Raw genomic sequence first — 114,909 nt, 5'->3', positions numbered from 1 at the left:
TACCTCTGGTGTCAGGAGCTGATGGAAGTCGGCATTGGTGGCGACCACAATTCCTACAGCCAGGATGAACGCAAGAAGGCGGCCCACCTGGATGACCCCGACCGATTCTGGCGCAAAGCCCTGGAAAGCAACGGCGACCTGCCGGTTCCGGACGTCCGGGAGGCGGGCTTTTTCGAGCGGGTCTTCGGGCGTGCCGGCTGAATGCTTTACCGATCGGTAAGTTTGATCTCGATACGGCGGTTCCGCTGCAGCGCTTCAGCGGAACTGCCCTGATCGACAGGGAAGAACTCACCGAATCCGGCCGCTACCATGCGGTTCTCAGGTACCTCTTGTGCGGCCAGATAACGTACCACGGCAACCGCCCTGGCGGTGGAAAGCTCCCAGTTGGAAGGAAACTCTTCAGTATTGATCGGAATGCGGTCAGTGTGGCCATCGATGCGCAGAATCCAGTCGATGTCATCAGGAATCTCGGATGCAACATCCAGCAGCAACTCTGCAAGTTTATCCAGTTCCCGCTGACCTTCCGCGCCGAGGCTGGCTGAACCAGACGCAAACAGCAGTTCAGAAGGCAGCAGGAAACGATCCCCGACAATTCGGATATTCTCGTTATCCTGCAGAATTTCCCTTAATCGCCCAAAAAACTCGGACTGGTAACGCTCGAGTTCGTTGACCCGCTCCGCCAACAGCGTATTGAGGCGTTTTCCTACTTCGTCCAATTCAGCCTGTTTCTCTGCGGTCAGATCTTCCTGCAGCCGCAGAGCAGCAGTGATGCGGCTCAACTGATCCTGCAGCGCGGCGATCTGGTTCGACAATCGCTGAATGATTGCGCGCTGGGCGTTGGTAAGCTGCTCTTCCTCCTGCAGTTCAGCCTTCGCACCGGAGACCGCCTGCTGCAGGTCTTCAACCTTCAGAGCCTGGGCCTCGGCATTGTATTGCTGCGCCAGTCGCTGCGCCCTCTCTTCATCAAGTTCTTCCCGAAGCTCGTCATTCAGGGCCAGGCTTTCACTGTAACTGCTCTGCACCGCCGCCATTTCCTCTTCAAGTGCCGCTGTCTGCTCCTGCTCCAGCCCGAGAAGACGGGAAATCTCCGCCAGCTGACTGTTCAGCCTGGCAAGTTCTGAGTCCCGGTCAGACAAGGTTTGAGAGAGATAGAGCTGGCTGACCACGTAGATAAGCAGCATGAATATAATCAGCATCAACAATGCTGACAGGGCATCCACATAGCCGGGCCATACGTTGATGTTGCTGCGGGTGCGACGTCTGGAGCCGATCATGGCGCCGCCCTGTTATTGCGGTGCATCGTCAACACGGTCCACCAGGTTCGTTACGCCGGTCAGCCACTCCTCCAGGCCGTCGTAGAAGCGGTTCTGGGCGTGCCCGGCCTGGATATCGAGAAAACCGAGAACCAGTGAGCCACCCAGCCCCAGCAACGATGAGCTAAACGCCGTACCCATGCCTTCCAGCGGCTTGAGGAGCCCCGACTGAAGCCCGGCAAACACCTCGCCGAAATCTTCCTGCCCCATATCCAGGTTCACTATCACCTCTCCCACCGAATTAATGGTGCCGAGCAGACCCCAGAAAGTGCCCAGCAGGCCCAGGAAAATCAACAGGCTGATAAAATAGCGGGTTATTTCACGCTGTTCGTCCATACGGCTGTGAATAGCATCCAGGACGGTGCGCAGCGACATGGTGGAGAGGGAGAAGCGGTCCCGCTTGGCATCATCATCAAGCTGGCGCGCCAACGGTTTCAGCAATCTGGGTTCCTGCAGCACTGAAAGCCCGGCGTTTCCGGTACGGAACTGTGCAACCCATTTCAGCTCCGGGAACAACACGAATACCTGGCGGTAAGTGATTACAATACCAATCAGCAGCACGCAGACGATCAGTAGATTGAACACCCAGTTGGCCATGAACGCTTCCTGAAGCGGCCTGTAAATCAAGGCACAAACCACCACGACCACTGCCAGGAAAAGCGTCATCCAGAAAAGGGTATGCTTGGGATTGCTCATTAACACCACCGGTTTTGTCGGAAAACACGTTAAAAGCTAGCACAAGCCCAGGCCAACTGCAGAACTTAACCCGGTTCCAGCGGGTTAAGTATTTGTTACCCGGTTAACTTCAGGGCTGATAACGGCTGATGATACTATCCAGAGCGCCACTCTCGCGGGCCTCATCCAGCCCATGCTGCAAGTCGTCGACAATCCCGGGATCGGTCTGATTACTCACCGCCAGATACATCGGCGTTTCCCTGAACACCAGAACCGGTTTCAGGCCGGTAATACCGTGCTCTTCCTCGGCCACCAAAGGGCCCACCAACCCGTCGGTAACCCAAAGATCCGCCTGGCCCAGTGTCAGTCTGCGCGGGTTCTGTTCACCCGACACGCTCATGATCACTTCAAAACCCTCACTCACCAGGTAATCCGACATCACGTCACCCTTGTAACCAGCAACCTTATACTGCCTGGCTTCCTCCAGTGAGTTGAGTTCAATATCGGAATCCGGTGCCGCGAACAGTGTCCACTTGATGGGCGCGAGTGGCCCTACCCACTGGAACTCGTCTTCCCGCTCGTCGGTCCGTGCGGTGCAGAAAAGTCCGTGGTTTTCGCGCCCCTGAACCCAGTCGTAAGCACGGCTCCAGTCGCGCATTTTCATAATATACTCGTAGTCCACACGCTTCATCATTTCCTTGACCATATCGGTGCAGATACCGGTAATATCATCAGCATTATGAGCAAAGCCCTGGCCGGTTGTGGAAGCGTTGTAGGGAGGATAGTTCTCGGTAAAGATATACAGCTTGTCGTCAGCAACGGCTGCTGGCATCAAAACCATCAACAACAGTCCTTGAACCGCACGCTTGATGAACGTCAATGGGGCTGGCATTCCGGAGCCGGATCTGGCTGGCATTCTTGTATCCTCGTAGCGAAGGGTCATCGTTAATCGTACAAACATGTGAAAACTACATTCTGGCATTTAAGGCTAATTACTTTGAACACTTGAGCCAATACGACCATCATTGCCGTTCTGATGCAAAATGTCAGTGACAAAACGTATCTGCGCTTTACTTCATGATTCAGATCAAAGCCCTGCCGGAATTGACCCAGTCCGGTGACACGCTCGCGTCGCTTTTCCTGTTTGATGGTAGGACTGCCACCCGGCTGACCGGCACTACGACACCGCTGGATGGAGGAAGTCTGAGCCTGACTCATGATTCGGCCACTACCGAAAACATGCGTTTTATTTTCAATAGCCGGCAGGAACAGATACACCGGGATTTCATCTTGCAGTTCCGGGCATTTGAACACCAGCTCAACCCCGACCCTGCAGGACAAAGCACCGGCGGGCTCAAGGTCGTGGACCAACATGTGTTCGAAGACTGGCTGGAGCTTCAGATGGTGGCGACTGGTCTGGCCAACGAACATGCCAATACACTGTTTGCGCTCAACCAACTGCTGAACCGAGACCTGTTGGCCGGAGGGCTAAGGGCTATTGATCTGACCAGTATGCCGGCAAGCTGATCAGCCAGAGAGGCAGCGGAACCCCGCGACACCCCTCAGCCAGAATCCCACGGCGAAACACCTGCCCCGGACGACTGGCCCCGCTCTGACCCAGGTTCTGGCGACCCTGGCTGGCTCACCAGACCGCCACACCCCGATGGTTTTCGACATCGATGAATTCAACATCATCAACACCACCTACGGAACCCACACCGGTGACGAACTGCTGAGGTATTTCGCGCACCTGTTACAGGGGCACAGTAACCGGCACAACGGGGAATGCCATATCGCCCGCCTGGGCGGCAACGAGTTTGCCCTGCTCGCCAACAACATGCCCGTCGAGGAAGCCCTCGACTTCACGGAGCGACTACGGACCGAATTCAGGAAGAAGTCCGAAACCCTGGCGCTGCTGAAGGAAATCCAGGTGGATTATGGTCAGGGGTTCTGCATTGCCAAACCCCGTCGCCTGGACAGCCTCCACTAATTTCGCGTTTTTCTTAGACATTGGTTTCGTTGTATCTTGCTGCAGGCGGATTTTAAGGCCACTATCGTATCCATCCATATTTGCGAAAACGAAAAAGGCACCGCATGTTTCTCGAACGCTACCATTCAATCCAGGACGGACATGTACTGATCAGCGCAACCCAGGCCAGCCGATTTGCCAAGGAAGTGGCAGGGGATTTCAACCCGATTCACAACCCCGATGCCCGCCGCTTCTGCGTACCCGGGGACCTGCTGTTCGCCCTGCTGGTGTCACACTTCGGCCTGTTCCGGCACATGACGTTCCACTTTCGCAGTCTGCTGGGCGAGAATGTCCCATTGGACTTTCGCGAAGACAGCGACGGCGTGATTCGGGTCTATGACGAAAAGGGCAAGGTGTATATCGAGGTCGAGCGCAGCGGCGAATGCACCCACGATGAAACCGTCATCGAGAATTTTATCCGCTGTTATGTTGCGGCCTCGGGCAAGAACTTTCCCCACACCCTCAAACCGTTAATGGAAAGCGAAGGTGTGATGTTCAACCCCGACCGGCCCATGATCATGTACCAGAGCATGAACCTGACAATGAACACCCTTGATGCACCTTCCCCTGATCTGAAGTTGCACAATGCCGACCTGAAGCCGGAAGGAAAGCGGGGCAACGTCTCGCTGGATTATCGCTTGATCTCAGACGGCAGAACCGCTGGCGAAGTTTCCAAGAAGCTGGTTGTGAGTGGCCTGCGGGAGTATGACTCAGAAGCTATGGATGCAGTTGTCGAAGAGTTCTACCGACTCAAGAACAAATCCTGGGATTAACAGGAACCTTGTCATGGCAACAACACCGGTAAGCCGGGAAGACAAGCTGGCGGCACTGGCCCGTCTCGACAGGTTCAGCCGAATGGCCGATAACGCCATTGGCATACCTTTCACCCGCTTCCGGATCGGCTTCGAGCCCCTCATCGGTCTCATTCCTGTGCTGGGTGACTTCGCCGGCCTGATCATGTCGGCTTACGTGCTTGTAGAAGCACAGCGGGCGGGTGCCAGCAGTCGTGTTAAACGGCAAATGGTGCGCAATATGGTGATCGACTTTTTTGGCGGCCTTGTTCCCGTCGTCGGCGACGCCTTCGACTTTGCCTGGAAGGCCAATGCCCGCAATGCAAAACTGCTTCATGACTACCTGGAAATCGAACTGAAAACACAGCCCGAACCGGCTTTTCCCTGGAAACAGTTTGTGGTCACCATCGGCATTCTCTCTGCACTGACGGCCCTGGTGGTATTTGCCCTCTGAATCGTGACCACTACGGATTTGTGCCTGGAAGCCCCAGGGCTTAACCTTCATTTAGGTACATTGAACGATTGAGGGGACAACCACTATGGCGAAGAACATTTGCTCCAACTGTGGGACTGACATTCCCCCCGGAAGCAAAAAATGTCCGGAATGCGGCAACCTTCAAACCTCAAAACTCAAAATGTTAATTGGAGCTGCCACTGTGCTTCTGGCTGCTCTGGTCATCGTAATTGGCGCAATCAACATTATCGCCAGGGATGACCCCGCCAACCCGGCCGGCGACACCACCGAAATAACGCCCTGAACCCAAACCTGCTTCAAAAAGGCAAGCAAGACAAAACGGGAACAGGTCATCCGGCACACGTTTACAACGCATCAGGCCTATAAACCTGAACTTGACGTCAAGTTTGTTTTTTGTTTAGTCTCAGTACTTCAGCAGAGAACCAATTATGAAACCAGCACCCAAACAGGAACGGGCCATCCGCAAACGTAACGCGTTGCTGGCCGCCGCTTTCGACGAGTTTTCGAGCCAGGGTTTTGAAGCCACCACGGCGAAGTCCGTCGCCGATCGCGCGGGCGTTGCCACAGGTACCTTCTACCAATATTTCCACAACAAACACGATGTGTTGCTTGAAATTACGCGACTGCGTTTCGCACAGCTTCAGGAGCACCTGCAGGTGCCGGAAACCAGGCTTGGCGTGATGTCTTCCAACAGCGTCAGGATTCGTGATGTCTTCCGCCAGGCTCTGGAGTTCCTTTATGACTTCCACCAACAGGAATCCGGCCTTCATGAAGTGCTGGAGTATCGTCGCAGGGTTGATCCGGCCCTGGCAGAGCTGATGGACAATGGCGAGGCGGTGCTGATGGAGCGGGTGCGTTCCTTCGTCGCACGTTATGTCAGGGATGACGTGGAAACCACTGCCTTCTGCCTGTTTTCGATGGCGGAAGGGATGGTGCACCGGCATGTTTTCCAGGGGCATCAGGACGTGAACCGGGACGAACTGATTGAGAGAGGTACGCACATCCTGGCGGCCTACTTCGAGAACCAGAACAATAATGGGTGAAACAGTCATGAACGATGAAACAGTCATGAACGATGAAACAGCCATGAGCGATGCAAAAACTGATACCACCTGGGATTACCTGATCCAGGGCGCCAAAGTCTTCGATGGCAGCGGCGAACTGCCCGTGTACGAGGATATCGCCGTTGCCAATGGTAAGATCGCCGCACGAGGAACAAACCTCGACCCGCACAAAGCGCGCAAGGTTATCGATGGTAGCGAGCGCTGGGCCATGCCAGGGCTGTTCGACATCCACACCCATTACGATCTGGAACTGGAAGTGGCTCCTGGCTTGCCCGAGTCCGTGCGCCACGGCACCACCACGGTAGTGATCGCCAACTGCAGCCTGGGACTGGCCTTCGGCGCCCAGCGCAATAACGGCGCAGACCCGATTGTGGACTGCTACGCCCGCGTGGAAAACATTCCCAAGGATGTGCTGCGGGCAACTGCCGACCGGGTGGACTGGCACAATCCAAAAGAATACATCAAGCATCTGAATAAACTCAGCCTCGGGCCCAACCTGGTCACGTTGGTTCCCCACTCCATGCTGCGCATCGAAGTAATGGGGTTTGAAGCCAGCATATCCCGCGACCCCACCGAGGACGAACTCCAGGCCATGGAGTCACTGCTGGAACGGGCCCTGGACGACGGCTATGCCGGTTTTTCGACCGATGCACTGCCGTTCCATTACCTGGCCAATCAGCCCAACACCCGCAAAACCATTCCCACCCAGTTCGCCAAATACCCGGAAATCAAACGGCTGACGGATGTGGTCCGTCGCAAGGGTGGCGTCTGGCAGGCTACACCACCAAAAGACAGCACCATTGGCACCATCAAGACCTTTCTTCTCAGTTGCGGCCGGCTCCATGGCAAGCCCCTGAAAACGACGGTAGTAGCAGCGCTGGATGTGCATAGCAATCGCAAGATCGTGCGATTGGCACGTTTGCTGGCCCGGGTGCTCAATTCCCGCCTGCTGAAGGGAGACTTCCACCTTCAGGCCCTGGCGGCACCCTTCAAGGTATGGTCCGACGGCGCGGTCACACCGCTCTCCGAGGAAATCGAAGAACTGCGCATCCTCAATGAAACTGAACTGGAAGACCGCGAAGGCAGGCAGAAAATCCTTAATGATCCGGCCTACATCAAGCAGTTCAAGGCCATGTGGATGAGCGGCAAGACTCGCTTCGGCCTCAAGCGCCTGAAACGACTGGTTCGCCTTGAGGACTATGCGTTCAATCGCGCCCTGGAAGACATGACTATCGACGTCTGCCCCCTGAAGGATTGGGAGGGTAAGACCTTCGCTGAGGTGTTTGCCAGAGTCAAAGCCGCCAACGCGGGTAAACTTCTGGAAAGCAGCAAAGCCGAACAGGCATTGCTCAGGGAACAGTTCGCGCAGGTAAAAGATGAAGGCGATTTCGTCCTGGTGATGCTGCGGGCGTTCGACCGAGACCTAAGCTGGTACACCGTTTCGGCCAACCGTGACGAACGAACCGTGCGCAACCTTTTGATGGACCGCCAGCTACTACCCGGCTTCAACGACAGCGGTGCGCACCTCACCAATATGGCCTTTTACGACGGCAACCTCAGGGCGCTGAAACTGGCATCAGACGGCGGCGACATGGACGTAACCTACATGGTTCGCCGCCTTACCCGGGACCCCGCGCGGGTATTTGGCGTCAAAGGTGGCAGCATTAAGGTAGGGGATCAGGCGGACCTGATTCTGGTCAACCCATCCGCCCTGCGCCGCATGGACCACAACAACACTGTCAAACGTCAGTACCGGCAAGAGTTCCGGCACGAACAGCTGGTCAACCGTACCGACGGCGTAGTGCCCCTGGTGATGATTGCCGGCCATCCTGCGTGGCACGGAACCGACTTCGACGAGTCCCTGGGACAGAAAAAGATGGGCACCGTGCTGGCTACCACGTTCTAGCCAAAGAACCAGTAGCACACCAGAATCGCCGTCAGCATCCCCGCAAAATCCGCCAGCAGGGCGCAACCCAGGCCATGGCGGATTTTGCGGATGCCGACAGCGCCGAAATAGACCGCCAGCACGTAGAAAGTCGTTTCGGTACTGCCCTGCATGGTGGCGGCCATTAACGCAGGAAAACTGTCTACGCCGAAGGTGTCCATGGTTTCGATCATCATGGCGCGGGCACCACTGCCAGACAGGGGTTTCATGAAGGCGGTGGGCAGGGCTTCAATAAATCCCGTATCCCATCCCAGACCTTCAATCACCCAGCGAACACCTCCAAGGCCCGCCTCCATTACACCGCTGGCCCGCAGAACACCGATCGCCACCAGCATCGCGATCAGGAACGGCAACAGTGATATGGTGAAGCTGAAGCCCTCCTTCGCTCCCTCGATAAACGTGTCGTAGACATTGACCTTCCGCAAAGCACCAATCAGCAGAAAACTGATCACAATGCCAAACAGCGTGAGGTTGCCCACCAGTGTTGATGTGGCCGCCAGAGCCTGTGCTGACATACCTGCCAGTGTCGCCAACAACAGTCCCAATGCCGCCGATCCGGCGAGCAGATAGGCGAGCACCACCGGATGCCAGAGCTTCAGCCGCTGCATCAGCGACACACTCAGCAACCCCACCAGACTGGATGCCGTGGTCGCCAGCAGAATGGGCAGGAAAACCGCTGTGGGCTCCGCGGCCCCCTGCTGTGCGCGGTACATGAAAATGGTCACCGGCAGCAGAGTCAGCGACGAGGTGTTGAGAACCAGGAACAGAATCTGGGCATTGCTGGCAGTATCCCGGCTTGGATTCAGCTCCTGCAGTGAATGCATGGCCTTGATTCCGATGGGCGTAGCGGCGTTATCGAGTCCCAGGATATTGGCAGCGAAGTTCATGGTGATGTGGCCCTGCGCCGGGTGGCCACTGGGTACTTCCGGCATCAGCCGGCGGAACAGGGGGTCCAGAGCTCTGGCCATAAGCTGGATCAGACCGGCTTTCTCGGCGATGGCCAGGAAACCCAGCCACAAAGTCATGGTGCCCACCAGCACCAGTATGATTTCCACACTGAGTTCGGCCATGTCGAACATCGCCGCGACCAGACGGCTGAACACCTCCGTGTCGCCCATGCCCAGCCATTGCCAGAGCGCCGCCGCAAAGGCCACCAGAAAAAAGCCTAGCCAGATTCCGTTGAGCATTGTGTAATTCGCTTCCCTGTGTTGTGAATGACGGGTTCATTTTCGGGGTATCAGCTTTCGGTGCACACCAAATTCAAACACATGCGTTTGAGCAAACCCACCCCGCCCCAAGCAGGAGGGTCGTAACCGGGTTACACTGTACTACGCCGAACAGATCCGGACAGGCTGAGACGCGATGAACAACTCGACCCCACGGTTAGCTTTTCTTTACCCCGGCTATGCTGCCGAGGATGACTACCCAAGGCTGGCATCGATGGTATCGCCGAGGGCGGAAGTAACCGTAATCCATACGACGTTCGATGAAGACGCCCACACCGTGGAAGCACTCACCGAAATGGGCAGCCCCCAACGCCTGACAGAAGGCGCCAGACAGCTCGAGCACAACAATCCGGAGGCGGTGCTCTGGACCTCCACCAGCGCCAGTTTTGTCAGAGGCATTGACGGTATCAGGGAACAGATTGAAACGCTGGAGAACCTGCTACACATTCCTGCATCCACTACCGCAATGGCATTCGCCCGGGCCACAGCGGCGCTCAACGCCAAACGCGTTGCCATCGCCGCCACCTACCCCGAGGACGTTGCTTTGCTATTCAAGGCGTTTCTGGAACACTTTGATATCGAAGTGGTGCAGATCACCAGCCATGGCATTATCACCGCTGCAGAAGTGGGCACTCTGGAAAAAGAGGCCGTGCTGCGATTCGCAACCGATAACAACCACCCTGATGCCGATGCGTTGCTGGTACCCGATACCGCGCTGCATAGCGCCGCCTGGCTGGAAGACCTGGAGGCCGCAGCAGGAAAGCCTGTGCTGACGGCCAATCAGGTCAGTTTCTGGGAGGGACTGAGGTTATGCGGCAAGCTTACACCTCAGCAGGGCCTTGGCACCCTGTTCAGGGTGACGCCCTGGGATTAAGTCGCTCGTTTCCGCTGGGTTACCACAAGGGCGACCCCGGTAATGGACACAGCACCACCGATCATTGCAAGCACACCCAGCCGTTCATCAAACAGCCAGTAAGCCTCCAGTGCGGTCACCGGCGGCACAAGATAGAAAAGACTTGCCACTTGCGAGGCAGCACCACGACGAATCAACCACATCAGGAGCAGAATTGCACCGATCGAAACGCCTAGAACCAGCCAGACCATGGACCATATCAGCGGCTGGGCCCACTCCACCTCGCGGGTTTCAAAGGCAAAAGCACCAACGGCAAAAAACGTTGCCGCAGCGCTATACTGAATGAACGTGCCGGCGACAAGATCCGCCTGGGTACCATTACGCTTCTGATACACGGTACCCAGCGATATGCCGCCCAGCGAGAGCGCCGCCCAGATCAGCGTCCACATTGGAAACCCCGAGGTGGATGCGCCGCCGCCAAATTTCTCCGTCAGTACCAGGGTCACACCTATCAACCCGAGCGCCAGACCCAGCCATTGGCGAGACGAGACACTCTCCTTGAGCACCAGAATAGCCACCGCCGATGTCACCAGCGGTTGCAGGCCAACAATGAGCGAGATAATTCCCGACGGCATGCCCCCCTGAATGGCGTAATACACACCACCCAGATAGCAGCCATGCACCAGCAAACCCGTCACCGCCAGGTGCCCTGCACCACGCCACCCCGGCCAGCGGGTTTTCATGAACCAGGCAAGCACGCTGAGTAATACCAGCGTAAACAGCATACGTATCAGCAGTAGCGTAAAAGGCTCAGCAAACGGCAAACCGTATTTGGCGCCAATGAACCCGGTACTCCACAACCAGACGAACAGGGCTGGCACAAAAAACGAATAGAAAATCTGGGGCATAAGGTTACCCGCGTGGCTGACGTGTGTGGGGACAGATCAGATGCTTTCCTTTTCCTTGTCCGACTCATTGATCAGTTTGCGCTCAGTGTCATTCCACTGCTCGGACAGCGCCTCGTAGGCGTCGGAAAAGCCTTTTTTGGCGCGCTCCCAGGCAGATGAGGAACTGGCCTGAAGCTCGTCATACCAGGTCTGCACCCGCTCTCGCTGTTCCCGCAGTGACTCCAGGCTCTTCCGTGATCGCTCCCGGGCCTTTTCACTCATGTCGTCCCAGTTCTGATCCAGTTCCTGCTGAAGCGTTTCAATCCGCTTGTCCAGAGCTGCAAGTGTACTTTCAATAGCAGCCTCCGCCTCGGCTTTCTGGTCTGCGCCGAATTCCTTCAGGGCCTGGCCAAGCTCACGGGTTTCCTCTTTCAGCGATTCAACCGACGAGCCTTCTGATGACTCCGCATTCACGTTGCCTGACACGCCAAGTGCCAGAATCAGTGCCAGGGAATAACGAAAACGTATTAAGTCCATTAGAATTCTCCTGAGTTGAATTGGTAAACAATAGCAATCTTTGGCGTCTGATCGTACCTTAGTAAACCTTAATCAACTGACAACAATTAATAAAAAACATGAAAACCAATTAGTTAAAACTCTATCTTACAAAGCCTGGGTCCTCTGCGGACTTCCCCTATTTGTGCCTGCACAATGCATGTGCCACTTTTAAACACGAAGCCATCTTATAGGAGAAAGGATATGCTCTATTGGGCTGTCGTGTGTCTCATTGTCGCAGTTATCGCCGGTGTACTTGGTTTTGGCGGTATAGCGGGAACAGCTGCAGGGTTTGCGAAGGTTCTGTTCTTTATTTTTCTCATCCTGCTTGTTGTATCCCTTGTTGCCAACGCCATGAAAGGCAGAGGGCCAAAAATTTAGAGATCCGCACGCCCGGGGACGGCAAGCCTCAATACGCTTCCCGGGCTCGTGCCAGCGCTGCCACAACAGCCTCGCAAACCTCTTCATGATCCCTGCCCACACAGTTAATGACTGCATCTGCCGAACGTGAGTACAGCTCAAAGCGCTCAGTGAACAGATCTTCCAGTGACTGATCAGGACGCCGTGAAATACCCCGCGCGCTGTAATCACCAATGCGCTCAAGCACTACCTCCAGCGGAATATCCAGAAACACCACAACAGCATCGGCTTTCAAATGCTGCATCGCCGGTTCACTGTAAACTGCACTGCCACCGGTAGATATAACCTGACACCTGACATCCAGTCCGAGCAAAACCTGCTCTTCAATTCGCCTCAGCGCCTGATACCCCTGGCCATCAACAATATCCTGTAAGGTACGGCCGGCCTGCTGCTGAATCAGCAGATCGGTATCAATAAACCCCAACCCCAGACGCTTGGCCAGCAACACCCCCACCGTACTTTTGCCACTCCCCGGCATACCGATGAGAACAACATTACTGGGGGACCTTTCACCGGGCATATTCACCTCCGCAACTCTCTTTAAACCGCCTGCGAAAAGACCCTCAGAGCGCCTCTTCCACTTCCCCAGCCCACGCCAGCCAGGTTTGCAAACCCATAATACCCCTGCGCAGCGCCAGGTACTGTAACTGGTAATGCCTGGGTAATTGTTGCGGGTGGGAAAAGAATTCTTCTTCAATGGCGCGATATTCCGCCAACTGGCGTTCCCACTCCACCCTGTTGCGGACAAGCTCCCGGGAAAAGGCATTCGGGTCCATCAGATCGCCGGCGAACATTTTTAACAGCATGGGATCTCGAACAGCTGGCCGCTTTGCCGGTAGATTCACCCATTCGGCCAGGGCTGTTTCACCGGCAGCGTTGATTCTGTATAGCTTCCTGTCGGGCCTATCGGTCTGGTGCACCGTTTCAACCTCGAGCAAGCCAGCGTCAAGCAATTTGCCCAGCTCACGATATATCTGTTGATGACTCGCGTTCCAGACGTTACCCATACGTTCACGAAAGCGCTGTGTCAGCTCGTAACCCGTCGCTGAGCTTTCATGCAAACTGCAAAGTAATGCGTATTTCAGTGCCATCGCCACCTCCCATATGCACATAGTTGCATAATAAGTCTCGCCAAGCTAGTATATGCAACAAGTTGCATAATGAGGCAGGAATAATGACCATACAACCGATATTGAGCGCCTCGCCGGCCATTCAGGTACACGTATTCGCCGCGTGTGTGGCGATACTGGTCGGCTTACTACAGCTGGCTTTTCCCAAGGGCACCGGGGTTCACAGATGGACTGGCTGGTTCTGGATTATACTGATGGCGGTTGTTGCGCTGTCGTCGTTCTTTATTCACACGATCAGGCTTGTCGGCCCCTGGAGCCCTATTCATCTGCTTTCGATATACACACTGGTTATGCTCTGGGCAGGTATTCGTGCAGGGCGAAAAGGAAAAACAAAAGAGCACGCTTACACTATGATGTCGATCTTCGTGTTTGCGCTGATCGGCGCCGGCGCTTTTACACTGTTACCTGGCAGGATTATGCATGTCGTACTGTTCGGGGCATGAAACCCTTAGCCGCGCGGGCGACATTCGGATAAATGAGACGTGGCTGGCAAACCCCGAAAAGTAACACTTTTCCGACAGAAATTGCGGTTTCTTCGGCCGACTATAGCCGTATAATCAGGTAAGTCACTGGGACTTATGAACTGCAGCCGGTTTTATGGAACAGGCAAGTCAAGAGTAAATAATGACAAGCGGCAAAACCTTCATCGCTTCATCGCTGGCATTTCTGCTACTGGCACTCTCCACGCCGGGAATGGCAGACAGTATCAAGCGCATTGTTCACCCTGATGGGAGGGTGGAATATACCAACGTAAAGGGCAGCAGCCAGAAGCGGGCCTCGACCAAGGATGAGGTGGTTTACCGTTACAAGGACGACAACGGCGTGGTTGCCTACAGCGGGATACAACCCGCCAGCCCGAATTTCGACGTCATCCGCTTCCACTGCTATGCCTGCGATCCGGACTCCAACGTAAACTGGCGCACCACCCCCCTGTTCCTCAAACCCTACCGGGACGAAATCAAGACCGCCGCCAGGGAATTCAATGTTGACCCGGCATTGGTGCGGGCAGTGATCCACGCCGAATCCGCATTCAATGACAAGGCCCTGTCACCCAAGGGTGCCCAGGGGTTGATGCAGCTTATGCCTGCCACCGCAAAAGAGCTGGGCGTCCGCAATGCCATGGTTGCACCGGAAAACATCCGCGGCGGCGTTAACTACCTGGCCCGCATGCTCAAACGTTTCAACGGTGATACCAGACTTGCAACAGCCGCCTATAATGCCGGCCCCGGCGCTGTCGGGCGCCATGGTGGCATACCTCCCTACGCCGAAACCCGTGCCTATGTGGAGCGGGTAGGCATCCTCCACGAACGCTATGCGGGCAACTAGCCAAACGCCAACCAGGCTCCAACCAGTATCATCAGGCTGCCGGCCACCCGGTTGACCATTCGCACACCGCCGCCCTGTTTCAGGGCTTTGCGCAATGTCTTGCCCCCATGGGCGTAGAGCTGCAGGCAGAAAAATTCAAGGCCGAGGATAATCAGAATCAGTGCTGTCAGCTGCGGCGCCATCGGCAGTTTGCTGTCGATAAAGGGTGGCAGCAGTGCGATGAAAAAAGCCCAGCCCTTGGGGTTGGCAATCGCCGTAACAAAACCCTGAAGCGCCAGTTGCAGGCGTGAGCTTTCAACCGGCTCCGCATTCTCTTCCGGCATTGCCATTTTGCCCCTGGACAACCACATCTGGATGCCAAGCCATGCCAGATACGCACCTCCGGCGTACTTGAACATTGCAAAAGCTGTCGGGTATTTCAGCATAAAGGTCGCCACTCCCACTGCTGCAGCCGTGGCAACCAGAGCGACCCCGACGAGCTCGCCTGCCATCATCCACAGAGCCCGCTTTACGCCGATGGTGATGCCCAGCGACAACGCCAGGGTCATACACATGCCCGGGGTAATGGACACCACGAAAAACGTCGGAATAAAGGCGGATAACAGGGCCAGGTTCAGTGACAACACAAACGAACTCTCTCATTCAGGTCAGGGAAACCCCTAATTATACAACCCCTGCAGATAACGCAAGCCGGAAAGCTGCGCCATCTGCCCGCGAATCCACTCCACGCGTTCCCACACGTAGGCAGAGGGAGTGGCAGCATTGAGTACTTTCGGGTTGGGCAGAACAGCTGCAAGCCGTGCCGACTGGATTTGCGATAACCGACTGGCGGGAACGCCAAAATAGAAACGGCTGGCAGCCTCGACGCCGTAGATGCCATGACCAAACTCGGCAATGTTCAGGTACACCTCGATAATTCGCCGCTTGGGCCAGATCGCATCAATACCCAGCGCCAGTCCCGCCTCCAGCGCTTTGCGAACAAAGCTGCGCCCATTCCAGAGAAACAGATTCTTCGCGGTCTGCTGAGTGATGGTACTGGCGCCCCGCAAACCCTGGCCCGCCCGGTACTCCGCCAAAGCCGTACGGATGGCACCGAAATCCACCCCGTGGTGGTGCACAAAGCGCTGATCCTCACTGGCCACTACCGCCAGAGGCATCCAGGGCGAGATATCGTCCAGGCTTACCCATTCCTGTTGCAGCTCCTGGCCAGACCCTGACAGGAGGTGCCCGAGCATAAAGGCGGAGGTGGGCGGGTTTACGAACCTGAACAGTAAAATCGCGGTGACCGCCAGTAACAGAAGCCCGGCCAGGGCCCAGGCAAGCGTTCTCAGGAATGTTCGGATCAAAGAATGTCGAGCCACGGTGCTATTATCAACCGATAGAAAATATCGTCTTTAAAACACAAAAATTCAATTCAGACTATACCATTACCCCCATGAAGCTTTCCCGAATTCTCAGTAACCAAAACGGCGTCAGCCGCAAGCAGGCCAGCGCACTGATTGCAGCAGGCGTAGTAACAATCGACGGTATTGCCTGCCGGGAAGCAGCGCGGGAAGTGGACCGCTTCTCGACAGTGACATGCCGCGGCAACGTCGTCCAGCCGGGTGAGCCGGCCTGTTATCTGATGTTGCATAAGCCCCAAGGTTACCTCAGCGCCACGGCAGACAAGGTTCACAAAACCGTAATGGAGCTGATCGAGCCGAGCCTGCACAAGGACCTTCATATCGCCGGGCGCCTGGACCGGGCAAGTACCGGTTTATTGATTCTGACCAACGATGGCCTCTGGTCACGCCGGCTGACCGAGCCGGACATCAAGATACCCAAGGTCTACAGGGTGACCACCACTGATGAAATCACACCGGACACTGCGAAACGTTTCGCTGAAGGGATCTGGTTCGAGTTCGAGCAGCTCCGAACCTCACCTGCCCAGCTCGAACTGCTCGGTGCACGGGAAGCGCGAATTACCATTTTCGAAGGCCGCTATCATCAGATAAAGCGCATGTTTCATGCTGTCGGCAATCGAGTGACTACACTTCATAGAGAGAAAATGGGCAGCATTAACCTTGATGACTGCCTTGCACCCGGTGCCTCGCGCCAGCTGACAGAAACGGAGATCAACTCCGTCTGATAAAGGTCCGACCATGGCTGAAAACGACGCAAACCATTATCCCCGGCCACTGAGGCATCTCAGCAGCTACCTGTCCGGGCTGGTCCAGGGCCGGCTTTGGTTAAAAGTGCTGGTCGGCATGTTCCTCGGCCTTGTCACAGGCACTTTGCTGGGCCCTTCGGTTGGCCTTGTGGAGCCCAAAACGGGAACCCTCATTGGTAACTGGCTGGCATTTCCCGGCCAACTGTTTCTGGCCACCATCCAGATGATTGTGATTCCCCTCGTTATAGCCTCCGTTGTCCGTGGCCTGGCCGCCAGCGAAGATCTGGATCAACTTCGCAAAATGGGGCTGCGGGTAACTACGTTCTTTGTTGTCACCACGGCCATCGCTGCATCCATCGGTCTCTGGGTTGGCACCCTGATAAATCCCGGCAGCATGATGACTGGCCTGGCCGGCACAGTCGCACCCGGAGAAAACACGACCACTGCTGCCACCATGCCCAGCGTGATGGAACTTCCCAGCACCCTCATCGGTCTGCTGCCCGGCAATCCGCTTGATGCCATGGTCGAGGGCCAGATGCTGCAGGTGGTGATTTTCTCGATCGTTGTCGGTGTTGCCCTTGTCAGTATGGCCCCGGAAAAGTCCCGGCCAATGCTGGATCTGCTCGACTCCCTGCAACAGGTCTGCATGACTGTGGTGCGCTGGGCCATGCGGCTGGCTCCCTATGCGGTATTCGGACTGATGGCACAACTCACTACCACCATCGGCTTCCAGGCCATGGTGGGCATGGCGTCCTATGTAATCACCGTTCTCGTGGGATTGCTGTTGTTGCTCGGCTTGTACATGTTGATCATGAAGCTACTGGCAGGCCAGCCCCCTGTGCAGTTCATAAAAGACAGCCGCGACGTTTTGCTGCTCGCGTTTTCCACCTCAAGTTCCGCAGCCGTCATGCCGCTGTCGATTCGCACCGCTGAAGACAAGCTGGGGGTCCGGCCTTCAGTCTCACAGTTCGTCATTCCACTGGGCGCCACCATTAACATGAATGGCACGGCCCTCTACCAGGCAGTGGCAACAGTTTTCCTGGCACAGGTTTACGGCATTGATCTCAGCATGGGCAGTATGGCCCTGGTTGTGGCCATGGCAGTGGGCGCCTCCATCGGCTCACCCGCCACTCCGGGCGTGGGCATCGTCATTCTGGCAATGGTGTTGCAGACCGTTGGCATTCCGCCCAGCGGCATTGCGTTAATCATGGGCGTGGACCGGATTCTGGATATGTGTCGTACGGCCATCAACGTAACCGGCGACCTGGTTACCTGCAGGCTGATGGAAAACTGGTCAGGTAAGCGGCTGACTGAAGAGCCAGCATCCCAGGCGCCCTGAAGGAGACGTAACCGGGAGCGCTCTGTTAACCTGACGAAGACACAATCTGACGCGGAGCTCCCATGACAAACGTGCAAATCGACATCGTTTCCGACATTGCTTGCCCCTGGTGTGCCATTGGCTATGCCCGCCTGGAAAGGGCAATGGAAACCCTGAAAGACGACATGGATTTCACGGTTGCATGGCATGCCTTCGAACTGAACCCGGACCCGTCCGGCGACGGTGAGCCTATCCTGCCAGCCCTGAGCCGCAAATACGGCCGCAGTGAGGACGAAATGAGAGAGAATCAGGCCCAGATGATAGAGATTGCCAAAGGCCTGGGGCTGAATTTCGAGAAACTGCAGGAACGCTATACCCGCAACACCTTTGACGCGCACCGGCTGGTGAAATGGGCAGGGGAACAGGGTAAGCAGACAGCGATGAAAATGGCCTTTTTCGAGGCCTACTTTGGCCGCGCCGAGAATATTTCAAATCCGGATGTGCTGGTTTATTGCGTAGAAGCCATCGGGCTGGATGGCGCCAAGGCCCGCGAGGTGCTGGCATCAGACGCATACGCAGAGGCTGTACGGCAGGATGAAGCACAATACCAGCAGGCCGGCGTATCAGCCGTACCTGCCTACATCATCAACCAGAAATACCTGGTTTCCGGCGCGCAGGAACCGGAAACACTGGTCAAGGCATTTCAGGAAATCGCCGAGTCGGTCTGACCGCTACTCGGAGGCCGCGATCAGGCTGGCGTTACCACCGGCTGCAGTGGTATCCACACACAGGTGCCGCTCGATCACGTACCGCTGATCCAGTTTGTGCTCTGTAATCAGTGGCAGCAGCGCTCCGTCACGCTTCATCAGCGCCTGCCGGTAGGGCTTCAGGAACGTCGGCTTTGCACAGCTGACGATAGCCTCAAAACCGTCAACCGTTTCAACGGCATCTGCCTCCAGGCGACCTTCTATACCGACCACTGGCAAGCCTGCCCTGGCGGCGCGACCCACCATGTCACTCACATCAAGCGCAATCACCACCGCCTTGTTGCCCTGTGCAAGAGCCATGGCCATCTGCTCGACCGCTGTTTCCTTATCCGGGCCAAGACACAGCACAGTGCCGCGGGCGTGGTTGCTCAGAATGTTGCTCTCACCGGTTGGCCCCGGCATTTCCTCAGCGTGGGAGTCCAGTGGCTCCGGGACCGAGTCAAAGACTTTCTTCATGGTCTCGATCCTGGCTTTCGGCTCCTGGGTGTTCAGTTTGTCGAGCTTGCCAATCAGGTTCTTCAGCTTCTTGGCATCCACCTTTTCACCACCGGATTCTGTCGTACGCTGATCCGTTTCGCCTTTCAAAAACCGGCGTACGTACTGAGGACCGCCCGCTTTCGGACCGGTACCTGACAGTCCTTCGCCGCCGAATGGCTGGGAACCGACGATGGCACCGATCTGGTTCCGGTTCACGTAGGTATTGCCCACCTTGATGCGACTGGCGATGCGATCAACCCGACGGTCTACCCGGCTGTGAATACCGAATGTCAGGCCGTAGCCCTTCGCGTTGATGTCATCCACGACCTTATCAATGTCTTTCGCATCGAAGGTGGCCACGTGCAGTACCGGACCGAAAATTTCCTCTTCCAGATCCTCAACGCCGTTCACCCTGAGCACCGCAGGAGACACAAAGTTACCGGCGTGCGGTATCGACAGTTTCTTCAGAAGCTGCCCCTTGTTTTCAAATTTCTTGCAATGATCGATGATTTTCTTCGCCGATGGATCATCGATAACCGGGCCTACATCCGTCGACAGCAGCCAGGGATCACCAATGCCCAATTCTTCCATCGCGCCATAAAGCATGTTCAGCAGGCTATCGGCAATGTCTTTCTGCACGTACAGCATGCGCAGCGCCGAGCACCGCTGACCAGCGCTCTGGAATGAAGAGGCCAGCACATCCCGGACAACCTGCTCCGGCAAGGCGGTGGAGTCCACAATCATGGCGTTCAGGCCACCGGTTTCTGCCACCATCACGGCATCCGGCTCCATGTTTTCTGTCATGGCCTTATCGATGATCTTGGCCGTGATGGTAGAGCCGGTAAAGCAAACACCGGATACGCGGGAGTCCGAGGTCAGCCCTGCACCCGCGGTGGCGCCAGTGCCCGGCACCAACTGGATGACATCCTTGGGGATACCGGCCTGATGCATCAGTTCGACAGCTCTCACCGCCAGCAGTGACGTCTGTTCCGCGGGTTTGGCCAGCACTGTATTGCCGGCCACCAGGTTGGCCAGAATCTGGCCGGTGAAGATAGCCAGCGGAAAGTTCCAGGGTGAGATACACACGATGGCGCCGCGAGCCTCACCACTGTCTTTGTAGCGAACACCTTCATTGGCGTAGAAGTGCGCAAAGTCCACCGCTTCCCGAATTTCAGCCACGGCGTCCGACAACGACTTGCCTGCCTCGCGGCAGGTCAGTGCAAACAGCTCGTAGGTGTTTTCCTCGTAAAGATCGGCCACCTTTCTCAGCATGGCTGCGCGCTCTTCCACAGGGACCTGCGACCAGGATTCAAAGCCTTTGTTGGCCGCCGTAATGGCGGTATCAACATCTGTCTCGTCGGCCCATGTCACGTGGCCAACAAGGTCATCCGGGTTAGCCGGGTTGCGCACTACCTGTACTTCAGTACCCGATACTTTACCGGCAATCAGCGGCCCGCCTTTCCAGTGGTGCTCCTTATACACACCTCGGCCCTTTTCAATGGCCTCTATCGTCACCGGATCAGTGAGGTCCCAGCCTTTGGAGTTGCGACGATTCTCACCGAAGATCCTGGACGGATGAACAATTGCTTCGCTGGAAATGGTTTTGCCCATTTCCTTGACCGAATCGATCGGGTCTTTCGCAATCTGCTCTGGCGTAATACTGGTGTCCACAATCTGGTTCACGAAGGAACTGTTAGCACCGTTTTCCAGCAGACGGCGCACCAGATACGCCAGCAGTTCGCGATGAGGACCAACCGGTGCATAGATCCGACAGGGCACACCGCTCTCTTTCATTACCTGGCCATGCAGGGACTCCCCCATACCGTGCAGGCGCTGGAACTCATAGTTGGCTTCACCCCGTACCCTGGCCAATTCCAGAATCGCCGACACGGAATGCGCATTGTGCGTCGCAAACTGCGGGTAGATACGATCGGTCATGTTCAGCAGCTTCGTGGAACAGGACAGGAACGACACATCACTGCAGGCCTTGCGGGTGAAAACAGGGAATCCGTCCAGGCCCATCACCTGGGCGCGCTTGATTTCAGCGTCCCAGTATGCGCCTTTAACCAGCCGCACCATGATGCGACGGTCGTATTTTTCAGCCAGCCCATACAGCCAGTCCAGCACGAAAGACGCGCGCTTGCCGTAGGCCTGAACGACTACGCCAAAACCATTCCAGCCTGCCAGCTCCGGGTCACTCAGCAGAACCTCGATGACGTCCATTGAGAGGTCCAGCCGGTCCTGCTCTTCGGCATCGATATTAAAGCCCATATTGGCGGCCGCGGCTTTCTTGACCAGCCGTTTTGCCCTCGGCACGAGCTCCTTCATTACCCGCTCTTTGTTGCCATACTCATACCTTGCAAGCAGCGCGGAGAGCTTGACGGAAATGCCCGGGTTCTTGCGAACGTCACCACTACAATGCCTGGCAATGCTATCGATGGCGTCAGAGTAGGAATTGTAATAACGCTGGGCATCGTGATCCGTGCGGGCCGCCTCTCCGAGCATGTCATAGGAGTAGGTGTAGCCCTTCTTCATGTAGTCTTCACCGGCTTTCTGGGCTTCTTTGATGTCACGCCCGAGCACGAATTGCCGCCCCATTTCTTTCATGGCCTGGCCTGCCACCACACGAATCACCGGTTCACCCATCCGTTTGAGCAGTTTACGGAGGGTTTCACCCACGCCCTGGCGCTCGGAATCCTTGAGCAGGTTACTCGTAATCAGCAGGGCGATAGTCGCCGTGTTGATCAGCGAAGAAGAGGCCTTGCCCCTGTGGTCACCCCATTCACCCGAGGTAATCTTGTCCTCGATCAGATCGTTGATGGTTGTGCTGTCCGGCACCCGCAAAAGCGCCTCGGCCAGACACATCAGAGCTACACCCTCTTTGGTAGTCAGCCCGTACTCCGCCAGAAACTTTTCCATAATGGTGGACTTGGCGTTTCTACGGACATTGCGAACCAGTTCCGCTGCCCGGGCGGAAATTGCTTGCCTTTCTTCCTGGGTCAACTGAGCGCCAGCAATCATTTCACTGATGACTGTGTATTCATCGGCCAGGTAGTAATCACGAATGGCCTGCCTGCTATCAACGAGCTCAGGCGTCACTGATTGCTGCGGTCTCATAGTTGAACCCTCTCAGTTATTTGTCTTTCCCGCATTCTACCGGGAACGACAAAGTCAATTTGACTGTAAAAACCCGACAGACGCTTTTATTCGGCTTTTTTGATGAACGGAAATTTATGTTCAGACTGTCTTTTGTTTAATTTTCAGGCGAATTTACTTCTCTGGCAAATCAGTTTGCCTTTGCGGCGAGCTCCCGAAGCACGCTGTGCGCCACCGAGAAGACGGCGCAATCCACGTCATTCGCGGCCTGCATATCTCCGAGCATCCGGTGCCAGCGGACCAGGAGCGAGTGTTTGTCGCCGCGCCAGGTTTCCAGCATTTGCTCTGGCGACAGCCTGTCGCCTTGTTCCTCGGACGCTACGGAAAACACACTTGAAGTTAGATTCCGCAACTGATGATCTAGTTCATCACGGTAATGCAGCATTGCCAGAACCTGCCAGTGACCGCGCGCCCTGAAGGCCAGCATTTGCCGATCCAGCCAGGTCAGGTTAAGACCTTCCCCCAGACTGAAATAAACCCAGGCCACAGACTCCAGATCCTGCCCCAACTGGCGACCGATCTCGATAATGTCCATCAGCCAGTACCGGCTTTCCGCAGACGCGCCATAAGCCGCCAGCCCCTCCGGAACTGTCTGCTTACAGTACTCATCATAGCGTTCCTGCCAGCGACTTGCAGGAATCACAGACCCCAGGCGCTCTTTGGAGGCCAGAACTTCCGCAAGAGGCTGCTGATAATATGAAACGCAAGAAGCCGGATCCAGATCTCTCCGGCGGTTGTGCAGCAACCAACTGGTACTGCGAGTAACCAGGCGAATCACGTCAGTGAATAATTGCGCCTGCACGTCAGGGCTGATCTGTCCATCCAGCGCTTCTATAGCCTTCCACTGAGTCTCTACGTCATGGATCTGGAGGGAGATCAGGTAGGCTGCAGCTATCCGACCACTGTCGGCGCCAGTGGCATTCCGGAGCTTGTCCGCCCAGCTGATGCCCATGCGATTCACCATGTCATTGGCAATCTGAGTGGCTGAAATCTCTGCCCGCAACGGATGCGCGTCAATTGCTTCGGGGAAGTGTTCCAGCAACGATGCCGGAAAGGCTGAGTACAGCGCCTGGGCAAAGCGATCATCGTGGACAATATGCGTGTTCAGCAACGCCTGCTTGAGTTCGATCTTGGCGTAGGAAATCAGCACCGACAGTTCCGGGCGAGTGAGGCCAGAGGCGATTCCACGCCGCTCCCTCAGCTCATCATCACTTGGCAGGAATTCAAGAACCCGGTCGAGCTTGCCTTCGGCCTCCAGCCGCCGCATCAGGCGCTCGTATTCATCCATGCTGGCAACCGCACTGTTCTGGGCCAGACACAATGCCATGGCCTGGCGGTAATTGTTACGTAGCACCAGCTCCGACACCTCAGCCGTCATTGCTCTGAGCATTTGATTTCGCTGCTCAAGTGCCATCTGCCCGCGCCGCACCTGCTCATTGAGAAGAATCTTGATATTGACCTCATGATCCGAGCAATCCACTCCCCCCGCATTATCAATAAAGTCGGTGTTGGCCGCCCCGCCTGCCCGGGCGAAGCCAATACGGCCGAGCTGGGTAAAGCCAAGGTTACCGCCCTCACCAAGCACGCTGCAGCGTAATTCGTGGCTGTCGACCCTCACGGCATCATTGGATTTGTCACCAACGTCCTCGTGGGATTCGGTCGGCGCCCTCATGTAGGTGCCGATGCCACCGTTCCAGAGCATGTCCACCGGCGCCTTCAGCAGCGCCTTGATCAGCTCGTTAGGCGGCAGTCTGGCCGCGTCAACGCCCAGGCGGGCCTGCATCTGTTCAGATATCGGAATCCACTTTGCAGCCCGGGAAAACACCCCGCCACCCGTGCTGATCTTTTGCTCGTCATAGTCCGCCCAGCTTGAGCCGGGCAACTCGAACAGGCGCTTACGCTCGGCAAAAGCAGCCGCCGCGTCCGGCTCAGGATCAACGAAAATATGCAGGTGATTGAACGCACCAATCAGGCGAATACGATCCGACAACAGCATGCCGTTGCCGAATACATCTCCCGCCATGTCGCCGATACCGACCACGGTGAACTCTTCGGTCTGGGTATCAATGCCTTTCTCCAGAAAGTGTCGTTTGACCGACTCCCAGGCTCCCCGCGCCGTAATTCCCATCTTCTTGTGGTCATAGCCCTCGCTGCCCCCGGAGGCGAACGCGTCTCCCAGCCAGAAGCCATACTCCTGGGCCAGTTGATTGGCAATGTCAGAGAAGGTTGCTGTACCTTTGTCCGCAGCAACAACCAGGTAAGTGTCATCGCCATCGTAGCGAACCACATTGGCCGGCGGCACCACTTCGCCCTCACTCAGATTGTCGGTCAGATCAAGCAGACCCCGGATGAACGTTTGATAGCAGTTGATGCCTTCCTCCCTGAAGGCTTCCCGGGAGCCGTCTTCCGGCGGCCTTTTAACAATAAAGCCACCCTTGGCACCAACAGGCACGATCACTGAATTCTTCACCTGCTGAGCCTTTACCAGCCCGAGAATTTCAGTGCGATAGTCCTCACTGCGGTCAGACCAGCGCAACCCACCCCGAGCCACCGGGCCAGCCCTCAGGTGAACACCTTCAACCCTGGGTGAACACACAAACACCTCGAAATGCGGACAGGGTTTGGGAATATCGGGAATGGATGAAGGATCAAGCTTGAGCGACAGGTATCCTTTGAACTCGCCCGTATCCTGGCGCTGGAAATAATTGGTTCTCAGGGTCGCCTTGATGAGTATATAAAACCGTCTGAGAATCCGGTCATCATCCAGACTTGTCACTGCCTCAAGGGCATCAAGGATCTCGGTTTCAATACCGGCAACAGCCACTTCCCGGTTTTTCGCTACTGAAGCGTCAGGATTGAATCGGGCATTGAAAAGGGCAACCAGGCGCGAGGTAATATCCAGGTGTCGCGCAAGGGTGTCGGCGATAAACGGCTGACTGAACCCGAAACGCAATTGCTTTACATAACGGGAATAGGCTCGTAAAACGCTGACCTCCCGCCAGCCCAGGCTCGCAGCCATCATAAGCTGATTGAAGTCATCGTTCTCCGCAAAGCCATTCCAGATCTCGCGAAATCCCTCCTGCAGCAGGGGTTTGGCTTTTTCAACATCAGCGCCCCGGCAGCGCGAATGGAACTGTACGGTAAAATCGCTGACCCCGAACTGCTCGCCATCGCGTCTCCGGATACGGTAGGGATGTTCTCCCAGCACTCGCATACCCAGGTTTTCCAGAATTGGTATCACATCCGAGAGGATCACTGACTTTCCCTGACTGTAAAGCTTAAAGCTCAACTCCTGCGCGCCTTGCTCGGACGGCTTGTAAAACCGCATGGGCACATCGGAAGTCAGGGCAATGGACTGGATTTGCTGAATATCCTCAACCGCATCCTCAACAGAAAATTTCGACCGGTAGCCAGATGGAAAACCGCCACTGAACATGCTTGCACAACGTTGGCCGGCACGCTTTCCCAGAACCTCAACCAGACGCTGCAGCAATGCATCGTCCCAGGACCGGGACTCCTCCATCATGGTCGCGACAATTTCACGCAGGTTTCGCGTGTCATCAGGATCGTAGTCCTCCTCCTCGAGGGCATCTGAGAGCTGTTCAAGCAGCGTTTGTTTTTGTTTGGATTCGGAAAAGGTCATCGTCGGTCTCCGGGATATCATCTGGCGCATGTAGAACTGAACACACCCAGTATAGCCAACTCTCCGGAGACCCTTTGTCCATATAGTTTTAATGTGCAGGTATTTTGATTATATTCGTGGCCATAAATAGCCGTATATCTAGCCGGGAAATGAAATTATGGTCGAACTGGATAGAATCGATCACTCCATCATCCGCGAACTGCAGAAACATGCGCGGATTACAGTAACGGAGCTTGCCTCACGGGTCGGGCTGTCGAAAACGCCTTGTCAGGTTCGCATGCGGCGCCTTGAAGAGCACGGCTATATCACCGGCTACACTGCCCTGGTCAATCAGACCAAGCTCGGGCAAAGCCACATCGCATTTGCACAGGTCACCCTGAGCGACACCAGCAGCAGTGCCCTGGCTGCGTTCAACGATGCGGCGAAACAGATCTCGGCGGTGGAACAATGCCACATGATCGCTGGCAATTTCGATTACCTGCTGAAAGTACGCACCCGCAATATGGCAGAGTACCGTCAGGTGCTGGGCGAGCAGATATCTGCTCTGCCCCACGTATTGCAGACCAGTACGTTTGTGGTCATGGAGAATGTCAAGGATGCGGGGATTTAATGAACATCCGCACACTGGAAACCTTTGTCTGGATAGCCAGGCTGGGTAGTTTTCGCGCTGCCGCCGGTCGGGTCTACGCATCACAGCCCTCGGTTTCCGCACGTATCGCCGGCCTGGAAGACCAGCTTGGAATAGAGCTGTTTGATCGTTCCGGCAAGAAAATCACCCTGACCGCCAAGGGCCGTGAGTTTCTTGTTTATGCCGAGAAGATGCTGAGCCTGCATGGTGAGATGCTGCAAGCCGTCGCCAAACCGTCCTCCATTCAGGGCACCATTCGCCTCGCCGTCTCGGAAACCATTGCTCACACCTGGCTGCCCCAGCTGCTGGAACGGGTCAGCGAGGCCTACCCGGCCATCAACCTTGAACTGGACGTGGATATCTCCCTTAACCTTGCGGAGAAGCTAAAAAATCATGAAATCGATATCGCCTTTCTCATGGGTGGCGTTAACCAGCCCGGCGTCATCAACCGTGATCTGTGCCGCTATTCGCTGATCTGGGTTGCAAGCCCTCAGCTCGGCATCTCTGACCAGGCGATGTCGCTTGCCGAGCTCGCAACTTGGCCAATCGTTACCTACCCCAGGCAAAGCGAACCCTATATCGCTATCCGCTCGTTGGTGGACCCCATGAATCACTCCACGCGCATCCATTCCTGCTCATCACTTTCAACCATCATCCGCATGACGGTGGATGGCCTTGGTGTCAGCGCCCTCCCCCGCGAGATTCTTCAGCAGGAACTGGATAGCGGCATACTGCAGCAATTCAGGGTTGATGCCAGCGTGCCAGACCTGACTTTCAATGCAGCCTACCGCGCCGCACCAAGCAGCAGTGTGGTGCATGCCATTGCAGAGCTTGCGCTGACAATCGCAAAAGAGCGTGTTGTCCTGGCCAATTAGTTCTGCAGTGCATTGAAACCCTTGACTGATCCAATTTTTCTATCAATCCTGATCTCAACTTTCGATTTGTATTAATCATTGCTTCTGCCTTAAATGTAAGAAACTCATCTATTGGGCAGAAACATGACAAGCATCGCTCAGCTGGATACACACTCAACACCAGTGGCCGTTCGAACTGCCGCGAGGGAAGGCAACCTGACCGGGCCAACCTCCGGGCTCGCCAGCGGTTACGTTCAGGTCAACCTGGTCATCCTGCCCGAATCACAGGCAGCGGGTTTCCTGCGTTTCTGCCAGGCCAACCCCAAACCCTGCCCTCTGCTGGCCGTCAGTGAGCCCGGTGTCCGTACCTGTACTCTTTTGGGCAGGGATCTGGACATTGCACGCGATGTACCGGCCTATCGCATTTATCGCAACGGGCAGGTGAGCAACACCCGGACCGACGTGGTCGATGACTGGCGGGATGACCTGGTGACCTTCGCACTTGGCTGCTCTTTTACCTTTGAGCACGCCCTTATCAGCGCCGGGCTTCAGGTACGTCATATAGACGAAGCCCGGAACGTACCGATGTACAACACCTCGGTGCCACTGACCTCCGCCGGAGGTTTTGGCGGCAACCTGGTTGTTTCAATGCGACCGTTTGCGGCCGCTGACGCCATCCGCGCCATCCAGATCACTACCCGGTATCCGCAGGTCCACGGTTCACCCGTGCACCTGGGCGACCCATCGCTGATCGGCATTTCCGATCTGAGCGTGCCGGATTACGGCGACTCCGTTTCAGTGGGTAAGGATGAAATTCCGGTTTTCTGGGCCTGCGGAGTGACACCGCAACAGGTTCTGATTGATTCCGGCATTGAGTTCGCAATCACCCACAGCCCCGGGCACATGCTGGTCACGGATATTCCTGACAACAGCCTGGCCCTTTTTTAATCAATAACGACCAGAACCACCCCTGACGAAGACCATAAGGAAAACACCATGAATACAACAAAAACCCTCGTTTCAGCCTCCCTGATGGGCCTGGCACTTGCCAGCTCACCGGCGTTGACGCAAGACCTGGACAAGGCCAGCTTTAACTATGTGGGAAGCTGGAGCAGTTTGTCCCTCTACCAGAATTTCGAGCGCCCTTTCTGGGAGAAACATGTTCCCGATGCCTCCGATGGCCAGATCACTACCGAAGTCACCACCTTTGACCAGATGGGTCTGGGCGGCGGTGAAGTCTACCGGCTGATGAGCCGTAACGTCATAGAGGTCACCTCCACGGTGGCGGATTATGCGGTTGAGGATGCCCCGGAACTGGAAGCTCTGGACATGCCCATGATTGCTCCCGACGTCGACACCGCTCGCAAAGTGGCGGAAGCCTATCGGCCGGTTCTCGCCGATGCGTTTGCGCAGCGGTACGACGGCGCTCAGTTGCTGGCCGTTGTGCCCTACCCTTCGCAAATGGTGTTCTGCAACGCGGAAATTGATGGCCTGAGTGATCTCAAGGGTATGAAAGTCCGCGCCAGCGGCCGTACCACCGCCGAATTTCTCCAGGCGCTGGGCGCCGAAGGCATCACTCTGAACTTCAGCGAAGTACCCGGAGCATTGCAACGGGGCGTTATCGACTGCGCCGTGACTGGCTCCCTGTCCGGTTACAGCTCTGGCTGGCACGAAGTGTCTACTCATCTCTATCCGCTGCCGGTAGGCGGCTGGGACCATGTGGTTACCGCCATGAATGGCAAAAAATGGAACTCGCTTTCAGAGCAGACGCAGGAATGGCTGACTGCAGAAATCAAGGAAAACTATGAAGATCCGGTCTGGGCCTCTGCGGTTGAAGAAACAAAAGAAGGCATCGCCTGCCTGACCGGCAACGGTGAGTGCTCCCGCGGTGACGCCGGAGACATGGTCCTGGTTGAGGCCACCGATAATGATTTCACCGAGGCCAGCCGTCACCTGGAAGAAACCCTGCTGCCTAACTGGGCACAGCGCGTTGACCAGCAATGGGTTGACCGCTGGAACGAAACCGTAGGTGAAGTAACCGGACTGAGCGCGTCCAAGTAACACGCTTCTCACCCATAACGGCGACCGGGGCGGTCACACTGCACTGCCCCGGTCGGTCTGGAGAACACTATGTTGCAACAGGTGAATTCATTTCTCGACCGCGTGCTCGCCGGTGTTGAAGTTGGCTCGCTCTGGTTTGCCCGGGCAGGAGGCGTGATGATCCTGCTGACCGTGGCCCTGGTCACCATTGAAGTGGCCTCACGGGTGTTTATAGGTCGTTCGGCGGTTCACGCCACCGAGCTGACGGGCTACATCATGGCCATCAGCGCCAGCTGGTCCTTCGCCTACACCCTGATGTGCAAGGCACATATTCGCATTGATGCCCTGTACCTGACCTTTCCCATGAAAGTTCGGGGCGTGCTTGACCTGGTCGCGCTACTGGCATTGGCGATGTTCTCCATCCTCGTAGTCGACGCGGTTTTCTCCGTCCTCAGCCACTCCTACAGCGGCGGCTCCACCGCCAATACGCCACTGGGCACTCCCTTGTGGATGCCACAGGCGCTGTGGTTTGTGGGATTGATCTGGTTTGGTTTTGCCGTGTGTGTGGTTTCCCTGAGAGCCTTTTTCGGCCTGCTCAGCGGCGACACCGAAGGTGTGCAGAAACTGGCAGGAAGTCCGACGCTGGACGAACAGATTAGCGATGAAAACAGGGAAGCACGCTCATGATCATTACCGCACTGGTTATTCTGATGGTTCTGCTGCTTCTGAGCGTTCCTGTCGCGGCCACGCTGATTGCACTGGCCCTGGTGCTGGCGGAACTGTTCTCGCCGTTCCCGCTGCTCAATGCAATGGGGGATGTGCTCTGGTCGGCCTCTGACAAATACCTGCTGATCGCTATTCCGCTGTTTATCCTGCTGGGCGAGATTCTGGTGCGCACCGGCATCGCCCGTGGCACCTACCGTTCCCTGGAGAGCTGGATGTCCTGGCTGCCAGGGGGTCTGCTGCACGCCAATATCGGCACCGCGACCCTGTTTTCAGCCACCTCCGGTTCCAGTGTTGCCACGGCGGCCACCATCGGCACGGTCGCATTGCCGCAAGGGAAGGAAATGGGTTACGACCCCAAACTCTTTACCGGTTCGATTGCCGCCGGCGGCACCCTGGGCATCATGATTCCGCCGTCGATCAACCTGATTGTTTATGGATTTCTGACCGAAACCTCGATTCCGCAGCTGTTTGCCGCCGGTCTGATACCGGGCCTGCTGCTTGCTCTCATGTTCATTGTTGGCACCGCGTTGATCTGTATCTGGAAACCGAGTCTTGGAGGACCCAGCGTAACGCACAGTTGGGGAGATCGTTTCTCCGGCCTCAAACACCTGGTGCCGGTATTGACGCTGTTCGGTATCGTGGTCGGGTCCATCTATGCTGGTGTGGCAACACCGACCGAAGCGGCCTCTCTAGGTGTGCTTGGCGCCATGGTGATCGCCCTGTCCATGGGTAAATTGTCCATTAAAGTGATCGTCCAGGCCCTGGACGGCACCATGAAGACCACCGGCATGATCATGCTGATCATCATTGCATCCTACTTCCTGAATTTTGTGCTCGCCTCAGCGGGGGTTACTCGCGAGCTGACCGCTTTCCTGGAAAACGCCGGTCTTGGCCCCTATTCCACGCTGATCCTTGTCATCCTGCTTTACATCGTGCTCGGTTTCTTCATTGAGACGCTGTCGCTGATGGTCATCACCATTCCCCTCGTCGCCCCCATCATCATTGCACTGGGATTCGATCCGGTGTGGCTGGGCATCCTGATCATTCTGCTTATTGAGATGGCGCTCATCACTCCGCCCGTGGGGCTCAACCTCTACGTGGTTCAGGGTGTGCGTGAAAGCGGACCCTTTAGCGACGTGATGAAAGGTGCCATGCCCTACGTCGGCATCATGTTCCTGATGGCGATCGTTCTGGTGTTGTTCCCGCAGGTGGCCACGTTCCTCCCCGACCTGATGAAGTAACTATCCATGAACCCAAATTATCGGAGTGACTCAATGACAAACTTCCAACTTCCAGACAGCCAGGAACCCATTCAGGTTGATGTCCGCGAGCTGGTCATCGCCGGCTGGGCAGGACGGGTGCAGTCTGCCATCGACGAACACATCGAAGAGCTGAAGGACATTGGCGTAACACCGCCTTCCAGCACCCCGCTGTTCTACCGCGTAGCTGCGAACCAGCTCACCACTGCCCCTGATATCCAGGTGCTGAGTGAAGCGACCAGCGGCGAGGCAGAGGTGGTTCTGATCGGCACTGACCAGGGTACGCTGGTCGGTATCGGATCCGATCACACCGATCGCGAAGCCGAAGCCTGGTCCGTGGCCCATTCCAAACAGGTCTGCGCCAAGCCTGTCAGCTTTCAGGTGTGGCGGCTGGACAGCGTGATCGACCACTGGGATGAACTGCAGATGGCATCCTACGCCACCATTGATGGCAAAGAGGTATTGTATCAGGAAGGTCCAATCACTGGCCTGCTGCATCCGGCGGAGCTGCTGCGGCGCTTTGGATTGAACAAAGCGGAGCTGGCAACGGGACAGGCCATGCTGTGTGGCACACTTCCGGTGATCGGTGAGCTACGCCCGGCACAGGCTTTTCGCATGGTGCTGAAAGATCCTGTCTCTGGTCGCGAACTTCAGCACCAGTACAACATCCACACACTGCCGGTGGTCGCATGAACAGCGAAAATCAATTGGCCCAACTGCTCGCCGACATGACCGAAAACCAGAAGCGGGCCACGGAGCTACTGGAGCGTTGCCTGGCCAACGCCGACGCCTACGACGATGCCAAAGCCCAGGTCTACACCAAGCGCTTTGATAAAGCCGCGCGCGCCGAGGCCGACGCCGTTGACCGCCTTCGCCATGCCGGGGTGCCTGCAGGACAACTTGCCGGACTGCCCATCGCCCTCAAGGCACTGTTTGATGTCGCCGGCGAAGTCACCCATGCGGGATCCCGGGGCTGGCAAGCACCGGCACAATCCGATGCAGTTATTGTTTCCCGTTTGCGGCGTGAAGGCGCGGTGATTGCCGGTCACACCAATATGACTGAATTCGCCTACTCCGGGCTGGGATTGAACCCCCATTACGGAACGCCGGACAACCCGCTGGCGCCTGGTCGCATTCCGGGGGGCTCATCCTGTGGCGCTGCCGTGGCGGTCGCCAGGGGAATGGCAGCGGCGGCCATCGGCACCGATACCGGTGGCTCCGTTCGCATCCCGGCGGCACTCTGTGGCCTGGTGGGGTTCAAACCCTCCCAGTACCGTGTTCCTCTCAAGGGCACCTTCCCTCTATCCGCAAGCCTCGACTCCATCGGCCCCATCGCCCCCACGGTCGACTGCTGCGCCCGCATCGATGCGGTGCTGTCCGGTCTCCGGTATCAGACGCTCAGGCCGTTCTCGCTGAAAGGCTTGCGTTTTGTTGTCCCGACCGATTACATGCTGGACGATCTGGATGACACCGTTGCAACGGCGTTTAGCCGCAGCCTGAAGATTCTGGCTGACGCCGGCGCCACTATTATTGAAGCGCCTGCACCGGTACTTGCCGCAATCCCCGAGCTCATGGAGGGTGGAGGCTTCACCGCCGCCGAGAGCTACTTCGTGCATCGCCAGTCACTGGCGGACCATGGCGACCAGTACGACCCTCGTGTGCGCGGCCGGATAGAACGGGGCGCAGCCATCACCGCCGCCGATTACCTGGAGCTTTGCCGCCGCCGGCAGCAACGCAAGCAAGAAGCCGACGCCTGGCTGCGGGACTATGACGGCCTGCTGGCCCCGACGGTTCCAGTGGTTCCCCCACGATTCGAAGAACTGGTGGCTGACGAGGATTATGCCCGCCTCAACCTGCTGATCCTGCGCAACCCTACCGTGGCAAACATGCTGGACCTGTGCTCGGCTACCGTGCCCAATCACGAGCCTGGAGACCTGCCAAGCGGGTTGATGCTGATCGGTCGCAATGGCGCCGATACAACTCTGTTGCGGCTGGCGCAGGCCATCGAAAGCGCGTTGTAACAACCATGCTGACCATTTTGCTGACCAAGCTCATTGCCACCGCGCTGGTGGTCATTGGCGTTTCGGTGGCGGTGGCGAAACTGGGCCCGAGGTTGGGTGGCATCATTGCCGGAACGCCCATCATTCTTGGCCCCGGCTACTTTTTCATGTTGCAGGAGTGGCCTGCGGCATTCATCCGCGATGCGGCACTGGCCACGCTCCATGCGCTGATCGCCACCCTGCTGTTCAGCATCAGTTTCGTGTTGACTGCCGGACGGCTCGGTGCCCTGGCGAGTCTTGGTGTGGCGACTCTGGTCTGGATTCCGGCCGCTTATCTGTTCTCGTTAACTCCCGGCGGCGTCGCTGTAGCTGTGGTAATTTATGCCGGGGTGCTGCTGGCGGCGGAAGTTATCAAAAGGGCTCTTGCCCTGAAACAGCCCAATGTGGCGGCGGTCTCCGGCTGGTATGACGTGGTGCTGAGGGGGCTCCTCGGCGGTTTGCTCGTCGCGGTCGCCACTACGCTGGCTGCGCGCTCAGGCCCGATGCTGTCGGGCATACTCGTGGGCTTTCCCGTGGGCCTGTTTACCATCGGTTGGGCACTTCAAGACCGCTACGGCCCTGACGTCGCCCGGGCCACCGTCGCCGCCGCGCAGCAAGGCATGCTTAGCCTCGTTGCCTTCGCCGTGGTTACCGCAGTTGTGGTAAGCCATGTCCCACCGATGGTGACGTTCGTATTTGCCCTGCTGGCATCCGTTGCCGTCAGTGGCCTGCTGTTCATGGTGAGCCAGTGGCGATTTCGTCGCACATATGGCCACCTGCTGGATTACTCAACCAAAAACAAAGAGAAATCGCACCCATGAGTGACAGAAGCATCGACTCCAGCACACCCGTGACCGACTCCCGCTCCGGTGGTGAAAATGCCCGCCGCATCCTCCGGCGGGACCCGAATCCGCATATGTTCCGGCCGATCCGTTTTCGGTCGGTGGAGGCGCGTAACCGCATCATGCTCTCTCCCATGTGCCAGTATTCCGGCCAGGAAGGACTCTCCAACGACTGGCACTTTGTGCATTTGGGCGCGAGGGCCGCTGGCGGTGCCGGCTGGGTATTCACCGAAGCAGTCCACATTGAACCCCGGGGGAGAATCACGCCCCATTGTCTGGGCCTGTGGAATGACGAACAGCGTGACCGGCTTGCCCGTATCGCCCGCTTCGTTTCCGATCAGGGTGCAGTGCCCGGCATACAGCTCGGCCACGCCGGCCGCAAAGCCTCGGTGGGCCGTCCCTGGGAGGGCTCGCATCCACTGCGTGCAGACACCGGCGGTTGGGAAGACCTGGTGTCCGCATCCGCGCTGCCCTATGCCGCCCAGTGGCAGGTGCCCGCCGCGATGACCCACAACCAGATCGGCGAATCGCTGGAGTCCCTGAAAACCGCTACCCGCCGCGCGCGGCAGGCCGGTTTCAGGGCGCTGGAACTACACGGCGCCCACGGCTATCTGATTCATCAGTTCCTGTCACCGCTGAGCAACCAGCGCACCGATGAGTACGGCGGCACCTTTGAAAACCGTATTCGCTTCCTGCAGGAATCCATCGCAGTAGTGCGGGAGGAATGGCCAGACGACCTGCCCCTGTTCCTGCGCCTGTCCTGCACCGACTGGGTCGAAGGCGGCTGGACCCTGGACGACACCGTGCAGCTGGCTACACTGTTGCGATTCCAGGGCGATGTGGACCTGATAGACTGTTCTTCCGGTGGCAACGATCCGCGCCAGCAGATCCCGATTCATCCTGGTTACCAGGTTCCGCTGGCACAAGCCGTGCGCTCACGAGCGGACATTCCCACCGGTGCCGTTGGCCTGATTCACAGCCCGGACCTTGCCGAATCGATTATTGCCAACGGCCAGGCCGATCTGGTGATTCTGGGGCGGGCGTTGCTGTCAGACCCGGCATGGCCCTTACGTGCGGCCGCCACTCTGAAAGCCGAAAACGTCGCATGGCCCAAACAGTATGAGCGGTCGAACATCTTCTGAGCCGTTGCACACGTCATTGAATATGACGGAGGGATAACATGACATCTTTACTGCTGAACGCCGATATGGGGGAGAGTTTTGGCCCCTGGGTAATGGGGCTGGATCACGAAGTAATGCCCCATGTGGATCTGGCCAACATAGCCTGTGGCTTTCACGCCTCGGACCCGGACGTCATGCGCCGTACCGTGCGCATGGCGGCGGAGCATTCTGTCGGGGTCGGGGCCCACCCCGCCTACCCGGATCTGGTGGGTTTTGGCCGACGTTCCATGGCCTGTTCACCGGCGGAAATCGAAAACCTCGTGCTGTATCAGGTGGGTGCCCTGGCGGCCATGTGCCGTGCGGAAGGCACTGCAATCCGCTACGTGAAACCCCACGGTGCCCTGTATAACGACATGGCCCGCAAGCCGGAGATTTTCACTGCGGTCGCCCGCGCGATTCTGGCGTACGATCCCGAGTTGCCACTGATGACCCTGGCAACCCGCGACACCAGTGCAATACGTGAACTGGCGGGCGAGCACCGAATCACACTCTGGTTTGAAGCTTTTGCCGACCGCGCGTACGACGGTGACGGCCGGTTGGTTTCGCGATCGCAGGCCGGTGCAGTGCATCACGCTCCTGACGTTATTCTTGATCAGGCCCAACGCATTGCCACAGGGCAACCACTGACCGCCAGTAACGGTAGTGATCTGGTACTCACTGCGGACACCCTTTGTGTCCACGGCGATAACGAAGAGTCGGTGGCGTCCGTTCGTGCCATCCGCCAAATGCTCAACACGCTTGGCCCACAAAGATGAAACCGGCACGTTTACCCTGCCTGGAGCGGGCCGGCCTTGATGGCTGGATGGTGAGGCTGTTCGACAGTATCGAGGAAAACAACCTGCTGTGGCTGACGGCCCTTGCTAAAGAATGCGAGGCCGCCTTCAGCGACACCCTGGTGGATCTGGTGCCGTCCTACACCACTCTGCTGGTGGTTTTCGATCCGCTTCGTATAACGCCATGCGAGGCAAGACAAAAACTGATCGAGATACTGGCCCGCCTCAAGCCCGCGGAAGCCGGCGCAGGCGGCAAACTGCATGAACTGCCTACCTGGTACCATCAACAAACAGGCCCCGACCTGCAGCGTGTCGCTGACCTGTCTGATCTGTCGGTCGAATCAGTGATTGAAGCACACAGCAGCCGGGAGTACCGCGTGTTCGCCCTGGGCTTTGCCCCCGGCTTCGCCTTTATGGGTTTGCTGGACGAAGCACTGACCTGCCCGCGCCTGGACACACCACGCCAGAAAGTACCCGCCGGCAGCGTTGCCATTGCCGGGCAGCAGACCGCTGCCTACCCGGTGGTCACGCCTGGTGGCTGGAACCTGATTGGACGTACCCCGGCACGCCTGTTTGACCGCAACCGCGAAGGGTTCAGCCTGCTTCGGGTCGGTGACCGCGTCAGCTTCGTACCGGTGGACCAGGCCACATTCGAGGCGCAGGGTGGCGACACCACAGCCACTGACCGGGAGTTGGCCAAATGAGCAAGAGCAACAAGGCCGGATTTCGCGTTTCCCGTTCCGGCCCCCTTGCCCTGCTTCAGGACGCAGGCCGTTTCGGAGTCCGGCATCTGGGGGTCACCCAGGGCGGGCCGGCCGACCTGCACGCCTGGGCCTGGGCCAACCGCCTGGCAGGCAATCCCTGGGGCACCGCCGTGCTGGAAATCACCTTCGGTGGGCTGGAACTTGTAGCCGAGCGGGATCTGACTATTGCGCTGACCGGCGCCAATTTGGGCGTCAGGCACAATCAGCAATCCGCACCCATGTGGAGAACAATGGCCATCAGAGCCGGCGATACGCTTACCTTCGGTTCACCAGTTAACGGCTTACGAGCCTACCTCGCGGTAGCCGGAGGTTTCCGAGGTGACACTGTCATGGGAAGCGCCGCCTGCGTGGTACGGGAACAGCTAGGCGGATTTGACGGCCTGGGGACCAGCCTGAGCGAGGGCGACACCCTTACTGTGAACGAAGCGGAAAGCACTCCGGCCGATCAGATTGCGCCGGAATCGGAACAGCGGGACTACCGCCAAACCACCACACTGGACCTGCTTCCGGGTGCACAGATAGCAGCATTTACCGGTAAGAGCCTGTTTGATGCTTTCAATTCACAGTGGCAGGTGGACCAGCGCGCGGACCGCATGGGCGTTCGCCTCACCGGTCCGGCACTTCAGTGCACCATCGGCTCACTGGTGTCGGAAGGAATTTCACTGGGCGCTGTTCAGGTACCACCGGATGGCCAGCCAATCGCTCTGCTGAATGACCGGCAGACCATTGGCGGCTACCCGCGCCTTGGTAACCTGACGCCACTGGCGGCCAGTCGCCTGGCGCAATGCATGCCAGGGCAGACGGTTCGCCTCAGAGCTGCCGGCATAGACAGCGCACTGAGACAACACCGGCAGTTTCTCCACTCGCTGCGCTGAACCAATCCCTCAGGCTCGGCCCAGGAACCGGCGCTCTTCCACATTGATTTTGATCCGGTCGCCAGTGGAAATATGCTCAGGCACCTGAATAACCAGACCCGTGGTGAGCCGGGCAGGTTTGGTCCTTGCCGTTGCAGATCCGCCTTTGACGGAGGGGTCGGTTTCTTCAATGACAAGGTCTACCGTAGGGGGCAAGTCCAGAGCCACAGGCGCATCGCTGACAAGAATGACCATCAATCCCTGGGTATCCTCGCTGATGAACAGCAACTCATCGGCAATCGCCTCGCCATTCAGACTGTATTGTGTGAAGTCTTCAGTATCCATGAAGACGTACTCTTCGCCGTCTGAATAGGAGAACGTGGCTGGCCTGCGCACCAGGTCCGCCAGGTTCAGCATGTCGGAATCTTTGAACGTCTGGTCGACCTTGTAGCCAGTCACCACGTCGTAAAGACGCATTCGATAAAGGCTGCCGCCGGCTCGCCCCTGCGGCACCGACCGCTCAATATCCTTGACGAAGTACACGCCACCCTCGTACTCAACCGCCGAATTCTTCTTGATTTCACCTGCTTTTGGCATTGCTTCTGTTTCCGTGACAAAAGTGAAAATAAACGGTTAACCAGACCCTGAATGTTTACGCCATCAGACCCAGATGCTCCGCATCCTTCAGAATACAATCATCCAGGAGTTCCAGGTATTCCGCCTTGGCCTTGCGCTTGGTTTGTTTGTGGGCCGTCATGTTGAGTTTCCTGAACTGTTGCGCCACTTCATTAGCCCGCGCCTTGAGCTTTTCTGGTGCGACAATTTCATCCAGAAAGCCGGCCTGAACTGCACCGGTCGGGTTGAAGATTTCAGCATTCACCACGGAGCGATAGAAATGGGCTGGCGACAGTCGGTGCCGTGCAATCTCGATACCGGCATGGTGCATGGTCATGCCGATCGCTACCTCGTTGAGACCCAGTTTAAAGTCCCCTTCAATGCCAATGCGGTAATCCACTGACAGCAGCACGAAGGCACCCTTGGCAATCGCGTGTCCGCTGCAGGCACCAATGACAGGCAGCGGAAATGCAGCCAGACGACGCGTAAACGTCGATCCAACCTTGACCAGGGCGGAGGCCTCTTTCGGGCCTTTCTGCATTTCCTTCAGGTCATAGCCACCGGAAAGAATGCCTGGCTGCCCGGTCAGGATAACCACTGCTTTGTCTTCTTCAGCCCGATCAAAGGCGTGATTCAACGCCTCAAACACTTCATGGCTGAGCGCATTGGCCTTGCCGTTACTGATAGTGATTGTGGCTACGCCATCTTCCAATTGGTAATTTACAAGGTCCGTCACCGGCATATCCTCTTGCTGAAATTAAATTTTGAGGTGGTGAACTTTGCCACCTCGTGTCCTGACTAGCCACCCTCCGGGGTTCGTCGCGCTTATCTCCTCGCTCAAAAGCTCGACATCTCGTCCTGCAAGTCGCGCTTCAACTCCTCCGGCTCTGTGATCCACAGGGTGTTATCACGCCCGGGAAACACCCCCACCTGCAAGCCATCCCTGGTAAGCCCCGGTACCCATTTCTTGAAAAAATCAGGCAGGGAGATGCTTTTCGGCGAGAGATCGTCAGAGTCTTTTGCGTAATCGGCTGCGAAAGCCGAGCTGGGCCAGACAGGTAGGTGAGCAATATCGCCATTTTCCGATTCGATTTTCAGAAAGCGGTTATCCGCATTCACCAGAATCCAGATTTCCCGCTCCTCACCAACAAGGCTCAGGAAATAATCGTATCGCTCCTCTCCATCCAGCTCGAGGATCTGATTCAGTTCGTCATTGTTCATCGTATTCACCAACGTTCATACTTTGGAAAGGTTGCGCGCCCCACTCACCTGCTAAACTCTCGTACTCGAAGCTCTTTTGAGCGGCGGAGTATGATTCCATAAACGCGCTCTGCAGGAAATCGGTAATCATTCATGGAGACCAGCCGTATGACACTTCATCTTGAACTTGCACCTCTGATCAGCCTGGGCGCTGGCATAGGCATCCTGGTATTCCCGAAACTGCTTAACTATATCGTCGCAGGCTACCTGATCGCCCTGGGAGTGCTGGGACTGCTGGGGCACTCTTTTTAAGAGAACAAACCCCATGACAGGAAAGCCCGGGCCGAACCCAGCACCCGGGCCTCAGCGATCCACATGGCCGAGCGAGCGCTGAGGATCAATTTCATCGCGTACCAGTTGCTTGAGCACCTTGATCTCCGGGAATCCCTGCTGTTCCTTACGGGACCAGATCCGCTTGTCGTTAACCCAGACTTCGAAAATGCCGCCACTTCCAGGATGCAGGGCCAGTGAGTCCAGCTCGCCTTCGAACGTAGTCAACAGTTCCTGTGCCATCCAGGCTGATCGAAGCAGCCAGCGGCACCCTGTGCAGTAATGGATATCAACTCTGTTTGTCATCGCGCCAGTCTACTTTGCCATATTGTCATTCGCTAAAAACTCGACCTTCCCCGCAACAGTATCTGCACCTGATCGATACTGTCATCGCCATCCAGCGGAAACGCAAAATCCAGGTGCAGCATCCGCTGAACTTCAATCCGGCTGGAGGCCAGCCTCAGGCCGAATCCTATATCTTTCAGTACTCCATCGTCCGGGCCATTGTTACGGCCATCGTCGAACCAGGCTCGGCCCACATCAGTGAACAACACCCCACCCAGCCGAAACAGTTTGAACGGGTGCCAGTCCGGGAAAAAGCGGCGCTCCAGCGTCCATAGCGCCCGCCGGTTGCCCTGCTGGTAGTCACTCGGATAACCGCGGAGGCCATTCTCACCGCCAATCAGAAGCTGCTGGTCGACGGTCAGGTTATGGGCTGCGGTTACGGACAGATTGGTGTACCAACTATTCCAACGCACTACCCCACCATGAAAGTACTCCAGGCTGAGCGTTCCCTGAAGATTTTCGAATCGGTCATCATCCAGCCGATAGTTTCCGCTCTGGCTGATTCCGTAACGCGCGTAGTTGGTTGCGGTGGCCAGTAGCGCATCCTGAAAATCCACATTCAGCACAACGCGATCCTCGGTTGCCCCGAGGCCCGGAGACGAGTAACCCAGCTCCGTTCGCCATACAAACCCATCCCGAACATCCTCAACACGCTGCAGCTGGGTCAGGTTTGTCATCTCCCGGAAGCGGTTTTCACGGTAGTCGAAACCGATCCAGGGGTAACTCAGCGTGCGGTCCTCCGGCAGCAAATCCAGGTCGGCCTCATCCGGCAGGCGTTCAAATTCCAGGGCATCATAACGGTAGCCGGCAAGTAACCGAACCTGCCGGTCATTGCGCTCCAACAGTCGCCACCCCACGTCAACACTGACAAATTCCTGGCTACGGCGGTAATCAGCGATAGCCTCGGCACCCACAAATCGGGACTGCTCACGCACGTCGTCCAAACCACTCAACCCAAAACGCCAGTCGGCACTGTCGCTGAAAAACGGTCGTTCCAGATAGGCACTGCGGCCACGGCCATCGCTGCGGTCATCGTAGGCGAACCCGCTCTGCCAATGGGAACCCAGAACATTCGGATCATCAAAATACACACTGGTTTCGGTGCGGTCGGGATCTTTCGTGTAGGAAACCCCCAGGCTCTTCCCGGAACCGAGAAAATTCGGGTCGGAAAGACCGGTGTTGGTGGTGTTTTCACCACCGGACCGCGATCCCCCGACAGTGGGCAGCAGCGTCCAGGTATCCCGCGCCAGAACACTCACCTCCACCTCATCCCCACAGACATGGGTCGCGCCGACCCAGGCGGCCGTCAGGTACTCGCGCTGGCGAAGGACGCGCTCGGACTCGGCAATCAAAGCCGGGTCGTAGGGGTCCCCTTCGTTGAACACCAGCTGGGCACGCAGAGCCGACTCCCAGGTGGGCGTATTCAGCGCATTCAGGGTGCGGTAAAGAAAATTGTCCTGTTCCGGATCACTGACATCAAAAATGGGGCGACGAACAATGCGGACCTGGCCAATGCGGGCCCCCGCAGGGATTACCAGGTCACTCTGGCGTGCCAACTGGTCCCGGGGCTGGTCAAGGTCGATCGACTCTGGCTGAACGTCGCTGGCGATACATTGATCCGTGTCTGGTTCGGCACCTGCAGCCGGGCTGGCCAGGAATAATCCACTAGCGAGAAGCAGCCACCTGAAAGCTCCCGAGCCGCAACGCGGCCTACGCGAGAACACCCCGGATGACACGCTGCTTCCCAACATCGCGGTGCGAATCATGATTGATCACACTAAACCCATACCGCCGTCAATGTCCTCGTACGCCTCGCCGATGCCGGCGGACGCTCCCGTAATCCAAACGGTTTGTGTGGGCATACCCGATATATCCTTGACGTGTCAGATTGTATTGGCAAACAGTCTGACAAAGAGACTACACCAGCCCCTGCTCCCGTGCCATTGCCATCGCCGCTTTGGGCCCCGTCCAGAGTGAAGGCAGGATAATCAGCGATACGGGTATCGCCGTCATTACAATGAATTGTTGCAACACCCCGATCTGCCCCGCTCCCATATAAAGAAGAATGGCCGCCATCAGGGCCATGGCACCACCCCAGAATACCCGAATCCAGGGACTTGGCTCATCATGGCCGGCACCAACCATGGCAATGGCATAACTCATGGAGTCGCCCGTGGTGGCAACGAATATGGTTGTGAGCAGCAGAATCGCCGCCGCCATCCAGGTACCACCAGGCAGTGCCTGAGCCACCGTCAGCGTGGCAACGTCAAAACGGAAATTGTTCAGCGCGTCGGTCAGGTCGAACGTGCCCGCTAGCTGATGGTAGATACCGGAACCACCGAGCAGGGTAAACCAGATGGTGGTAGCTATCGGTGCCAACAGGGCCACCGCCAGAATCATCTCCCGCACGGTTCGCCCGCGGGAAATGCGCGAGACGAAGACCGCCATCAATGGTGTGTAACCGATAAACCAGGCAAAGAAAAACACCGTCCACCATTTCATCCACCATTCCGGCGCAGTCTCGGCCGTCATGGTTGCCATCGCGAAGAAGGAGCTTGCGTACTCGCCCATGGACTGGGTGTAGGTATTGGCAAGAAACAACGTTGGGCCGAAGATAAAAATCACCGCGGCAATGGCCAAAGCCAACAGCACGTTAAAGCGGCTGAGAAGCTGAATGCCTTTGTGCAACCCGGTCATGGCGGATGTCATGTACACACCGGCAAGAATGACCAGCACTGTCAATTGGGTGCCATAGCCATCAGGCACTCCAAACAGCTCGTGCAAGCCAAAACTCATCTGGGTCGCCAGGAATCCGATCGGGCCAACGGTACCTGCCACCACGGCAATCACACAGAAAGCATCAATCACCCCACCAAGGCGACCCTGAATCACCTTCTCGCCAAACACCGGATACAACAACGTTCGTGGCTGAAGAGGCTTGCCCTGGCCGTAATGGGCCCGGCTTAGCACCAGGGCCGTCAAAGACCCCAACACCGCCCAGGCGAGGAATCCCCAGTGGGTGAACGACTGGGCCATGGCTGGCGCTACGGCAGCCGCGGTACCTGCCTCGGTATCAAAGGCCGGTGGCGTCACCACGAAATGATAAACCGGCTCGCCCGCGGCAAAAAACACACCGCCTCCGGCCAGCAGGGTGCACATGATCATCGACAGCCAGCGGAACCGCCCGATTTCCGGTCGGTCAAGATCGCCGATTCGTGCTGCGCCTGCGCGGCTGAGGGCCGTGCCGATTGCGATGAAAAATGTCAGTAACAGCAAAACCTGGAAGAAGGACCCCAGGTAGGTCGCTGTCCAGGCAAAGCCACTCCCGATGAGGTCAGCGACGTAATTGCTGTTCATTATCGAGGCGCCCACGAACAGCAGGATAAAGCCGATAGTTAGCACCAGCACTACCGGATCGCTGTCAGCCAGAGCACTGGATTTTGCCCGCGGGGCGGACGGAGATTTTGCGGTCATAAGATCAGTCTCTCGAAGAAAAAGCCGCGCAGGCTACAGGAAATGTCATGTCCATGCACGCATGAGATGGAAGCTACGCACGGGAGGGAGGAATGCATCAAAACCAGAAGAACGACGATTATCCTTTTTCGTCAAAACTACTGAACCACGAGTCTGTGGTGCAACGTATTGAATCGGGAGTTAACACCTAAAAGGACGTGTTTGACCATGACATTGCCAGTTCAGGAACAATTATCCGCTGCCAACCGCCCCGAATCGATGCAAAACCGACCAGCACTGCGCAGAACCCGCAACCTTGTAGAGGGTGCTGTCGATGAAAAACGCAACGAGATTGCGCTTTATTTCACCAATACCTTCGACACCTACACAGGGTTATTCGACTGTCTGGCCGATGATGCGGGCTATTACAGAAAGTCCGTTCCACTGAGACACCCGCTCATTTTCTATCTCGGCCATACCGCGACCTTCTTCGTCAACAAACTGGTGCTGGCAAAGCTATTGCCAGAGCGCATTGACCCGCACATGGAATCCGTTTTCGCCGTAGGCGTTGATGAAATGAGCTGGGACGACCTCAACGATGATCACTACGAATGGCCCAGTGTTTCTGCCGTGATGGATTACCGCGCCAAGGTTCGCGCCAGCATTCTTGAGCTGATTGAAACCCTGCCTCTGAATCTGCCCATCAACTGGGAAAGCCCCTGGTGGCCGATCATCATGGGCATCGAGCACGAGCGCATTCACCTGGAAACCTCGTCCGTGCTCATCCGCCAGCATGATCTGGCCAGGGTAAAACCGCAGCCGGATTGGGCCCCCATACGCGAAACCGGGGACGCCCCGGAGAACATCCTCATTACCGTTCCTGCCGGCACCGTGCGTATAGGAAAACCCTTCGACGACGCCTACTACGGCTGGGACAATGAGTACGGACAACACGAAGCGAGCGTTGAGAAGTTCAAGGCCAGCCAGTATCTGGTGAGCAATCAGGAGTTTCTGGAATTTGTAGAGGCTGGTGGCTATGAGCAGGACAGCTACTGGAGCGAAGAGGGAAGCTCATGGCGCCGGTTTGCCAAAGCGAAGCAACCTACGTTCTGGCGCTGGCACAATGGCTGGTACCTGCGCCTGATGACCGAAGAAGTTGAAATGCCGTGGGATTGGCCAGTGGAGGTGAACTACCACGAAGCCAAAGCTTTCTGTGAGTGGAAGCAGGAACAAACCGGACTGCCGATCCGCTTGCCAACCGAGGACGAGTGGTACCGCTTATGCTCGGAGGCTGGTATCGAAGAAGTCGGAACGGACCCTGCCAATGCCAACCTCCATCTGGACCATGGCGCATCTTCCTGCCCGGTTACCCGATTCCGTCACGGCGAGTGGTTCGATGTCGTCGGGAATGTCTGGCAGTGGACAGAAACACCCACGTACCCGTTTGACAACTTCAAAGTGCATCCGCTCTACGATGATTTCACAACGCCCACCTTCGACGGGCAACACAACCTGATCAAGGGTGGCTCCTGGATTTCCTGTGGCAACGAAGCCAGGCTGGCAGCACGCTATGCCTTCAGACGTCACTTCTTTCAGCATGCCGGTTTTCGCTACATCGCCTCTGAGCATGAGGCGACCCAACCCAATGGCTACTACGAAAGCGACCGGCTGCTTACCGAGTACGCAGAGTTTCACTTTGGCGATACCTGGTTCGGTGTTGAGAACTTCCCAAAGGCCCTGGCGGACCTGGCATTGGCGTCCATGGAAGGCAAGCCCACCGGTAAAGCCCTGGATCTCGGCTGCGCCTGCGGTCGCTCAAGCTTCGAGTTGGCGAGACAGTTCAACAAAGTGGAGGGCGTAGACTTCTCGGCCAACTTTATCCGTCTCGGGGTGGAAATGGCCGAGCAAGGCTCCGTTCGTTACTCGCTTGCCGAAGAAGGAGAGCTGGTCAGTTATAACACCCGAACCCTCAAGGAGCTGGGGCTTGAAGACTGCGCCGGTAAAGTGAGCTTCCATCAGGGCGATGCCTGCAACCTCAAGCCGCACTATGCGGGCTACGATCTGGTATTGGCGGCCAATCTGATTGACCGGCTTTACCGGCCAAAGCGGTTTCTGGACAGCATCCATGAACGGATCAATGACGGTGGGCTGCTGATCATCGCCTCACCCTACACGTGGCTGGAGGAGCACACGCCAAAGGAAGAATGGATTGGCGGCTTCAAAAAGGATGGTGAAAATTACACCACACTGGATGGCCTGAAAGACTGTCTTTCCCGGAACTTCCGTTTGGTGAGTGAGCCGAGAAAAGTGCCGTTTGTGATTCGCGAAACCCAGCACAAATTCCAGCACACGCTTTCTGAAGTCACTGTCTGGGAGCGGTTGCCGCGCTGATCAGCGCGTCGACCTCCTGATCAATCGCCTTGCTTGCCACCAGCTGCTCAAACCAGCTGGTGGCTATTTCGTCAGTCAACAGTCCCATCAGTGCGCCAAGCACCATGCCCCGGTGAACATTATCACCACCCAGATTGGTATTCACGCGAAGCGCGAGCCAGGGGTCCCTGTGGTACTTGTAAGCCAGATACAGGACCACCGGCCACGAATCGGAAATATAGCAGGCCGGTGAGTACAGCCGGCCGACAACGTGCAGATCGGGCAGATTGCGCTTCACCAGACCAGCGATATCGAGACCAGCCACGCCTTTGCCGGCTTCCGCCAGAAGCGACTTTACACCCTCTTCACCCGGCTTCTCCATTAACCCGCAGAGCAGGCTTACATAGCGGTCACAGACCTTCATCAAGGCCTCATCCGGATGGGTCAGTGCCACATGTTCGCGGCACAATGCCTGTATCGCGGGCACGTCGGCACCCCTGAGTCGTTGCGAGAATACCAGCGGGGCGATTGTCGCCAACCCGCCAACTGACGGTGTATCGTGGGTTGTCATCGCGCATTTTTCCGGAGGGAGGCCCCGCTGCAGGTTGGCAAAAAACCCCCGATGGTAAGACTCGGCGTAAGTATCCGTGTGCTCGGGAGGGTCTGCCGTCATGAAGCCGATATAAGCCGACAGAAATGCCTGCTGATCATAATGCCCTTTCCCATCAACCAGCGAACGCATAAGAACACGGGCACAATGGGCGTTCAGGGTATTCTCTCCCGGCCCCATCCCCTGATGATAATGAACGTTCGGCACGTTCCAGTACTGGGCCTTGCCCTTCAGAATGACGTCATCCACAATCCGGGGCGCCCTTTCATTTGTCGCGCTCTGCACTGAACGGCGGCCTCCGCTGCTGGTCGAATGCAGCGACATGATAGAGGAGGGGTGAAAATCCGGCGGGGCCTCAAACCGCTGAATACCCCCGGGAAAGGCTTTCTCGATGTCCATCGGGTTGTAATACCAGTGCACCGGCATTGCCAAGGCATCGGCGATGAACTGGGTCTTGAGTGCACTGGCAACACGATGTGATGAATCATAATCCATGGTCAAGCGAACACCTCCGGGCCAGGCCTGAACATTCAGTGCCCAAGTCTGGATTGAAAATTCTTTCGGAACCTGGTTTCTATTTACGATGGGTTTTGAACAACAAATCAGAAATCAGGACCATTGGAGATACCAACAGCCACCATCAATCGTGATGTGATAGGGTTAACACACTGATTTCGCGAGCCTCAGACCCATGCGCATTCGTATTACCCACCAAAGAATTACTATTGCCTTGCAGTTGATACTGTTGGCCGAAACGGCATTCGCAATCTGGGGCCAACGCTGGTTTACCGCGTTCCTGACCGCAATGATCATAGCGATCACTTTTTTCCCGCTGCTGTTTGAGCGCCGTTTCCGGATCCACATTCCGCCAGAACTGCAGCTTGCTGCCATCGCATTCGTGTTTGCGTCCCTGTTTCTGGGCGAGATACGGGATTACTACACCCGCTTCTGGTGGTGGGATATGGCACTGCATACCATGTCCGGCTTTTTGCTGGGCATTCTCGGTTTTCTGCTCGTCCACATCACGAACGAAACCGAGAAGATCCACGTGCACATGAAACCCGGTTTCGTCGCCTTCTTTGCTTTCATGTTTGCTTTGGGTGTGGGGGCGTTGTGGGAGATCTTCGAGTTCACCATGGACTCTTTTTTCGGCATGAATATGCAGAAACCCATGCTGGGCGACCCGTCAGGACTGACGGATACCATGTGGGACCTGATCGTCGACGGCGTTGGTGCCCTGGTCATTTCCCTGTTGGGCTGGCGTTATCTCAAGAATCCCGACGAACGGTCGTTCCTGGAGCGCTGGATCGATTCGTTCATCGAACGTAACCCCAGGTTCTTCAAACGGTAAAGGCACGGGCGGCCGGGTCAGCCAAAGTAGTCCTGTATCCAGTCAAACAGTGTTGTTGTATCTACATCCGACAACGCCATCTGTTTGAAATCGTCACCCACCTCATCTTCGATGGTCACAAACTGGTAGAGCAGCACGCCCGGCTGCTCATCATGCAGGATGAGAGTTATACGCCGGCGTGTGCGCAGGCAGTCGATGGTCATCACATCGGCGGGAATGCCCGAATCACGCATGCCGCGGCGCACTTCCACTACCGGATTGATATGCTGATGCGCCGCCTGTATTCGGGCATGGGCATCACTGGCCATGTCGGACAAAGCTTTCAGCGGATCTTCAGACATACTATTCAACCACTCCTGATCGGGGAACCAGACAATTCATTGCCGTGATGGACAGATCCCGGAACACGTCGTCGGAGGCTATCACACTCGGGAACCTGTCATAGAGCGCCCGCCGGCAGGAAGATGTGCGGGCCTCACTTTTGCTGACGCATTCTGAATGGGCCTCTGAGCCGCGGCTCTGCCCGGCTGCATCCTCACACAGGGCCGGAATCTGAGTAATCACCCAGTCCACAGCAACACTGCGCTCAACCGGATTTGCGGCAAGATTGGTAAAACGACTGGCATCAACAGGTTCCGGTTGTTCCCGGGTTTGCTCCCAGAGAACAAACAGCAGGGATGCGGATACCAGTACAATGGTGACCTTGGGAAGCTTCATGGGCGCCTTTTTAATCCGGTGAAACAGGCTGTGGATGATAAACACTCGGAAGTGTGCTGTCTCGGTTTGCGCGGCTATACTGACTGGGATTTTCACCTCAGGGCCACTCATGGACAAAGGCCCACCCCCTTATACAACAAGGAGTTTGGCACATGACCACACTGATCGTTGGCCTGGTTCTGTTTCTCGGCGTGCACTCACTGTCTATCGTCAACGAGCCGCTACGTAACCGCCTTCATGCCTCCCTGGGCGAGGCTGCGTTCAAAGGGCTCTACGGACTGGCTTCTCTCGTCGGCCTGGTGCTGATCGTATGGGGCTACGGCGCTGCCCGCATGGATCCGACCGTGATCTATGTACCACCGGGCTGGCTTAAGCACCTGTCCTTTCTGCTTCTGGTCCCGGTCTTTCCGCTACTGTTCGCCACTTACTTTCCGGGCAGGATCAAGGCAAAGGTGGGGCACCCGATGCTGGTCGCCGTCAAGCTCTGGGCACTCGCTCACCTACTGGCCAATGGCATGCTGCACGACCTGCTGTTGTTCGGTTCCTTCCTGGCATGGGCCGTAGTCGACCGGATTTCCATGAAGCGCAGAACCCAGCGGCCCATTCCCACTGCACCAGCCACCAGAGCGAATGATGCGATCGCCGTTATCGGCGGACTTGCGGTTTATGTGGTCATGGTGATCTGGGCGCACCAGTGGCTCTTTGGTGTGGCGCCGGTCTGAGCAGACTGCCTTGGTGGAGCGAGCCTGTTCCGGACGTCCGTTACTCTTGCCGTTTCCTCGAACTGGCCACTACAAATGTTCTCCGCCCATGATTTTTCGCGCCGTAGAGCGCCTGATCGGCTGTTTTTATCATCTCCTCAATCGAGGCAAAGTCAGCAGCGGAGCCATAACAGATCCCAATCGAACAACTGAGAAACTTTCCGCCGGGAGCCCCCTCATTCGGCATTGCCATCGCATTCCACTGGGCGAGAATTTCTCTGGCCTGATTTTCAAACTCGGTTCTGTTGTGGCCAGCGGTAACAACAATAAATTCTTCACCACCGTAGCGACCAAGAATGTCCGCCTGACGCTTAAACACACTTTTCAGAATATCGGCCTGGCAGCGAATGGCGCGGTCGCCCTCTTGGTGACCGTACAAGTCATTGAATTGCTTAAAGTGATCCAGGTCGATCATAAACACTGCCAACGGCTGATCCGAGCGCCTGAGCAGGGAGAAGAGCCGCTCTGAATAATCCGTGAGGGCACGACGATTCAACAAATCTGTCAGGCCGTCAGTAGTACTCAGTGTGATCAATTGCTCATTGGCCTCCTCCAGCTTACCTAGCAGCCGGTCCAGCCTATGCCTTCCGATGACACCAATGAACAGTGAGCCCATCACGAATCCAACGTTCATAAACGTGCGATCACCGTACACCGGCTCCAGCAGCATCAGCCACATAAAACCCAGAGAACTCAACAACATGAGCCACAGCGCGTAACGGAAGTGTATTCCGAAGACAAAAAAGCCGAAGAATGCGTACAGCAAAGTTCCCTCGTAGGGAAAACTAAATCCGGCCTGCTCCCAGGCAACGTGAATCAGATAATAATTCGCATAGCTCAAACTGAGGATAACCAGAAAGAAAGCCGGCTGAGCAAACTCGAAGAAACGCCGGTGGAAACTGAACGCAAGCAGAGCAAAAACAACCGGGAGCTGAAGGATTACCCGGTTGATGACGTAAACATCCGCCAATTCTTTCGGCAGCATCTGAAGATCGCCAATCATGAAAAGGATAATCAGAATACCGCCTGTGAGCATCGACAGACGAAGCAGGAGCATGTCGCGAGACGACAGATTGTATTGGTCAACAGAAATATTTCGCATGCAACATTCTCTTGTGAGGCCTCTGAATCATGGCAGAAACTTGAAGCTGATCAAATTCTCTTCGGAGCAGGACTGTGAGTGCAGACCATAACACTCAAGCGCACCACCCATGTGCAACTGCACCAATCATCAACATAAAGCCCGCCAAAAAAAACTCTGACAGCCCACCTTTTACATGTCAGCCTGTATATTTAAAGCGTTTCCAGGCTTATGGCACAAGGGTTGCAATCAAGACTTCATATATCCAGCAGATCTATGAGGGAGTCATCTGTGCACCTGAAACGTTTCAAAACTTTATGGGGACATGAAGGCTCATTGGCGCAGGCCGTTGATCAGGTAGAAGAAGCCGGATTTGATGGCATTGAGGCGCCTGTGCCTGAATCCGCCCAGGCTGCTCATGCCTTTGGTGAAACTCTGTCCGCGAACAAACTCTTGTGGATTCAGGAAGTCTGTACCACCGGCAGCTACGTCCCGCGACGCGATGCAAGCATCAAAGAACATCTGGAAGACTTCGAAACCAAGCTGCTAAGTGCAACCAGAACCGGCCTGAAGCCGGAATTTGTCAATGTAATGGGCGGCTGTGACGCATGGCCCATCGATGACTCGATACGCTTTTTCTCCGAAGCCCAGAACATCGCTGACAGGCTCGGCATTCCGGTCAGTTTCGAAACCCACCGGGGCCGCAGTTTTTTCAGCCCATGGAACACTGTCGCCATTCTGGAGAAAGTGCCCCACATCGACGTCACCTGTGATTTCAGCCACTGGGCAGTGGTCAGCGAACGCCTGCCACACATCGATTGGGACTGCATAGTGCGGACGGCTAAGCAGGCGCGCCACATTCACTCCCGCGTTGGCTACGACCAGGGCCCACAGGTACCTCACCCGGCCGCACCCGAGTACGCCGAGGCGCTGGCATCGCACCAGGCCTGCTGGGAAGCTGTGTGGCAATCACAATCCGAACGGGGACTGGATTACAGCTACATGACCCCGGAATTCGGAACCGACGGCTACCTGCACCTGCTGCCGTTCACCCAGGCACCCATTGCCGATCTCTGGTCCCTCAATCGCTGGATCGGGGAAGAGGAACTGGCGCACTTCAAGCGTTGGCAATCCTCAACCGTCCAAACTTCGAAAATCGCCTGACGCTTTATCGTTCAGAATTCACAGGAGACAACAGGACCATGCCTAACATTACTCAGCATCTTCGCCATTCGGACGGTGTATGGCCGCTGACGCTTGTTCTGGCCTACATTGTTACAGCATACATTGGCGGCTGGCTATTGATGGCTCGGCCCGGATTTTTATTGCCGGCATTGGGCGTGCTCGCCTGCGCCCACGGCATGGTGATCGCTGCTTACCTTGTACATGACTGCGCCCACAATGCCATCTTTAAAAAGACCGAACACAATACCCGTTTGGGCAGACTGCTTAACTGGGTTACCGGCGGCAGCTATGGCACCTATGAGGATCTGCGGTACAAGCACATGCGGCACCATGTGGATAACGCCGATCCGATTTCATTCGATTACCGCGAATGGCTGAAGGCCCATCCCGGAACCGAAAAAATCGTTTTTGCCCTGGAGTGGTGCTACATCCCGGCCGTCGACATTCTGATGCACGCCGTACTGATGGTGGCACCTTTTACGCGCATTGGCACAAGCTCGCTGAGAAAACGCCTTGTGGCTGTTCTGCTGACCCGTGCAGCGGTGCTCGTAGCACTGGCCGCCTGGAGCGTCAAAGCCGTTCTGTTGTATGCCCTTGCCTACATGTTGATGCTCACGGTGCTGCGATTCTTTGATGCCTATCAGCACAACTATGAAATCGTGGTCAACCTGAAAGACCCGGACGCGGAATTGCCCCGGAAAGGCGACCGCGAATACGAACAGGACAACACCTACAGCAACCTGATTTCACGTCGCTGGCCCGCCCTGAATCTACTGGTGCTCAATTTCTGCTACCACAATGCGCACCATGCCAAGCCCACGATGCCCTGGTACAAACTGCCGGCGCTGCATAACGACCTGTTTGGCGACGCCTACACCCGCACTGTCGGCATGAAAGGACAGCTCAGGAGCTATCACCGCAACCGTCTCGACGGCATCTACGCAGAAACCTACGGGCAGGTTGAGGTACCCGAAGCATTGCATGATGGCAAAGCCGTTCCGGTTTACGGGCTCAGCTTCCTGACGGCCTTCTGAGGTTAAACCAATGACCGCAAAGCTCTCGGATAAAGCGACGCAACAAGCGATGACCCCGGCAAAAGCCACAAGCAATAAAGTGCAGAAACGTTCGGATTACTGGTTCGACTTCAACCAGTCGATTCCGGGCGGTCAGCGTCTGGTTCTGGGCGCTATAGGCTGGCTTGCCTTTCTTCTGCTCTGGCAGATCACCTCCCAGATGGAGCTGGCTCCGGATCGCCTGTACCCCGGACCGGCGGCTGTTTTCAGTTCACTGCAGGATTTATTCCTTGAAAAGGGGTTCTTCAGCGACGTTGTCTCCAGTATCACCCGAATCGTGATCAGCTTCGGCATCGCTATTCTGATCGCTTTGCCTATTGGGCTGCTGATGGGTTCCTTTGCCCGGGTAGACGGTGTACTAAATCCGCTTCTTGGGGCATGGCGTTATCTGCCGGCCCCGGCCTTTATTCCGCTGCTGCTGATGTGGCTGGGCACCGGAGATACCCAGAAGATAACGCTGCTATTGATGGGCGTGGTGTTCTTCCTGGTCATCATGCTTGCCGATGTCACCCGACAAACGCCAAAGGTATTGATCGAAACCGCGAAAACGCTGGGTGGCGGGCGCCGCATCATTCTATGGACCGTGCTCTTCCGTCACTCACTGCCGGGCTATGTGGACACCTGCCGGCAGATGCTGGCAGTGAGTTGGACTTACCTGGTGATCGCTGAAATTGTCGCCGCAACCGACGGCATCGGGGCCATGATGATGCGCGCCAAACGCTTTGTGCATGTCGACGACATTATGGCGGGCATCGTCACCATCGGCGTACTCGGCCTGCTGTTCGATATTCTGTTCAGACTGGTTTACCGCAAATGCTTTCCCTATCTCGGCCGGGGGCACTCCTGATGAAGGCGCTCGACCAGATGTCTTTTCCAACTCAAGAGGTAATACGAAATGGACTGGCTTAAACGTGGTCTCTGTATAGCTATGCTTGCCCTGATTTCGGGAAATGCCCTGTCGGCAGAGACAGTACGCCTGTCGCTGTTTTCATGGCCGGGTTACGGTTTCTGGTTTATCGCTCAGGAAAAAAACCTGGCGCCGGATCTCGACTTTGAAATCACCATTATCGAAGACCCTTACGAGAGTTTCGCACTGATGTCTGCAGACGCGCTGGATGTCACGTCCAGTACCGCAGAATACGCCCCGATCGCGGCAGACAAAAACGTCCCGATCAAAATGGTCACCTACACCAATCCGTCCTACGGCACTGACAAAATCGTGCTTGCGCCTGGAATCGAAAGCGCTGAAGACCTCAGGGGTGAATCCGTGGCAGTACTTGAAGGCGGCCTGACCCAGATCTTCATGGGCATATGGCTGGAAGAAAACGGTGTCGGCATCGATGAAGTCGAATTCACCAACCTGATTATGGACGATGCCGTCGGTGCCCTGGTTGGTGGTGATGTCAGCGCTGCCGAATTCTGGGAACCGTTTGGCTCCCAGGCACTGGACGCACTGCCCGGTTCCACTGTTGCCGCCTCCTCGGAAGAACCTGGCTGGATTGAAACGGCCCTTCTGGGTGATGCCATGTACATGAGCGACATGTTTCTGGAAAACAAACCTGAAATCGCCGCCAAGACGATGCAGGCCTATTTCGATGCTGTGGACTACTGGAAAGAAAACCCCGACGAGGCCAACGAAATCATTGCCAAAGCGCTGAGATTTCCGGTGTCTGATGTTGAAAAAGTCATCGGCTCAACCGGTGAAATCCACAAGGGCGGCATCTGGATCTTCGACAAGACTCAGGCTGCAAAATATATGGGCCTGGCGCCCGGTGAGCTGCCCCTTGGCCTGCCCAATGGCCAGGTAACGGAAAACTGGGAAACGGTCACCGACTGGTGGCTAAAATTCGGACTCATTGAGAAGCGTCATCCGATGGAAGCAGGGGTGGATATGACGCCGCTGAAAACAATCCTTGAGTCCGGTCAGTAAAAGGAGCCATTGCCATGCTTTCTGCCAAGGGTCTCTGGGTATCCGGCATCAGCAAAACCTTCCAGTCTGGTGGTCGCTCCATTCTGGCGCTGGATGACATTTCGCTGTCACTGCCCACAGGCAAGGTCGGTGTTCTGCTCGGCCCCTCCGGCTGCGGCAAATCCACCCTGTTGCGCATGGTGGCAGGCCTCGAGAAACCCTCGGAGGGCGGCATCAATCTCAATGGCCGGGCAGTCGATCAACCAGGCCGTGACCGGGGAATGGTGTTTCAGGACTACACCTCGTTTCCGTGGCTGACCGTTCGCGACAACGTCGCCTACGGCCTCAAAATCAACGGTGACAGCAGTGCACTCAACGAGGGCACTGTTGATCACTTCATCCGCGCCGTAGGCCTGGAAAAATTCGCAGACGCCTACCCCCATCAGCTTTCCGGAGGCATGCGACAGCGAGTGGCCATCGCTCGAACCCTCGCTAATTATCCGGACTTGCTGCTGATGGACGAACCTTTCGGTGCCCTGGACCCGGAAACCCGCTGGCAGATGCAGGATCTTCTGCTGAACGTGGTTCGCAAAGAGCGCACCACCGTCATGGCCGTGTCTCACGATATCGAAGAAGCGCTGTATCTGGGCGACGTTGTTTTCTTCCTGTCCCGGCATCCTGGGCGTTTGAAGGAAACCATTCACACGGATTTCAAAGGCGGGCTGCCACAGGGCGACCGGGAGGCATTCCTGCAATCCGATGACTACCGGCAGTTGGAGATTCATATTCGCCGACTGATGCGAGACGAAGGGCGGGATGCGGCTTAGTGCGGAAAAGGAGTTTCACCCACTACCCATTGATGGTTTTGCTGTGCCAACACAATGGCGGGGCAAGCGGGTCCTGCTGGTTCCTGCCGGCCCGGAATGGGTTGAACTGGACTATGAGGCGGTTATCGAAAGCCGCGACAAGCTTCGTCATTTCTTCGGACCGAAAGACCCTTGGTCACCGGAGAACCTTGGCCTGAAAACGGATGAGGCTGATCTGGCCTGGCAGGTTTATCGCTTTCGAACAGTAGGAGCGCGCCGGGATACCAAACTACTACGCCATCATGCGGATGGCTTCCGATCATTGCGTTGGCTGAACCCTCATTTCCTCCAAACCAATTCAGAAAAACGGATTGACTCGAATTCGCCTGCAAGCTTGCCCGCTAAATGGCGAATATGCCCGGGCGTAATTTCGCAGCAGCCACCAACAACGCTTGCACCGTCTGCCAGCCACCGTTGCACATTCGCCGCATAGGCGCTCGGTGAAATATCCGCCCGCGTCTCCAGAGTATCAGCCAGACCGCCATCGGCCATCGCCTGCACCGACTTGAAAGCATTGGCATAACCGCCCACACGCGGATAAAGGCCAGCCAGTTCGGGCATACTGGCAGTCAACACTTCGGGGTCACAGCAGTTCAGCATGATAGCGGTGGGCGCGTAGCTTCTCACTGCTGAGACCGCTTCGGCCAGAGATTCACCGGACTTAAGCCTGCCATCCTCCTCAAGACGAAAGGCCACGCCATAGGGCTTCCCTGGCTCGCTGGCTGCGGCACACGCCGCGCAGGCTTCCAGGCTGTTGGTCATGGTTTCGATCAGGAATACATCAACCCCGGCCTGCAACCGGACCAGTGTGGAATATTCGTCTCTCAGATCTTCAAAGGTACGGTCGGGTTGGCCCCGATAGCTTCCGGTCAGTGGGCCCAGACAACCTGCAATATCCACCTCTGCGTCGGTCGCATTGATGGCACGTTCGAGGGCATCAAAGGCTTGCTGATGAACCTCCGCCATCTGTTCGTGCATCCCCTGCTCACGCATGCGGGTTGCTGTGGCCGCATAGGTATTCAGTGACAGGGTTCTGGCCCCGGCACGGATAAAATCCGCATGCACCGCCGTAACAACCTCGGGTTGCTCCAGCATGACGGCCACGGACCAGAGCGGCGAGCTGACCCGCCGGGCTCTGCGGTAGATTTCCTGGCCAAGGCCTCCGTCCAGAAGTACAACGGGTCTCATACTGGCTCCTTGTGTCTGAATCCGGAGGGTAATACTCCCGCATGCACATCAGGTCGTCAAACCATCTGCCGGCTCTTCAGCCGTGTTTAAAATTGTAAGTCCTCTTCACTATTGCACCCTCCAATCACCTCGCCAGCACTCATCAACGATTTAATAAAACTCATGAAACCAATAGGTTAAACAGCGCCCCATGCATACGCAGCACGTAACCCTCTATCTCAACGTGTTTCCTTCCGTAAACGCCATTTTGCTGACGCAACCTGTGTTTAAAACCAGACCCAGGCCTCATTTCACTGAAAATCTCCGCTGTATGATTCGCCCGATTTCGTCAATAAATTGGTGCATAAAATGTCATATTGCGGCAATAAAACATCGAAGCATGGACTGCTGATGATTTCTGCGGTAGTACTGCTCTCGGGCTGCGGTCTGGACATTACTTCCAACGACAACAGCACAGCAGCGCAATCCCAGGGCACAAACGAGCCGACCTTTGAGGTCACCGGTGCTGCCATGAAAGGCGTTATCCAACAGGGGCGGGTAACTGTCAATCGCCTGGTTTCCGACATACACGGCAACCACACCCCACAGAGAGACTATGCAAAGCCGGTACTGACCGACGACGAAGGTAGTTATAAGTGGCAACTGCGCGGGAAGGCAGATAGCTGGGCACTGGTCGAACTTCGGGCAGACGTGAACACCCGCATGATTTGTGACGTGACACCCCACTGCATACAGAGTGACGCCGAGCCGGTAGCCTTCGGCCACCCCATGGGGCTGGACAGCAGTTTCTCCCTGCGCGGAGCGGGCGACCTGCAACTGGAAACCGTCAACCTCACCCCGCTGACTCACCTGGCCGTAACCCTGGCTGAACGCAGCCCCAACGGGCTTTCTCCAGAGGCCATCTCCGGTGCCTACGAAACAGTGGAAGGCTGGTTTGGCCTGACAGCCGGCTCCTTGCGCCTGACCCCACCGGATCTGACCCGACTGGATGAATCCGGCAGCGTGTCCGCAGACGCCTTGCAGATGGCTATCGCCAATGCTGCTTTCCTCGCGCTGGTGAACGACAACGCTCAATGGGACACCATTTCCGATGTATTAAATAACCTTGCCATGCAGGCAAGTAAAACCGGGCGGATCAGCCTGATGGGCGATGGCGTGAACGTAGCGCTGGCAGATCTCGTTACCGCAGCAGCGGTGCAGGCCTCCGAACTCCAGGCCACCGTGGACTCAAGCATCATCAGCCAGAGACTTGCGGTGGTTGAGCACCGCAACGTGCAACGCTTCAAGTCCATTGCAGACGTCTACCAAGACAGCGATTCCAGCCTCGCAGACACGAACAAAGACAGTACAGTTTCAGACCCAACGGACGATAAGACGAACGACACCAACGGCGACGCCGAACTGGCTGATAAGACCGAAGATACCACCACCGTCGACGGCAACACCGGAGACACCGTCGCCAACACGGAAACTGAAGCCGATGAGCCACAGGCAACGGAAACTTCTCCTGAAGACACCCTTCCGGCCAACACTGCACTGCTGAGCTGGACTGCGCCGCTCACCCGTGAAAATGGCGAAAGCCTGTCCATGGGCGAAATCGCCGGCTTTGAGGTGGTCTACGGCACCAGCCAAGAAACCCTGAACCAAAGTGTCGCCATTGGTGATGCCTCAATCGACGAACTGCTGGTGGATGAGCTCACCGAAGGCAACTGGTACTTCGCCATCCGCACCCTTGATACCGACGGAAACCGCAGCCGGCTGTCCGAGGTTGTGCACAAGCAGATATGAAGCGGTGTCACTGGCCGGCAATCACTTCTTGCCCAAAAACCTTGGTGGCTCAATATCCTGCTGGTGCATCCAGCGATAAATGGTCGGCCGTGAGACACCGTAAGAGCGTGCAACCTCGGAAACATTCCACTGATATTTTTTCAGGGCCGACAACAGTGGATTATGCTCGTTCTGTTCGATAACCGAAACAGGGGCTGAGTTGGCTAGTGCATGATCAGAAAGACATTCTTCCGGCAAATCATTAACCGTAATCTGGCCGTTGTCGCAGGTAGCCTCGGCAAACGCCAGCGCATTAACGAGCTGGCGAATATTACCCGGCCAGTCATAGGCAAGCAGTGCACTCATCGCATCTGCCCGGATGCGGACATCGGGTAATTCACCCCTGGCAATCAGGTTTGCAAGCACCCGCTTAATCACATACTGGCGATCAGCCCTTTCGCCCAGTGAAGGCAAACGCAGGGTAGCGCCATTCAATCGGTAATACAGGTCTGCCCGGAAGGCACCACGCTCAATCAGTTGTCCAAGATCCTGATGCGTGGCTGCTATCACACGGCAGTTCACCTTAACGGGACTGTCAGCACCGACGGGCAGGATCTCACCCTCGGCCAGAACCCGCAGCAGGCGCGTCTGTAGCTGCAAAGGCATGTCGCCGATTTCATCCAGGAATAACGTGCCTCCGTCCGCTTGTTGAATCATCCCCCGCATGCCTTTGGACCGGGCACCGGTAAAAGCCCCCGCCACATAACCGAAAAGTTCGCTCTCGATCAGTGATTCCGGAATGGCAGCACAATTTACCGCCACAAATGCCCGACGGGAGCGATGGCTGGAGTCGTGTATTGCACGGGCCAGTACTTCCTTGCCCGTGCCGGTCTCTCCCAGCACCAGCAGCCCGACATCTCTGTTTCTGAGTCGCTTGGCCAACCCAAGGGTACGCCGCATTACCGGATCATCCGCTGCCAGGGCATCTAACTCGGGTACATAGTCATCAGCAGAAAGGGCCTCAGCCGAAGGCGAGGACGAAGACCTGGCGCTGGGCATGATCAGTGAGGCAAAAAAGGTACTTCCGGTGGCACAGTGCCTGAATGCTTTTACCTGATCGTCATGATCGTAGGGGATGCTCCAGATATCCCTCAACTCGCATTCGAACAGACTGGTAAGGTCCGGCCTGGATATCAGGCCGGCTTCTGCTTTCGGGCTCGATATAAGAGAGCGCCCGGCTGTATTAGCGGCCTCCACACAGCCATCATCGTCAATAGCAAACAGGTACTGACCATTCACCTGAACAAACTCGCGAGAGGCGTCACACCTGAAAATTGTCTGGTTACGATAACGACGCAGAAAGTAAGCATCCTCGATCATCCGGGCATAGAGTTGTGTCAGGTGCATTGCAAAGGTCTGACTACTACGCGGGTCGGGTGAATCGAGGGCGGATATATCCAGAACCGCTAACAGATTGCCAAGAGGATCAAGAATCGGTGCTGACGTGCAGGTCAGATTGATGTGGCTGGCGTCGAAGTGGTCGACCCGATGGCAGGTCAGAGGCTGCTGCTCCTCAATACAGGTGCCGACAGCACAGGTACCTGCATACTGTTCGCTCCAGTCGGCGCCAAGATACAGACCGGCTTTACGCAAACGCTGATCATAACGGCGGTCACCCAGATACTGCACAGTGATACCCCGGTGATCCGTAAGCAGCAACACATAACCGAGGTTGGCGATGTTCATGTAAAGCTGCTCTACACCAGCCCTGGCCACATTGAGAAACTCGTCCACCGAGTCCTGATGCTCTTTCAGGATTTGCTGAGTCACAATCCGCGCGCTGCGTGGCTGACTGGGATCCAGTCCGTACTCATCGATACATCGTTTCCAGGAACGCCCGATCAATTCCGAACCCGGCGGCAACACTGAGGACGAGCGGTCGTCTGTAAAACTCAGAACCGCATCAATGTGGCGCCGCTTTGCCAGTTGCATAGTCATGCCAAGCTCCTGCATCGCTCTGATCTTGTTGTTGTCATCCACGAGAGATACTGCTGCATCGCCCAGATAGCATATACCTCACAAGCCGATATCAACATCCTTCTTTAGTGCCCGATCGGGCATTACACCTGTCACGCGCATACCACCCAAAGCATTACAGGTGTAACGCAAAAAACCTGATCCGGATCCGTCCCCTCGCTGTCCATGACCCACCGGAAGACCAGGTATTGCGCTTGTATTCAGTACTTTAGGAGCCCGGAAGATCCCGAAAGCAAAGCTGGCACACCATCTGCTCAGTCTCGACGGAAGGATTCATTTCTGCACTGGGCGCCAATAGCACCCAGCCAACAACAACAATGCAAATCCGGAGAATCGTAATGAGCGAAACACAAAGCACTTCCACCCAACGAGTCCAGCAATGGCTCGACGGGTTCAACGAAACCCTGCAATCAAGCGATCCCGGCCGGGCCGCTGAGCTATTCGAGGCAGACGGTTTTTGGCGAGATCTCGTCACCATGACCTGGAACATCAAGACAGTGGAAGGTCGCGATGGCATCCGTGACATGCTGGAACAAACGGTCGGCAATACCCGCCCCAGTAACTGGAAGGTTGCGGAAGAGGCCACCGAGCAGGATGGCGTTACCGAAGCCTGGATAACATTCGAGACCAAAGACGCGCTTGGCAAAGGCCATGTTCGCCTGCGCGACGGCGCTGCCTGGACATTACTGACCACCATGCAGGAACTGAAAGAATTCCCGGAGAAACGAAAATTTCTGCGTCCAAAGGGCGCTCAACACGGCGCGACCAAATCACGACAGACCTGGTTTGAGGCAAAGCAGGAGGAAGAACGGGAGCTGGGCTACAGCCGCCAGCCCTACTGCGTAATTATTGGTGGTGGACAGGGCGGCATCGGCCTGGCAGCTCGACTGCGGCAACTGGATGTGCCAACCATCGTTATCGAACGCAACCCGAAGGCGGGTGATTCCTGGCGCAACCGCTACAAATCACTTTGCCTGCATGACCCGGTCTGGTACGACCACATGCCTTACCTGCCATTTCCGGAGCACTGGCCTGTTTTCACACCGAAGGACAAGCTCGGGGACTGGCTGGAGATGTACACCAAAATCATGGAGCTCAACTACTGGGGCTCCACGGAATGCACCGGCGCTCGCTATGACGAAGCCAGCAAGGAATGGGTCGTCGACGTGGTTCGGGAAGGCGAGAAAGTCACCCTGCACCCCAAGCAGCTGGTTCTGGCGACGGGGATGTCAGGTATCCCCAATATCCCCGACATTCCGGGAATGGACAGCTTCGAGGGTGAGCAGCACCACTCAAGCAAGCATCCCGGCGGCGCAGCCTATAAGGGCAAGAAATGTGTTGTGCTTGGCGCCAACAACTCTGCCCACGACATATGCGCGGCACTCTGGGAGAACGACGCCGACGTCACCATGGTTCAGCGCTCGTCCACTCACATCGTGAAATCCGACACACTTATGGATCTGGTGCTCGGCCCGCTCTATTCCGAAGAAGCCGTACAGAATGGCATGACTACCGAGAAAGCCGATCTCACCTTTGCATCGGTTCCGTTCAAAATCATGCCGGACATGCACATACCGGTTTATGAGCAGGTTGCCGAACAGGATGCAGACTTTTACCAGCGCCTGAAGAGGGCCGGATTCATGCTGGACTTCGGTGACGATGGCTCTGGCCTGTTCATGAAATACCTGCGCCGCGGCTCTGGATACTACATTGACGTCGGTGCATCCGAACTTGTTGCCCAGGGTGAGATCAAGCTCAAAAGCGGCGTCAGCATCGAACGGGTTAATCCCAAATCTGTAACCCTGACCGATGGCACGGAGCTGCCGGCAGACCTGATCGTCTACGCTACCGGTTTTGGCTCCATGAATGGCTGGGCCGCCCGGATTATCTCCCAGGAAGTTGCCGACAAAGTTGGCAAATGCTGGGGCATGGGCTCGGACACCACAAAAGATCCCGGCCCCTGGGAAGGCGAACTGAGGAATATGTGGAAACCCACTCACCAGGAAGCACTCTGGTTCCACGGTGGCAATCTGCACCAGTCACGTCACTACTCGCTCTACCTGGCACTTCAGCTAAAAGCCCGGAAAGAGGGGCTCGACACACCGGTCTATGGCCTGGAGGGCGTTCATCATCTCTCCTGAACCCGGAGGCTGGCTTCCCTTGTTAACCGTCGCTGGCCTGAGGCATACAGAGTTTTCTGTATGCCTCAAACCAGCGATTCAGGCACGGCAGAGGGTAACGTCGGCTGATCTGTCGCCTCAGCCACTGTTCTGGCGGTTCGCTCCATTGTCAGTGCCAGCCGCTCAAACATGCCTTCGACGATAATTGTTTTCTGATCCGGCTCCCTTTGGGCATGAATCGCCTCAAGCAGCCTGGCGCTCACCTTCCGGAATGCCGGATTCACTGCACCCTTGGCGCTTGACAGGTAGGTTTCGGCCAGGGTCCGCTGCCACTCCCTCAAAAGCAAATCAACCGCGGGACTGCGATGGTCCTGAATCAACTTGCGCAGGCGAATGGACACGTGCCCGAGATTAAGCCCGGTGAACCCCAGGTCTGTCATATAACGATCGCGGCTCCCGGAACTCTGGTCATAATTGGCCAGTCGCAACAGGCGCTCCCCCATACGACCGTTGAACCAGTTTTCCGGATTTTCGTGATTGTCGATTGCGGTCAGATCACGGGCCGTTGATCTCAGCAGGCGGCGCTGCATAAACCGGCTGTCGGGCGGGGTAATGAGTTTGAAGACCCAATAGAGAATACTGAGTCCCACAAACAGGCCCAGCGCAATATTCACCGCGCTTTCGGCATTGAACGTCATGCTGTTGCTGGGCTGAGTGATAATGGTGAACGGAATACAGAAGCCAAGCCCGTAAGGCAGCGTGGGACGATTGGCAAGGGCAAGCAAGCCGAAGAAATAGGGGCCGGCGAGAACCATAATCAGGAGTTCGAAATTGCCACTGGCACGGGATAACAAGCCCAGCCCAAAGATCAGGGCGACGGGAATAGCCACCGTGGCACCAATCAGCACCCGACGCAGAATCAGCGTCAGCTCAGCCAGCGAGAAACGGGCAAACATCACGGAAAACACCACAGGCATGATCATGATCATCAGGGCCGCCGAGCTTGACGTCTGGATCCAGATGATCGCTCCGATTACAAATATTACAGCCGTGCGAAACCCGTTGATCAGCCCGATTAATGGGTCCCGATGGGTTTCCAGCATGGGCGTCTTGAGCAACGTCCGGTCACGGCTTTCCAGCGCGTTATAGGCCCGCAATACCACCACCAGATCACTCACCAGCTCCAGTGCCGTCCCGGTCAAGCGCGTCACGATCGCGGACTCATTCCTGAACCCGGCCCGCCGTTCCAGCAAGGATCTGCGCAGGACATGGGCAAGCAGGTAACCTTCCTGATAGCTGTCTGCTTGTGCGATTTCGCTGAAGTATTGCCGCATCTGGCTCAACACCTCACTGAACGCGGGTGACACCAGGTCACCATGATTTCTCTGGAAGCGCCCCATAATCTGGGTAACCGCCAGCAATGACATCACCTTATTGCACAACAAATTGGCTGCCCTGCTCCGGCCGGAGCCTTCCGGGCCTTCGTAGGCAGCAGCACTGGAATCGTCATTGAGCGCCACCAGGGTTTCGAGAATCTCATCCGCGTGCTGATGGCGCTGTTCGTGGGAACTTCCTGGCTCCAGCTCCAGCGTGAGATAGGCCAACGTTTTATTGATCACGTTCCGGGCATTCACACGCAGGCCTTCTTTTACGGTTATCGGCCATAACAACTGGCTGACCAGCATGGCGCACACTGCGCCGGTAGCGATCTCGCTGATCCGGGCCTGGGCAATGGCAAAAACCGCCTGACTGTTTGTTGTGCTGGCATCCGCCATCACCAGAATGACCACCAGCCCGGCCGTCATTCCCGCCATCGCGAAAGCGTAGATATAGTTGAGGTTGTGCACCATGGAGGAGGCTGCGGAATTCAGGCCGATCCACAGAGTTAACAAGCCCAGTGCGAGAAGGGGATACGCCGTCAGGAACGCAAGCACCAGAATGCCAAAGCCGCCGCCGACCGCCGAACCCACGATCAGGCAAAGCGCTTTCTCGATCACCAGTCCGCTTTCCGGGCGGATCTGCAAGAAAATCGCCGCAACCATCGCCCAATAGGGACGGTCCAGTTGCAGGGCCATCGACACGAACAGCGCCAACGCCATGGCGACCAAACCTTTAATGGCGAAGATTACGGCGTATCGGTTGGGCGTCAGGAGTTGCACCGCTAGTGGATGGAGGGACATATCCGCCAGCCCGCTACTCAGAGTCCAGGTAAATCGAAACCGTCATCCCGGCACTCAGATGAATATCCTCCGGCACCGGGTCCAGCGCGATATCCACCGGAATCCGCTGGGCCAGCCGCACCCAGTTGAATGCCTGTTGCACCTGGGGAAGCATCTGGTCATTGCTGCTGGTGTTGATATCGGCAACCCCCCGGGCAATGCTGACAACCGTGCCAGTCAACTTGCGGTCGCCACCCATCAGTGTCATCCGGGCGGGCTGCCCCGCCTGAACCAACTGCAGCTTGGTCTCTTCAAAGTACCCGGTAACATAAAACGAATCGGCTTTCACCTGAGACAACACGGCCGTCCCTTTATTGACATAATTGCCCTGGCGCAAATGGAGGTTATTGATAGTGCCGTCTGCTGGCGCCACCACCTGTGTACGCTCCAGATCAATACGCGCCATCTCCAGTTCAGCCATGGCTAGTTCGTGACTGGCCCTGGCAGACTCCCTATTAATGCGGTAGGTTTCCAGGTCTTCCTCATTGATGGCCCGGGTGTCAGAGATCCCTTTTAGGCTCTGGTAGCTATGGCTGGCCAGCTCCAGAGCACTGTGTTTTTCTGCAACTTTCGCCCTGGCTTTCGCAAGCACTGCCTGATAACGCGTATCGTCAATGGTAAACAGCGGATCTCCCTGGTTTACAGCCTGGTTGTTCTTCACGCTCACCTGCATCACCCAGCCTGAAACATCTGGCGCAATCGTGATGACATCTGCCCGTATCCTTCCGTCGCGTGTCCAGGGCGAATACAGGTAATGGTTCCAGACCCAGCTACCGGCAACAACCGCGATCACAACCACCAGCAAGGTAATACCAACACGCAGTAGCTTTCCCATGAGCCTTCCCTAGTCCCCGAACAGATACACAATTATTGCCAGGTAGCACACAAACGCGGCGACATCGAACCATGCTTCTTTCCAGATGTAGCGGCGCAGATCCAGACGATGCAGCGCCAGCCGGGTGAAAGCGCTCAGAACAAACGCCATCGGCACAAGCACCAATAATGGACTGAACAGCATACCGCCAAAACCGACTTCGTGAAGCATGCATCCCTTATCGTTGTGTGATGACGTGGTGGACAATCATGGTTCAATTCGGCTGATAAAAATCCCTTTCAGTCATCATCGCTGAATGCGGAACGGTGGAATTCTGCGGCCTCGTTGGCTTCCTTTACACCCGTTTCCAGCAACTCCGGCACCTCTCCGCCGGCAAGCACCTCCAGCACGGCATGGACGCCTTGTGAGAGGGAAGTCAGGTTGTAGCCGCCTTCCAGTACCAGCGCGAGCCTGCCCTTACAGTGCTGGTCGGCGATATCCTGGATGATGCGGGTGATGACCCTGAAACCGTCGTAGGTCAGGTTCATAGCCATGTCATTGCGGTGGGGATCGAAACCCGCAGAGACGAGAATCAGGTCTGGCTTGAAGTGTGCGGCAGCCGGCACCAATATTTCACGGTACACTTTTTCAAAGGCAATGTCGCCGGCTGACTCCGGGAGCGGGACATTGATGGTGTAGCCCTCGCCGAATCCGGCGCCCACTTCCTCCAGATCTCCAGAACCGGGGTAAAAAGGCGCGGCACAATGGGTATCGAAGAAGAGCACATCCGGGTCGGCCCAGAAAATATCCTGGGTTCCATTACCGTGGTGGGCATCCCAATCGACGATCAGTACCCGTTCACAACCCAGTTTTGCCTGGGCATGGGCGGCGGCCACGGCAACGTTATTCAGCAGGCAAAAGCCCCTTGCCCTGACCGGCTCAGCGTGATGACCAGGAGGACGCACCAGCGCGAACGCACTCTGGCACTCGCCGTTAACCACGCTCTCCACAGCCGCAATAGCGTTTCCGGCAGCAGCCAGGGCAGCGTTGACACTGTCGGGTGAGACCGCGGTGGTATCCGAGTCCACCCAGGCACTTTTGCCGAACAGTGAAAGAAAGTGATCCAGGTAGGAGGTGGTATGTACCCGGGCGAGCTGATTATAGGTAGCAGCACTCCCCACCTTGAACTGGACACCGGGAACAGGGTGGCGCTCCAGGTACTCCATAATCGCGGACAGTCGCCCCGGGTGTTCCGGATAGCTCCATTTGAAATCCAGACCCTGCAGAATATGTCTGACGCGTTTTTCCACACGGCTGGGAACGAAAGGCAGATCCACCTGGGGATCGTGGCCCAGCATGACATCATCATAAAAGACATTCACCGTTCGATCGCCCAGCACTCTGGCCTCCTTATTGCCTTGAGCATCTTATGAAGTACCGGCTCAGGGCCGGTTGTTCAGGGCTTCGTGCCATATCAATATAGCCCATGCCGACCAGATCTGCTTCTGGCTGCGTCAGGGTTGACTGTATCAGCGTGCCAACTTCAGCACACGGTCAAGCATGGGATCCCTGCCCGATTCCCTGCCCACACGGCCAAGAAAAGGTAGGCGAATGTGCGGCGGGATACCGACATCTTCGTAGGTCTCACCGTCAAACGCTCGGTAAACCTCGTTCGACAGGGTCATATGCCAGCCGTTGGGCAGGTGACGTTCGAGGGTATCAGACAGGATACCCAGAGTAGGTTCACCAATCAGCGTCAGGTGTGGGTGCTGAAGTAGCGCCAGGACGAAGATTTCCGCCGCGCTGGCTGTGAGCTCGCTGGTCAATACGAAGAGGTTGCCGCCGTAGGTGTCATGGGGCGCGGGAGTGACACACACCGCCTGTTGGCCCGTGAAGCCTCCCCCGTGTCGGGCAGACTTGGTAAAAGCCAGGCGTTTACGATCCATCAGATAGGAGGCAAAGCAAAGGGCTACGCCGTCGTAGCCGCCACCGTTGCCTCTTATATCCACAGCCAGGTTGGGCAGGCCGCCCAGTTCAGACAGCACCTGTTGCATCACGACGTGAGTGGCGGCCAGGTCATTCGCCGGATGTCCCACTTTCCCACTTTGACCTGCCATGGCACGTATATTCAGGTAACCGGTGGTCTCATTCAGCCGCCCCCATTCCACCAGGTGATTGGCACCGTGACGAACCCGGCCGCCGAGATAATTCTCGTGGATCACTTCGCGCAACCAGTCCCTGAGCTCGCCCAGGTAGCTGGTAGTTTCCCGGTGTTCCCCAGCGTCCTCCAGTTCGACATCAAGTCGTTTGTAGAGTGCCGGCAGCGCACCTGCGCTGTAGTGCCCCCAGGGAGTGTGGAGGTGCACATGGCCATCCCTCAGCGGGCGCAGCATGGCGGCCAGCGTGGCGTACAGCAGCTCCGGGTCGCTTCCCGACGTGATCCTGGGGCGAAATCGTTGGTACATCTCGTGCCAGTCCACACCCTTGAGCGCAAACAGTGCGTAATGTTCAGCAAAGGTGTGCCAGAAAACCTCGAAGTTATAGTCCGGATCATCCTTGTCACGGGCCCGGGCCTCCGCCGCTGTTGCGGGCAGCGATTTAAGACGACGAAAGCCAATGCGCGTTACCCCTGTAGCCCGGCGGGCGCTAAACGCCTGCTGATTGGGAGATACTTCAAGGTTCTCGTAACTGTGGTCGAGCTCGTCGAGTGATCCGGCGTGGAGTTTCAGGCAACTGAGGGCCGTTTCTTCAAAGATGGTGTATTCATCACCGTCGATCAGCAGCACCTTGCCATAGCCCCGTGACCGCCAGACGCCCTGCAGGCGGTCGAAGCCCGTGACGGTAGAGGAATGAGCGATCTGGCCGGTGTTTGCCATGGCACAAGGTTCCAGCTTGCACAATTCTCTTCAGTATTTGCTGATCGTGGGTTTCGTGTCTAGATAATTGGTCGAATTATTCACAAAAGACGTACAGGAGGTCATATTACGTGAATCAGTCATACGGAGGAGAGTGCAAAGAGTTCGATGAGAAAATCAATCCGATATACCCTGGCGACGATCTCAACTCTCTTTGCGCTGGTGGCTGGTTACCTCTGGCTAACCTTTGCCAGTCCCTACGGTTATAACCCGACCGGAGACCTGCCCACCATAGAAGAAGACACCACCTATTCGGTCTTCGTATTCGGCACCCTCACGAAACCCTGGGTACGCTGGCTGGTCACAGGGCGCGCGGGGGATAGTGAACCCGCGAAGCTGCCAGGCTTCCGGAAGGACAAACTGGACATCAAACCGGTTGCAGGAGCAGTCACCGAAGGCGAAGTTATCAAGGTGAATGCCGAGGAACTCAGAGCGCTGGACCGATACGAACGATTGGGTGTGCGCTATGAGCGAGTTAAATTGACACTCGACGACGGCAGTTCAGCCTGGGTGTACCGGCTGATGGACCCGATATTGGTGGAACTTTCAGAAGAGATTTCTGATTAATCGGGACACCGGTCAGCCAGCCGCAACCTTGCTCCAACGATAGACCCGCATCGGCGGTATGTTCAGCATTTCCAGCGCACAGGCGGCTGGCGCGCCCATGATCGGATTGGTTATCCGTGCCACATCCTGGCGGAACTGATAGGCAATAAAACGCCCCCCCTCGGCGAGGTTATCTTTCACTGCCTGCGCCACACGGGTAGCCACCGGTTTCGGCATTTTTGAGAACGGGATGCCAGAGATAACCACATCCGGTTGCTCCATATCATGCAACGCCAGAATGTCAGCGAGTTCCTCGGCACTGCCCAGATGGTTGGTGAAACGCGGATCCGCAATCTCATCCAGCAGCTCATGGAAAAAGGGGCTCAACTCGATTGAGAGCAGGCGCGCATCCTGCCCAAGATGCTGCAAAAATGTTCGCGTGGTCCCACCGGTGCCCGGCCCCAGCTCCACTACCCTCCGGGCAGTGGCAAGGTCTGAAGCATCGACAATTCGCTGCTCCAGGAATCGCGAGCTGGGAATCACCGAACCGACCTGACCCGGCTCCCGCAAAAAACCGAGAAAAAAGGCCGCTGGACTCGTTCTCCGGTTTGAATCGGACTTTGCGCCACCACTTTCTCCGTCCATAACGTCCTCTCGCCATCGCAGTCGGAATTTTCAATTTTTATAACAGTGCCGCCTGTAAACACCGGCGTCAAACACTATTCGACGGTGCTCCCCGCAGCCTGGCATGGTGAAGTTTTCGGCCCGCACAACACCTGCTCTCAATTATTCTACAATTTTTCATATTTACGGCCAGCTCTACTATAGTGATGAGGGGATGTGGGCGTTCCGGACCACCCAGCCGGCTCGTTACAGATTTTTATCAACTACGGAGCACCGCTATTTTTTCGGTCCTTGCGACCCCTCCCGAAAATCGGCAATACGCAGCAGCACGGAATACCGAATGTGCTCCACCCTGATAGCCGGCTGCCAGGATTAATCAGCAAGGAGAACACCTTATGTCGATTACACAAGAAGCCAAGTTATCCCCAGAGATTGAAGCCTGGAAAGACCCCACTTTGGATTCCGTTCGTGGCACAGAAACACCGAAGGATCCGAACAAAGGCTACATCGCCCTGCTTGGCTGGAGCGTCAATGCCATCAAAGCGGCCCAGAAGTTTAACCGTCGTTACGTGGTTGTTGCGCCTGAATGGGCTGCAGATTTCTGCACCGCCAACAATATTCCGTTTATCCCCTGGGATTTCATACGGCTGAATGACCGATCTCTTGAAATTGCAGAAACGCTCAAAGCGGAAGGCGTTGATGTGGCTATACCGCTGTTCGAGGAAACCGTCGAATGGTCAGGCGCCATCAACTCCGTCCTCATGGACAGTCCACGGATGTACGGACAGTCGATTCTGTTCCGCGACAAGGCCCTGATGAAACGCCGTGCCCAGCTTGGCGGTATTCGGGTCGGCATCTTTGAGGAGGCTCACGAGAAAGAAGACATCGTCCGCTTCATGAAGCGTGTTAACCAGACGCTGCTCAAGCTCGACGGTGACCCGGATGACCCGATTCACGTCAAGGCCTTCGACAAGGCTGGCTGCCTGGGTCATCGCATGATCCGCACTCTGGAAGAAATTGACCAGATTCCGGCCGAGGAATATCCGCTGCTGATGGAAAGCCATCTCAGTGGCTGGGAATTTGCGGTTGAAGCCTGGATTCACGATGGCAAGATCCAGTTCCTCAATATCTCCGAGTACGTAACCCTGGGGTATTCGGTGTTTGTGCCGGCTACCAAGGAGCTCGAGAGCTGGCGAAATGCGATCACCAAGCAGATTGAACTGTTGATCAAAACCTTTGATATCAAGTTCGGTCTGATTCATCCCGAGTACTTCGTCACCGCAGACGGCGAGATGTACTTTGGAGAAATCGCTTATCGCCCACCGGGCTTCAAAGCCTTCGAGCTGATCGAACGAGCCTACGGATTCAGTGCTTACCAGGCTTCCATGCTGGTTTTCGACCCTAAGAGCACAAAAGAGGAAGTGGCTGCCTTCTTCCCCAAGGAAGTCGAAGGTGCGAAAGGTTACGCGGGCTGCTTCGGTGTTTATCCACGCCGTCGCGTGGTCAGCAAACTGGAAATGCCTCCCGAGTGTGTTGATCATCCCTACTTCGAGTCACACGAACTGGTGGCACCGACAGAGGAAACGGTTCCTGATCGTTCAGCCTTCGGTACCCACTGGGGACTTGTGTTCTTCTTTGGTGAGGACCCGATCGTGATGCGGGATTTGCTGAAATCCATGGAAGATCTGGACTTCTATGTCTAGCCTGTCGTTCAGGGAACGATTGTTTCTGGTCCCATAACACAGGTAAGCTGGAGGTAGCGAAAAGGCTGCCTCCGGCGCATTACAAATACCAGAACTGGTCACCCTATGCCTGCAAATGTTAAAACCCGGATTCTGTTCAAGTCCAAACGCCTGAACATATATCTGGTTCGATACCCCGAGGGCCACAAGGTTGTACCCCACGTGGACATGATCTCCGAGGGCCAGCTTTACAAGTTCAACTGCGTTCTGGTGAAGCCCAAAGCCGGTGGCGAATTCATCTGCGAAAAGAACATTTTCAACCTGTTCGGGCGGCTATACCTGTTTCGCCCGGACCTCTATCAGCACAGGGTTTCAAAGATCGAGCGCGGTAACCGGTGGTTGCTGAGTTTTGCGATGACAAATAACCGAGCCTGAAAGTAACAAACTCCCATCCTTGGCCACTCATTAGTCCTTAGTGCCACCTGAAGAGGTTTCTTCGGAGTCGTAAGTGAACGGCTCGCCCTCTTCGTCCTGGAGCTGATAATCGTATGCTGCCTGGAGGCCAGTGTCCTCCGCTGCCTCTTCCTCGGACGCATGCTCAATGTTGCGCGGATACAGCGGTGACAGGAGTGCCACCACGATGCCGATCGCGGAAAAAATGGCAAACGCATTGCTGTAACCAAAGTTGTTAACCAACATACCGACAATGGGTGAGCCGGCCGCCTGACCGAGCGAGACTGCCATGAAGGGCAATACGGGGCCCATCGACAGTCGGCCCGGCAAGAGCCGGATACCTGTCATCAGATAAAGCCCCGTCAAACTCATATAGGCCAGGCCAAAGACCAGCCCGGAAAACGCCGCCAGCACCAATTGGCCGGGACTGGCAGCCAACAATGCCAGGCTCGCGGCCAGCATCATCAGCATCAGTGCCTGAGTGATGGGCGGATTATTGCGATCGGCCAGGTCAGCCACCACAGCACCTCCCAGCCCGGCGATACCGACCGCCAGCCAAAGCCACCCGGTTTCCCCGGACGGCAGCTCGCCGAGGGTGACGACGAGATCGGGAGCAAAAATCCAGTAAGCAGAAGAGACAAATCCCATCACAAAGGCAAACAGCGAGAGCCTGAACAGGCGCCACCACTGCAGCGCGGTGATGGGAGGCGGCGGCGCTGCGTTTGACGGAGCAACCCGTGATACCGAAGGAATGAAATACCATGCGGCAAACAGCCCGATGACCGCCATAGCGGCAAAAGACATGTACGCGTAGCGCCAGATACCCGCCAGAAACAGCACGGCAGGCACGGCAACCATGACACCGATGCTCGTACCCGCGTTCATCACCGAGCTGACGCGCCCGTGCACGGAACGGTCGACCAGTACCTGCATGGCGGCCGTCAGCGCCGGCATCATCAGGCCAGTGCAAATGCCGCAAGCAAACACCCCTACCCCGAGTGATACGAAACCAGAAGCCTGGCTGATAAGCGCCAGGCCGACAGCACCAAAACCACCGGACAGAACCGCCGTATTGCGGGCACCGAGGCGATCGGCTGCAATCGGCGCAATGGATGTAGCCAGCAGGAAACTGATGAGTGGCAGGGCGCCGATGATACCGATCAGATCGGGCGTCAGATCCAGCTCGGCACGGATGGGCGGTACGAACAAGCCGAAGGCAAAGCGCGCAAGGCCATAACTGATCGCAATCAGCGAGGCGCCAAAAAAAGCAAACCCTGTACTCGACAAAGACTTCACGATACTTTCTCCATCAGTAACGCGTGAATATCAGACACCGCCCAACGGATAATCAGAACTCAAATCTGCCCCGGATTTTCTGGTTGCTGATCAGAGGTTCTCCGCCTGCTCTTCTCGCAGCTTGGACCGGACATTCATCAGCACTTTGCCATAACGGTTTTCGCCCCGACGATCACGGCCACACCCCCAGAAGTAATCGAAATTGCTGTTTTCCACGATCTTCTGGTCGCCGGTGTTGAGCAATTCCTCCGCCAGTTCGGGGTGGGTGCGGCAGCGAACGTATACCCCCCTCGTCATGACGGTTTCACGCACCTGCTTCCAGTCGCGTCGCAGGCTTTTGTGGCGTTTGCGACCCAGCTTTCCCGCCAGCGCGGGAGTGGCCGCTACCCGCACTTTTTCCTGGCGGTTTTCATCGGTAAATTTCATACTCTGGAAGTAATGTTCCACTGTGGGCCATACTTTGCCTTCCAGCTCAAAGCTGAAGGATGCATGGGTTCCCAATGGGTTATCTGAATCGGTTCGTGAAATGAACAGATCATTTTCGCCGTTGTCGGCCGGGAAAAGAGACATGGTTTAGATCCCTCGGAAAGGTAACAGTGATCAGGATTTCATTCCGGAACAGCGCACTACTTGACACCAGCACAAATACTACCGACATAAACACTTTAACAGATGCCAGAGCATAAACTGGAACCCTGAAAGTAACAAAATCCCATCATTAGTGTCTTAGAAAAAGCTGCCTTCAACAAACGGGTTTAGCGATGATGGCTCTGGTTTTCTTGATTTTCTCGAAGGGCGGGTGGCGGGAACAGCTTTACGAACAATGGGGTAATCCAGTCCGCTGTTCTTCAGGTACTCATCGGCGTTTTACTTGGTCCGAAGAAACCGTATTGTTGGTAAACAAGTCTGAATACCTCTGACGGCTAGGGACACCGTATTGTGTGCAATGGGCATTGTTTTCGAATCATAGGTCGTGCGATTTCATGTCTTTCCCCTCCGGTGGTTCTTCTGCTAGCCGCCCTTGCCCTGCCGCGCCCTGCTCAGGCCTCCAGTGACCTATATCTGCTTTACCGCCAATGGCAGCCCTACGACTGGCCGGAAAGTGTGCCCTCGACCACCGAGGTGACCCGCTCCCAGCGTGGGCTGGGTTGGCGTCGCCAGATCGCCGCCGGCAGGTTCGGTGTTGATTACGATTATCAGCCTCTGCGCATACGCACCGGTGAACCGGCTCACAATGGCCATCTGCACCGGTTAACCTTCGGTGGCCAATGGCAGCACCGGCTTTACCGCGTGGAAGCGCAGGCTGGTTTTGCCGGTACATCCAATATGTTCAAGCATCGAACATTTCATAGTGATGTGGTAAATGGCCGTATTGCGATGTTTCGGGCAGTCAGTGAGGGCTCGCCCCTGAGCCTGGGAGTTGGCGGCGATCATCGCTTCGGTTCATTCCGCTGGCTTCCCAGGGTGCGCTGGGAGCACGCCAGTGATAGCGGCCACTGGCTGATGGATCTGCCCGTCCTGGTGAGATGGCAAAGCCCCGGCAGACGCTGGGAGATTCGGCTGGAGCGCGAGGGAGATCGCTGGGCAACCCTTGATCAGGCACGGGAAGTCGAAAACACGCTTTATCTGCGCGAGTGGAGAACGGAGCTGACCTACCGGGTCAGCTCGGGTGACAGATTGTGGCCGACGGTAGTTCTGGGAATTGGCGCGAGTCTGGATACCCGTGTCCAGTATCGGGACCTGGAGGCGGGCACCCAGGACCTAAGTCTGGGCGATGCCCTTCTGGGGAGCATCATGCTCGGCTGGTAGATCGGTGTTCGTTAACGCAATGCTCTCAACCCGAGCATGTCGCCCCGCTCCTCACATGAAATATTGCCGAAGCAGTTGCAGCACAAGAACCAGTATCATCAGCGGAATGATCCAGCGGGTGATATTGCCAAAGCTATGGGGTTCACCCTTCGGGGCGTATTTTTCCACCAGCGGGATAATGACAATCAGTGCCACAAAAAGAACAGCGAGAATTATCAGCAGGGTGTCCATGGTTATCAGGCTCCAGCCAGCGCCTCAGACACCGGTGTGTCGCCGGATACCACATCGAAAACACGGTTGTCGGTATTATCCGAATCCAGCACCGCGAGCAGCACGCGTGCAACATCCTGCCGTGGAATCTTGCCGAAACTCTCCAACCTGGCACTCACAGCAACCTTGCCTGTGCCTTCATCGTTAGTCAGTTGGCCCGGACGAACAATGGTGTAATTCAGACCGCTGTTCTTCAGATGCTCATCAGCATTGTGTTTGGCCTGAAGGTAATGACGGAGTTTTTCCGGCCCTTTCTCCGGCTCCTCAGCTCGCATACTGCTTACCATGATAAAACGCTTTATACCCATGGCCCTGGCCGTATCCACCAGCCGGATGGCACCGTCCTGATCCACATCGATGGTTTTATCCGGCCCGGTATGAGGGCCAGAGCCCGCAGTGAAAATGACAGCATCGCAGCCTTTCATGGCCTCACTGCAGTCCTGCTCAAGGTCGCCAAGCACGGTTTCCGTAGCACCCATCTGCTGCAATTCCGGCCCCTGATCCGGGTGGCGGATCAACGCACGTGCCTCATGATCGCTGTCTGCCAATTCTTGCAACAGGTATTGACCGATTTGCCCGTTAGCTCCGGCAATGAACACATGCATGGCGAATCTCCTGGTTAGGCATTTGGCGTATCTAACTTTTATAGCTGAGTGCGCGGCACCGACAATTCAAGGCGGAAAACACGGGAACACCCGTCAGGCCGCCAACGCAGCCCGTACCTTCTTGCTCAGATGGCCCATCTCAACGCGGCCGAGCACCTGGGGTTTCAGCTCGTTCATCACGCGCCCCATATCCTGCATGCCCTGGGCGTTGGTTGAGCTGATAGCCAGCCGGATCAGGGCGTCCAGATCATCCTCGGTCAGGGCAGCGGGCATGAATTCCTCGATGATCACCATTTCTGCCCGTTCCTTATCACCCAGCTCCTCGCGGCCAGCATCGTCGTATTGACTGGCAGCGTCACGGCGTTGCTTGAGCATTTTATCCAACACCTTCAGGACGTCCTCGTCAGACAGCTCACGGCGTTCATCAATCTCGATCTGCTTGACCGCAGACTGGGCCATACGAAGAGTGACAAGCCGGGTTTTATCTTTGCTTCGCATCGCGTTCTTTACCGCGTTGCCCAATTTTTCCTTGAGTGACAGTTCCGCCATAATCGACCTCTGTTAACATTAATATCACTATATCCCCTTTGTATCATCTTCAGGCCTTCAGCATGAAACTCAATCCCTTTAATACACGTATCGGCCTCGCCCTCGGGGGCGGAGCTGCCAAGGGCATTGCCCACATCGGCGTTTTGAAGGCCTTTGAAGAAGAGCAAATCAGGATTCATTGCATCTCGGGCACCAGTGCAGGGGCGCTGATCGCCAGTTATCATGCCTTCGGCCGTCCGGCAGAGTCTATACTCTCCGTCTGCTCAACGCTGAATCTGTCGAAGATTATCAACTTCACCTTTGAGCGCGGAGGCCTGTTCAGCACCGATACCATTCGGGAAATGATCCATCGAGATCTGGGCGATTGCAGGATCGAAGATGCCGACATTCCTCTGGCCATCTGCGCAACGGATATAGAAACGGGTGAGCAGCTGATTTTCAGAGAAGGAAATCTGGCGGACGCAGTCTGTGCGTCCATGGCTGTACCCGGCCTGTTTGTGCCAGTGGAGATCGACGGTCGCATTCTGGTAGACGGTGGTCTGGTTGAAAATGTCCCGATCTCACCGTTGGGAAAAATGGGAGCGGGTATCACTGTGGCCGTCGATCTGAGCCATGTGGGCCGCTACCCAAAACCGGAAAATACGCTCGATGTGATTAGTAATGCCATCAACATTGGTATCGACTTCAATACCCGCAAGCAGTTAAAAAAGGCGGACATAGCCGTGGCGCTGGATTTAAGCCGTTATAGCCTTACCAACAATGCTGACTGCGTGGATGAGCTTTATCAGGAAGGCTACCGCCCCATGAAGGCAAAGATTCACCAGGTGCTATGGTACAAGCGGATGAATGCCGTGATCAGCCTTATTAAAGCGGGCGGGAAGTTATTGCCCCTCAAGGTACCCGAGATTATCAAAGACCTTAAACACCACTCCTTTACCGCCCGTAAACGAAACTAGCGACGCAACGCACGGGCAGCAGTGAACCAAAAAGCCATTTTAAGCCTACTTTCCATACCTGCTCATTTTTTGAAGCGAACGGAGTTCCTGCATGATCACAGTTCACCACCTTAACAATTCCCGCTCACAACGCGTTCTCTGGATGCTGGAAGAGCTGGGATTGCCCTACGAAATTCAGCGTTACCAGCGTGATCCCAAAACCATGCTGGCGCCTGAGAGCCTGAAAAAGGTGCATCCGCTGGGAAAATCACCGGTGATCACCGACGGCGATCTGGTGGTGGCGGAGTCCGGTGCCATTATCGAATACCTTGCCCACACCTACGGCAAAGACACCATGCTGCCTGAGGCAGGCGGCCAAGCCTGGCTTGATTACACCTACTGGCTGCATTACGCCGAAGGCTCCCTGATGCCTCCGCTGGTGATGCGCCTGGTGTTTGAAAAAGTGAAAACCAGCCCGATGCCGTTTTTTATCAAACCAGTGGCAAAAGGCATTTCAGACAAAACCAATGAAATATTCATCGGCCCGATGATCAAGACACACCTGGATTTTGTCGAATCCCACCTTGCGAAAAACACCTGGTTTCTCGGGGATAATCTCAGTGCAGCCGATATTCAGATGAGTTTTCCGTTGGAAGCCTCAGTAGCACGGGGTATTGTCGGCAAGAACCGGCCTCATATCACCGCCTGGGTCGAGCGAGTGCATGCCAGGCCTGCGTACCAGAAGGCTCTTGAAAAGGGTGGAGACTATGATTTTGCCTGATCAGGAACTGGCTGACACCAAACCGCACCAACGGTAAGATCGAAAATATCGGTACAACAAGGGAGAGAGTCTATGAGCAACCCCGTCATTGCAGACAACAAGCCCAAAAAAGTTACCTTGGAGAAGGGTAAAAAGTACATGTTTTGCGCCTGCGGGCGGTCCAGCGACCAACCCTTCTGCGACGGCTCTCACAAAGGTACCGGTATCACTCCAAAGAGCTTCGTGCCAGAAGAGGATGGCCACGCGTTCCTCTGTCAGTGTAAACACACCAGCGATGCGCCTTATTGTGACGGCACTCACTCCCAGTTCGACAAAAATCAGGTTGGCGCGGAGGGACCCGGTTAATAATCAAGCCGGCTTTGCGCTGATAAATCTTGCGTAGATATCTCCAGAGGCAATACCGGCCGGGCCATCGGCAAGCCATCGGCGGACCCGGTCGGACCGTTGCCAGTCGGGCCAGAGAAAACTCCGCCTCTCTCCGGATATGGCATTGAACTCGTATTCCCCGAGCCGTTGCAGCTCTTCTAGACAGAGAATTGCCTGGTCCAGGGTGCCAGATACGAATTCAAAAGACAGCGCTGGTATCGGGCTGGTCAGTCCCGCCAGCACTTCCGCCTCGAACCCTTCCACGTCGATTTTGCAGAAGTCGGGGACTCCATATCTGCCGATCATTTCATCAAGCGTGGTAACCGGCACTGTGATAGTTTGCTCCCACCGGATGTTACGGAATCCCGGCGCGCGGGTTTGCAGCGTCTGGCGCCAGTCAGCGGCCAACGAAGACACGGTCGGGGTGCGATAGCTCAGTGCCAGTTCTGCCGTACCGGGACGGCTTCCAACGGCCTCAGCCAGGAACACAATGCGTTCTTTAGGGGTGGCCAGCCTGCGAAGCCACCGCATCAAGTATGGATTGGGCTCAACAGCAACCACCGTTGAACCCAGTGCCGCAAAGGCGACCGTGCGGTCACCCACGTGTGCGCCCAGGTCGAACACCAGGTCACCACTCTTAACAAACTGGCGGTAAAGATTCCGGAGCGGCTTTTGCCTTCCAGGCCGCCTGTAGATAATCAGGGATCTCGCCAGACCCAGGGTTCGTTTCAGTTGTTCTGCTGGAAATAAGCTCATGTGTTGCTCCTTCCATCAACCGGAATCGTTTCGGTGTTTTTAATCTCCCGCAATGCAAAGTTTGAATTCACCTGAGCGATGCCCTGCAAGGTGAAAATCTTTTCGTTCAGAAACCGATCATAGCAAGCCATGTCTGGCACGATGACACGCAATACGAAATCAGCATTTCCGGTAACCGCAAAACATTGAAGCACCTCTGGATAACTGCTGACCTGCTGCTCAATTTCCGCCGTGCTGTCGATGGTGTGCCGCTGCAGTGACAGATTGACCAGCACACAAAGGCCCTGCCCGATGCTCTCCGGATCCACCCTGGCGCTGTATCCGCGAATAACCCCGTTTTCTTCAAGCGTCCTTACTCGCCGCCAGCAAGCCGCCGGCGACAACCCCACCTGCTCTGCCAGTAACTGGTTGCTGATGCGACCGTCCTGCTGCATTAACGAAAGAATTTTCCGGTCCAACTTGTCGAGTTCAACCTGTTTCATTTGGTAACACCTGATTTTTATCAAAGGTTCTTTCTCATTATTGTCATTTATCAAACGATCTTTCGCAAACACTGAAAACCTTGTCTGAATAAGCAAGCACCTTTTGCGGACTTCCCTCTAGAATTCTGGTTATAAAATCGACAAAAAGGAGGGCACCATGTCCGCCGATACCCCCCAACTCGACAATTACAAACTTGAAGACCGGTACCTGAGAGAATCAGGCCGTGTTTTCCTGACCGGAACACAGGCCCTGGTCCGCATTCCTTTGATGCAGGCCGCCCTGGATCGCAAACAGGGGCTGAACACGGCTGGCATGGTCAGTGGCTACCGGGGCTCTCCTCTGGGCGCCTACGACCAGGCGCTCTGGCAGGCCCAGACCCTGCTCGATAACAACGGTATCGACTTCGTACCGGCTATTAACGAGGACCTGGCGGCTACCATCATGCTGGGCACCCAGCAGGTGGAGACCGATGATGACCGGCAGGTGGATGGTGTATTCGGCCTCTGGTACGGCAAGGGCCCCGGGGTCGACCGCGCCGGCGATGCCCTGAAGCACGGTACCACCTATGGCTCTTCACCCCATGGCGGTGTTCTCGTGGTCGCCGGCGATGACCACGGCTGCGTGTCCTCTTCCATGCCCCACCAGTCCGATGTGGCGTTCATGAGCTTCTTCATGCCCACCATCAACCCGGCCAACCTCGCCGAGTATCTGGAATTCGGCCTCTGGGGCTATGCCCTGTCCCGTTACAGCGGCTGCTGGGTGGGTTTCAAGGCGATTTCGGAAACGGTTGAAAGTGCGGCATCCGTGAAGCTGCCGCCCTTGCCGGAATTTGTAACACCGGATGATTTCACCGCACCCGAAAGCGGCCTTCATTACCGCTGGCCGGACCTGCCCGGGCCCCAACTGGAGACCCGTATTGAGCACAAGCTGGCTGCGGTGCAGGCATTTGCCCGCGCAAATCCTATTGACCGCTGCCTGTACAGTAACCAGGAAGCGCGTTTTGGAATTGTGACCACCGGCAAGGGCCACCTGGACCTGCTCGAAGCGCTGGATCTGCTGGGCATTGATGAAGACAAGGCCCGGGAAATGGGGCTGGATATCTACAAGGTCGGTATGGTCTGGCCTCTGGAGCGCCGCGGCGTCCTCAATTTCGTACACGGAAAGGAAGAAGTCCTCGTCATTGAAGAAAAACGGGGCATTATCGAGAGCCAGATGAAGGAGTATATGTCCGAGCCGGATCGGCCCGGCGAGGTGCTGATCACTGGCAAACAGGATGAACTGGGGCGCCCGCTGATTCCCTATGTGGGAGAGCTGAGCCCGAAACTGGTAGCCGGTTTCCTGGCCGCACGGCTTGGCCGGTTCTTGTCGGTGGATTTCAGTGAGCGCATGGCGGATATCAGTGCCATGTCCAACGCCCAGGACCCGGGTGGCGTAAAGCGGATGCCCTATTTCTGCTCCGGCTGCCCCCACAACACCTCAACCAAGGTCCCGGAAGGCAGTAAAGCTCTGGCCGGTATCGGTTGCCACTTCATGGCCTCCTGGATGGGCAGGAACACCGAATCCCTGATCCAGATGGGTGGTGAAGGCGTCAACTGGATTGGCAAGAGCCGGTATACCGGCAATCCCCACGTGTTCCAGAACCTGGGTGAAGGCACCTATTTCCACTCCGGTTCCATGGCTATCCGCCAGGCCGTTGCCGCTGGCATCAACATCACCTACAAGATCCTGTTCAACGATGCGGTGGCGATGACCGGTGGCCAGCCGGTGGATGGACAGATCACCGTTCCCATGATTGCCCAGCAGGTGGCAGCCGAGGGTGTTCGCCGGGTAGCAGTGCTCAGTGACGAGCCGGAAAAGTACGATGGCCATAAAGACCAGTTCCCCAAGGACGTTACCTTCCACGACCGCTCCGAACTGGATACGCTGCAGCGTGAATTGCGGGACATTCCGGGTTGCACCGTGCTGATCTACGACCAGACCTGCGCCGCCGAGAAACGCCGTCGCCGCAAGCGCAACCAGTTCCCGGATCCGGCAAAGCGGGCCTTTATAAACCACCATGTATGCGAAGGTTGTGGCGATTGCTCGGTGCAATCCAACTGCCTCTCGGTTGTGCCTCGCCAAACCGAACTGGGCCGCAAGCGCAAGATTGACCAGCATTCCTGCAACAAGGACTTTTCCTGTGTGAATGGCTTTTGCCCCAGCTTTGTCACTATTGAAGGCGGGCAGCTGCGCAAGTCCCGGGGCATGGACACCGGCTCAGTGTTGACCAGCAAGCTGGCCGGTGTACCGGCTCCGAAGCTGCCAGAAATGACCGGTTCCTATGACCTTCTCGTCGGCGGCGTCGGCGGCACCGGCGTGGTTACGGTGGGCCAGCTGATTACCATGGCCGCACATCTGGAATCCCGGGGTGCGTCGGTACTGGATTTCATGGGCTTCGCCCAGAAGGGTGGCACGGTTCTGAGCTATGTTCGCATGGCGCCGTCTCCGGACAAACTCCATCAGGTGCGGATCAGCAACGGCCAGGCCGATGCCGTTATTGCCTGTGACCTGGTGGTGGCTTCCTCCCAGAAAGCCCTGAGCGTACTGAGGCCGAACCACACCCGGATTGTTGCCAACGAAGCGGAACTGCCCACCGCCGATTACGTGCTCTTCCGCGATGCCGACATGAAGGCTGACAAGCGACTGGGTCTGCTCCGGGATGCGGTTGGGCAGGACCATTTCGATCAGCTTGATGCCAATGGAATCGCCGAGAAGCTGATGGGCGACACCGTGTTCTCCAATGTGATGATGCTGGGCTTTGCCTGGCAGAAAGGGCTGATACCGCTGACAGAGGCAGCCCTGATGAAGGCCATCGAACTCAATGGTGTTGCGATCGATCGCAACAAGGAAGCCTTCGGCTGGGGCCGCCTGGCAGCAGTTGATCTGAGCGCGGTAACCGAACTGCTGGACAACGGCAAAGCGCAGGTTGTCGGTCCGAAACCCGAGCCAACTCTTGATGAGTTGATCGAAACCCGTCATCAGCACCTTATCAACTACCAGAACCGCAGGTGGGCCGTCCAGTATCAGGACAGTGTTGCCAAAGTCCGCAAGGCCGAGGAAAGCCTGGGGCAAACAAACCTGCTCCTGACCCGCGCCGTGGCCCAACAACTGTATCGCGTCATGGCTTACAAAGACGAGTACGAAGTGGCGCGGCTGTTCGCGCAAACCGACTTTATGAAAGAAGTGAATGAAACCTTCGAGGGCGACTTCAAGGTCCACTTCCACCTGGCCCCACCCCTGCTCAGCAAGGAAACCGATGCACAGGGACGTCCTAGAAAACGCCGCTTCGGTCCCTGGATGTTCCGGGCCTTCAGGCTGCTGGCCAAATTCCGCAGCCTGCGAGGAACGGTTGTGGACCCGTTCAGTTACTCAGCGGACCGGAAACTGGATCGCGCCATGCTGAAGGACTATCAGATTCTTGTGGACCGCATTGGCCGGGAACTGGACCCCAGTAACTACGAAACCTTCCTGCAACTGGCGGAATTACCAGCCGACGTTCGGGGCTTTGGGCCCGTGCGCGAGCAGGCTGCGGAAGGCATCCGGGAAAAACAGGCGCAGTTGATGCAGGCGCTGGAGACTGGCCGCCCTACCCTCATCCGCACTCAACAGGCCGATAAGGAGCCGAACCATGTTTGAAGCTCTCAAGACCCTGCCACAGGACCCGATCCTGCAACTGATGCAGACCTTCCGGGAAGATACCCGGCCGGACAAAGTGGACCTGGGCATCGGTGTATACAAGGATGATGCCGGCAAAACGCCGATCATGGCCGCTGTGCATGAAGCCGAACGCCACCTGCTGGAACGCGAAACGACCAAAAGCTATGTGGGGCCTGCTGGCTCTGCCGGGTTCAACAGTGCCATGGCGGAGCTGATCATGGGCAGCGACAGCCCGCTGATCCGGGATGGTCGTACGTCCGTTGTCCAGACCCCGGGCGGTTGTGGTGCCCTGCGCATGGCGGCCGAGTTTCTGCGCTTGTGCGAACCGGACACCAGGGTTTGGGTGAGCACACCCACCTGGGCCAATCATCTCCCACTTCTTGGTGGCGCTGGCCTGACCATTCGCGAATATCCTTACCTCAATCCAGAAACGCTGCAGGTAGACTTTGCCGCCATGCTGGAAACCCTTGAGGGGGCAGAAGCGGGGGATGTGGTGCTTCTCCATGGCTGCTGTCATAACCCGTCAGGTGCTGATCTGAGCCTGGAACAATGGCAGGAAGTCACCAGCCTGATTCAACGCAAGGGCCTGCTGCCCTTTGTGGATATGGCCTATCAGGGTCTGGGCGAGGGCCTTAATGCGGATGCGGCAGGCCTGAGGCATCTCGCCAATGCCGTGCCGGAAATGCTGATTGCGGCATCCTGCTCAAAAAACTTTGGTCTCTACCGGGAGCGTACGGGGGCGCTAGCTCTGATCTCCGCCACAGCAACCATCAACTCGGCGGCCACCAGTCAGCTGCTGAGCGTCATCCGGTCCCACTATTCCATGCCCCCGAACCATGGCGCTGCCATCGTGGAAACCATTCTTGGCGACCAGGGGATGCGGGCCCAGTGGCAGGATGAGCTGAACGGAATGTGTGAGCGAATCCTGTATCTGCGCCATGCCTTTGCACACGCTCTGGCGCCGGTTGGCGACTTCAGCTTTATCGCCCATCAGCGGGGCATGTTCTCGTTCCTCGGGATCAGTCCGGAGCAGGTGAACCGGTTACGGAAGGAGCATGGGGTCTACATGCTGGAAAGCAGCCGCGTGAATGTAGCAGGACTGAACGATCGCGTACTTCCCCAGGTGGCGGCCGCAATACAGGACGTCATGAGCAAGTAAACAGCTTCAAAAAAGACCAGAAACGTCAATCCGACAAAAACAACTAGCCGGAGACCACAATGAGTCAGAATACCCAACCACACCAGCAGGCCAACACCCTCTGGTCCTCACGAATGGCCTTTATCCTGGCCGCTGCCGGCTCGGCAGTCGGCCTGGGAAATATCTGGAAGTTCCCCTACATCACCGGAGAGAACGGCGGCGGCGCCTTCGTTCTGATCTATCTCGCCTGCATCTTCCTGATTGGAGTGCCCGTACTGATTGCTGAAACCATGATTGGACGTCGGGGCGGCCAGAGCCCCATCGCCACCATGCGCACCCTGACCAGAACCGAGGGTACCGCCAGGGGCTGGAGAGCGATCGGCTGGAACGGCGTTATAGCCTCATTCCTGGTGCTTTCTTTTTATGCCGTGATCGGGGGATGGGCCCTGGTGTACATCGGCAAGGCTGCCACCGGATTGTTTACCGGCGCAGACGCCGAAGCCATTGGCGGCCAGTTCGGCGGGTTGCTGGCAAACCCCTGGGAACTGCTTCTGTGGCATTCGGTATTCATGGCAATTGTTGTTTTCATCGTTGGTCGGGGCATTCGCTCAGGTCTGGAGAGAGCGGTCAATATGCTGATGCCCCTATTGTTTGTGCTGCTCGTCGCCATGGTGATTTATGCCATGAACAGTGGCAGCTTCGGCCGCGCCGTGAGCTTCATGTTTTCGCCGGATTTCAGCAAACTGACCACCGCTGGGGTACTCACCGCCCTGGGACACGCTGCCTTTACACTCAGCATTGGTATAGGCGTGCTGATGGCTTATGGTTCTTATCTTCCGAAGAGCGTCAATATTGCCAGAACCGCGATGACCATCGCCGTTCTGGACACCAGTGTTGCCTTGCTCGCCGGGCTGGCGATCTTTCCGCTGGTGTTCGCTAACGGCCTTGAGCCCGGCGCCGGTCCCGGTCTGATCTTTGTTACGCTGCCCCTGGCTTTCGGACAGATGAGCGGCGGCGCCCTGTTCGGCACCATTTTCTTTGCCCTGCTATTGGTAGCGGCCATCACATCGGCCATCTCCATGCTGGAGCCAGTGGTGGAATGGCTAGAAGAACACAGAGGCGTCAGCCGGATTAAAAGCGCGCTTGGCGGCGGACTGGCAATCTGGTTTATAGGTATCGGTACCGTGTTGTCTTTCAACGTCTGGGAAGATCTACATCCCCTGGGCTTCATCACGTTCTTTGAAGGCAAGACGGTATTCGATCTGCTCGATTTCCTGGTCTCCAACCTGATGATGCCCCTGGGCGGACTGGCCATTGCCCTGTTTGCGGGCTGGGCCATGAAGCGCGACGGCCTGCCGGCCGATATTGGTCTGGAAGGCAGCAGCTACAAAGCATTCATGTTCGTGCTCCGGTACCTCACACCCGCCGGTATCGGCGTGGTGTTCCTTTACAACCTGATCTGACAAAGCCTTCGGAACGCCAACAAACGCTGGACTTCATGGCCTCGAAGCACGCCTTTCCGCTGCTACTCAACCGTGATGGTGATTTTCTCGGACATAACAGGCGGCTCATGGGGTATATGCAGGTGGTCCCCGACCAGTAGTTGCAGGGTATGCTCACCCGGCTCCAGTTCCACGGTGGCCTGGGTTTGGCCGCCGCCAAAGTGAACGTGGCGTTCATCCGCAGGGATCGGTTTGTCCAGCGCCGGCAGTTCGTCTACATCCACCAACAGGTGATGGTGCCCGGTGCTCTCACGCTCCACGCCTGCCGGCGCCACTCCAAGCCCGTCCAGACCGAATCTGACAGTAACCGGAGAACTGACCGTCTGCCCATCCAGAGGCGTAACGAAATACACCGCCGCCCCGTCAGGTGCGGGTGTTGCCCCGTGCGCCCCGGCGACCATCGATGCTGCGAGGATAAAACCAAGAGAAAAGCGTTGTGTATTGTTGATCATGTTTTACTCTCCCATGTCTAGAATCCACTTCACGAGCTTTTCGGCATCTTTACGACTGACATCAGTGCGAACGCCCATATCTGGCATTTCTGCGCTACCCCAGTGGCCCTCTCCGCCAGTAAGCACAACTTCAACCAGCCGGTCAGCTTCATCCATCGAATACCTCTGGGCAATATTCTCAAAGGAGGGGGCTATCGCCAAAGCGTCGCTTTCACTCTTGGAATGACAGGCTGTACACTTCTTTTCCTCAGCCAGTTGCATCGTTTCCAGACCATGGGAGTCGGCAAATGCTGACCCGGCTTCCAGGCAAAAGACGCTCGCCAATATAACGGGTATGATTCTGAGTTTCATAACCAATCCTTCCCTGACCATCCTGATGGACACAGACGAGATGACTGCAACTGGTTTTTGCCAATTATGCTACCTCACTTTGAAACATAGACCAGGATCAGCCTCCACACAAAGTGCAGAGACTGTGCAAGCGCGACAGTAAAAACGGGACAAATCTATTTTTCTTGAAGGTTGGCGCTACAGCGATCCAGACCTGGCACAAATTCGGCGCCGAGCCTGTAATTATCCAGAATCTCGCAGAACTGCCCGTTCTCCCGGATAACTTTTATGCCGCGCTCGAAAGCCCGGGCAATGGCATTTGATCGATCGGGGTTTGCCGGGGACAGTGCCAGATAACCGGCGTGGTGTTCATCGAGACAGCCCGCATTTACCAGGCCAACATTTTTCTGACTGGATTCGAACAGAAGTCGGTCGTCGAGAAGCGCACCAAAGCGTTCTCTGCGCACAAGCTCGCGGAGGCGATTGGGGATGTCATCTCCCCCTATCAGTGTTACGCCCACGTCCTGATTTTCAGAAATGTAAGCATCCACATCCTCGCCATAGCTGTAGCCCGAAGTAGCCACAAAGCGCATGTTTTCGAGTGAATCCACGCCGTTATAGCGCCACGGCTCGCCCTTGGGAACGTAGAAGCAATATTCAGTCCGCGATACTGCGTGTGACGGGAAGATAAAATCGGGGGCTTCGCTCTTGAACGTAGGTATGGTGGCGTCAATACGACCGCGCATTGCCTCTACAAGCGCACGGTCATAGGTCAGGTTTCTATAAACGACCCTATGCCCCTGTGATTCCAGAGCAGCACGGGTGATATCTACTGTGAAGCCCAAACGCGACCCGGCCATATCACAGGCGTACGGGCACCAATATTCCGGAGCTGCAATCGACACAGTAAGCGATTTTGCCGCCCGGGTATCGGACCAGGCAGGGGAAATCGCCAGTGCGCAAAACATCCACACCAGAGATTTGGCCACTGCTCTGGTCACTCTTTTGTCCTTTCCGTGGAAAACGCAATTGCACACGCCTGATAACTCCTCGATCTTCCAGGAAGGATCATGAACTCGCGCAATTTTCATTCAACCGCTTCAGTTATCGAAAGCCAATTTCTTGATGCAAACGCTTATCGTAAAAATGGGCGACCGGACTGACTTCCGGTCGCCCAAACCTTCTCTAAACGTAAAAGTCCAGGTCTTCCTGGGCTTTCAGCAGATCCCGCATTTTGATGGGATCATCTCCGAAGAAGAAGAGCAGGCCCCAGTGCGTGCCAAAGGCTGACCGGTCCGGAACTGTCTCTTCGGTTGGCTCAAGCAGCTCGTGGGACTCGAAGTACGGATGCTCAGTGGTTTCCTTGGGCATCTCCAGCCTGCTGACAACCCGGCGCCGCGGATAGACACCGAAGCAGCCCGCGTAACCTCTCGCACCTTCGACTTCCTTGGGGAAGAAGGCAGCCACTTCCTCTTTTGTGCTCTTCGGGTCGAAAACCAGCATGGAAGCCTGGTAAGCACTGAATCCGTAGGCTCGCTCTATCAGCTCGAAGGCTTTGAAGCCCGGTGGGCGATAAGCGATTTCTCCAAAGTACATCTCGCCGTCTGCGGTGACGAAGTACTCGGGATGAATCAGACCGAACTTGATATCAAAGGTTTTGATCAACAGTTCAATCTGCTTGGTGATCGCATTTCGCCAGCTCTCGAGCTCCTTGGTAGCCGGCACAAACACCGAATACCCCAGGGTTACGTACTCGGAGATATTGAGGAACTGGATCTTGCCATCGTGAATCCAGGCTTCAACCGCAAATTCCCAGCCACTGAGATGGCTTTCCATCAGCAGCGGATATTCCTCGGCCGGAATCTGGTCAATTTCTTCCAGAGTGCGGATCATGCGATGACCCAGGCAGCCAGCCTTGTCGAAGGCCTTGACGTGAATCGGGTCATCCGGGTCACCGTCGAGCTTGAGCAGCGTCTGGTTAACACGCTTCATAAAGCGGATGATGTCTTCTTTCTCGTGAGCCTCCTCAAAGATGCCGACCCGAATACCGCCAAGCTGGGCACGGCGTTTCATCAGGGCCTTGTCGCGGAACAGAATCGACTGTCCGTACATCCGTGGACTGTCCATGAGGACGGAGTTGATGGCGCCTGACCATTCGACGGTTTCCTCGAACAGCGGTATAGCCACATCAACGCCTTCCGCTTTGAGCGTTTCTGCAATTTCAAGAGATCGGTCATTCAGCCGTATGAAATCCCAGGGGATAAACGGAATATTGTTGGCGGTGCAGAAATCTGCAGCCCATTCAGGCGCAACAACCACGTAACGACGGTTAAACTTCTGGGCCGCTTTGATGGCATTGACGCTCCAGCCAAGCAGGGCGATATAGCCCTTGTTCGGATCTTTCGGGGTTTCGGTGCCCTTGACCGACGGCATTTCCGGATCGCGCCAAGCCAGTACTTCTTGAGAAAGTTTTGATTCAGTTGTATTCGTCATTTAAACGACTCCTTCTTATTTGCGATAGAGGGCATTGATGACAGTAGCCAGTTTCCAGATCGGACTACGGCTTCCACTGCGCCTCAAAGACGGTTGGCAGGCCTTGCACGATGCGATTGGCCTCCCCCCATCTTCGCGCGAAATATATTCCTAATAATTGACTATGCATACTAACTTTCGGGTGGATTACACCTATGGGTAAAATCCCCTTGAGACCAACACCCCTGGGCCTTGCGGCGTGGGCTATCATGGCTTGGTAGGGTTACCTGTTCTCAAATCTCCTCACGCACCTTCACGTACGTAAGCGCGGCGATCAGGAACAGCCGTCAGGGACACACTCTTCGAATCTCAACGCTTCGGGGCGCGCAGGATAAACATTGCGGCAACGGCGAGCAAAACGATGGCGCCAGCCTCGTAGAGAATGTTCAGGGGATCCATTTCCTTTCCCTGCAGTACGATCAGGCGGGCAAGAGCGGTGATCGCAATAAAAATGGGATAGATGAAGGGTGACCCCTGCCCGGTGTAGAAAACCGCGACCATGGCAATCACCTCGGTGTACAGGAACATCAGCAGGATATCCGCAAGCTCGACGGTTCCACTCTGGTAAACGCTGACAACCTCAATGCTGGCAGCAACGATCGTCAGCAGCGCCGTCAGAATCAACATCAGTTTTTCGGCGATCCGGAAACCCCCGACCGCCAGAACGCGTTCGACGTCGCTCATGGAGTCAGCGCCGGGTTCATGCGGTTCCTGATCCTGATTTTGTCGATCACGTTCGGAGCCTGAGTCTTGCATAACTGAACCTTTCAGCGCCAAATTACTGAACTTGCGAAGAAGCTATGCAATCACTATAGCCTCCAAATGCTTCAGCGGCATTGTAAAATAAATTTGTCCCGCTTTAATCAGCCAGGTTGACATACCCCAAGGTTAGTTAGAGGCTAGGGCACTATGTCCAGAGCAAAAAGCGAACCCGAAAGCAGTGAGAGTGGCGCACCAGAAGAGCTCCTGAAGCCGCTTGACGCGGCCATCAGCCGCCTTGCTGAACTCAATGCCGTTGAAGGCGTATCGCCGGTCTTCGAGGTCATTGAGGCAGTCCAGCCCCTGATGTTCAGTCCGGAAGGCCTGGAGGCTATCTACGAGCGCGTGCCAGCCATTGAGGCGGCCGGGCTCTTTGGCGGCAGCGACTGGGACTACCCCCAGACGCTGGTGCCCTCCCTGGCCGTGCGCACGGTGCGCCACGGCGAGCCGACCGCAACTCTGGTCGAGATACTTAGCCAGGTTCGCCTGCTGGCGGTGGCCAAAGGTGACTTCACTCACCCTTCTACCTCCGCGGAACACGCCCATCACTTTCTCGCCCAGGTACTGGCGATGAATCTTGACCTGGTGGTCAGTGATCTCCAGGAGAGCGACCGGCTGCGGCCCGACAGACTCGGTTACGCCGTTCAGAATCTGTATCATTACCTGCTGCGGCACCTGGGCTACGAGAACCTGCTGGAACATCTGGTGGCCGAAGTCTGGCGAATTCTGGCGCAACGTCCGGTCCAGGTCGACGGAGTCAAACAGATGGTGACCCAGATTTCGGTCTGCCTGGAAAAACCGCACGCACTGGGTGGCGAAGTCAACGACGATGCTCTGCAACTAATCAACGCCGTGTTCAGCCCCACTGAAGGTTGCCGCGAAGACCCCGGCTTTGATGTCTACATGGAACGACTGGCGGAAATGGACGACGCCACTCTGCTGCAAGAAGCCATCGCCTTTGCCAGAGCCATGCACAGCACCGGCCTGGTGTCAGCCTACATGCCGGTGTTCATACGCTTCCTGCGCGGTCGCTGGAACGCCCTGATTCCCACGGCTTTGGGCCTGAGCCACACCGGCGCCGACGCCTTTCACTGCTACCCGGCACTGATCCACAAACTGATTGATGAAGCCCTGTTCCCCGAAACCAGCCAGTGTGCCTATGGCCTGGCCATGATGCTGGAACGGGGTATTCTCTATGCGCCTCCGGTCGCGCCTTCCCTGTGGCGGCAGATAAGACTGACGCTCTGCGACGCTGCGGTCCAGAAAATCGTAGCCGTGTTCGGGAACAGTCGCCCCCCGGAATGCTTTCTGCTCGCCGACGTGCTCAATGTGCTCGGGCGCCCGCTGGGTGTTGGACAGGGCAACTACCCCACCTGCCAGTCGACACGCGCCCTTTCCATGTGGGCTTACAACATGCCGGCAGAACTGCTCCGCATCCTCGCCTGGGCGGCACGCGACGATGAAATCGTGATGCGTTTCGAAGGCAACAGCATTTCTTCGCGGGATCTAGGCGCAGGGCTCGCCAGCGAGCCTCCGGTGGATGTGGATGCCGTTTCACTGTTGACAGTGCCGCACCTGGATCGCATCTATTTCGAAATGGGTCGCCGCAGCATTGGACGCGGAGAGGATCCGCACAAGTGGGTCAACGCCGAATTCCATGGCGATCATGTTGGCCACGGATTTCGTATCGCCGTGGACGTGTTTACGGGTAACCTAAAAGACTTCGAAGGGTTTATTCGTGATTTCTACGCCGCCTACCATCCTTTCTACAACGGCAACATCCCGGTCATCAATCCACAACCGGCCGGCATTGCGGTAACTGACAGCGCCACTCGCTTTCTTGGCTGGCACGCTATCACCATTCAGCGGCTCGCGATGGACCCGGACGAGGTCATGCGTGTCTACTTTTTCAACCCCAACAACGACAGCGGGCAAAACTGGGGCCAGGATATTGTCACCTCAACCCAGGGCCACGGCGAGCTTTACGGCGAGGCCTCGTTGCCAGTGGCCGAGTTCGCCTCACGGCTGTATGTGTTTCACTATGATCCGATAGAAAAAGGCGAGCCGGGCGATGTACCAACTGATGACGTCAGTCGGGCCATGCAACTGGCCCGGGACAGCTGGGCCTCGGGGCGTTAGATGCCCCTGATGCAGAAAGAGTACCTGCCTACAGACAATCAATAGTCACGCTTTTCAGCTAGCGTTCAGGTTAATCTGCTTTGATCCTGTAGATGCGAATTGTCCACTTTTACCCTTGCCTACATACTCAATAGTCCCGCCAGACTTTAAAAAAGCAGCAGTCTGCTCCTCAATGGTGGCAGTTGTTAGTGTGGCTTGTGCGGGTTTCTTGCTCATCATATTCTCCAGGTTAACTGTTGGCTTATTCACCAACTGCAAACCGCCATGGTATCCGAAATAGAAAAAAATTGTTTGGAATGAGATTCGCACGTTGGCGGTGAGGGGACACACGGCCAATAGCGTCTATACTGCCTAGAGCACAACATCAGGAAACTGGCGAAGTACCGGGGCAACGTTTGATTTCCGAGGTCGGCAGATACACAGGCAGAATCTGCAAGGAGCATTCATGAAACCGTTTCGACTGAACAACCATGGAAAGCTGGTATTTCCCACAAGCATCTTTACCGAGCTTGACTTCTCGATCATCAACGATCTTAACCAGCTTGAGGCCATTATTCGGCGCGACTTCGAAGTGAAGGCTCCAACCGGCACGGAAATCGCCGATCGGGCCGCTGCGGGAAGCTATGCAACGCGCTATGACCTTTTGCGCGACATCGGCTTGCACCTTTTCTGGGCAAACCGTTACGCGCTGGTGATGTACAACAAGCAGCCGATGCGCTGGCGTGATGTCCCGCGGAACCGCGACGATGTCTTCGTCCCTCTGCTGCAGCCCTGGGAAGGACGGAAAGCCAAGACCGCAAGCGTCCGCGAGGCCTACGCGCAGCTGCCGGCAAAGTGGAACGCAGCAGTTGAAGACGAACTGTTCGACAGACTCTTCGACTGCTTCTCAAACAAGCTCTATCACGCAACGTCACTACCGCCGATCAAGGCCACGATTGCCGAGGCGCTCGCCACCGCCGATGCCAGGACGACCACCCTCGGCAACTATAACCCCGACCACCCGCGCTACAGCATCGACGACATCCTTGATGTCTCAGACGAACAGGCCGAACTGGAGGCACTACGGCGCTGGGCGATGGTGCTTCACAACCAGCAGCCCTGGGACCGGAGCCAGGCCAGTCTGAAACCGTTGGCCGAAATGCAGGATGACGACATCGTTGTGCTGTTTTATCCGAAAAACCGCCACGTTCTCGAATTCATCAACCGCGAAAAGAATGGTACGACCGCCGCCAAGCAGGCGCCGACGCCAGATCCTGCGGTCGAGCCCATAAGGCCCTATCCGCCGATGGTGATCGGCGACGATGCGCCCATTCAACCGAAGATCGAGGCGCTGGCAATCCGCAAGGGTGAGGTCATCTGCTCAAACGAGGATGTGGTCCGGAACTCTCCATTCTCGTGGTCACCGATGAGCGCGGAGGAAATCGCCGACAAAACTGGCATCGAACGACGCCGTTATACGGCCGAGCCACTGGAGAATATTGCCCTTGAGGCCGCGCGAGCCGCGATGACGCATGCCGGTCGTGGATCCGAGGAAATCGGTGCGGTGCTATTCTGCTCCTGTACCTCGAGCCGACTGATTCCGTCAACCGCCACCTGGCTCTCAGGCCAACTGGGCATCCTGCAGACCCACTGCTCGGCCGACATCGTCGCTGCGTGCGCCGGATTTCCGTATGGCGTCGCCGAGGCAGTTCGCTTGCTGCGAGAGATCGAACGTCCGGTCCTGCTGGTTATGGCCGAGAAGTTCTCGGACAAGATCGGTAATGCCCGACCGTCGCGGATGATCTTTGGCGACGGGGCGGCCGCCATGGTGATCGCGCCGTCCGAAGGTGAACGTGATATTCATGTAGTTCAGACCTATGCGAGCGGGCCCGCCAGCCAGGTAAACTCGATCATCTGGCCGAATCACGATTTTGACAACGACATCACGGTCTATGGCCCCGAAGTCAAGGCTCTGGTCAAACGCTACCTGAACCAGATGATGGGCGAGCTTTCCGAGCTCGGACTCGATATCGACATCATCGTGCCCCATCAGGCCAACAAAACAATGATCATCGAAATCGCCGAGCCCCAGGGGATTGATGCCAAGGACATTTATTTCAATATCGCAGAGGTCGGGAACGCCTCTGCGGCGAGCATCCCCATCGCGTTGGCCGACGCCGTCTTCGACGGGGTGATCAGCAAACGGTCGCAGGTTTTCACGCCGGGCTTCGGTGCAGGAGCCGTTGGTGGCTACGTTATCCTGTCGCTGGACCCGGCAATGGTTGCGCCAGAGGTGACCACCGCCCTCGCCATGAGCCCATCACCGACGAAGGCGCATTCTTCAATTGAAGACGTCAAGAAGGCGTTCCACGAATAACTTCTCGTTTCAGCGAATGGACGGGGCTTTTCCGTTGTGCCTTCTGCTGGTCAGTTCTCGCCATCAGTCTGGCGGACACTCTGCTCTGCTTTCTGCCAAGCCTCGGCGAGCTGGTCGAAGGCATCATTAAAGCCTTCCTTCATGGATTCCCAGGTATAGTCGGCGCTGTCCTGCATACGCTGGTACCACTCCGTCACCCGCGCCCGCTCCCGGCGCAGGGACGCCAGCGCGGTCTGCGCCTGGGCCCGGGCCAGCCTGTCGGCCTCATCCCAGTCCTCCTTGAGACGATTCTCCAGGGTCGCGGTACGAGCATCGATATCGCTGAGCACTTCATCGATACCCGTCATTAACCGTTCCCGCCGCTCGGCGGTGAAATCATTCAACTCCTGGTCAAGGTTCTCGACATCCTGGCGCAGCGTCTCCACGGTCACCTCGCCTTCATCCTCCGCTGCCTGGCTTTGGGCCAATGGCATTATCATGACCAGCAGCAAGGCGCTGGCCTGTAGTAGTAATCGGTATCGCACGGTCTGGTACCTCCCTCGAAAAATAATTGTAAACCTCAGTCCACCAGGGCGCCGTTGACGATAGCCCGCAGCTCCTGACGTATAGGGTAAGTGGATGACGGGATCAACTGTGTCATGAAGATCATCACAAGTTCTTCCACCGGATCCACCATGAAATTGGTGCTGGCCAGCCCACCCCAGCCAAACTCGCCTTCCGAACCGTTGATCTGGGACTTGGCCACATCGGTCTTGACCGAAAAGCCCAGGCCAAAGCCGGTGCCCGCATAGGGAGTCTCACTGAACGCCCCTACCGACAAGCCAGGCAGGTCCTGGTTGCCGGGCAGATGATTGCGGCGCATGAACTCAAGGGTCTTGCGGCCGATGATGCGCTGGCCCTGAAACTCGCCGCCCTGGCACAGGGCCTGGGCGAAATGGAAATAGTCGTCGATGGTGGACACCAGGCCACCGCCACCGGACAGGTAACTCGCTTCAGTACGAAAATGGGAGCGCTCCGGGTCATCCTGCAACTTCATGCGGTCGCCGGGCTGGTACTCGTAGCACGCGGCCAAACGGTCAGCTTGCAGATTACTTACCTGGAAGCCGGTATCCATCATCTCCAGGGGCTCAAAGATATTCTCCCGCAGGTAGTCGTCGAACGGTTGGTCCGCCAGCAACTGCACCAGGTAGCCCAGCACATCCGTGCTCACCGAGTAGTTCCAGGCGCTACCGGGACTGAATTCCAGCGGCAGCTCTGCCAGCCGCTCCACCAGAGTATCCAGGGTAAGGTCCCTGCGGCCGTCAAGACCAAGCTTCCGGTAGGCGGCGTCGACGTTGGTGCGGTTCATGAAGCCATAGGTCAGCCCCGACATATGGGTGAACAGATCCCGGATCGTCATGGCACCGGCGGCCGGCTCGGTGAGGAAATTCGGATAGACCCCGGCCTTGAATACCCGCATCCGCTTCCAGGACGGAATGTACTTGTGGACCGGGTCATCCAGCAGGAAGCGGCCCTGCTCGTAAAGCTGCATCATGGCGATGGCGGTGATGGGCTTGGTCATCGAATAGATACGGAAGATGGTATCCCGTGTCATGGGCTTGCTGCGCTCCACATCCATCATGCCTTGAGCCGTAACACAGGCAATTTCGCCGCGCCGAGCCACCAGGGTCAGCGCGCCGGGTAATTTGCCGGGCTGAATATAGCGGCGGTCCAGGTGGCTTTCTATACGCTCAAGCCGATCCAGGGACAGACCGGCGATATGTCGGTTCTCGGTCATCGTTTACTTGATTCCTCGTTCAGGGAGTTGGCTGTAGCTCAGATGCAGCGGCCCTGGCAATGGGTGTACACGTGAGATTAACTATCAGCTTATCAAGCCTGGGCATTCAGGAACATTGCACAGGCGAAAAGCCTGCAAATAGCTGTCTGGGTATAGCCGTGACAAGCCAGGATGGGCTCCGCCCGGGTTGCCACGCGCCCAGCCAGTCTGGTCACATCAGTTTTAAGTGAATTTTCCATCGCAAAAATACGCGAAAACTCCCGAAACTGATATCAATCAAAACAACGCTGTGATAATCCCCTACCTTGGCCTCCAGATAATCGGGAATTCCGACCTATTCGATTACTGGAGGACCAAAATGAAGAAAAGGAAATCAGCGCTGTATATAGCCGTCGCTGGCATGGTCTCAGCCCCCGCAGCAGGGCAGAACTTTGAAGTTCAGGACCTGAATGTCAGGTTTTATGGCCACATCAACATGGCAGTGATGCACGCAGAAACTGGAAACGGCTCCGAGCAGTACATCGTCGATAACGATTATGCCTCAAGTCGAGTCGGTGGCGTGATCAGCACTAACCTTGAAGAGATTGACCTGAAGGTTGGCGCACATATTGAGTACGAATATCAGCACAACCCCTCGAACCTGGTGACACCCGAAAACCGGACGATCAAGGGAGATTTTGACGAGCGACACCTCAACCTTTTTGCAGAAGGCGGATTTGGCAAGGTTTCCGTGGGACAGGGGCATGGCGCCGCAGATGATTCTACCGAGATGGATTTGTCTGGCACCAAAGTCGCCTCCTTTCCAGACCTGGCACTGGTGGGCGGTGCTTTACCATTCGTAGACAATAGTGGTGATGCAACCACTAGTCCTACCCTATTTCAGACCATCCGCAATCAGGATTTCGAAGCACGCTACGACCGTCTGCGCTATGACACGCCAGCCTTTGGTCCGGTCACATTTTCTGTGAGTCAGGGCTACAAGAATGAAATGGATATTACCGAGGTGGCTGCGAGCTACAACAAGGCTATCGAAGGGGTTGGTCAGCTATCTTCCGCGATTGGTTATTCCACTCGGGATACGGGCGGCCCAGCGGGTGATGTGGTGAATATTGGTGGTTCCGTATCCTGGCTACATAACACCGGCATTAACATGACGGTGGTGTATTCCAATATCGAGAATGACTCTATCCGCGATTCTGATTTCAGCATGTTCAAATTGGGCTACAAGACTGGAAAGCACTCTTTTACCATTCATCGTGCGCAAGGTGACGACTTCAACCCGGTAGTCATTACACCGTCGGCTGCGGCGGGACAGCCCGATACCCGTTTCACAGTTGCCGGTTCAGAGGCTATCGTCTTCGGCGCTGCTTACGTCTACAAACCCATCAAGCGACTGGACATATATACGGCTTACAATAACTTCTCTCTAGACAGTGATGTTGGCAACTACGATGACGTCAATATAGCGATGGTTGGTAGCCGCTTCCGGTTCTGATTGTCAGGAAGAGACAGGGTGCAAAAAAAGGAGGAGCTGGCCTTTGGGCAGCCCCTCCTTTTTTCAAATACTATTCAAACGTTCTTGGACGAACCGTATCCGGTTTCAGGAACGACTTCTCGCCAAGGTTGCTGTGATCTCCCAGCACATGGCCATCGGTTTCCCTGGCCTGCCCATACATCGAGTGCTTGTGAAAAGGCTCCCTGGTCTGTTCCAGAGTTTCTTTTATATCACCCGTGTATCGAGGATCCTGCGGGCGTTCCTGGTTGCTCATGTAGTAGGCTATGTCCCACGCTTCCTGATCATCAAGACTGTTAGGCTGGCCCAGCGGCATGTTGTTCTTGATGAAACCGGCTGCAGTGAAAACCCTTACAATGCCTGCCCCCCAGTTGTTAGACATATCTCCCCAGGTTGCAGGGAAAACCGTCTGATCGTCCACACGCAGGCCCTCGCCGTTGTTACCATGGCATGCAGAGCATTTTTCCTGAAAGGCGGCCTCACCCCTAGCATAGCTCAGCTCCTCAGGGCGCTCCGGTGCCGGGAAGCCGCGGCCATATATGGGCTGTTGCGGATACATGGGCACATCCGTGGCCAGCCATTGATGATACGCAGACAGTGCAACCATATTATCGCTGCCGTACTCGGGAGGCTTGCCATTCATGGAGTAGGTGAAGCAGCCGGCAATGCGTTCCTCAAGGTTATTTACGTGGGCGTTCTTGCCCCGGAAGTTGGGGAGGGTAACTGCAGCTGGCCAGATTGGCGCACTAAAGGGCATCCGGCCTTCGCCCAAATGGCAGCTGGAGCAGTTCATGTTGTTGAACACGTTCTCGCCACGGAGTTGTTGGGTGTTGGTGAACAAGTCGTAGCCTCTTCGAATTACACGCTTCAATTCCGGGTGCAGACTCGCGTCTTCCAGATCCTCCATCGTGGGTGGTATGTGCACCAGCTCGCTTTCTTTTGGTTCCGGGTAGCCAAGCTCCGCCAAGGTATCGATGTATTGCTGGGTTATTTCGTCTTCTGCTAATGCATTGGCTGAGAACAAAAGGGTTCCGGACAGGGCAGCGTAAGTTAATTTGCGAATCATGATATCGGAAACCTCTTAGTTAGCAGCGGAGTTCTGTCTAGCGAGCCAAACGGAGACTGCGTGAATATCGTCATCGCTCATCCGACGGGCGATTGAGCCCATAAGGTCTTGCGTGTCGTTCTCTCTGGCACCCGCTTTCCAGGCTTGCAACTGTGTTTCAATGTAACCGGCGTGTTGGCCGGCAATGCCGGGGAAAACCTCTCCAGCACCTTGATTGCCGGGGCCATGGCAGCTTTTACATGAAACAACGTAGCTGGACCAGTCACCCCGCTCAGCCAGTTGTTTGCCGCGCTTGAGTGTCGTTTCGTCGGCACCTTCGCCACCACTGCCCTGGGTGGCAGCCAAGCTGGCATAGTATGCGGCGACATCTGCGATTTGCTGCTCGTTCAGCATATTGGCAAAAGGCATCATGCTGGCGTTGCTTCGCTCGCCGCTCTGGTAATCATGCAGTTGTTTGGCAATGTAGGCGGCGTCCAGTCCTGCCAGCCGGGGCCAGGATTCACCACCGGGGACATTTTTGCCGCTGCCATCGGCCTGGTGGCAGGCCGCACACACGCCGGCCGCTGCTGCACCTCTTTCAGCATCACCATCCACTTCCGCAAGCACATAGGCGGAGCAGGTAGCCAGCCCCAGAGCAGCCAGGATTCCTGGAATCTTTTTCACAGTAGATTTCCCTCTCAGTCAGCGCCAACTCAAAATGGCGTATTCTATTGCTCTTGTTACTTTGCCTGCTTCAACAAAACCATGTTTGATAAAGATCAACTTAGCCGGGCTTAGGTGGTTACGCGAGCAGACTTCTGAAGCCGGGACAGCCAGAGGGAAGCAGGTCGACCCGAGATTCAGCCTGCTCTGGAATTCCCTGGTTTAAAAAATTGAAAATTTCTCTATACATTGCCGGGTAATCAGCGTACCGTCTTGTTGGTCGGAAAGATCTAGCAAAGCACTTCACGAATAAGACCTTTTAGTTGTAATACTTCTCGTCCTGTTTTTGACCCTGCACGTTTTTTTGTTTCCCGCATATCGCTGATCAAAAATCACAACGATTTTTGGACGGCACATTATTGATCAATTTCAGGATAGCTATTTATGTCTACAATTACTGGCAACGTTAAGTTCTTCAACGAAGCAAAAGGTTTTGGCTTTATCACTCGTGAAGGAGACTCAGACGTCTTTGTTCATTACAGCGCCATTCAGGGCAGCGGTTTCAAAACTCTGGCCGAAGGCCAGAACGTTGAATTCAGCGTGACCCAGGGCCAGAAAGGCCCACAGGCAGAAAACGTTATTGGACTGTAAATAACAGCCAATAAGAAACTGCAAAAAGGCAGCCTCTTCAGGCTGCCTTTTTTTATGGTTCCTCGCGGATGCGCTATTCTTCCCGGATATCAGCCGGTTTCACCCCTGTTTTCCGCGTCCCACAACACTTTCACAGGCGCAGAAAGGCGCTCGGGCCTGCGCGGAGTGACCCCGGCAAAAGCCTCATAGAGCTTTTGCATATCCGCAGTCATATCGTCACTTGGTTGAAGAATAAGTGGATAAGTCAGTTGTTTCTTACGGTAATCTGCGGCGGCCACAACAATGGGCACCCCTGCCTGTGTGGCAATCTGGTAAAACCCGGTTTTCCATTTTTTCGCGTTATGGCGGGTTCCCTCGGGTGTGACCACAATAACCATCTGGTCGTGCTCAGCGAATTGTTCTACCGCTTGCCCAACCACGCCGCCTGCCTGCGAACGGTCAACCGGAATGGCACCAAACCGCCGCAACACCCAACCCAACGGCCCCTTGAACAGGGTGTGCTTGATCATGAACCGGGCATCCAGGCCCAGGGCAACGCCGCAAGCAAGGCCCAGAACACCATCCCAGTTGGACGTGTGTGGCCCAGCCACCACCATGGCCTTGGGGATATCCGGAAAAGGGTGAATCTCCCAGCCGGCTACACGCAACATTCCGGAGGCCAGTCGCTGCATAACTGAACTCTCAGTATGCGCCCCGGCACCCACTTTTTTCTGTGGCATACCTGTTATCCATTGATTAAAAACGACACAATCTACCAATATTGGCAGCAAGCCCGGATTATACGTTATTCACCGGATAGCCTGTATTGGTGATAGCGTTGCCAGATAACACACAATTTTGTTAATTAAGGATGCGAATAAGCATGACCGGAACAGAGAACCCGAAACCCAACACCCTGTTCATCGAAGTATCCGGCTCTGGCCTGCCTGAGGTAGATGGCCTCTACGTGCCGTCAAAAGCGCCCCCTGCCAAATCCGATGCGGGGGTTATGTCTGCTCCCGGCTACTGGAACGGCAAGATGGCCTGGGATCGCGCCGATGGCAAAGCCGCCAGAAGCCCGGCCATCTCCTATTCCATCGGTTTCAAATCCTGGCGTATCTGCCGCCTGGACGGACACCTTGCCTACGAAATCGGCGGTGATGACGAGTTGCCGCCCACCGATCGCCAATGGAACGTTTACAAGATGGGCGTTGCGCCTGCGCCGAAAGTGGTGATCCACGATTCTGACCCAAGATAACTATGATTCATGCAAGTCAACTGGAGCCAGGCCGTATTCGTCTGTCAGCCGACACCTTTCGACCGCAGCCACTGACTGACTTGCGCCTCGTTCATCGCACCGCTTTGGCGGGGCACTTACCTCTCTGAACGCGCTGAACAAGCATTCAGAAAGAAACGGGATACCGGCCGCCAGCAGCAATCGCCACCACAATCAGCCCAAGAAGCAGATTGGTACCCACCAGCCTGCGGATCTGCGCCACCTGGCGCCCACCTTCCTGGGGATCCTGGTTGGCAACCGCCTGCTTCAGTCGGCGGAAGGGGGCAAAATACACGTGAAAATAGAGCAGGATCATCACAATCCCAAGCCCCTGCATAACGTGTATATGCCAGCCGGCACCCGCCATGCCACCAAACACACTGAAGATCATCCAGTAGCCGGTCACCAGCAACAGGATCACGGCCGCCCAAACCCACCGGAAAAACCGGGACAGGGTGTGGCACCAGAGTACGCCCCGCTGCGATGCATCAATCACCTCAACGACCGCCGGCCGCATGGCCATATAGGCGAAAAACATGCCGCCAACCCAGATCACGGCAGAGAGTACGTGAAGTGCGATAGCCAGACTCATAAAGGAACTCCCGGACAGGAAACGTGTTTAATGAGCATAAGCTTTATGACGGGTTAATTCATCAGAACACGCCCGTCTCTGCCAACTGCCGTATGATCTGAATCGTTTCAATGTCTGTGGCCACATAGGCCTCATGGAGATACTGATCGTACGGCATCGAATCGCCCCGATTCTCGATGCTTGCGGCGTGATATCGGAACCGGACAAAAAGCGATCCCGGTTCCGGCTCTTCAATATCCATCACGAGATTTGCTGCCGGAACCGTGTCCGTTGGCAAGGTTCTATACTCGATTCTCGCCTCCGACCAGAACGTAACTTCGTCAAATACCTCCAGCCCCGGCAATTGCAGGCACCGTTTCATATAGGCAGGTTCCTGCTCAAGAATTTCATAATCCTCAACGCCTACCAGGAACTTGTCCGGGCGCCGGGCCCGCAGAACCAGCCCTTCCCAGATCTGGAAGCGGGTCAAGGTAGGCAGTTCGGGCTTCGTCAGGTCGTTGATCTGAACAATGTGTTCAAACCTCATTCGGCCTCCTGTCTGCTGATGTCAGCTATCAGACATCACTCTGCCAGCCACAATAAATTTATCAAGAAACCCGTCGCCACGGGCTCACACCCTTGATTGGATCAGTCATAGTTGAACCGCTCCGACAGGATGCGCTGAGAAGGCGCCCCCCTCTTGATCAGGTGATCTTCAACGATATCCATCATGATCGTCGGTCCGCACATCACAAAGACCCATTCGCTGAATTCTCTCTCTGAAAAAACGCGATCCATCAGCGCTGAATCGATAAAGCCTGTCTCTCCATGCCAGGTTTCTGGCGGTTCTGACAGCACGTAGACTATGTCCTCCGCATCCAACTCCTCACGATAGGCAATCTGATCGATTACTCTATTCCCATAGATCAACTTCACCGCGCGCGTATCACCGGTCCGGCGCATTTGCCTGAGTATGCCCAACAGCGGTGCCAGGCCAACACCGCCTGCGATGAGAGCGATCCCGGGCTCAGCGCGACCATCGACAGAAAGATTGCCATAAGGCCCGTCAAGATAGGCGACTGTTCCGGTTTTTATCTGGCCAACGGTTCGTGTGAAGTCGCCAAGCTCCTTGATCATGAACGCTATTGCCGGCCCTGCCGCCGGCGCTGAGGAAATGGAAAACGGATTTTCTCGGATCGAGAACGGGGCGTGCCCCACATTCAGCCAGACGAATTGCCCGGCTTTGTAATCCAGCCCAGGATGGCCGTCTGGCTCCACGGTCAATTCCCATTGCTTTGGCGTCAACTGGAGGACGGAGGCCACGCGCCAGGGGCGCTCCTTCTTCAAAAGGGGAACCAGCAAGTAAACCGTAAGCAGTGACCCAACAGCCACTCCAGTCATTGCCAGCCACATCCAGGTCATCACAGGCTCCGATCCGTAACGCCCTGCATACACGGTGTGATGCAACAGAAGAACCGCAATCAAGAGTGCGCCGACCCCATGTAAAAGGCGCCATGTCTCGTATTTGAAGTCCAGTTGGTTGCGCCCGATTGCCAGTAGCACAAGGCTTGGAAGAAGCAGGTAGGCGGCAATGCCTGTCCACAGAGCTGAAAAATCAGTCGTGATGGTCAGTACGCGCGTCGGGTCCCATGGGCGTTGACCACCTGACGGCGTTCCCTGGTAAAGAAACGGGTGCATTAGAGCAAAGACCAGTGCTGCGCGAGCCATGATCTGATGAAACCGCATGGTCACATCCAGCCCAACGCCATTTGAAAAAATCTTGAAACGACCGGACAGAATGAATTCCATGAGGACCATCGAAAAGGCAAGAATCCCAAGGCCCGATGCCAGTTCCTGGTGGAACTGGCGTGGCGGCCCTCCCACCCACCAGGACAGGACTAACGGCAATGTCACAGCGCCAAGGTAAGCAACGATCAAAAAGAGCGATTTCATCTGTCCGGCCTGTTTCCCGTCCTCTGGCCATCCAATCTAGTCCTCCACAGAGACCTTGGCAACGCGAGTTCAGAAGTACCCCAATAACCTGCCAAGGATCAGCGCACTGATCCAGACTACCAGAGACAACATGGCCCCCACCCTCAAGGATAAAGGCATGCGAGCCTTCATCGGCAGGCCCCGTATATCCTGGCGCACCAACACCCGCCCCAGAATCAACGCGTTCGAAACACCCAACAAGACAAGCACTATCTTTGCCTGGAACAACGTTGACCCGGCGTAGTCCACGGCCGCTGTGGCGAATAAAAGCGCACCACATACAACCGCCAACCCCAAACCAATTGCCGATGTGATTCGAAGCACATCGACAAACATCATCACGGGATAGTTGCGCCAAAATCCCAGCAAGCGCAAATCCACTGGCACAATCCCACCGACCAGCAGCGCAACTCCAAAAATATGCCCGGCATTTACCAGCGGGTACATAAATGTGGAATTGCGCAAAGCAGAGACAAACGCCAGATTTTCGACGAAGACCAGTGCTTGCTCAATCATTCCCAGAATCAGGAATCACGATCGGGGTATAAGTTGTAGCTCTTCCCGTCGATCACAACTCGCTCAGCCTTAATCAGCCGCTCGCCTTCTTTGGCGGAACGATGGCCATGCACGGTAATTTCCCGCTCCTGGCTCAACATCTCTTTGCTGAGCCCGACACGGTCGTTACGCCAGGGTTGACCAACTTCCACAACCCATGCCTCACCATCCACATCAATGGTGACCTCGCCATGGGGATTACCAAGACGCACCGACGTGATGACACCAGTTATTTCAAATTCCTCGTCCGTTGCCCAGGCCCAACCGTGATGAGCCTGAGCGGCAGAGGCAGTAAGAACAGCAGCAAGAACAGCAAAACAGAGCAGGTAGGTAAAACGAAGTTGAGGCATATCCAATCCTCTTATCGCAGGTTTATCAGGTTAATCGAACCATAAAGTCCACAACCAGAGATATTCGACAGTTGGAATGTGGCGGAATTCCCTTAAGCCGGGCGACGTTTCAGCATCATGGTGAGTCTCCTGCGTCGGCCACCATTCGGGGTGCTTGTCGCGGATGAAGCCCAGCAACTTCTCACGGACATTCATTTCTGCCTCCCAGCCAGCAAAGGGTTCGGAGGTCATGAGGAAGAAGGAGACTCTCTGGCCTGTCTCGGTCTGCGCAGTGACAAAACACGAGAGCTTGTCATGATGACGTCCACGAAACGCAGCGCGATCAAACCGACGCCCCAGGCCAGGATGGTTATCAGCAGTATGCGGAATGAAGTCGTCGCCACCGCCGAGAAGGACACCACGTAATTGAGCAGGGTCTGGGCCACGAGCGTCATGACGACGAACGCCATGGGCACTCTGATCTGGCCAGCGAAGATGCTGGGTAAGCCGGAAGGCGATCTGGAGGTTGCGCCTTGGCTGCCCTGCCTGGGGATTCTGCCCCGAGGGATCTTCAATGGCGGCATCCTGTCGGCCGGACAAGTTGGAGGCATCGATCCACTCGCCACGCCTGAGAACCGCAGCCAGCTGTCTGGTGAGCTCGAGAAAGCTACGAACCGACTCGCGTGGCGTCTGTCGCTTGACCGCCTCGGGGGGCTTATCGAACCCGGCATTCAACGAATCGATGGAAAACCATCGCATCTCTTTGTCTTCCGGTGTCTGCGCCACGCACAGGCTGGGCAACAAGAGAGCACAGGCCATTCCCTTAAGGGGCTCCTCCACATCAGCCATATGGCGCAGGAGTACCTTTACAGTCGTGCAGTGCATAGATCAGCACGGTCAGACTACATAGGCTTCACCCTGCTCAAAGCGCGTCCGCACCCAGGCAATCTGGGTCTTGGCCGTCGCCAGTTGGTAGTGTGGTGAATCCTTGAACGAAAGCCAACTACCACCCCACACCAGTGGTCCGGCGGCGTATTCAGCAACGGCGTCGTAATCGCTTTCGCTCACTGAGTAGGTGCCATCCTCCCTGAAAATACCAATGTCCCAGGCTATGCCGAAATTATGATTGCTCTGCCCACCCCGCGCTCGCGTGATAACCGGGCCAGGATTGCCGTAGCGCCCCCGGCGAAAGAGCTGATTCTGCTCATCGTAGGTGCGGGTTCCAGAGATGATTTTCACACTTACACCCCGGCTCAATGCCCGAGTCATGAACTCACGAGCCTCCTTTTGAGCCCGGATAGACAGGGACGAAATCTTCTGTTCAGTGCGCCGGTCAAACGCGCCAAGTTTGCGCTTAAGTTTTTCGTATTCGGTATCGAAGGCGTTGCCGGCTGCCTCGGAGATCGGGCCCCACAATCCGTCCAACGCGCCGCGATAAAAACCCTCTGACTTCAGCAGACGTTGAAAAAAAAGCACGTCCTCGCCAAATAATCTGTCGCTCATCCTGAACCTCCCCGGTGTCCAGGCCATTTTGGCGGACCCGAAAATAAATCTGTCCCAGTTTTTATGTCCCGGTTATCAAAATTCCAGCCTCACGCCCAAGCTGAATCTGTCGTTGTCGTGATCGCTGTAAGCCAACAGGCGTTCATAGCTGACAAACGATTGCAGGCCACCCGCAAACACTCCCACCAAACCCACGAGCACATTACCGTAATTGCGATCAGGAGCGTCGTTGTTGTAACTGAATGTATTTCCCGCGCCGGGATCGTCACCCACGAACGAAAAATTAATGTCACGCTGGTCATCCTCGAATTCATGCACATAATCGAGGTACAGCTGAGGCATTAAAACGCCGTAGTCCCAACTGATAGCTTTGGAAAGCTGCACGCCCAAATGCGACGTGAGGGACTTTTCGGTCTGTTCGTCAACGGTTAACGCCAGCGGCTCATCAGTGCCCGATGGATTGTTGCGTTTCACCTTTTCCGTGTAGCCATCAATATCCGTTTTCTTGTATCGCAGCGCGAAACGGGGGCCAATAGTGAGGGTATTCATTGTCATATCGTAGCCGAGTTCGAATCCGGCGTTGATTTCATTCGCGTCGGTTTCACTTTCCAGCACGCCGTTGGCTTCATTGCCACCCATGGTGACTGTTGAATAACGATCGGTTTCGTATTCGTGGTTGTTGTAGCCCAGCGACCACCCCATATAGGCGTTGGTTGCAAAACCATATTCGCCAATAACCACCAATCCATACCTACTGTTATCAAATCCGCCGCTGTCCTCGCCCTGGACTTCACCATCAAAATCGCCATCAACGGTGGCGTAATTCACCGCCACACCAAGGCTGAAATTATCATTGACCAGGTAATCCAGACCCACCAACACCGCAGTACCATCTGACTCGAACCCCTGGCCTTCAATGGCGGTGGCGTCTTTCTCGTGGGATTCGAAGTCCAACGATAGAAACGCGCTTACAGGGCCCAGGTCCACGCTCGCAAGTTCGTTCCGGGTGGCGTCCTGTTTATCCAATGCCCCGATGCTGATCTGCGAAGTTATTGTGCCACCGGTACTTGAATCCGCTGCACCGCCATCGCTACAAAATGAAGCCAGATTGGCACCCATCGGGTCCAGGTTTACACAGCCAAACTTCACGGCGCTATTGACCGCAGTATCCAGACTCTGTGCCGAAAATGCCGATGGCGCGAGCATGAGTGACAGTCCCAGCAAGAGGACGCAAAGCGTCAGCCTGCCGGAGCGTTCGACGTTCTTCACCAGTGCGGAGATGTCCGGCAACAATCCCGGGAAGGTAGCGACCGCTTGTCGAGGGTTTTCCGAGGCGTTGATGACGTTCATGGCATTTGCCTCCCTTGTGAAGCCGGATTCGCGTTCTCCTGCTACAACGGACGACAGTAGTGAACGCCTCTATTATGGCGCATAGCAATTCATTAAAAAGTCAACTTACTTAGCTTATACATGCTTATGGCAGTATAGTTGAGATAGTCACATAAAAACCGTAAATCGGATATTTTTTAGTATTAGGGGATTATTCTCATACCCTTTGTTCAGGGAATATAACGATCATGTTCCAATCCTTTCTAATGACTTTGCTGCGATCCGGGCCCTGTATTATTGCAATACTATTGCTCATCGGCTGCGGCACTTCCCCACCATTCAATCCCAATGGAAAGGGGGCTTTTTCCCCGTCGATTGCCCATGCCGATGACGCAGAGGAGTATTCCGTCGTTAACTGTTTACTGCCTGGTCAGATCCGGCATTTGGGAGGTATGACCTACGTAGGTAAACGGAAACCACTCCAAACAACCGTTGGTGAATGCAAATTACGTGGCGGTGAGTATGTTCTTGATGAACCGGCGAGCTTTCAGGCGGCGCTGAGTATCTGGCAGGAGGCCGCCAATCGAGGCGACGCCGAGGCGCAATATTACACGGGCGAGATTTACGAAAAGGGACTCGCCGGTCAGCAGCCGGATTACCAACTGGCGGCCGCCTGGTATCAAAAAGCGGCCAGCCAGGGCTATAAGCGCGCTGCCGTCAACCTCGGTCGACTTTACGAGCAAGGCCTGGGCGTCAAACAGGATGAAGCAGAAGCCGTGCGCCTCTACCGAAAGGCGGCTGGGCAGGATAAAAACAGTGGTGCATTGTTGATGGAGTCAGCCGTTGAGGCACCGATCATCGACCTGATTGACCCACCGCTGACCATTAGTGGAGGGTCGATCCGCTTATCTCTTCCCGAGGGCGAGCGTCAGCAAATTTCCGGCCGGGCGATCGCTCCGGCTGGACTGCAGTCGCTAACGGTTAACGGCCAATCCGTACCCACCTCCGACAATGGTTTCTTCAGGACCGAGCTGCCCAAATACCGCAGTAGTAACAACGAGATCAGCTTACAAATTGTCGCCATCGACAACCGCAATCAGCGCGCCACGTTGCAGATAATTGTCTCCGCCGGGACTCGGGGCGAGGCACAGCTGTCGAATCAGGACATACTCGCTGAAGGCTTCGGCCGCTACTACGCACTGGTCATCGGTAACGACAAATACCACTACTGGACACCGCTCGACAATGCGGTGAACGATGCCCGCGCAGTAGCGAAACTACTGGAACAGCACTACGACTTCGAGGTCACCGAACTCTACAATGCCGAGCGGTCGGCCATCCTGTCGACCATCAATAACCTGCGCAAGAAACTGACGGAAAAAGACAACTTTCTCATTTATTACGCGGGCCATGGGCATTTGGTAGAGCAACTGGATGAGGGCTACTGGATTCCGGTGGACGCCAAACAGGACGACAACACTGAGTGGATTTCGACCCGGAATATCACCGGTCAACTGAAAATCATGTCGGCCAAACATGTTCTGGTGGTTGCCGACTCCTGTTACGCGGGCACGCTCTCCCGCGGTTCGCTATCCCGCTTGAAGGCCGGCATCTCCAACGAAAAGCGACTGCAATTACTGCAGTCCTTTGCCAGCTCCAGGGTGCGCACCGCGCTCACCTCCGGAGGCGTGCAACCGGTGCTTGATTCCGGGGGTAGCGATCACTCCGTTTTTACCAAAGCCTTTCTTGATGTACTGCAGGAAAATGGCTTGGTCCTCGAAACCGAGCGTCTGTTTCTCGCCATCCGCGAACGCGTATCCGACGCCGCGTTCGATTTGAATGTAAGACAGATACCCACCTATGAACCCATTCACATGGCGGGTCATGAAGCCGGCGACTTTGTATTTGTCCCGCATTAGGAATTTGCCGAGTTGCGGCGAGGAAGGTGGGGGCCTCTACCCGTTGCTAGCGGGGCTCTTGTTGTTTGATCAACCTGGCCGTCGCTTCGGCGTCGTTGTTATCCGGATCGATCTGCAATACGCGATCCAACAACACTTGCGCCTTATCGAACTGTTCCAGCTGCGCATAGACCCGTGCCAGGGTATCCATCACCACCGTGCTGGTTGGATTGATCTGATGGGCGAGGAGCGCCAACGGTAGCGCCAGATCGGGCTCGGTTTGCTGGAGGTAAACCCAGGCGATCTGGTTAAGTGGATTAACCAGATGCGGCAGTTGCTGGCCCGGCATCGACAACGCCAGGTGGTAAGCCTCCAGCGCGCCTGAAAAATCTTCTTGCAGCTCCCTCTGGATACCGGCTTGCAGTAACTGTTCACTGGCTGCAGCGACCAATGCACGCACCTCGGACTCTTTGGGCGGCACAACCGCTGCGGTGCCGTTACCCCGCAAGCGCAAACTTCCAGCGCTCTGTTGTAGCTCTGCAGAGCCTGCGATAGTGCCGGGCGCGGCAGTAGTGATATCCAGCTCCGGACTGCCCTGAATAACCATCACCGAAATCAACACCGCCCCGAAAAGAGCAAAACTGGTACCCGGAGCCGCATTTTTCAGAGTCAATTTGAACCCGCCACCCTCGACGGAGGCATCGGTTTCATCCCTGGACGCCAGACCCTGCAAGAATAAGCGATAGCCGAGCACAATAATCAGGACGCCGGCAGCAATAACTGCCAACCGAAACAGGGTAGCGTAAATCAGAAAGCTGGTTGACAGATCCATGATTTCTGTCCCGTATTGACTAGTTCATATTGGCAGGTCCCTATTTGCAAGTCCATCTGAGCTCAGCTAATCACCATCGCAATCAGCCACCCACCAAACAGAATCGGTACCGACCAGTAATGAAATTCCCGCCACAGGCCCGGCTCCCGAGCCAAGCGGAGCGCGATCAGATTGGCCAGGGAACCGATAGCCAGGCCGAACCCGCCCACCGACACACCCCAGGCCAGGTCACGCCATTCATCTGTGAAAGACGCCAGGAAAATAGCGGCCGGCACATTGGACATGATCTGGGAAGCGAGAACGCCGGCGGTCAACGCCTGCCCGGGCAACTGCAGTAGACTGTTGGCCACATCTTGAACGGCTGGAAGTCCTGCCAGCAGATTCATGTCAATAAACATCAGGACAAAAACCAGCAACAGCAACCAGTCCACACCCAGCAGCAGTCGTCGCCGGTAAAGCAGAAAAAGCACAACAAGCCCGACCGGAGCAATTGCCGCATAACCCAGATCTGCCAGGATGAGAAACGGCATGTACAAAAGCATGGAAACCCAGAATAATCCACGCTCCCGAGGTAAATCGGCGGCAACTGCGGACGCTGAAATCTCCTTTCCGGGGAAGGCCAGAGGCACAATAACGATCAGCAGGAAGGTGAGTGCCAGCGCCAAGGGGGCCATCATAACCGTGAATTCCAGGAACCCGGCTTCGGATGCCTGCCACAGGAAAAGATTTTGCGGATTGCCAATAGGGCTGAGCGCTGAGCCGGCATTCACGGCCAGCGCTTCGAAGATCACCAGTCGGCCCAAGGGAATATCGGCGACCTGGCGAAGGCTCAAAGTCAGCGGCACCACAATGAACAAAGCCACATCGTTGGTGATGACGGAAGCAAGGCAGGCAGAAAAAAGGATCAGAACAATCGCCAGCAACCGTTCACCCCTCACTCGCTGCAAGAGCCACTGCCCTGCAAGACCGAGATAGCCACTCTCCTCCAGCCCCCGACTCAGAATCATGAGTCCCGCCAGCGCACCGACGGTTTTCCAATCAACGAGCTGGTGCAGGGCCCAATCTCGCTCTGGCGTAAAAAATAGCAAGGGAGCCAGGGCGGCCAGAAGGACGATCAGAAGTCTGTCTTCACTGGCCCTGGCGAGGACATGGCGGAACATTGGAATGGATGCCTCAGTGGCGTGAAAGGGCCAGAATCGTCATGGAATGCTTTTACTTTCACCTGGGAACGAAATTTAGCCGCTCTCCTGCCCCGGCGGGCATTCTCCTGTTGTCGCAGGCGCGTGGATTGATTTTTTCAAAGCCAGCACGTCAGCCTGATGGGCAATTTCATTCTCGATAAGATCGGCGAATCGACGCAGCAGGGAGCGGTGCTCCTCGTCGAAGTACCGGGGTTGGTGATCCAGTACGCAGAACCTCTGGTGCAGTATAAGCTTTCTGATTCATGGCTGCCCTGCCCCAAAAACGAGCCCACCATTCCAGTATAAGAGATAAGGAAACCAATGCCACCCTGGCTCTGGCGATTACATGGCACGGGCCAGTCGGTTGGGCGTTCGGCTCGCCGCCACGGGAGTTTTCATCGTAAAAAAACCGCGATCAGAGTCGCGGTTTTCGTCTTCAGGTTACTGCAGTCATTCAGAGCTTACTGAGCAGGCCGAGTCACGTCGTTGGAAATGAGCGTAACCGCTGTCTGCGCCAGTGCCCTGCCATTAAGCACCGCGCCTGACTTGAACACGATACCGGTCTTGCCAAGAATAATGCCATTGAAGGTGGTACCAGCCTGCAGGGTGACTTCACCCGCTACCTGCCAGAACACGTTCTCTGGCAGCGCACCGCCAGTCAGGATAATGGCTTTACCATCTTCCAGCTTGAGGTCCTGGCCGATCTGGAAGATCCAGACGTCGTTTTCAGAACCGTTCAGCGTTACATCAGACGTCACCAGTACACCGGTACCCCATTTGTAGAGGCCGGGGTCCAGCGTCAGGCCGCCGATTTCGCCGGCACCCAGTTCAGTGAAGTCCGGATCAACGCGGGTCTCTGCGTCTGTGTAGGCTGTTCTCATGTTACTGACGGCTGTCGTCAGGTTGGCTGGAGTGGGCGAGGTCATGTTCGCCGCAAAGATCTGGCCGGTAACCAGTGGCGATGTGGCAAAGGTTTCGTCAGCAGAAAGGGTCTCGCTGAAGCCGGTGATCGCCGTGCGGTCGATGGGGCTGACAGCAATATCGCCAGTGATGCTGGTGGTTCCGGTGGTGGAAATGCCGGTCTCGGCCAGAATTACGTAGTTTTCTGCGGTTCCAAGGTCCACGGCCGCAGGGCCTGCGGAGGTATCCGTACCCGTTGTGAATCCGATAGTCACCAGTGCCAGGCTGTTGCCTGCAAGATCGGCGAGGGCTGTTGTCAGGTTCAGGGTATAGTCCGTCGACGCCTCCAGGTCATCCGCTGGGGTGAGCACCACAGTAGTAGGGTTTAAATAGCGCAGATTACCCGACACGACTGGACCGTCCGGATTTTTGCTCAGCTCAAAGGAGTCGGCGGTCAGGGTGTTCGGGTCCATCGCTTCACTAAAAGTAACCTTTACTGTGGTGTTGCGAAGCACATCGATTGCGTCGATTGCAGGGCTGCTGGAGATGACGGTCGGTGATTCAGCATCGGTTGTCGTGCCGGTAGTGAAGGTCCATTGAAAGTCTTCCAGCAGGTTAGCGCCGGATTCATCTTCAGCAGCGGTGGTTACCGTAGCGGTGTAAACTTCGTTGGCGCCCAGCCCGCCTTGATCGATTGGATCGAGTGTCGCGGTGCGGGTACCAGCGTTATAGGTGGCATCAACAGAGACCGCAGGCCCACTTTCACCCTGCAAGGTGAAGCTTTCCCCGGTAAGGCTTGCGCGTTTCATGTCTTTATTGAAAACCGCAACAACCTTGGTATTAGTTCCAACGTCCGTAGCGTTATCGGCAGGACCTGTGGAGGTCACTGCCAGTGTGGCGATGGCAACCGGAGTTTCATCCTCAACGGTGCTGCTTCGGTTGTTGCTATCGTTACATGCAACAAGCGATACCGACATGAGTGCAATGGAAAAGGTCATAATCGACCGGGAGTATTTGTTAAAAATACCCATAATAATTACCTGCTTTTTAAAACCAGCCGTACACGGTGTGTGTAACTACCGGTTGATTGAAGGAGCAACGCGTACTCATTCTCGGAAGCTTTGTGAAGGTTCGAGGTGGTTTTCGAAGACACAGAAGTTTATCTGAATGCGCTTGGTTTGCGCTTTTGGAGAGACCGCGTAATCACACGGCTGGGTACTGTTATACACCCTATTCGGGACAAAAAAAGGTTTTACTAATATTTCTTTTCAGAGTGGCGCCGTATATCACAGCCTCATGGCCATCCAGGTGAAAAACATGCCGCTAAATCACTGTGGAAAATAGATCGGTCCCGGTTTTCTCTTCAATGATGCGCACCCGGCCCATGCGCGTGGCCGTGCGCTAACTCTTCCGGATCGGCGGCACGTACTTCGATGATTTCGATATCGAAGGTCAGGGTTCGACCCGCCATCGGATGGTTGGTGTCGACATCGGCAAACTTGTGGCCGACCTTGGCGACGAGCACATGGCGCGGGCCCTGCTCGGTTTGCACCTGGGCGATCATGCCCGGTTTCCAGCGCTTGGCCCCCATCAAATGCTTGATCGGCACGCGCTGAATGGCATCGGCCTTGCGCGGACCGTAGGCTTTTTCCGGAGCGAGGGTGACGCTGAAGCTTTCGCCGGCGCCACGACCTTCCAGGGCTTCTTCCAGGCCTTTGATAATACCGCCGTGGCCATGCAGATAGGCGTTCGGTTCGCCGGTACGGGAGTC

Annotated in this window: 114 protein-coding genes and 1 pseudogene (2 of these 115 running past the window's edge); 55 read left to right on the top strand and 60 right to left on the bottom strand. The window is 56.2% G+C overall.

Annotated elements, in window-relative coordinates; genetic code table 11:
• Positions 1-201 carry the 3' end of an AbiTii domain-containing protein gene (locus M8010_RS07365; protein ID WP_250089967.1) on the top strand. Its footprint begins 465 nt before the window's first position, so the window shows 201 of its 666 coding nt (coding positions 466-666); its start codon lies beyond the left edge, outside the window; its stop codon occupies positions 199-201.
• A 5-nt stretch (positions 202-206) separates the two neighbouring features.
• Here the strand turns inward: M8010_RS07365 and M8010_RS07360 are convergent, their stop codons facing one another.
• The 3 genes from M8010_RS07360 to M8010_RS07350 form a co-directional block, all read right to left on the bottom strand.
• Positions 207-1,274 (bottom strand): peptidoglycan -binding protein, encoded by a 1,068-nt coding sequence (locus tag M8010_RS07360; protein ID WP_250089966.1) that lies wholly within the window; start codon positions 1,272-1,274, stop codon positions 207-209.
• A 12-nt stretch (positions 1,275-1,286) separates the two neighbouring features.
• The gene (locus M8010_RS07355) at positions 1,287-2,009 is read right to left on the bottom strand and encodes a MotA/TolQ/ExbB proton channel family protein (protein WP_250089964.1); all 723 of its coding nucleotides are present in this window, start codon (positions 2,007-2,009) and stop codon (positions 1,287-1,289) included.
• Between the two features lie 109 nt (positions 2,010-2,118).
• Positions 2,119-2,904: a substrate-binding periplasmic protein gene (locus M8010_RS07350; protein ID WP_250089963.1), complete on the bottom strand. Its 786-nt coding sequence runs from the start codon at positions 2,902-2,904 to the stop codon at positions 2,119-2,121.
• Between the two features lie 161 nt (positions 2,905-3,065).
• Between M8010_RS07350 and M8010_RS07345 the strand changes: the two genes are divergently transcribed.
• The 7 genes and pseudogenes from M8010_RS07345 (at position 3,066) to M8010_RS07320 (ending at position 8,253) form a co-directional block, all read left to right on the top strand.
• Complete coding sequence (locus M8010_RS07345; protein ID WP_250089962.1) at positions 3,066-3,515, top strand: hypothetical protein; 450 nt, start codon at positions 3,066-3,068, stop codon at positions 3,513-3,515.
• Positions 3,516-3,576: 61 nt separating this feature from the next.
• Complete coding sequence (locus M8010_RS07340; protein ID WP_349666098.1) at positions 3,577-3,978, top strand: GGDEF domain-containing protein; 402 nt, start codon at positions 3,577-3,579, stop codon at positions 3,976-3,978.
• A 104-nt stretch (positions 3,979-4,082) separates the two neighbouring features.
• A complete protein-coding gene (locus tag M8010_RS07335; protein WP_250089960.1) occupies positions 4,083-4,790 on the top strand; it encodes a DUF3581 family protein in 708 nt (235 codons plus the stop codon).
• Positions 4,791-4,803: 13 nt separating this feature from the next.
• Positions 4,804-5,262 (top strand): DUF4112 domain-containing protein, encoded by a 459-nt coding sequence (locus M8010_RS07330; RefSeq protein ID WP_250089959.1) that lies wholly within the window; start codon positions 4,804-4,806, stop codon positions 5,260-5,262.
• 85 nt (positions 5,263-5,347) lie between these two features.
• Positions 5,348-5,419: pseudogene (locus M8010_RS20110) on the top strand (zinc-ribbon domain-containing protein); the annotation flags it as partial.
• Positions 5,420-5,711: 292 nt separating this feature from the next.
• Positions 5,712-6,326 carry a TetR/AcrR family transcriptional regulator gene (locus M8010_RS07325; protein ID WP_250089958.1) on the top strand — a complete coding sequence of 205 codons (615 nt, stop codon included), beginning with the start codon at positions 5,712-5,714 and terminating at the stop codon, positions 6,324-6,326.
• Positions 6,327-6,333: 7 nt separating this feature from the next.
• Positions 6,334-8,253, top strand: a complete 1,920-nt coding sequence (locus tag M8010_RS07320) for an N-acyl-D-amino-acid deacylase family protein (RefSeq protein WP_250089957.1) — start codon at positions 6,334-6,336, stop codon at positions 8,251-8,253.
• Here the strand turns inward: M8010_RS07320 and M8010_RS07315 are convergent.
• On the bottom strand, positions 8,250-9,479 hold the full coding sequence (locus M8010_RS07315; protein ID WP_250089956.1) for a spore maturation protein: 1,230 nt from the start codon (positions 9,477-9,479) through the stop codon (positions 8,250-8,252). The genes M8010_RS07320 and M8010_RS07315 overlap by 4 nt on opposite strands.
• Before the next feature lie 175 nt (positions 9,480-9,654).
• Between M8010_RS07315 and M8010_RS07310 the strand changes: the two genes are divergently transcribed.
• Positions 9,655-10,392 carry a maleate cis-trans isomerase family protein gene (locus M8010_RS07310; RefSeq protein ID WP_250089955.1) on the top strand — a complete coding sequence of 246 codons (738 nt, stop codon included), beginning with the start codon at positions 9,655-9,657 and terminating at the stop codon, positions 10,390-10,392.
• Here the strand turns inward: M8010_RS07310 and M8010_RS07305 are convergent.
• Entirely contained in the window at positions 10,389-11,279 is an 891-nt protein-coding gene (locus tag M8010_RS07305) for a DMT family transporter (protein WP_250089953.1), read from the bottom strand. The two genes, M8010_RS07310 and M8010_RS07305, sit on opposite strands and share 4 nt — an antisense overlap.
• A gap of 36 nt (positions 11,280-11,315) precedes the next feature.
• On the bottom strand, positions 11,316-11,795 hold the full coding sequence (locus tag M8010_RS07300; protein WP_250089952.1) for a hypothetical protein: 480 nt from the start codon (positions 11,793-11,795) through the stop codon (positions 11,316-11,318).
• Between the two features lie 222 nt (positions 11,796-12,017).
• Here M8010_RS07300 and M8010_RS07295 point away from each other — a divergent pair, with 222 nt between their 5' ends.
• Positions 12,018-12,194, top strand: a complete 177-nt coding sequence (locus M8010_RS07295) for a DUF1328 domain-containing protein (RefSeq protein WP_250089950.1) — start codon at positions 12,018-12,020, stop codon at positions 12,192-12,194.
• 28 nt (positions 12,195-12,222) lie between these two features.
• Here the strand turns inward: M8010_RS07295 and M8010_RS07290 are convergent, their stop codons facing one another.
• Together M8010_RS07290 and M8010_RS07285 are read right to left on the bottom strand one after the other, a co-directional pair.
• Positions 12,223-12,753: a shikimate kinase gene (locus tag M8010_RS07290; protein WP_250089949.1), complete on the bottom strand. Its 531-nt coding sequence runs from the start codon at positions 12,751-12,753 to the stop codon at positions 12,223-12,225.
• Between the two features lie 43 nt (positions 12,754-12,796).
• A complete protein-coding gene (locus tag M8010_RS07285; RefSeq protein WP_250089948.1) occupies positions 12,797-13,324 on the bottom strand; it encodes a PadR family transcriptional regulator in 528 nt (175 codons plus the stop codon).
• 83 nt (positions 13,325-13,407) lie between these two features.
• On the opposite strand from M8010_RS07285, the gene M8010_RS07280 reads away from it, so the two are divergent.
• Complete coding sequence (locus M8010_RS07280) at positions 13,408-13,806, top strand: DUF2306 domain-containing protein (RefSeq protein ID WP_250089947.1); 399 nt, start codon at positions 13,408-13,410, stop codon at positions 13,804-13,806.
• Positions 13,807-13,987: 181 nt separating this feature from the next.
• Entirely contained in the window at positions 13,988-14,689 is a 702-nt protein-coding gene (locus M8010_RS07275) for a lytic transglycosylase domain-containing protein (RefSeq protein WP_250089946.1), read from the top strand.
• Here the strand turns inward: M8010_RS07275 and M8010_RS07270 are convergent.
• Together M8010_RS07270 and mtgA are read right to left on the bottom strand one after the other, a co-directional pair.
• Positions 14,686-15,315, bottom strand: a complete 630-nt coding sequence (locus M8010_RS07270) for a LysE family translocator (RefSeq protein ID WP_250089945.1) — start codon at positions 15,313-15,315, stop codon at positions 14,686-14,688. The genes M8010_RS07275 and M8010_RS07270 overlap by 4 nt on opposite strands.
• A gap of 33 nt (positions 15,316-15,348) precedes the next feature.
• A complete protein-coding gene (gene mtgA / locus M8010_RS07265; RefSeq protein WP_502846195.1) occupies positions 15,349-16,050 on the bottom strand; it encodes a monofunctional biosynthetic peptidoglycan transglycosylase in 702 nt (233 codons plus the stop codon).
• Positions 16,051-16,124: 74 nt separating this feature from the next.
• Between mtgA and M8010_RS07260 the strand changes: the two genes are divergently transcribed.
• The 3 genes from M8010_RS07260 (at position 16,125) to M8010_RS07250 (ending at position 18,884) form a co-directional block, all read left to right on the top strand.
• The gene (locus M8010_RS07260; RefSeq protein ID WP_250089943.1) at positions 16,125-16,817 is read left to right on the top strand and encodes a pseudouridine synthase; all 693 of its coding nucleotides are present in this window, start codon (positions 16,125-16,127) and stop codon (positions 16,815-16,817) included.
• Between the two features lie 13 nt (positions 16,818-16,830).
• A complete protein-coding gene (locus M8010_RS07255; RefSeq protein ID WP_250089942.1) occupies positions 16,831-18,177 on the top strand; it encodes a dicarboxylate/amino acid:cation symporter in 1,347 nt (448 codons plus the stop codon).
• A 62-nt stretch (positions 18,178-18,239) separates the two neighbouring features.
• Entirely contained in the window at positions 18,240-18,884 is a 645-nt protein-coding gene (locus tag M8010_RS07250; RefSeq protein ID WP_250089941.1) for a DsbA family oxidoreductase, read from the top strand.
• A gap of 3 nt (positions 18,885-18,887) precedes the next feature.
• Here the strand turns inward: M8010_RS07250 and putA are convergent, their stop codons facing one another.
• Entirely contained in the window at positions 18,888-22,517 is a 3,630-nt protein-coding gene (gene putA / locus M8010_RS07245; protein ID WP_250089939.1) for a bifunctional proline dehydrogenase/L-glutamate gamma-semialdehyde dehydrogenase PutA, read from the bottom strand.
• Positions 22,518-22,686: 169 nt separating this feature from the next.
• Positions 22,687-26,199 (bottom strand): NAD-glutamate dehydrogenase, encoded by a 3,513-nt coding sequence (locus tag M8010_RS07240; RefSeq protein WP_250089938.1) that lies wholly within the window; start codon positions 26,197-26,199, stop codon positions 22,687-22,689.
• Between the two features lie 157 nt (positions 26,200-26,356).
• On the opposite strand from M8010_RS07240, the gene M8010_RS07235 reads away from it, so the two are divergent.
• From M8010_RS07235 to M8010_RS07175, 13 genes are all read left to right on the top strand, one after another.
• On the top strand, positions 26,357-26,809 hold the full coding sequence (locus tag M8010_RS07235) for an Lrp/AsnC ligand binding domain-containing protein (protein ID WP_250089937.1): 453 nt from the start codon (positions 26,357-26,359) through the stop codon (positions 26,807-26,809).
• A complete protein-coding gene (locus M8010_RS07230) occupies positions 26,809-27,702 on the top strand; it encodes a LysR family transcriptional regulator (protein ID WP_250089936.1) in 894 nt (297 codons plus the stop codon). The genes M8010_RS07235 and M8010_RS07230 overlap by 1 nt, the downstream gene beginning before the upstream one ends.
• A gap of 123 nt (positions 27,703-27,825) precedes the next feature.
• Positions 27,826-28,629, top strand: coding sequence for a putative hydro-lyase (locus M8010_RS07225; protein WP_250089934.1), 804 nt, complete (start codon positions 27,826-27,828; stop codon positions 28,627-28,629).
• Between the two features lie 48 nt (positions 28,630-28,677).
• Positions 28,678-29,742: a TRAP transporter substrate-binding protein gene (locus tag M8010_RS07220; protein WP_250089932.1), complete on the top strand. Its 1,065-nt coding sequence runs from the start codon at positions 28,678-28,680 to the stop codon at positions 29,740-29,742.
• A gap of 69 nt (positions 29,743-29,811) precedes the next feature.
• Positions 29,812-30,408 (top strand): TRAP transporter small permease subunit, encoded by a 597-nt coding sequence (locus tag M8010_RS07215; protein WP_250089931.1) that lies wholly within the window; start codon positions 29,812-29,814, stop codon positions 30,406-30,408.
• Complete coding sequence (locus tag M8010_RS07210; protein WP_250089929.1) at positions 30,405-31,688, top strand: TRAP transporter large permease; 1,284 nt, start codon at positions 30,405-30,407, stop codon at positions 31,686-31,688. The genes M8010_RS07215 and M8010_RS07210 overlap by 4 nt, the downstream gene beginning before the upstream one ends.
• 33 nt (positions 31,689-31,721) lie before the next feature.
• A complete protein-coding gene (locus tag M8010_RS07205; RefSeq protein WP_250089928.1) occupies positions 31,722-32,399 on the top strand; it encodes a DUF2848 domain-containing protein in 678 nt (225 codons plus the stop codon).
• Positions 32,396-33,727, top strand: coding sequence for an amidase (locus M8010_RS07200; protein WP_250089927.1), 1,332 nt, complete (start codon positions 32,396-32,398; stop codon positions 33,725-33,727). The genes M8010_RS07205 and M8010_RS07200 overlap by 4 nt, the downstream gene beginning before the upstream one ends.
• Positions 33,728-33,732: 5 nt before the next feature.
• On the top strand, positions 33,733-34,566 hold the full coding sequence (locus M8010_RS07195; RefSeq protein ID WP_250089925.1) for a hypothetical protein: 834 nt from the start codon (positions 33,733-33,735) through the stop codon (positions 34,564-34,566).
• A 95-nt stretch (positions 34,567-34,661) separates the two neighbouring features.
• On the top strand, positions 34,662-35,729 hold the full coding sequence (locus M8010_RS07190) for an NADH:flavin oxidoreductase/NADH oxidase (RefSeq protein WP_250090153.1): 1,068 nt from the start codon (positions 34,662-34,664) through the stop codon (positions 35,727-35,729).
• Positions 35,730-35,767: 38 nt separating this feature from the next.
• The gene (locus M8010_RS07185; protein ID WP_250089924.1) at positions 35,768-36,523 is read left to right on the top strand and encodes a 5-oxoprolinase subunit PxpA; all 756 of its coding nucleotides are present in this window, start codon (positions 35,768-35,770) and stop codon (positions 36,521-36,523) included.
• Complete coding sequence (gene pxpB / locus M8010_RS07180; protein WP_250089923.1) at positions 36,520-37,245, top strand: 5-oxoprolinase subunit PxpB; 726 nt, start codon at positions 36,520-36,522, stop codon at positions 37,243-37,245. Before M8010_RS07185 ends, pxpB begins: the two co-directional genes overlap by 4 nt.
• Positions 37,242-38,180, top strand: coding sequence for a 5-oxoprolinase subunit C family protein (locus M8010_RS07175; protein ID WP_250089921.1), 939 nt, complete (start codon positions 37,242-37,244; stop codon positions 38,178-38,180). The genes pxpB and M8010_RS07175 overlap by 4 nt, the downstream gene beginning before the upstream one ends.
• 9 nt (positions 38,181-38,189) lie before the next feature.
• Here M8010_RS07175 and efpL read toward each other — a convergent pair whose 3' ends face one another.
• The 3 genes from efpL to M8010_RS07160 form a co-directional block, all read right to left on the bottom strand.
• Positions 38,190-38,756 carry an elongation factor P-like protein EfpL gene (efpL, locus tag M8010_RS07170; protein WP_250089919.1) on the bottom strand — a complete coding sequence of 189 codons (567 nt, stop codon included), beginning with the start codon at positions 38,754-38,756 and terminating at the stop codon, positions 38,190-38,192.
• A gap of 55 nt (positions 38,757-38,811) precedes the next feature.
• Complete coding sequence (locus tag M8010_RS07165) at positions 38,812-39,510, bottom strand: crotonase/enoyl-CoA hydratase family protein (protein ID WP_250089918.1); 699 nt, start codon at positions 39,508-39,510, stop codon at positions 38,812-38,814.
• Between the two features lie 101 nt (positions 39,511-39,611).
• Positions 39,612-39,995 (bottom strand): DUF2750 domain-containing protein, encoded by a 384-nt coding sequence (locus M8010_RS07160; protein WP_250089917.1) that lies wholly within the window; start codon positions 39,993-39,995, stop codon positions 39,612-39,614.
• Between the two features lie 147 nt (positions 39,996-40,142).
• Here M8010_RS07160 and M8010_RS07155 point away from each other — a divergent pair, with 147 nt between their 5' ends.
• The gene (locus M8010_RS07155; protein ID WP_135802898.1) at positions 40,143-40,286 is read left to right on the top strand and encodes a DUF3096 domain-containing protein; all 144 of its coding nucleotides are present in this window, start codon (positions 40,143-40,145) and stop codon (positions 40,284-40,286) included.
• Positions 40,287-40,337: 51 nt separating this feature from the next.
• On the opposite strand, the gene M8010_RS07150 is transcribed toward M8010_RS07155, so the two are convergent.
• The 3 genes from M8010_RS07150 to M8010_RS07140 all read right to left on the bottom strand — a co-directional run bounded on the left by M8010_RS07150 (position 40,338) and on the right by M8010_RS07140 (position 44,123).
• Positions 40,338-40,610, bottom strand: a complete 273-nt coding sequence (locus M8010_RS07150) for an Rdx family protein (RefSeq protein ID WP_250089916.1) — start codon at positions 40,608-40,610, stop codon at positions 40,338-40,340.
• Positions 40,611-40,642: 32 nt separating this feature from the next.
• Positions 40,643-42,415: a BamA/TamA family outer membrane protein gene (locus M8010_RS07145; RefSeq protein ID WP_250089915.1), complete on the bottom strand. Its 1,773-nt coding sequence runs from the start codon at positions 42,413-42,415 to the stop codon at positions 40,643-40,645.
• Positions 42,416-42,566: 151 nt separating this feature from the next.
• Entirely contained in the window at positions 42,567-44,123 is a 1,557-nt protein-coding gene (locus tag M8010_RS07140) for a BCCT family transporter (RefSeq protein WP_250089913.1), read from the bottom strand.
• Between the two features lie 207 nt (positions 44,124-44,330).
• Here M8010_RS07140 and ovoA point away from each other — a divergent pair, with 207 nt between their 5' ends.
• Positions 44,331-46,493, top strand: a complete 2,163-nt coding sequence (ovoA, locus tag M8010_RS07135; protein WP_250089911.1) for a 5-histidylcysteine sulfoxide synthase — start codon at positions 44,331-44,333, stop codon at positions 46,491-46,493.
• Here ovoA and M8010_RS07130 read toward each other — a convergent pair.
• Positions 46,465-47,577, bottom strand: coding sequence for an ADP-ribosylglycohydrolase family protein (locus tag M8010_RS07130; protein ID WP_250089910.1), 1,113 nt, complete (start codon positions 47,575-47,577; stop codon positions 46,465-46,467). The two genes, ovoA and M8010_RS07130, sit on opposite strands and share 29 nt — an antisense overlap.
• 196 nt (positions 47,578-47,773) lie before the next feature.
• Between M8010_RS07130 and M8010_RS07125 the strand changes: the two genes are divergently transcribed.
• Positions 47,774-48,433 carry a DUF2238 domain-containing protein gene (locus tag M8010_RS07125; protein WP_250089908.1) on the top strand — a complete coding sequence of 220 codons (660 nt, stop codon included), beginning with the start codon at positions 47,774-47,776 and terminating at the stop codon, positions 48,431-48,433.
• Between the two features lie 17 nt (positions 48,434-48,450).
• On the opposite strand, the gene M8010_RS07120 is transcribed toward M8010_RS07125, so the two are convergent.
• Together M8010_RS07120 and M8010_RS07115 are read right to left on the bottom strand one after the other, a co-directional pair.
• The gene (locus tag M8010_RS07120) at positions 48,451-48,774 is read right to left on the bottom strand and encodes a hypothetical protein (RefSeq protein ID WP_250089906.1); all 324 of its coding nucleotides are present in this window, start codon (positions 48,772-48,774) and stop codon (positions 48,451-48,453) included.
• Position 48,775: 1 nt separating this feature from the next.
• Positions 48,776-49,150 (bottom strand): hypothetical protein, encoded by a 375-nt coding sequence (locus tag M8010_RS07115; RefSeq protein WP_250089904.1) that lies wholly within the window; start codon positions 49,148-49,150, stop codon positions 48,776-48,778.
• 152 nt (positions 49,151-49,302) lie between these two features.
• On the opposite strand from M8010_RS07115, the gene M8010_RS07110 reads away from it, so the two are divergent.
• Entirely contained in the window at positions 49,303-49,872 is a 570-nt protein-coding gene (locus tag M8010_RS07110) for an NnrU family protein (RefSeq protein WP_250089903.1), read from the top strand.
• 40 nt (positions 49,873-49,912) lie between these two features.
• Here the strand turns inward: M8010_RS07110 and M8010_RS07105 are convergent, their stop codons facing one another.
• Complete coding sequence (locus M8010_RS07105; protein WP_250089902.1) at positions 49,913-51,013, bottom strand: GGDEF domain-containing protein; 1,101 nt, start codon at positions 51,011-51,013, stop codon at positions 49,913-49,915.
• Between the two features lie 270 nt (positions 51,014-51,283).
• Between M8010_RS07105 and M8010_RS07100 the strand changes: the two genes are divergently transcribed.
• The 5 genes from M8010_RS07100 to M8010_RS07080 are packed head-to-tail and all read left to right on the top strand — an operon-like array spanning position 51,284 to position 55,986.
• Complete coding sequence (locus M8010_RS07100) at positions 51,284-52,156, top strand: sugar phosphate isomerase/epimerase family protein (protein WP_250089901.1); 873 nt, start codon at positions 51,284-51,286, stop codon at positions 52,154-52,156.
• A gap of 38 nt (positions 52,157-52,194) precedes the next feature.
• Positions 52,195-53,211: a fatty acid desaturase family protein gene (locus tag M8010_RS07095; RefSeq protein WP_250089900.1), complete on the top strand. Its 1,017-nt coding sequence runs from the start codon at positions 52,195-52,197 to the stop codon at positions 53,209-53,211.
• A 10-nt stretch (positions 53,212-53,221) separates the two neighbouring features.
• A complete protein-coding gene (locus M8010_RS07090; RefSeq protein ID WP_250089899.1) occupies positions 53,222-54,097 on the top strand; it encodes an ABC transporter permease in 876 nt (291 codons plus the stop codon).
• 48 nt (positions 54,098-54,145) lie between these two features.
• Complete coding sequence (locus M8010_RS07085) at positions 54,146-55,180, top strand: ABC transporter substrate-binding protein (RefSeq protein WP_250089898.1); 1,035 nt, start codon at positions 54,146-54,148, stop codon at positions 55,178-55,180.
• Positions 55,181-55,194: 14 nt separating this feature from the next.
• Complete coding sequence (locus M8010_RS07080) at positions 55,195-55,986, top strand: ABC transporter ATP-binding protein (protein ID WP_250089897.1); 792 nt, start codon at positions 55,195-55,197, stop codon at positions 55,984-55,986.
• Positions 55,987-56,304: 318 nt separating this feature from the next.
• On the opposite strand, the gene M8010_RS07075 is transcribed toward M8010_RS07080, so the two are convergent.
• The gene (locus tag M8010_RS07075; protein ID WP_250089896.1) at positions 56,305-57,213 is read right to left on the bottom strand and encodes a homocysteine S-methyltransferase family protein; all 909 of its coding nucleotides are present in this window, start codon (positions 57,211-57,213) and stop codon (positions 56,305-56,307) included.
• Between the two features lie 390 nt (positions 57,214-57,603).
• Here M8010_RS07075 and M8010_RS07070 point away from each other — a divergent pair, with 390 nt between their 5' ends.
• Positions 57,604-59,001, top strand: coding sequence for a DUF4998 domain-containing protein (locus M8010_RS07070; RefSeq protein WP_250089895.1), 1,398 nt, complete (start codon positions 57,604-57,606; stop codon positions 58,999-59,001).
• Positions 59,002-59,022: 21 nt separating this feature from the next.
• Here M8010_RS07070 and M8010_RS07065 read toward each other — a convergent pair whose 3' ends face one another.
• The gene (locus M8010_RS07065) at positions 59,023-60,978 is read right to left on the bottom strand and encodes a sigma-54-dependent Fis family transcriptional regulator (protein WP_250089894.1); all 1,956 of its coding nucleotides are present in this window, start codon (positions 60,976-60,978) and stop codon (positions 59,023-59,025) included.
• A gap of 377 nt (positions 60,979-61,355) precedes the next feature.
• On the opposite strand from M8010_RS07065, the gene M8010_RS07060 reads away from it, so the two are divergent.
• Entirely contained in the window at positions 61,356-63,158 is a 1,803-nt protein-coding gene (locus M8010_RS07060) for an NAD(P)/FAD-dependent oxidoreductase (protein ID WP_250089893.1), read from the top strand.
• Positions 63,159-63,223: 65 nt separating this feature from the next.
• On the opposite strand, the gene M8010_RS07055 is transcribed toward M8010_RS07060, so the two are convergent.
• From M8010_RS07055 to M8010_RS07035, 5 genes are all read right to left on the bottom strand, one after another.
• Positions 63,224-65,317, bottom strand: a complete 2,094-nt coding sequence (locus M8010_RS07055) for an FUSC family protein (protein WP_250089892.1) — start codon at positions 65,315-65,317, stop codon at positions 63,224-63,226.
• A gap of 13 nt (positions 65,318-65,330) precedes the next feature.
• Complete coding sequence (locus tag M8010_RS07050; RefSeq protein WP_250089891.1) at positions 65,331-66,191, bottom strand: efflux RND transporter periplasmic adaptor subunit; 861 nt, start codon at positions 66,189-66,191, stop codon at positions 65,331-65,333.
• 9 nt (positions 66,192-66,200) lie between these two features.
• The gene (locus M8010_RS07045; protein ID WP_250089890.1) at positions 66,201-66,401 is read right to left on the bottom strand and encodes a DUF1656 domain-containing protein; all 201 of its coding nucleotides are present in this window, start codon (positions 66,399-66,401) and stop codon (positions 66,201-66,203) included.
• 68 nt (positions 66,402-66,469) lie between these two features.
• A complete protein-coding gene (locus M8010_RS07040; RefSeq protein WP_250089888.1) occupies positions 66,470-67,570 on the bottom strand; it encodes a histone deacetylase family protein in 1,101 nt (366 codons plus the stop codon).
• Positions 67,571-67,699: 129 nt separating this feature from the next.
• A complete protein-coding gene (locus M8010_RS07035) occupies positions 67,700-69,046 on the bottom strand; it encodes a S41 family peptidase (protein ID WP_250089886.1) in 1,347 nt (448 codons plus the stop codon).
• A 147-nt stretch (positions 69,047-69,193) separates the two neighbouring features.
• On the opposite strand from M8010_RS07035, the gene M8010_RS07030 reads away from it, so the two are divergent.
• Positions 69,194-69,652, top strand: coding sequence for a gamma-glutamylcyclotransferase family protein (locus M8010_RS07030; protein WP_250089884.1), 459 nt, complete (start codon positions 69,194-69,196; stop codon positions 69,650-69,652).
• Positions 69,653-69,664: 12 nt separating this feature from the next.
• On the opposite strand, the gene M8010_RS07025 is transcribed toward M8010_RS07030, so the two are convergent.
• On the bottom strand, positions 69,665-70,276 hold the full coding sequence (locus M8010_RS07025) for a class I SAM-dependent methyltransferase (RefSeq protein WP_250089882.1): 612 nt from the start codon (positions 70,274-70,276) through the stop codon (positions 69,665-69,667).
• 374 nt (positions 70,277-70,650) lie between these two features.
• Between M8010_RS07025 and M8010_RS07020 the strand changes: the two genes are divergently transcribed.
• Positions 70,651-71,958 carry an ATP-grasp domain-containing protein gene (locus tag M8010_RS07020; protein WP_250089880.1) on the top strand — a complete coding sequence of 436 codons (1,308 nt, stop codon included), beginning with the start codon at positions 70,651-70,653 and terminating at the stop codon, positions 71,956-71,958.
• Between the two features lie 105 nt (positions 71,959-72,063).
• On the top strand, positions 72,064-72,372 hold the full coding sequence (locus tag M8010_RS07015) for a 2OG-Fe(II) oxygenase (RefSeq protein WP_250089879.1): 309 nt from the start codon (positions 72,064-72,066) through the stop codon (positions 72,370-72,372).
• A gap of 30 nt (positions 72,373-72,402) precedes the next feature.
• Here M8010_RS07015 and M8010_RS07010 read toward each other — a convergent pair whose 3' ends face one another.
• Positions 72,403-73,686: an MFS transporter gene (locus M8010_RS07010; RefSeq protein ID WP_250089877.1), complete on the bottom strand. Its 1,284-nt coding sequence runs from the start codon at positions 73,684-73,686 to the stop codon at positions 72,403-72,405.
• A 90-nt stretch (positions 73,687-73,776) separates the two neighbouring features.
• Positions 73,777-74,256 (bottom strand): riboflavin biosynthesis intermediates N-glycosidase, encoded by a 480-nt coding sequence (gene ybiA, locus M8010_RS07005; protein WP_250089876.1) that lies wholly within the window; start codon positions 74,254-74,256, stop codon positions 73,777-73,779.
• Between the two features lie 429 nt (positions 74,257-74,685).
• Between ybiA and M8010_RS07000 the strand changes: the two genes are divergently transcribed.
• Positions 74,686-75,495, top strand: coding sequence for a hypothetical protein (locus M8010_RS07000; protein WP_250089874.1), 810 nt, complete (start codon positions 74,686-74,688; stop codon positions 75,493-75,495).
• 51 nt (positions 75,496-75,546) lie between these two features.
• On the opposite strand, the gene M8010_RS06995 is transcribed toward M8010_RS07000, so the two are convergent.
• From M8010_RS06995 to M8010_RS06985, 3 genes are all read right to left on the bottom strand, one after another.
• Positions 75,547-75,726, bottom strand: coding sequence for a hypothetical protein (locus M8010_RS06995; RefSeq protein ID WP_250089873.1), 180 nt, complete (start codon positions 75,724-75,726; stop codon positions 75,547-75,549).
• A gap of 5 nt (positions 75,727-75,731) precedes the next feature.
• Positions 75,732-76,370: an SDR family oxidoreductase gene (locus tag M8010_RS06990; protein ID WP_250089871.1), complete on the bottom strand. Its 639-nt coding sequence runs from the start codon at positions 76,368-76,370 to the stop codon at positions 75,732-75,734.
• Between the two features lie 93 nt (positions 76,371-76,463).
• Positions 76,464-76,919: a GatB/YqeY domain-containing protein gene (locus tag M8010_RS06985; protein WP_250089870.1), complete on the bottom strand. Its 456-nt coding sequence runs from the start codon at positions 76,917-76,919 to the stop codon at positions 76,464-76,466.
• Positions 76,920-76,981: 62 nt separating this feature from the next.
• On the opposite strand from M8010_RS06985, the gene M8010_RS06980 reads away from it, so the two are divergent.
• The 3 genes from M8010_RS06980 to M8010_RS06970 all read left to right on the top strand — a co-directional run bounded on the left by M8010_RS06980 (position 76,982) and on the right by M8010_RS06970 (position 78,980).
• On the top strand, positions 76,982-77,875 hold the full coding sequence (locus M8010_RS06980) for a patatin-like phospholipase family protein (RefSeq protein WP_284047947.1): 894 nt from the start codon (positions 76,982-76,984) through the stop codon (positions 77,873-77,875).
• 91 nt (positions 77,876-77,966) lie between these two features.
• Positions 77,967-78,635, top strand: a complete 669-nt coding sequence (locus M8010_RS06975) for a glutathione S-transferase family protein (RefSeq protein ID WP_250089869.1) — start codon at positions 77,967-77,969, stop codon at positions 78,633-78,635.
• A 72-nt stretch (positions 78,636-78,707) separates the two neighbouring features.
• Positions 78,708-78,980, top strand: a complete 273-nt coding sequence (locus M8010_RS06970) for a CDGSH iron-sulfur domain-containing protein (protein WP_250089868.1) — start codon at positions 78,708-78,710, stop codon at positions 78,978-78,980.
• A 3-nt stretch (positions 78,981-78,983) separates the two neighbouring features.
• Here the strand turns inward: M8010_RS06970 and M8010_RS06965 are convergent, their stop codons facing one another.
• Together M8010_RS06965 and M8010_RS06960 are read right to left on the bottom strand one after the other, a co-directional pair.
• Positions 78,984-79,757, bottom strand: a complete 774-nt coding sequence (locus M8010_RS06965; RefSeq protein WP_250089867.1) for an FkbM family methyltransferase — start codon at positions 79,755-79,757, stop codon at positions 78,984-78,986.
• Positions 79,754-80,239: an Lrp/AsnC family transcriptional regulator gene (locus tag M8010_RS06960; RefSeq protein WP_284048027.1), complete on the bottom strand. Its 486-nt coding sequence runs from the start codon at positions 80,237-80,239 to the stop codon at positions 79,754-79,756. The genes M8010_RS06965 and M8010_RS06960 overlap by 4 nt, the downstream gene beginning before the upstream one ends.
• A gap of 157 nt (positions 80,240-80,396) precedes the next feature.
• Here M8010_RS06960 and M8010_RS06955 point away from each other — a divergent pair, with 157 nt between their 5' ends.
• The 3 genes from M8010_RS06955 to M8010_RS06945 are packed head-to-tail and all read left to right on the top strand — an operon-like array spanning position 80,397 to position 86,537.
• Positions 80,397-83,915, top strand: coding sequence for an indolepyruvate ferredoxin oxidoreductase family protein (locus M8010_RS06955; protein WP_250089865.1), 3,519 nt, complete (start codon positions 80,397-80,399; stop codon positions 83,913-83,915).
• Positions 83,908-85,095, top strand: coding sequence for an amino acid aminotransferase (locus M8010_RS06950; protein WP_250089862.1), 1,188 nt, complete (start codon positions 83,908-83,910; stop codon positions 85,093-85,095). Before M8010_RS06955 ends, M8010_RS06950 begins: the two co-directional genes overlap by 8 nt.
• A gap of 59 nt (positions 85,096-85,154) precedes the next feature.
• On the top strand, positions 85,155-86,537 hold the full coding sequence (locus M8010_RS06945; RefSeq protein WP_250089860.1) for a sodium-dependent transporter: 1,383 nt from the start codon (positions 85,155-85,157) through the stop codon (positions 86,535-86,537).
• 62 nt (positions 86,538-86,599) lie between these two features.
• Here M8010_RS06945 and M8010_RS06940 read toward each other — a convergent pair whose 3' ends face one another.
• From M8010_RS06940 to M8010_RS06920, 5 genes are all read right to left on the bottom strand, one after another.
• A complete protein-coding gene (locus M8010_RS06940; protein ID WP_502846194.1) occupies positions 86,600-87,028 on the bottom strand; it encodes a DUF4399 domain-containing protein in 429 nt (142 codons plus the stop codon).
• A 3-nt stretch (positions 87,029-87,031) separates the two neighbouring features.
• Entirely contained in the window at positions 87,032-87,379 is a 348-nt protein-coding gene (locus tag M8010_RS06935) for a c-type cytochrome (RefSeq protein WP_250089859.1), read from the bottom strand.
• A 155-nt stretch (positions 87,380-87,534) separates the two neighbouring features.
• The gene (locus M8010_RS06930; RefSeq protein ID WP_250089858.1) at positions 87,535-88,359 is read right to left on the bottom strand and encodes a type 2 periplasmic-binding domain-containing protein; all 825 of its coding nucleotides are present in this window, start codon (positions 88,357-88,359) and stop codon (positions 87,535-87,537) included.
• Positions 88,360-88,543: 184 nt separating this feature from the next.
• Complete coding sequence (locus M8010_RS06925) at positions 88,544-89,851, bottom strand: ATP-grasp domain-containing protein (RefSeq protein WP_250089857.1); 1,308 nt, start codon at positions 89,849-89,851, stop codon at positions 88,544-88,546.
• A 348-nt stretch (positions 89,852-90,199) separates the two neighbouring features.
• The gene (locus M8010_RS06920) at positions 90,200-90,574 is read right to left on the bottom strand and encodes a phosphate-starvation-inducible protein PsiE (RefSeq protein ID WP_250089856.1); all 375 of its coding nucleotides are present in this window, start codon (positions 90,572-90,574) and stop codon (positions 90,200-90,202) included.
• 225 nt (positions 90,575-90,799) lie between these two features.
• Between M8010_RS06920 and M8010_RS06915 the strand changes: the two genes are divergently transcribed.
• On the top strand, positions 90,800-92,788 hold the full coding sequence (locus M8010_RS06915; RefSeq protein WP_250089855.1) for a hypothetical protein: 1,989 nt from the start codon (positions 90,800-90,802) through the stop codon (positions 92,786-92,788).
• A 54-nt stretch (positions 92,789-92,842) separates the two neighbouring features.
• Here M8010_RS06915 and M8010_RS06910 read toward each other — a convergent pair whose 3' ends face one another.
• Positions 92,843-93,004 carry a PFL_1563 family small protein gene (locus M8010_RS06910; RefSeq protein ID WP_250089854.1) on the bottom strand — a complete coding sequence of 54 codons (162 nt, stop codon included), beginning with the start codon at positions 93,002-93,004 and terminating at the stop codon, positions 92,843-92,845.
• Between the two features lie 229 nt (positions 93,005-93,233).
• Between M8010_RS06910 and M8010_RS06905 the strand changes: the two genes are divergently transcribed.
• On the top strand, positions 93,234-95,144 hold the full coding sequence (locus tag M8010_RS06905) for a 3-oxoacyl-[acyl-carrier-protein] synthase III C-terminal domain-containing protein (protein WP_250089853.1): 1,911 nt from the start codon (positions 93,234-93,236) through the stop codon (positions 95,142-95,144).
• Between the two features lie 50 nt (positions 95,145-95,194).
• Here M8010_RS06905 and M8010_RS06900 read toward each other — a convergent pair whose 3' ends face one another.
• Positions 95,195-95,668 (bottom strand): hypothetical protein, encoded by a 474-nt coding sequence (locus M8010_RS06900; protein ID WP_250089852.1) that lies wholly within the window; start codon positions 95,666-95,668, stop codon positions 95,195-95,197.
• Between the two features lie 35 nt (positions 95,669-95,703).
• On the bottom strand, positions 95,704-96,921 hold the full coding sequence (locus M8010_RS06895) for a serine hydrolase domain-containing protein (RefSeq protein WP_250089851.1): 1,218 nt from the start codon (positions 96,919-96,921) through the stop codon (positions 95,704-95,706).
• A 358-nt stretch (positions 96,922-97,279) separates the two neighbouring features.
• Here M8010_RS06895 and M8010_RS06890 point away from each other — a divergent pair, with 358 nt between their 5' ends.
• Positions 97,280-98,416, top strand: a complete 1,137-nt coding sequence (locus tag M8010_RS06890) for a porin (RefSeq protein WP_250089849.1) — start codon at positions 97,280-97,282, stop codon at positions 98,414-98,416.
• 70 nt (positions 98,417-98,486) lie between these two features.
• Here the strand turns inward: M8010_RS06890 and M8010_RS06885 are convergent, their stop codons facing one another.
• Positions 98,487-99,500 (bottom strand): c-type cytochrome, encoded by a 1,014-nt coding sequence (locus M8010_RS06885; protein ID WP_250089848.1) that lies wholly within the window; start codon positions 99,498-99,500, stop codon positions 98,487-98,489.
• A gap of 15 nt (positions 99,501-99,515) precedes the next feature.
• Positions 99,516-100,163: a c-type cytochrome gene (locus M8010_RS06880; RefSeq protein WP_250089847.1), complete on the bottom strand. Its 648-nt coding sequence runs from the start codon at positions 100,161-100,163 to the stop codon at positions 99,516-99,518.
• A gap of 423 nt (positions 100,164-100,586) precedes the next feature.
• Here M8010_RS06880 and M8010_RS06875 point away from each other — a divergent pair, with 423 nt between their 5' ends.
• Positions 100,587-100,793 (top strand): cold-shock protein, encoded by a 207-nt coding sequence (locus M8010_RS06875; protein ID WP_250089845.1) that lies wholly within the window; start codon positions 100,587-100,589, stop codon positions 100,791-100,793.
• 89 nt (positions 100,794-100,882) lie between these two features.
• Here M8010_RS06875 and M8010_RS06870 read toward each other — a convergent pair whose 3' ends face one another.
• Positions 100,883-101,512 (bottom strand): lysophospholipid acyltransferase family protein, encoded by a 630-nt coding sequence (locus M8010_RS06870; RefSeq protein WP_250089844.1) that lies wholly within the window; start codon positions 101,510-101,512, stop codon positions 100,883-100,885.
• Between the two features lie 143 nt (positions 101,513-101,655).
• Between M8010_RS06870 and M8010_RS06865 the strand changes: the two genes are divergently transcribed.
• Positions 101,656-102,030: a hypothetical protein gene (locus tag M8010_RS06865; RefSeq protein WP_250089843.1), complete on the top strand. Its 375-nt coding sequence runs from the start codon at positions 101,656-101,658 to the stop codon at positions 102,028-102,030.
• A 145-nt stretch (positions 102,031-102,175) separates the two neighbouring features.
• Here M8010_RS06865 and M8010_RS06860 read toward each other — a convergent pair whose 3' ends face one another.
• The 8 genes from M8010_RS06860 to M8010_RS06825 all read right to left on the bottom strand — a co-directional run bounded on the left by M8010_RS06860 (position 102,176) and on the right by M8010_RS06825 (position 108,348).
• Entirely contained in the window at positions 102,176-102,640 is a 465-nt protein-coding gene (locus M8010_RS06860; RefSeq protein ID WP_250089842.1) for a CopD family protein, read from the bottom strand.
• A 61-nt stretch (positions 102,641-102,701) separates the two neighbouring features.
• Positions 102,702-103,166 carry an AtaL-like protein gene (locus M8010_RS06855; RefSeq protein WP_250089841.1) on the bottom strand — a complete coding sequence of 155 codons (465 nt, stop codon included), beginning with the start codon at positions 103,164-103,166 and terminating at the stop codon, positions 102,702-102,704.
• 101 nt (positions 103,167-103,267) lie between these two features.
• Entirely contained in the window at positions 103,268-104,572 is a 1,305-nt protein-coding gene (locus tag M8010_RS06850; protein ID WP_250089840.1) for a ferredoxin reductase family protein, read from the bottom strand.
• A 69-nt stretch (positions 104,573-104,641) separates the two neighbouring features.
• On the bottom strand, positions 104,642-105,127 hold the full coding sequence (locus M8010_RS06845) for a hypothetical protein (protein WP_250089839.1): 486 nt from the start codon (positions 105,125-105,127) through the stop codon (positions 104,642-104,644).
• 8 nt (positions 105,128-105,135) lie between these two features.
• Positions 105,136-105,516, bottom strand: coding sequence for a DUF6152 family protein (locus M8010_RS06840; protein WP_250089838.1), 381 nt, complete (start codon positions 105,514-105,516; stop codon positions 105,136-105,138).
• A gap of 30 nt (positions 105,517-105,546) precedes the next feature.
• Positions 105,547-106,314 carry a hypothetical protein gene (locus M8010_RS06835; RefSeq protein WP_250089837.1) on the bottom strand — a complete coding sequence of 256 codons (768 nt, stop codon included), beginning with the start codon at positions 106,312-106,314 and terminating at the stop codon, positions 105,547-105,549.
• A gap of 78 nt (positions 106,315-106,392) precedes the next feature.
• A complete protein-coding gene (locus M8010_RS06830) occupies positions 106,393-106,998 on the bottom strand; it encodes a M15 family metallopeptidase (RefSeq protein WP_250089836.1) in 606 nt (201 codons plus the stop codon).
• Positions 106,999-107,073: 75 nt separating this feature from the next.
• Entirely contained in the window at positions 107,074-108,348 is a 1,275-nt protein-coding gene (locus tag M8010_RS06825) for an autotransporter outer membrane beta-barrel domain-containing protein (protein ID WP_250089834.1), read from the bottom strand.
• Positions 108,349-108,575: 227 nt separating this feature from the next.
• Here M8010_RS06825 and M8010_RS06820 point away from each other — a divergent pair, with 227 nt between their 5' ends.
• Entirely contained in the window at positions 108,576-110,246 is a 1,671-nt protein-coding gene (locus tag M8010_RS06820) for a caspase family protein (protein ID WP_250089833.1), read from the top strand.
• A 46-nt stretch (positions 110,247-110,292) separates the two neighbouring features.
• Here the strand turns inward: M8010_RS06820 and M8010_RS06815 are convergent, their stop codons facing one another.
• The 4 genes from M8010_RS06815 to M8010_RS06800 all read right to left on the bottom strand — a co-directional run.
• Positions 110,293-111,057, bottom strand: a complete 765-nt coding sequence (locus M8010_RS06815; protein ID WP_250089831.1) for a tetratricopeptide repeat protein — start codon at positions 111,055-111,057, stop codon at positions 110,293-110,295.
• Between the two features lie 62 nt (positions 111,058-111,119).
• On the bottom strand, positions 111,120-112,217 hold the full coding sequence (locus M8010_RS06810; RefSeq protein WP_250089828.1) for an SLC13 family permease: 1,098 nt from the start codon (positions 112,215-112,217) through the stop codon (positions 111,120-111,122).
• Between the two features lie 482 nt (positions 112,218-112,699).
• Positions 112,700-114,169, bottom strand: coding sequence for an ice-binding family protein (locus tag M8010_RS06805; RefSeq protein WP_250089827.1), 1,470 nt, complete (start codon positions 114,167-114,169; stop codon positions 112,700-112,702).
• 332 nt (positions 114,170-114,501) lie between these two features.
• A protein-coding gene (locus M8010_RS06800; protein ID WP_250089825.1) for an FKBP-type peptidyl-prolyl cis-trans isomerase crosses the window boundary here: on the bottom strand, positions 114,502-114,909 show its 3' portion. Its footprint extends 72 nt past the window's final position; 408 of the gene's 480 nt are visible here — the last part of the coding sequence; the start codon falls outside the window, past its right edge; the stop codon is at positions 114,502-114,504.

It is taken from the genome of Marinobacter sp. ATCH36, assembly GCF_023555055.1.
In the GTDB taxonomy this organism is placed as follows: Bacteria; Pseudomonadota; Gammaproteobacteria; order Pseudomonadales; family Oleiphilaceae; genus Marinobacter.
Note: the sequence above shows the minus strand (reverse complement) of the source record. Positions and strands in the feature narration are given on the sequence as shown.

Coding starts and splice junctions, on each gene's coding strand:
- M8010_RS07360 (WP_250089966.1), bottom strand. CDS start 1,274: ATGATCGGCTCCAGACGTCGCACCCGCAGCAACATCAACGTATGGCCC.
- M8010_RS07355 (WP_250089964.1), bottom strand. CDS start 2,009: ATGAGCAATCCCAAGCATACCCTTTTCTGGATGACGCTTTTCCTGGCA.
- M8010_RS07350 (WP_250089963.1), bottom strand. CDS start 2,904: ATGCCAGCCAGATCCGGCTCCGGAATGCCAGCCCCATTGACGTTCATC.
- M8010_RS07345 (WP_250089962.1), top strand. CDS start 3,066: ATGATTCAGATCAAAGCCCTGCCGGAATTGACCCAGTCCGGTGACACG.
- M8010_RS07335 (WP_250089960.1), top strand. CDS start 4,083: ATGTTTCTCGAACGCTACCATTCAATCCAGGACGGACATGTACTGATC.
- M8010_RS07330 (WP_250089959.1), top strand. CDS start 4,804: ATGGCAACAACACCGGTAAGCCGGGAAGACAAGCTGGCGGCACTGGCC.
- M8010_RS07325 (WP_250089958.1), top strand. CDS start 5,712: ATGAAACCAGCACCCAAACAGGAACGGGCCATCCGCAAACGTAACGCG.
- M8010_RS07320 (WP_250089957.1), top strand. CDS start 6,334: ATGAACGATGAAACAGTCATGAACGATGAAACAGCCATGAGCGATGCA.
- M8010_RS07315 (WP_250089956.1), bottom strand. CDS start 9,479: ATGCTCAACGGAATCTGGCTAGGCTTTTTTCTGGTGGCCTTTGCGGCG.
- M8010_RS07310 (WP_250089955.1), top strand. CDS start 9,655: ATGAACAACTCGACCCCACGGTTAGCTTTTCTTTACCCCGGCTATGCT.
- M8010_RS07305 (WP_250089953.1), bottom strand. CDS start 11,279: ATGCCCCAGATTTTCTATTCGTTTTTTGTGCCAGCCCTGTTCGTCTGG.
- M8010_RS07300 (WP_250089952.1), bottom strand. CDS start 11,795: ATGGACTTAATACGTTTTCGTTATTCCCTGGCACTGATTCTGGCACTT.
- M8010_RS07295 (WP_250089950.1), top strand. CDS start 12,018: ATGCTCTATTGGGCTGTCGTGTGTCTCATTGTCGCAGTTATCGCCGGT.
- M8010_RS07290 (WP_250089949.1), bottom strand. CDS start 12,753: ATGCCCGGTGAAAGGTCCCCCAGTAATGTTGTTCTCATCGGTATGCCG.
- M8010_RS07285 (WP_250089948.1), bottom strand. CDS start 13,324: ATGGCACTGAAATACGCATTACTTTGCAGTTTGCATGAAAGCTCAGCG.
- M8010_RS07280 (WP_250089947.1), top strand. CDS start 13,408: ATGACCATACAACCGATATTGAGCGCCTCGCCGGCCATTCAGGTACAC.
- M8010_RS07275 (WP_250089946.1), top strand. CDS start 13,988: ATGACAAGCGGCAAAACCTTCATCGCTTCATCGCTGGCATTTCTGCTA.
- M8010_RS07260 (WP_250089943.1), top strand. CDS start 16,125: ATGAAGCTTTCCCGAATTCTCAGTAACCAAAACGGCGTCAGCCGCAAG.
- M8010_RS07255 (WP_250089942.1), top strand. CDS start 16,831: ATGGCTGAAAACGACGCAAACCATTATCCCCGGCCACTGAGGCATCTC.
- M8010_RS07250 (WP_250089941.1), top strand. CDS start 18,240: ATGACAAACGTGCAAATCGACATCGTTTCCGACATTGCTTGCCCCTGG.
- putA (WP_250089939.1), bottom strand. CDS start 22,517: ATGAGACCGCAGCAATCAGTGACGCCTGAGCTCGTTGATAGCAGGCAG.
- M8010_RS07240 (WP_250089938.1), bottom strand. CDS start 26,199: ATGACCTTTTCCGAATCCAAACAAAAACAAACGCTGCTTGAACAGCTC.
- M8010_RS07235 (WP_250089937.1), top strand. CDS start 26,357: ATGGTCGAACTGGATAGAATCGATCACTCCATCATCCGCGAACTGCAG.
- M8010_RS07230 (WP_250089936.1), top strand. CDS start 26,809: ATGAACATCCGCACACTGGAAACCTTTGTCTGGATAGCCAGGCTGGGT.
- M8010_RS07225 (WP_250089934.1), top strand. CDS start 27,826: ATGACAAGCATCGCTCAGCTGGATACACACTCAACACCAGTGGCCGTT.
- M8010_RS07220 (WP_250089932.1), top strand. CDS start 28,678: ATGAATACAACAAAAACCCTCGTTTCAGCCTCCCTGATGGGCCTGGCA.
- M8010_RS07215 (WP_250089931.1), top strand. CDS start 29,812: ATGTTGCAACAGGTGAATTCATTTCTCGACCGCGTGCTCGCCGGTGTT.
- M8010_RS07210 (WP_250089929.1), top strand. CDS start 30,405: ATGATCATTACCGCACTGGTTATTCTGATGGTTCTGCTGCTTCTGAGC.
- M8010_RS07205 (WP_250089928.1), top strand. CDS start 31,722: ATGACAAACTTCCAACTTCCAGACAGCCAGGAACCCATTCAGGTTGAT.
- M8010_RS07200 (WP_250089927.1), top strand. CDS start 32,396: ATGAACAGCGAAAATCAATTGGCCCAACTGCTCGCCGACATGACCGAA.
- M8010_RS07195 (WP_250089925.1), top strand. CDS start 33,733: ATGCTGACCATTTTGCTGACCAAGCTCATTGCCACCGCGCTGGTGGTC.
- M8010_RS07190 (WP_250090153.1), top strand. CDS start 34,662: ATGTTCCGGCCGATCCGTTTTCGGTCGGTGGAGGCGCGTAACCGCATC.
- M8010_RS07185 (WP_250089924.1), top strand. CDS start 35,768: ATGACATCTTTACTGCTGAACGCCGATATGGGGGAGAGTTTTGGCCCC.
- pxpB (WP_250089923.1), top strand. CDS start 36,520: ATGAAACCGGCACGTTTACCCTGCCTGGAGCGGGCCGGCCTTGATGGC.
- M8010_RS07175 (WP_250089921.1), top strand. CDS start 37,242: ATGAGCAAGAGCAACAAGGCCGGATTTCGCGTTTCCCGTTCCGGCCCC.
- efpL (WP_250089919.1), bottom strand. CDS start 38,756: ATGCCAAAAGCAGGTGAAATCAAGAAGAATTCGGCGGTTGAGTACGAG.
- M8010_RS07160 (WP_250089917.1), bottom strand. CDS start 39,995: ATGAACAATGACGAACTGAATCAGATCCTCGAGCTGGATGGAGAGGAG.
- M8010_RS07155 (WP_135802898.1), top strand. CDS start 40,143: ATGACACTTCATCTTGAACTTGCACCTCTGATCAGCCTGGGCGCTGGC.
- M8010_RS07150 (WP_250089916.1), bottom strand. CDS start 40,610: ATGACAAACAGAGTTGATATCCATTACTGCACAGGGTGCCGCTGGCTG.
- M8010_RS07145 (WP_250089915.1), bottom strand. CDS start 42,415: ATGATTCGCACCGCGATGTTGGGAAGCAGCGTGTCATCCGGGGTGTTC.
- M8010_RS07140 (WP_250089913.1), bottom strand. CDS start 44,123: ATGACCGCAAAATCTCCGTCCGCCCCGCGGGCAAAATCCAGTGCTCTG.
- ovoA (WP_250089911.1), top strand. CDS start 44,331: ATGACATTGCCAGTTCAGGAACAATTATCCGCTGCCAACCGCCCCGAA.
- M8010_RS07130 (WP_250089910.1), bottom strand. CDS start 47,577: ATGGATTATGATTCATCACATCGTGTTGCCAGTGCACTCAAGACCCAG.
- M8010_RS07125 (WP_250089908.1), top strand. CDS start 47,774: ATGCGCATTCGTATTACCCACCAAAGAATTACTATTGCCTTGCAGTTG.
- M8010_RS07120 (WP_250089906.1), bottom strand. CDS start 48,774: ATGTCTGAAGATCCGCTGAAAGCTTTGTCCGACATGGCCAGTGATGCC.
- M8010_RS07115 (WP_250089904.1), bottom strand. CDS start 49,150: ATGAAGCTTCCCAAGGTCACCATTGTACTGGTATCCGCATCCCTGCTG.
- M8010_RS07110 (WP_250089903.1), top strand. CDS start 49,303: ATGACCACACTGATCGTTGGCCTGGTTCTGTTTCTCGGCGTGCACTCA.
- M8010_RS07105 (WP_250089902.1), bottom strand. CDS start 51,013: ATGCGAAATATTTCTGTTGACCAATACAATCTGTCGTCTCGCGACATG.
- M8010_RS07095 (WP_250089900.1), top strand. CDS start 52,195: ATGCCTAACATTACTCAGCATCTTCGCCATTCGGACGGTGTATGGCCG.
- M8010_RS07090 (WP_250089899.1), top strand. CDS start 53,222: ATGACCGCAAAGCTCTCGGATAAAGCGACGCAACAAGCGATGACCCCG.
- M8010_RS07085 (WP_250089898.1), top strand. CDS start 54,146: ATGGACTGGCTTAAACGTGGTCTCTGTATAGCTATGCTTGCCCTGATT.
- M8010_RS07080 (WP_250089897.1), top strand. CDS start 55,195: ATGCTTTCTGCCAAGGGTCTCTGGGTATCCGGCATCAGCAAAACCTTC.
- M8010_RS07075 (WP_250089896.1), bottom strand. CDS start 57,213: ATGAGACCCGTTGTACTTCTGGACGGAGGCCTTGGCCAGGAAATCTAC.
- M8010_RS07070 (WP_250089895.1), top strand. CDS start 57,604: ATGATTTCTGCGGTAGTACTGCTCTCGGGCTGCGGTCTGGACATTACT.
- M8010_RS07065 (WP_250089894.1), bottom strand. CDS start 60,978: ATGACTATGCAACTGGCAAAGCGGCGCCACATTGATGCGGTTCTGAGT.
- M8010_RS07060 (WP_250089893.1), top strand. CDS start 61,356: ATGAGCGAAACACAAAGCACTTCCACCCAACGAGTCCAGCAATGGCTC.
- M8010_RS07055 (WP_250089892.1), bottom strand. CDS start 65,317: ATGTCCCTCCATCCACTAGCGGTGCAACTCCTGACGCCCAACCGATAC.
- M8010_RS07050 (WP_250089891.1), bottom strand. CDS start 66,191: ATGGGAAAGCTACTGCGTGTTGGTATTACCTTGCTGGTGGTTGTGATC.
- M8010_RS07045 (WP_250089890.1), bottom strand. CDS start 66,401: ATGCTTCACGAAGTCGGTTTTGGCGGTATGCTGTTCAGTCCATTATTG.
- M8010_RS07035 (WP_250089886.1), bottom strand. CDS start 69,046: ATGGCAAACACCGGCCAGATCGCTCATTCCTCTACCGTCACGGGCTTC.
- M8010_RS07030 (WP_250089884.1), top strand. CDS start 69,194: ATGAGAAAATCAATCCGATATACCCTGGCGACGATCTCAACTCTCTTT.
- M8010_RS07025 (WP_250089882.1), bottom strand. CDS start 70,276: ATGGACGGAGAAAGTGGTGGCGCAAAGTCCGATTCAAACCGGAGAACG.
- M8010_RS07020 (WP_250089880.1), top strand. CDS start 70,651: ATGTCGATTACACAAGAAGCCAAGTTATCCCCAGAGATTGAAGCCTGG.
- M8010_RS07015 (WP_250089879.1), top strand. CDS start 72,064: ATGCCTGCAAATGTTAAAACCCGGATTCTGTTCAAGTCCAAACGCCTG.
- ybiA (WP_250089876.1), bottom strand. CDS start 74,256: ATGTCTCTTTTCCCGGCCGACAACGGCGAAAATGATCTGTTCATTTCA.
- M8010_RS06995 (WP_250089873.1), bottom strand. CDS start 75,726: ATGGACACCCTGCTGATAATTCTCGCTGTTCTTTTTGTGGCACTGATT.
- M8010_RS06990 (WP_250089871.1), bottom strand. CDS start 76,370: ATGCATGTGTTCATTGCCGGAGCTAACGGGCAAATCGGTCAATACCTG.
- M8010_RS06985 (WP_250089870.1), bottom strand. CDS start 76,919: ATGGCGGAACTGTCACTCAAGGAAAAATTGGGCAACGCGGTAAAGAAC.
- M8010_RS06980 (WP_284047947.1), top strand. CDS start 76,982: ATGAAACTCAATCCCTTTAATACACGTATCGGCCTCGCCCTCGGGGGC.
- M8010_RS06975 (WP_250089869.1), top strand. CDS start 77,967: ATGATCACAGTTCACCACCTTAACAATTCCCGCTCACAACGCGTTCTC.
- M8010_RS06970 (WP_250089868.1), top strand. CDS start 78,708: ATGAGCAACCCCGTCATTGCAGACAACAAGCCCAAAAAAGTTACCTTG.
- M8010_RS06965 (WP_250089867.1), bottom strand. CDS start 79,757: ATGAGCTTATTTCCAGCAGAACAACTGAAACGAACCCTGGGTCTGGCG.
- M8010_RS06960 (WP_284048027.1), bottom strand. CDS start 80,239: ATGAAACAGGTTGAACTCGACAAGTTGGACCGGAAAATTCTTTCGTTA.
- M8010_RS06955 (WP_250089865.1), top strand. CDS start 80,397: ATGTCCGCCGATACCCCCCAACTCGACAATTACAAACTTGAAGACCGG.
- M8010_RS06950 (WP_250089862.1), top strand. CDS start 83,908: ATGTTTGAAGCTCTCAAGACCCTGCCACAGGACCCGATCCTGCAACTG.
- M8010_RS06945 (WP_250089860.1), top strand. CDS start 85,155: ATGAGTCAGAATACCCAACCACACCAGCAGGCCAACACCCTCTGGTCC.
- M8010_RS06940 (WP_502846194.1), bottom strand. CDS start 87,028: ATGATCAACAATACACAACGCTTTTCTCTTGGTTTTATCCTCGCAGCA.
- M8010_RS06935 (WP_250089859.1), bottom strand. CDS start 87,379: ATGAAACTCAGAATCATACCCGTTATATTGGCGAGCGTCTTTTGCCTG.
- M8010_RS06925 (WP_250089857.1), bottom strand. CDS start 89,851: ATGACGAATACAACTGAATCAAAACTTTCTCAAGAAGTACTGGCTTGG.
- M8010_RS06920 (WP_250089856.1), bottom strand. CDS start 90,574: ATGAGCGACGTCGAACGCGTTCTGGCGGTCGGGGGTTTCCGGATCGCC.
- M8010_RS06915 (WP_250089855.1), top strand. CDS start 90,800: ATGTCCAGAGCAAAAAGCGAACCCGAAAGCAGTGAGAGTGGCGCACCA.
- M8010_RS06910 (WP_250089854.1), bottom strand. CDS start 93,004: ATGAGCAAGAAACCCGCACAAGCCACACTAACAACTGCCACCATTGAG.
- M8010_RS06905 (WP_250089853.1), top strand. CDS start 93,234: ATGAAACCGTTTCGACTGAACAACCATGGAAAGCTGGTATTTCCCACA.
- M8010_RS06895 (WP_250089851.1), bottom strand. CDS start 96,921: ATGACCGAGAACCGACATATCGCCGGTCTGTCCCTGGATCGGCTTGAG.
- M8010_RS06890 (WP_250089849.1), top strand. CDS start 97,280: ATGAAGAAAAGGAAATCAGCGCTGTATATAGCCGTCGCTGGCATGGTC.
- M8010_RS06885 (WP_250089848.1), bottom strand. CDS start 99,500: ATGATTCGCAAATTAACTTACGCTGCCCTGTCCGGAACCCTTTTGTTC.
- M8010_RS06875 (WP_250089845.1), top strand. CDS start 100,587: ATGTCTACAATTACTGGCAACGTTAAGTTCTTCAACGAAGCAAAAGGT.
- M8010_RS06870 (WP_250089844.1), bottom strand. CDS start 101,512: ATGCCACAGAAAAAAGTGGGTGCCGGGGCGCATACTGAGAGTTCAGTT.
- M8010_RS06865 (WP_250089843.1), top strand. CDS start 101,656: ATGACCGGAACAGAGAACCCGAAACCCAACACCCTGTTCATCGAAGTA.
- M8010_RS06860 (WP_250089842.1), bottom strand. CDS start 102,640: ATGAGTCTGGCTATCGCACTTCACGTACTCTCTGCCGTGATCTGGGTT.
- M8010_RS06855 (WP_250089841.1), bottom strand. CDS start 103,166: ATGAGGTTTGAACACATTGTTCAGATCAACGACCTGACGAAGCCCGAA.
- M8010_RS06850 (WP_250089840.1), bottom strand. CDS start 104,572: ATGAAATCGCTCTTTTTGATCGTTGCTTACCTTGGCGCTGTGACATTG.
- M8010_RS06845 (WP_250089839.1), bottom strand. CDS start 105,127: ATGATTGAGCAAGCACTGGTCTTCGTCGAAAATCTGGCGTTTGTCTCT.
- M8010_RS06840 (WP_250089838.1), bottom strand. CDS start 105,516: ATGCCTCAACTTCGTTTTACCTACCTGCTCTGTTTTGCTGTTCTTGCT.
- M8010_RS06835 (WP_250089837.1), bottom strand. CDS start 106,314: ATGGCCTGTGCTCTCTTGTTGCCCAGCCTGTGCGTGGCGCAGACACCG.
- M8010_RS06830 (WP_250089836.1), bottom strand. CDS start 106,998: ATGAGCGACAGATTATTTGGCGAGGACGTGCTTTTTTTTCAACGTCTG.
- M8010_RS06825 (WP_250089834.1), bottom strand. CDS start 108,348: ATGAACGTCATCAACGCCTCGGAAAACCCTCGACAAGCGGTCGCTACC.
- M8010_RS06820 (WP_250089833.1), top strand. CDS start 108,576: ATGTTCCAATCCTTTCTAATGACTTTGCTGCGATCCGGGCCCTGTATT.
- M8010_RS06815 (WP_250089831.1), bottom strand. CDS start 111,057: ATGGATCTGTCAACCAGCTTTCTGATTTACGCTACCCTGTTTCGGTTG.
- M8010_RS06810 (WP_250089828.1), bottom strand. CDS start 112,217: ATGTTCCGCCATGTCCTCGCCAGGGCCAGTGAAGACAGACTTCTGATC.
- M8010_RS06805 (WP_250089827.1), bottom strand. CDS start 114,169: ATGGGTATTTTTAACAAATACTCCCGGTCGATTATGACCTTTTCCATT.